This is a genomic window from Pseudomonas citri (genome assembly GCF_025336485.1).
Taxonomy (GTDB): Bacteria; Pseudomonadota; Gammaproteobacteria; order Pseudomonadales; family Pseudomonadaceae; genus Aquipseudomonas; species Aquipseudomonas citri.
Map to the genome: position 1 here is coordinate 230132 of NZ_JAODAB010000003.1, position 115343 is coordinate 345474.

Here is a 115343-nt window from a genome sequence, read left to right on the forward strand (position 1 = left end):
CCCGCGCCTCATTGAAAAAGCCCAGAGCCAGCGGCCAGATCAGACGCTGGCTCGGGGTTTTGTTCACGTCGGCATAATCAATGTGCAACTTGGCCTGGGTGCGAATGGCCTGGCGGTACACGTTCAGTTCGACGGTGTTCTGCGGATAGCCGTAACCCGGCGGGCCGGGCAGTACCGTGGGGTTGCGCAAGGCGTCGCGCACATCCGGCGCCAGCACCGCGGCGACTTTCGCCAACGCATCGGCGGCAGCCTTGCCGAGCACCTCGTCGCCACGCTGATCCACGTAGCGCAAGCCCAGCACAATGGCCTCGATTTCATCGGCGGTGAACATCAACGGCGGCAGGAACAGGCCACTGCGCAAAACATAACCGATGCCGGCCTCACCCTGGATCGGCGCGCCAAGGGCCGTGAGTTCGGCGATGTCGCGGTACAAGGTGCGCTCGGAGACTTTCAGTTCAGCCGCCAACGTCGCGGCGGTGACCGGGCAACGCTTGCCCCGCAGGACTTGCAGCAAAGTGAGCAGCCGGGTGGTACGCGACACGATGGATTGTCCGCAAGGAAAAAGTTGACGCAGATTAGCAGAGGCTGGTGTCAGAAATTGTCAGGAGCTTCTGTGGCGAGGGGGCGCGGTGGGTTATCGTGCTCTTCCGAGTTTTTCATTTCTTGAGAGCCTAGCCATGCGCAGAATCCTCGGCCTTTCCCTTGTCCTGATGCTGCTCAGCCTGAGCGCCTGCGCCCTCTTCCCGCACCGCGACCCGCTGAACATCAACGTGGTCGGCATCGAGCCGTTGCCCAACCAGGGCCTGGAGATGCGTTTCGCGGTGAAATTGCGGGTGCAGAACCCCAACGAAACCGCCATCGACTACAACGGCGTGGCGCTCAACCTGGAGGTGAACGACCGGACGCTGGCCACCGGCGTCAGTGACCAGGCCGGCTCCATCCCGCGATTCTCCGAAGCGATCGTGAGCGTCCCGGTGAGCATTTCGGCGTTTTCCGTGCTGCGCCAGACCCTGGGCCTGAGCCAGACCCAAAGCCTGGAGAACCTGCCCTATGTGCTCAAGGGCAAGCTCGCCGGAGGCGCGTTCGGTACCCTGCGCTTTGTCGACCGCGGTACCCTCGACCTGCCGGGCGCCAGCGAGCCGTGGTGAATCAACCGATGAAGCGCACGCCGGGCTTGGCGCGCTCGTCCACCACCAGCTCGAAGACGTCCGGCCGGGCGTAGTGCCCGACCACGTCATAGTCATAGCGCGCCCGCACCAGCTCATCGGTGTCGATTTCGGCGATCAACAGCCCGGCGGTGTCCTTCAGCGGGCCTGCCAGCACGTCGCCCATGGGCCCGACGATCACACTGCCGCCGGCGATCAGCGCACGTTCGGCCGGCCAATTCGCCACCTCGATGCCCAGGGCCTGCGGCGAAGCCTGGACCTGGCAGGCACTGACCACGAAACAACGGCCTTCGTGGGCGATATGGCGCATGGTCACCTGCCACATGTCCCGCTCATCGACGGTGGGCGCGCACCAGACGTCCACGCCCTTGGCGTACATCGCGGTGCGCAGCAGCGGCATCATGTTCTCCCAGCACACCGCCGCGCCGACCCGGCCGACCTGGCTGTCAATCACCGGCAGCGTCGAGCCGTCGCCTTTGCCCCAGATCAGCCGCTCGGTGCCAGTGGGCATCAACTTGCGATGCCGGGCCACCAGGCCGGCATCGGGCTCGAAGTACAGGGCGGTGCAATACAGAGTGCTGCCGGCACGCTCGATGACGCCCAGCACCAGGCTCGCCCCCGTCCGCGCCGACAGCCCCGCCAGCGCCTCGGTTTCAACCCCGGGCACATCGATGGCATTGGCAAAATAGCGGGCAAACGCCTCGCGTCCTTCCGGCAGGCGATAGCCCAGTTGCGTCCCGAAGCCTTCGCCCTTGGGATAGCCACCCAGCAGTGCTTCAGGCATCACTACCAGGCGTGCGCCAGCCTCACGGATGGCGTCTTCATAGGAAAGAATCTGCGCCAGGGTTTCGCCTTTGCCGCCGGGCAAGGAACCGATCTGCAGGGCAGCGACAATGGATTTGGGCATGTTTTCAACTCCGTGATCATCAGGTGTTGCTGATTCTCATGCCGCGGCCGATCATGAATAAAGACCGAAACACTGCTAAATGATATGAGCCAAATGAATATCACAGATGTCGACCTCAACCTGCTCAAGGCCTTCGAAGCCTTGCACGAGGAATCCAGTGCCAGCCGTGCCGCCCTGCGCCTGGGTGTGACCCAATCGGCCATCAGCGCCGCCCTGCGCAGGCTTCGCGATCTTTATGACGATCAATTGTTCGTGCGCACCGGTCGCGGCCTGGCGCCCACCTTGCGGGCCAACCAACTGAAACCGGTCATCAGCGATGCGTTGAATAAATGCCGCCAGAGCCTGTCGATGGTCGATCCGCTCGCCAGCCACTATGAAGGACGATCAGTCATCGTCGGGCTGTCCGACGACTTCGAGATTGCCCATGGCCGTCCGTTGATCGAGGAAGTGGCGCGACGCGCGCCAGGGCTGCGGTTGATCTTTCGCCAGACCCACAGCCAGATCGTCGGCCGCGCCCTGATGGAACGCAGCCTCGACCTGGCGATCACGGCGGGAGGTTTCAGCCAGCGTTTGCTCAGCCGGCAGGTGTTGGGCGAAGGCGACTATGCCTGCCTCGTCGACCCTGCCAGCCTGACGCCAGGTCAGCCTGCGCTGGGCCTGGAAGCGTTCGTGGAGCGCGAGCACCTGCTGGTGTCTTCACAAGGTTTTGTCGGTATCACCGACGAGGGGTTGGCCGGGCTCGGGCTTGGCCGCAGGGTTTGCGCTTCGACCACCCATTTTGCCGCATTGCCGTTCCTGCTCAAGGGCAGCCAGGCCGTGGCGACCATCCCGGGCCACGCGGCCCGGGCTATTGCGGCCCTCGGTGGCCTGGCGCTGCTGCCCTGCCCCCTGGACTTGCCGCGTTACCCCATCGAATTGGGCTGGCGAACCCACGCACAACGGGATCCGGCAGTGGACAGAGTCCGCGAGGCGATCGTCGCGGTCTTTACGTGAAAGTTACTTGTTGGCTGCCATCAGCCGGTTGACTTCGCTGCGCACCATGTTCGCGTATTCCGGTGGCGACATGCCGTCCAGCTCGGCACGCACCCACTCGGCCCACTTGCCCTTGCGCTTGGAGCGCTCGCCGAACAGCCGGGCGGCGTCGCCCTTGGCCTTGCCCAGGTTGTTCTGCCACAGCTCGAAGAGTCGGGATTTTTCGTCTTCCAGCGCGGCGCGCTCGGCCAGGGGCTTGTCTGCCAGATTGAAGCTCATGGGAAATACCTGTTGCGTAAATAGGCGCCATCTTACACCGTGAGACCAGGATTTCATGAATGGATCGTGCTGCGCCCGTACACCGCAACTTCCAAGCCTGCGCAGCACTCCATAGTTCAGGGCCATCTTCAACAAGGAGTCATTCAATGGCGCGCAAAAGTACAGGGCAAGCGAACGGGGAACAGATCAAGGACCAGACCTTCAGCGAACTGCGGGCGCTGATCGAGGAGTCAGAAAAACTGCTCAAGAGCAGTGCCTCGCTGGTGGGCGAAGACGCCGATCACCTGCGCGGCCAGATCTCGCACAGATTGCAACAGGCCCTGGACTCGCTCGCCAGCGCACGGGAGCGTACCCGCCCCATGGTCGATGCCACCGAAACCTACATTGGCGGGCATCCGTGGCAAACCGTGGCGATCAGCGCCGGCCTGGGGTTGGTGGTGGGCTTGTTGCTGGGGCGACGTTAAGTCACGCCCCCAAAAAAAGCTGTAGAAACAAGGCCTTGTAGAAGCAAGGCTTTGTGGGAGCAAGGCTTTGTACAGGCAAGACTTTGTGGGAGCAAGGCTTGCCCGCGACGAACGATAACGCGGTCCAACTGTCGGACCGCGGCGCGGCTATCGCGAGCAAGCCTTGCTCCCACAGGGCACAGGGCACAGGGCACAGGGCACAGGGCACAGGGCACAGAGGGAGTCTAGCCAATAGCACCGGCCCGCAAGATCGACGGCTCCTCACCCCGATACAACGCCTCGACCTTTTCCGCCCGCCACTGCAACACCGCCCGCTGGTTGATCGTGCCCTTGTCGGTGATTTCACCGCGGTCGATGGAGGCTGGTTCATCGAGCAAGGCAATCCACTCCACGCGACTGGCGTTGCCGCTGGCATCACGGTTGAGGCGCTGCAACCAGTCGCTGAACCACTGACGCACTGGCACGCTGGCAAGCACCGCGGCGTCGCTGGCGTCCGCGCCCAGGCCTGACAGCCGTCGACATTCGGCCAGGCGTGGAAACACCAATGCCCCGAGACACTCGCGGTCCGGCGCAGTCACCACCAGGTCCATGACATACGGCGTGCCGGCCAGTACCCCCCGGTTGCGCAGCGGTCCGACGCTGACGAACACGCCGGAAGACAACTTGAAGTCCTCGGCGATCCGTCCGTCGAACATCAAGCCCCACTGCGGATTGGCGGGATCGGCCAGCTTGATCGCGTCCCCCGAGCAATAGAAGCCGTCCTCGTCGAATACCTCGGCGGTCTGCTGCGGCGAGCGCCAATAGCCCGGCATGATGTGCGGCCCGCGAAAGCGCCCTTCGAACTTGCCGTCCACCGGCACCAGGCGCACTTCGCAACCGGGCGCCGGCAGGCCGATGTAGCCGGCCATGGACAGCGGTCCGGTGGTGAAGGTGCAGGACGGCGACGCCTCGGTCATGCCCAGCCCGGCCATCATGCGGATCCGCTCGCCGCAATGCTGCTCGGCCACCTTGTCGAGCCGGTCCCAGGTGCTTTGGGACAAGCCCGCCGCCGCGAAGAAAAACAGGCTGACACGCTGGAAGAAACGCTCGCGCAACACCTCGTCCTGCTCCAGGGCGCTGACCAGCTCTTCCCAGCCCTTGGGTACGGTCAGGTAGGCCGTAGGGGAGATTTCCTTGAGGTTGCGCAGGGTTTCGGCAAAGCCCTGGGCGGTGGGTTTGCCGTCATCGAGGTAGAACGTGCCACCGTTGTACAACACGATCCCGACGTTGTGGCTGCCGCCAAACGTGTGGTTCCAGGGCAGCCAGTCCACCAGCACCGGCGGCGTCTCGCCGAACACCGGAAAGGTCTGCAACAGCATCTGCTGGTTGGCGCAGAGCATGCGCTGGGTGGTGACCACGGCCTTGGGCAACCGGGTGGAACCCGAGGTGAACAGGAACTTGGCGATGCTGTCCGGGCCGGTGGCCGCAAAGGCCTCTTCGGCCTCGACACCGCCCGGTTGTGCCAGCAGGCTGGCAAAGCTTGCCCGAGATCGGCCCGCCATTTCGCCGCGCACCGTGATCAGGGGAACGTCTGCCGGCAACACGGCGTTGATCGCTCGCTCGAACGGTGCGGCGTCGCTGACGAACACCAGCCCGGGCTGCAACAGGTCGCAGACATGTCGCAGCTTGGCGAAATCCTGGGACAGCAACGAATAGGCCGGCGACACCGGGCAATAAGGAATGCCGGCATACATCGCACCGAGGGCCATTTGCAGGTGCTCGATGTCGTTGCCGGACAGCAGCGCCAAGGGCTTTTCAGCGGATAAACCGTAGGCCAGCAAACCTTGCGCAATCGCGCGGACGCTGTCGAGCATTTCGGCGTAGCTGACTCGACGCCAGTCACCGCCCGACTCACGGGCGGCGATAAAAGTCTGTTGCGGGCGTACCCGTGCCCAGTGCACCAAGCGGTCCAGCAGGCGCGCCGGCATGGGCGCCAGGGGTTCCAGGGAGCGCATGTGCAGGATGCCCCGCTCTTCCCTGACTTCCACGGCTGGATGGCCGATCGACACCTGGCGATAACGCCCGGGACCGGGCCGGGAGGACGATTTGAACTCGGAACTCACGTAGATTTCCTCCACCAAGGCATGCTCGGGTCGCACGGAGCGAGCAGAGCCTGCGGCCTTGTAATTGTTATGTCTGGCCTTGCGCGGACGACGAGCCGAGGCAGCGCCGTCCACCCTACAAGCGACGGATATCAGATCGGGTAATGCCGGGACCCATTCTGCAAGGTCACCCAACGCAACTGGGTGAAATGCTCGATGGACGCCTTGGCGCCGAAACTGCCGTAGCCACTGGACTTGACCCCGCCGAAGGGCATCTGCGCTTCATCGTGCACGGTCGGCCCGTTGATGTGGCAGATGCCCGACTCGACCCGTTGGGCCAAGGCCAGTGCACGGCTGGTATCGCGGCTGAAAATGGCCGCCGACAGACCAAACTCCGAATCGTTGGCCAGGCGCAGCAGCGCCTCGTCACCTTCACCGCGCAGCACCACCGCCACCGGACCGAAGGACTCCTCGTGGTACAGGCGCATATCCGGGGTCACACCGTCGAGCAAGGTCGGCTGCAAGATACTGCCGTCCAGTTGCCCACCCGCCACCAGCGTTGCGCCTTTGTCTACCGCGTCGTCAATCAGCGCCTTGATGCGTTGACCGGCGCTGGCGTCCACCAGCGAGCCCAGCATCGAGCCTTCGGCAGCCGGATCACCGGCGCGCAAGGTCGCGATCTTCGCCGCCAGCCGCGCGACAAAGGCATCGGCCACGCGGGCATCGACGATCAGGCGCTCGGTGGACATGCAGATCTGGCCCTGGTTGAAATACGCCCCGAAGGCCGCCGCTTGTACGGCAGCATCCAGGTCGGCGTCGTCCAGCACCAACAGCGGTGCCTTCCCGCCCAACTCCAACACGGCCGGCTTGAGATGGCGCGCCGCGAGCTGGCCGACAATGCGCCCGACATGGGTCGAACCGGTGAAATTGACGCGGCGCACCGCCGGGTTGGCGATCAACCGTTCGACAATGGCCGGCGCATCGGCCGGCGCGTTGCAGATCACATTGACCACGCCATCGCCCAGCCCGGCGTCCTGCAACACCTGGCCGATCAAGCGATGCACCGCCGGGCTGATTTCCGAGGCCTTGAGCACCACCGTGTTGCCGCAAGCCAGGGGCATGGCGATGGCGCGGGTGGCAAGAATCACCGGGGCGTTCCACGGCGCGATGCCCAGCACCACGCCGCAAGGCTGACGCAGGGCCATGGCAAAACTGCCGGGCACGTCCGACGGAATGATTTCGCCATTGATCTGAGTGGTCATGCACGCCGCTTCGCGCAGCATGTTCGCCGCCAGATGCACGTTGAAACCGTACCAGTTGGCCATGGCGCCGGTTTCGCCGGCGGCGGCGATGAATTCGCCGCTGCGGGCCTGCAACTGCTCGGCGGCACGCAACAGGCGCGTGCGGCGTTCGTTGGGCGCCAGCGCGGCCCAGGCGGGAAACGCTGCTTGGGCGGCGGCCACGGCGGCATCGGCATCTTCCAGCGTGGCGGCGGCCACGCGTGACACCACCTCCCCGGTCACCGGGTTGCAGCGCTCGAAGGTCCGGCCGTCACGGGCCGGGCACGACTGGCCGCCAATCAACAGGGGCACGTCCAGCATGGTGATTCCTCTTTATTGTCTTTATAGGGAACACGTTCACAGTAGCGGCGGCACCATGGGCGCCCGCCGCGCCGTTGCCTCAGCGTTTGTAAGCCTGCAACCCCGGCTTGATGCTCTTGTCGTCCAGGAACTGCTTCATGCCCTGCTCGCGACCGCCCTCGGTGTCCAACAGGCGCGACTGGTCGAGCTTGGCGTACAGGTAATCCTCGTTCTGCTCCCAGGTCAGTTCACGGCAACGCTTGAAACCATGCTTGGCCGCCCGCAGCACCACCGGGTTTTTCTCCAGCAGATTGCGCGCCAGTTCCACGGTCACTTCGCGCAGTTGCGCCAGGGGCACGCTTTCATTGACCAGGCCCATCTCGGCGGCTTTCTGCCCGCCGAAGGTCTTGCCGGTCATGATGTAGTACAGCGACTGGCGATGGCCCACGGTATCGGCCATGGCCTTGCTGACCAGGTTACCCGGCGGGATGCCCCAGTTGATTTCCGAAAGACCGAAGGTGGCTTCGTCGGCGCAGATCGCCAGGTCGCATGCCACCAAGGGGCTGAAACCGCCACCGAAGCACCAGCCATTGACCATCGCGATGGTCGGCTTGGCGTACATGCGCAGCAGCTTCCATTGCCATTGCGAGGCTTCGCGACGGATTTTTTCCTGGAGGATTTCCGGGCCGGCGTCGACTTCACGGAAGTATTCCTTGAGGTCCATGCCCGCGGTCCAGGAATCACCGGCGCCGGTCAGCACCAGCACGCCGGCCGCCGGGTCCTGCTCGAGGGTCTCCAGCACATCGACCATCTCGCGATTGAGCGTCGGGCTCATGGCATTGCGTTTTTCCGGACGATTGAGGGTGACCCAGGCGATGCCTTCCTCGATCTCGACCTTGACGGTTTTCCAACGACCTTCATAGTTGCTCATGGCGCATGCTCTCTTGTTCTTGGCTGAAGATGATCAAAAACTAAACCGGAAATTTAGTTATGTCAATTAACTATTAATTGGCTTACCTGTCTTTTTCTGGCTGTATGCCTATGAGGCAGATCAATGAAACACCATTCGACCATAGCCATCGGCCCGCGACCTCGGCAAAATGGATAGCCTTGTTAATCACTCACTTCAGGATGTGTTCTTCGATGGCCAAGTCTTCCAAGCTTGCCGAACCCGCCGAGCCCCTGGCCGACACCGGCGCCGCCCAGTTGCCGCTGGACTCCGCCCTGGACGACCTGATCGGCTACGCCCTGCGTCGCGCCCAGTTGAAGCTGTTCCAGAACCTGATTGGCCGGCTCGCCGTCCATGACCTGCGCCCGGCGCAGTTCTCGGCGCTGGCGATCATCGACCAGAACCCCGGCCTGATGCAGGCTGACCTGGCCAAGGCCCTGGCCATCGAACCGCCGCAAGTGGTGCCGCTGCTGAATAAGCTGGAAAGCCGGGCGCTGGCCGTGCGAGTACGGTGCAAACCGGACAAACGCTCCTACGGGATATTCCTGAGCAAGCCCGGCGAGACCTTGCTCAAGGAGCTCAAGCAGATCGCCGTCGAAAGCGACCTCGACTCTACCGCCGCCCTCTTGGGGAGCGAGCGCGAGGAACTACTGCGCTTGTTGAAGAAGGTTTATCAATAACAACCTTGCGCATGTCCCTTAGAGAATTTATCTGTGGGAGCAAAGCTTGCTCGCGATAGGTACGCCGCGGTCTAGGCATTGAACCGCGTTATCACTCATCGCGGACAAGCCTTGCTCCCACAGGCTTTGCTTCCTTTACTTCCAAAGCAGGAACGGGTCCTCTCCCCATCCGCTACCAGATCGGCACGCTGTACGTCACCAGGAACCGGGTCTGGTTTTCGTCGCGAAACGCCGCCGTGCCGGGGAAATCGTTGCGGTAGATCGACTTGCGCGCCAGCAGGCCGACGTTCTTCAGCGGGCCCTCCTGGATCACGTAACCCAGCTCCATCTGGAACTCGCGCTCCTTGCGATCCTCGGCATTGAGGGCCGCCAGTTCGATGTGGTCGCCGCGCACATAGCGCAATCGGCTTCGCAGGCCGGGCACGCCGACCGCAGCGAAGTCATAGTCATGGATCGCCTGCCAGGTACGTTCCTTGGCGTTGAGAAAGTCCGAACTCATGGTCATTTCGCTCAAACCCATCAACTCGGTGCCGGACACATAAGGCGTGGCCGTATCGCCACTGGCATGCATGTAGCCCAGGCTCACCCGATGCCCGCCCAGGCGATATCCCACCAGTGCCGAGACGTTGCGGTTGTCCACCTTGCCGGCCTTGGCCGCACCGTCCTCGTCACTGAAAAAACTGCGCAAGTCGGTGGTCAGCACACCATCGCCCAAGGGCAGGTTGTGCAGCAGTGCCAAGGTGTTCTGCTGGTACAGGTCCGCCACTTCCGCGTGGTAGGCCCGCAGGCTGAGGTCTTTGTTGACCTGGTAGTCGCCGCCCACATAGGCCATGTGGGAAGTGGTCGCCGCGCCGTTGAAACGCCGATTGGGCGACGCGATGCTCATCGGCTGGTAATCGGTGGAGTCGCGCCGGTTGATGCGATCGATGTAACCGGTATTGAACGTCAGCCCGTCAAGGTCCTTGGAGCTGAGCGTCGTCCCCCGAAAGGTCTGCGGCAGCAATCGCGACGGGCTGGCGAAGGCAAACGGCAGGAAGATCGACACGTCGCCGGTTTTCACCGTGGTCTGGCCGAAGCGCAACTTGCCGGTCAGCGCCAGGCGCGAATATTCGTCCGCCGCACGTTTGTCGCTGGCCGACACCGGCAGCAATTCAGTGCCACTGCGATCCGGTGAAGAGTCGAGCTTGATCCCCACCAACCCCCGGGCATCCAGGCCGAACCCGACGGTGCCCGGGGTGAACCCCGACTCGACATTCATGATCAGGCCTTGTGCCCATTCCCTGGCAGCCGTCTTGGCGCCGTCGTCCTTGTAGTCGCGGTCCATGTAGTAATTGCGCAAGGTCAAGGTGCCATGGCTGTCGTCGATGAACCCCTCTGCCCACGATGCGGGCGCCCCCAGGCTCAACCCGAGGCAGGCCAGTAGAGAAACGAGCGATGAACCAGGGCCCACCGCGAGGGTGTACCGGGCAAGGTTTGGCATGTGCGATGTCCATTTATTGTTGTTGTTTTGATCGGCCCCGCCTCGATGAATGGGGCCGTGCGGACAAAGAATGGAAACGGCAGGGGCGCTCCGTCAATCCAGAATGAGCGATAATCGAACATTAATATCATTAACCAGTTTACAAACAGATCTGATGAACAATGACAAGCACATGATTTTTATTGAAATTTTTACAACTACGGCTCCACAGTTACCTCCATTCATTTTTTAGTTAGCTTTGTTAATCTAAAAAGCACCCACCGTTCTCCTCCGAGCCGGTGCCCTTACAAAAACAATAAGAGGATTTGCCATGAACCGTCCGGCGCGTCGTGCGACGCTGACCATTGCCTTGTGCTTCATCGTTGCGTTGATCGAAGGTTTCGACCTGCAGTCTGCCGGTACCGCGGCGGCGGGCCTGCGGCAGACGTTTGCCCTGGACCCGAAGATGATGGGCTGGGTGTTCAGTGCCGGGATCATCGGCCTGCTACCGGGCGCATTCTTCGGGGGGTGGATCGCTGATCGCATCGGCCGCAAGAAAATCCTCGTCGGTGCCGTGTTGTTGTTTGGTCTGTTCTCCCTGAGTACCGCGTGGGTCGAACAGTTTTCCAGCCTGCTCTGGGTGCGTTTCATGACCGGCCTGGGCCTGGGCGCCGCCCTGCCCAACCTGATCGCCTTGTGCGCCGAGGCCGTAGGTGAAGAACGCCGCGGCACGGCCATCAGCATGATGTACGCCGGTGTGCCGCTGGGTGGAGCCTTGGCGGCGGTGGTGGCGATGCTGTTCGGCGAGCACTGGCAGATGACGTTCTTCATTGGCGGGCTGGCCCCGTTGCTGGTGGTGCCGCTGATGCTGCTGTGGCTGCCGGAATCCAGTGCCTTTCGCCAGGCACAAGATGCCGCTGGCCAAGGGCGCAATTCCGCCAGCCAGGCATTGTTCGGCGAAGGCCGCAGCCGCACCACCCTCGCCCTCTGGCTGGGCTACTTTTTCACCCTGACGGTGATGTACATGCTGCTCAACTGGCTGCCGTCGCTGCTGCTGGAACAAGGTTTCAGCAAACCCCAGGCTGGCCTGGTGCAGATGCTGTTCAACATCGGCGGCACCCTCGGTTCGTTGCTGGGCGGCCTGTTACTGGACCGCTGCAACGGGATCAAGGTGGTGCTGTTCGTCTACGCCGGATTGCTGAGCGCGCTGGCCGGCGTGGGTTTGTCGGTCGGTATCGTGCCGATGGGCATCGCCGGGTTCGCAGCCGGGTTGTTCGTCATGGCCGCGCAATTGGTCCTCTACGCCCTGGCGCCACCCTCCTACCCCACGGCCGTCCGTGCCACGGGCGTAGGTGCGGCGGTAGCGATCGGACGCTTGGGTTCGGTGGCTGGGCCCTTGGCCGCGGGACAGATCCTCGCCGCCGGCGCGGGGACCACAGGCGTGCTGCTGGCGACATCGCCCGGGCTGCTGATCGCTGCAGTGGCGGCGATCAGCGTGATGGTCCGGTCTGTGTCGGCGCAAGCAAGACCTTTGGAAGCAAGACCTTTGGAAGCAAGACCTTTGGAAGCAAGACCTTTGGAAGCAACGCCTGAGAAGGCAAGGTCTGTGGGCAAGGCCTGTGGGAGCAAGGCTTGCCCGCGATGAACGATAACGCGGTCCGACTGTTGGACCGCGATGCGGCTATCGCGAGCAAGCTTTGCTCCCACAATGATCACACCCGCATGCCGGGACGGACTCAGAACTGATGCAACCAGTTCAACACCAGCTTGTTGCCCTCGGTGCGGTTCTCGGCGTCCTGCTCGAAGTAAGCATTGACAGACAACACGTCCTCCTTGCGAAACACGTAGTTGAAACCCGGCCCGATGGCCCAGACTTTCTCCCGCCGCCCGCTGACATCGTGGCCGTCGACCTGGGTGTCAGTGAACTGCTTGAGCCAGTAGCCATTGAGGCCCACGCTCAGCCGGTCGGTCAGCGCGTATTGCAGCGTCAGGTTAGCGTGCAGGGCTTGACCAGCCTGGGTATCGGAGACATCGCCGAAACTTGCCGAGGGGTCGTCGTTCTTGCCATTCCACAGGTACATGAAGCGCCCGCTGGCCGACCATTTCGGCGTAAACCAGTAAGTGGCGGCGTAATACGGGTTGAATGACCAGAAATTGCTGCCCGGGTTGATTGAGCGATGCCGGTCGTAGGCACCCACCGGCATCGACACATCCACCTCGACCCGTTGGGTCAACAACGGGCTACCATCGGCCCGCGTCAATGTGGGCAGTTGCAGGAAGCCGCCCACCACCAGGTCGCCAAAGCCTGCCCGTGAACTCAAAGCAGCGTTGTCCAGCCCGTCGTCCACATCCACATAGGCCAGGGACGTGTTGATCAGCGTGAAACCTGGCATCGCACCGTTGGCCCAGGGTTGGCCTACGTAGATGATCTGGGTGGTCGGTGCAAACACCTCCACGGTTTGCTTGGGCAACGGCAGTTTATCGCCGTGTGCATCGTTGAACCGATTGGCCTTGGAGTACGTGAGGTATTCCTCCAGGTACCAGCCGGGGCCGGCCGGCGCGGGGGAGCCATCATAGAAACTGGTGCTGCCCAGGTTGACACCCGGCAGGTCGTACGCATGAACGAGGGGCGACAGCGCGGCCAGAATCGGGGCAGCAGCCATCCGCAAGATAGGCTTGGGCATCTTGTAGGTCCTGTATTTTTGTTGTTATCGCAGGCCCGGCATCGCACGCACGATGCCGGGTTACATCAACGCGTCGTTACACGTAGGTCGCCGCCAACCCGCCATCCACCGGCAGGTTGATGCCGTTGACCCAGCGCGCGGCATCGCTGCAAAGAAAGGCGATGACCGCCGCCACTTCATCGGCCAGGGCCGGGCGCTTCATGCGGTGGCTGTCCTGGGCGACCCGTTCCTCGCCGAGCATGCTGACGAAGTCTCCGAGGATCGGCGTGAACACCGGCCCCGGCGCCACACAGTTGACCCGCACGGAATGCTCGGCAAACCACTGTTGCGACTTCTGGAACGTCCAGACGATCAACGCTTCCTTGAAGTACTGGTAACAGGTGGCCTGCTCCACAGGATGGTCGGCAAGCCATCGCTGCCCCGCCTCGTAGGTCGGGGTAGCGGCGAGGGCTTTGTGCAGCGCCAGGCGCTCCGGCCATTGAGCCCCAAGGATCGAGGCAACGTTGACGATGCTGCCGCCCGGCGCCATGCGCGGCAGCAAGGACTCGGTGAGATGGCGCAGGCCCAGATAGTTAACCTTTGCCACCGCTTGCACCGGCGCGGTCCCCGGCACGCCGGCCACGTTGCACAGTCCATCGATCCGCTCGGGCAGGCGCGCCACCAGGGTCGCGATGCTGTCCGGGTCGCCCAGGTCAGCCTGGAAAAAACCCTCTACCGTCAGTTGGGGTTCATGGCGATCGACACCGATCACCCGGGCCCCCTGGAAACGCGCCAGGCGTGCCAGCTCCGCGCCGATCCCGGAAGCCACGCCCGTGACGACCAGGGTTTTGTTGTGCAGGTTCATGTTCAGCCCTCTTATTGTTGTGTAGGCAAGTCGCTTCAGAACGGATAGATCGGTGCGGTGTTTTTCACCGTGACCCATTGCCATTGGGTGTACTCGTCCCAGTCTGCCGGGCCGCCGACGCTGCCGCCGTTGCCCGAGGCGCCGCGCCCACCGAACGGGTTGACGCATTCATCGGCGACCGTCTGGTCGTTGATGTGCAGCATGCCGCATTGCAGCCGTTCGCCCATGGCCATCGCCCGGCCCACCGAGGGCGAAATGATTGCCGCCGACAAACCGTACTCGGTGCGGTTGGCCAGCTCGATGGCTTCGTCATCGCTGGCGAAACTGACCACGGTCGCCACGGGGCCGAAGACTTCCTCGTCGAAAGCACGCATGCCTGGCTTCACACCACTGAGCACGGTCGGTTGATAGAACAACCGCTCGTATTCGCCGCCGGTTTCCAATCGGGCCCCGGCGCGCAGGGTGTCGGTGACAATGTCATGTGCCCGCTGCAACTGCCGTTGATTGATCAACGGCCCCAGCGCCGCTTCGCCCTGGGCGGCGTTGCCAACGGTCAAGGCGCGAGCCTTTTCCACCAGTTTGGCGGTCAGTGCCTTGGCGATGGATTCATGGACGAGGATCAACCCGGTCGCCATGCAGATCTGCCCCTGGTGCAGCCAGGCCCCCCAGGCCGCGTTCCGAGCCGCGAGGTCGAGATCGGCATCCTCAAGAACGATCAACGGGTTCTTGCCGCCCAACTCCAGCGCCACCTTCTTCAGGTTGCGCCCAGCCACTTCAGCGACCTTGCGCCCGGCGCCGGTCGAGCCGGTAAAGGCGATCATGCGCACGTTCGGGTCGCGGCACAGCGCCTCACCGGCGTCCGCCCCACCGGGCAACACTTGCAATACGCCCTTGGGCAGCCCCGCCGCCTCGAACAACCGGGCGATAAGGAAACCGCCGCTCACCGGCGTCTGCGGATCGGGCTTGAGCACCACCGCATTGCCGGCCGCCAGGGCCGGCGCCACGGAGCGCATGGACAGCACCAGGGGAAAGTTGAACGGCGAAATCACTCCCACCACGCCATGGGGCTGGCGCCGTGCATAGGACAGGCGCCCGGCCTCGCTGGGCAGCACCAGCCCGTGGCCCTGGGACAGCATGCCCGCGGCCTGATGCAGCAGCACGATGGCTTCGCGCACCTCATGTTGTCCCTTGAAGAATGCGGCGCCCGTCTCCCTGGCGACGTACAGCGCCAATTCGTCGAAGGCGTTCTCGGCGACATCGGCGGCCTTGCGAAAGATCGCCGCGCGCTGCCGCGGCCCCAGCGCCGCCCACGCCGGCTGTGCCTGGGCGGCGTCGTGGCTGGCCTTGGCGATGTCAGCCGCGTCCGCCGTGGCGCTGCGCATCATTCGCTCACCGGTGGCCGGCTCGATGATCGTTTGCAGCGGGCCCGAGGCAGGCACCCAGTCACCATTGAACATACATTCCGACTCGATCACCTGGGACAGCAGGTGGCTTTTGGATGCAGACATTTAAAACTCCCGGCTCTTTGTTGTTGTCATCGTTTGCCGCCCCGTGAGGGGCCGACGCAAACGCCGTGCAACGACCTGAGCAAGCGCTGTGCCGGTTTTTGTCCGCAGGCCTTGATAAACCGGGTGCAAGGCTCTGGATCAAGGTTTTTCGGCCGCCACTTCGCCCCGGCACCATCGCCCGGCCTGGCCGCTGACCAGTCACCGCTTGTTCAATTGATAAAGTTATGCTTAATAACTATCTCGCCAGATGATCATTTCGATCAGTCGCCACCAGGGGCAATAACAATGAACAATCCCCACTGCCCGTTGCCGGACCACCGTGTCGCCACCGAGCATTTCCATCCGCGCGGCGACAGCAACGAGCTGACCGACAGCAGTTCGCCCACGCCCGCCGAACTCACCGACTGCCTGTTTTTCTCTCCGGACGATGGCCGCATCTGGCTCAACGACCAGCGCATGCTGTTGCTGCACAGCTCATCCTTCGGCGCGTTGCGCCGGGAAATCATCGAACGCCAGGGGCTGGAGCAGGCCCGGGGCATGCTCACCCGCACCGGCTACGCCTCCGGCGCCCGGGACGCGCGGCTGATCCGCGAACGCTGGCCCCAGGCCGATGCCGCGGCGGTGTTTCGTGCCGGCACGCACCTGCATACCCTCGAAGGCATGACCAAGGTCGAGCCGCTGCATTTCAAGTTCGACGCCGACTCGGGGTTCTATGACGGGGAGTTTCTCTGGCATCACTCCTGCGAAGCCGACGAACATGTCGCGGCCTATGGCACGGGGCAGGATCCGGTGTGCTGGACGGAACTGGGCTACGCCATCGGTTTCGTCAGCGGGCTGTTCGGGCAGTTGGTGATTTTCCACGAAGTGGAATGCCGGGGCATGGGCCATGAGCGTTGCCGGGTCGTCGGCAAGACCGCCGAGCAATGGGGTGACATCGAGCAGGACCTGAATTACCTCAATGCCTCGCAGCCAGCGACCGTTGCCCGTTCCGACAGTCGCTGCTCAGGTATGGCCGGAACCACCCCGCTGCCGGACAGCGAACAGCCGCTGATCGGTGCCAGTGCCGCCTTCAATACCGCGACCCAAGCCTTGCAACGGGTGGCCCTGACCCCCGCCACGGTGCTGGTCAGCGGCGAATCCGGCGTGGGCAAGGAGCTGTTCGCCCGCCAGTTGCACCAATTGAGTCGTCGTCGCGAAGGTCCGTTCATTGCCCTTAACTGCGCAGCCATCCCGGACAACCTGATCGAAGCCGAACTGTTCGGCGTCGAACGCGGCGCCTATACCGGCGCCACGCATTCTCGCCCCGGACGTTTCGAACGGGCTCAGGGTGGCACGCTGTTCCTCGATGAGATCACCTGCCTGAGCCTCGCCGGCCAGGGCAAATTGCTGCGCGCCCTGCAGGAGCGGGAAATCGAACGGATCGGCGGCACACACGGTATCAAGGTCGACGTGCGCGTGGTGGCCGCCACCAACATCGACCTGCGCCAGGCCGTGGCGGACGGCGAGTTCCGCGAAGACCTGTTCTACCGACTCAACGTCTACCCCATCGCCCTGCCGCCCTTGCGCGAGCGGCGTGACGACATCCCGTTGCTGATCAATGCCTTTCTCAAGCGCTTTTGCCAGGAATACGGTCGCACGCCGATGGGACTGACCATGCGTGCCTTGAAGGTCCTGCTGCGCTACGACTTTCCGGGCAACGTGCGGGAATTGCAGAACCTCATCGAGCGAGGCCTGATCGCCAGCGAAGAAGGCCAGGCGATTGACCTGCCCCACCTGTTTCGCAATGAGCAACTGCCGGTGGATGCGTATGGCGTCGACCTGCATGGCGGTCTCTCGCCAATCGACCTGGTCCACCACGAGGCTACGCAAAAACCGGCGTTGCTCCAGTCCCTCAGCCAGTTGGATGCCGAATTCTCCATTGACGGCCTGGAATCACGCTTGATCAACGAAGCCTTGCAACTGAGCAGCGGCAACCTCGCGGCGGCCGCCCGCTCGCTGGGGCTGAGCCGGGCCCAGTTCGCCTATCGCTTGAAAAAACACCGGCGTGGCAGTCAGGGCTGAACACAACAAAACGGTGGAAACCCAATGCTGTGGGAGCAAGCTTGCTCGCGATGACTGAGGCACATTCAGCATAATTGCAAGCTGCCCCACCGCCATCGCGAGCAAGCTTTGCTCCCACGGACCTGAGCGATGCGCAGAACTCACCCACACCACAATTCCCTGTGGGAGCAAAGCTTGCTCGCGATGGCGGCGCCGGATGCCCACAAAACCTGCATTTTTCATGCTCTTGTCACGATGCCAACGGACTTATTCGCCCGAAAATGAATCCCACTCCTTGAGGAGTGTCCCAAACGGTACCCAACGGTGTCGTCCAGGGGATTTCAAAAGAGCGTGAATACCATTGCCCCAGCGGGGCAAAAATTGCGCATCATAGGCGCCGTCCGCTCAAGGGAGATTTACATGCGTGCCATTTCATCCGCCATGCGTCTTGTCGTGCTGTCACTCGGGCTGGCATTCGCCGCCGGGGCTGCAGCCACCGAAGAGACGCAGTTGGTCGAGTCCATCAACCTTTACCGCAGCCAATCCCAGAGTTGCGCCGGCCAAGCCTCGCTGGAGCTGCCGCCACTGGCGATGGATTCGCGGCTGATCCTGTCGGCCAATGGCATCGGCGACTTGCAACAGGCACTGGCACAGGCTTCCTACCCGATGGTCAACGTGCAGGCCATCAGCCTGTCCGGGCCACGGGACGCCCAGGCCGCGATGAAGGCGGTGCAAGAGAGCTTCTGCCAGGTGGTGCTGGACCCACAGTTCGTCGACATCGGCGTCAGCCGCCTGGATCGCGAATGGCGCATCGTGCTGGCACGCCCGCTGTTGTCGGCGCGCCTGGGGGACTGGCAAGCCGAGGGCCAGAAGCTGCTCAAGCTGATCAACAGCGCCCGCGCCCAACCACGCCGCTGCGGAACCGAAGCCTTCGCGGCCACCACGCCGCTGACCTGGAACGCCACCCTGGCCCTGGCCGCCGTGACCCACGCCCGCTCGATGGCCAACAACAATTTTTTCGATCACAAGGACCGCGACAATCGCATGCCCGGCGACCGTGCCGAGCTGGCCGGTTACCTGGGCCAGTTGATCGGCGAGAACATCGCCGCCGGACAAGACACCGCGCTCAAGGTCGTGGACGGCTGGCTGGCAAGCCCGGGGCACTGCGCCAACCTGATGAACCCACAGTTCCGCGAACTGGGCGCCGGTTATGCGGTGGACCCGAAAAGCGATGCGGGGATCTATTGGACGGCGATGTTCGGTACTCAATAGCCGTTTCCCAATAAAAAACGCCGCTCAACCGAGCGGCGTTTTTCTACCTCACCTGACAGCGTCCGGTTTACAGCGCCATGTCAGTCGCTGGATTGGCTGCTGGGGCCGCAGCCGGTTTGGCCGGTGCCGCTGGGGTGGCTGGCTTTCCGATCACCGGCGGCGGGTCCAGTTGCAGGACTTCGCTGGTGTAGGCCCACTCCTGGGCAACGCGCTCAGGACTGTCGTTGAGCTTGGTGCCATAGCTCGGCACGATCTGGTGCAGTTTTTCCTGCCAGGCCGGGGTAGCCACTTTGTCCTTGAAGACCTTCTCGAGCACGCTCAGCATGATCGGTGCAGCGGTCGAGGCGCCTGGCGAGGCACCCAGCAGACCGGCGATGCTGCCGTCCTGGGACGCAACCACCTCAGTGCCGAGCTTCAGGACACCGCCCTTCTCTTCGTCACGCTTGATGATCTGCACACGCTGGCCGGCCTGCCACAGGCGCCAGTCTTCCTGCTTGGCCTCCGGGAAGTATTCCTTCAGGGCGTTGAAACGGTCTTCATCCGACAGCATCACCTGGCCCGCCAGGTATTCGATCAGTGGGTACTGCTCGATACCGACCTTGGTCATTGGCCACACGTTGTGGGTGGTGGTGCTGGACAACAGGTCGAAATACGAACCGTTCTTCAGGAACTTGGTGGAGAACGTTGCGAATGGGCCAAACAGAATCACGCGCTTGCCATCGAGCACACGGGTGTCCAAGTGCGGAACGGACATCGGCGGTGCGCCCACCGAAGCCTTGCCGTAGGCCTTCGCCAAGTGCAGTTGAGCCACGGTCGGGTTCTCGGTGACCAGGAACGAACCACCCACCGGGAAGCCTGCGTATTCACGGGCTTCCGGAATGTCCGCCTTCTGCAGCAGGTGCAAGGCACCACCGCCCGCGCCGATGAACACGAACTTGGCGTCGGTCTCGGTTTCGGTGCCGTCTTTCAGGTTCTTGTACGAAACCCGCCATGAGCCGTCTTCGTTGCGGGTGATTTCTTCCACTTCGCTGGACAGCTTGAGGGAGAAGTTCGGCTTGGTTTGCAGGTAAGCCGCGAACTGACGCGTGATTTCGCCGAAGTTCACGTCGGTACCCAATGGGCTCCAGGTGGCGGCGACTTTCTGGTTCGGGTCACGCCCTTGCATCATCAGCGGCACCCACTTGCTGATCTGCGCGGGGTCTTCGGAATACTGCATGCCGGCGAACAATGGGCTGGCCTGGAGGGCCTCGTAGCGCTTCTTCAGGAACGCGATGTTCTCGTCGCCCCACAGGAAACTCATGTGCGGCGTGGAGTTGATGAACGAGCGCGGGTTCTTCAGCACACCGTTCTTGACCTGCCAGGACCAGAACTGGCGGGAGACCTGGAAGGCTTCGTTGATTTCGATGGCCTTGGCGATCTCGACCTTGCCGTTCTTGTCTTCCGGCGTGTAGTTCAGCTCGGCCAGCGCGGAGTGGCCGGTACCAGCGTTGTTCCAGCCGTTGGAACTCTCTTCGGCAACACCGTCCAGGCGCTCGACCATTTCCATGGTCCAGCCCGGCTCCAGCTCATTGAGCCAGACGCCGAGTGTCGAGCTCATGATGCCCCCACCAATGAGCAGGACATCCACTTTTTTTGGCTCGGCGGCGTGCGTGGTCGCAAGACCCATCGCCATCGCCAGGCCCAGCAGCGCCGTGTGTGTTTTCTTCAACATGTGTGTATCCCTAGGATAGAACGCCATTCCGTCCACCTGTCCGATCCAGGGTAGACCGCGCCCAATGGCCGGCAACGCCAGCGCGACTGGTTTGAATAGGACTGGAGGATGGACCTACAGGACCGAGCAATTGTCGGCCTCAGATTTATGTCTCTCCGGCGCTGACTTTTTGTAGGTCTTGGCTTCAGCTGAGTGAGGGACACTGCGAAACGGTTGTTATCGGGCCCGGCACGGCCGTGCCCGATTGTCGCAGGTGGAGGAGTTTACATAAGGAAATAAACAGACCGAAGCATCTTTTTACATTCCGGGCGAAAACGCCGACCAAATGACGGCATTTTAATGGCTCTGCCTGGCCGGTTTCGGCCGATCAGCGCCCTTCGGCTCAGCGTTCTCCGTTCAAAAGTACTTGAGCAATGCGATGTCCCGCCGACGTTGCTTGAGCCCGGCGAACCAACGGGTCGGGAAAAACAGCGCGACACCCAGCAACACGCTCCACAACCACACCATGGGCAACTGGTCGAAACCAAAATAGGTCCCCTGGTTAGTGCCCCAAAGGCCGACCGCGATCAGGTACAGGGCCTTGAGCACGTACAGGTGCAACAGGTAGAAAAACATCGGCGCCCCACCATAGATCGCCAGCATCGCGATACCCGCGCGGTCCTGGGCTTTTTCGAAGAGCCCCAGCAGGATCAGCCCCAGGCCCAGGGTCGGCATCAGGAACATCAGCGACGGCGGGTACTTCGTCGCGCTCAGGAAGCTCATGACCGTGCGCAACGCATCGCCGGTCTGCACCCAGGGCTTTTCACCGTAGACGTTCAGGTAGCGAATGAACACGAACGCCACCAGCAAGCCGACACCCACCGTGAAGAGCCGCCGCACGCGCACGGCGGGCTCGACGTCCTTGCCGAACCACGGCCCGATCGCCCAACCCAGCAGGATCACACCGATCCATGGCAGTACCGGATAGGTGGTGCGGGCGCGGGTGAACTCGGTGATGTCAATAAACACGCGCTGGTGCAGGATCGACCACGGCACGAAGAATGGAGAATCCGGCCCCAGCACAACGCCATCCAACAGGTTGTGCCCGGCGACGATGAGCACCCCGAGGGCGATCAACCAACGCCGCTCGAAGTGCAGCAGCGCAGCCAGGACGATCATGCAGATGCCGATGCACCAGATCACCTGCAACCACAAGGTCTTGGGCGGGAACTCGGCGTTCCAGGCGAAGCAGACAAAGGTGAGTTCCAGGAAAACCAGGAACAGACCGCGCTTGAGCAGGAACAACGATGTCTCGCGGGCGGTGTGTTTCTGGCTGTAGAGCCAGGCCGACAACCCGGTGAGGAAGATGAAGACCGGGGCACACAGCGTGCTGAGCAGCCGGGTGAAGTACAGATCCGGGCTGACGTTCAAGGCATCGATAGGATCGCTGACCTGACGGTGCAGCAGGAACGTTTCGCGAACGTGGTCGACCAGCATCAGCAACATGACGAAGCCCCGTAGCGCATCGATGGCGAGCAGGCGCACGCGGGTTTTGGTGGTGCTGGTGGCAAGTGAGGGCGCGATGACACCGACCGGGGTCGTCGCGCTTGCGGGTAGGCTCATTGGCAATACTCGGATGGAAAGGTCGTGGGTCCGTGCAAGGCTGGAAATGAGAATTCCTGCCAAACGACAGCGGATAACATAACACAAAATATTCCATGCGAGCAGCCACACGACTTCCCCTGGATAACGCGAATCCCCGCAGCGGTTACCCGAGCAACTGGCTCAACACCGCCCGCAGCTTGCCCGGCTTGACCGGTTTGTTGAGCAATGGCGCGCCCAGTTTGCGCAGGGCGCGGCGGCACTGGTCGCTGCGGTCGGCGGTGATGAGCACCGCCGGGATCGCCTCGTGGAAGTGCTCGCGCAAGTGCTTGACCACGTCGCAGCCAACCACGCCATGGTCCAGGTGGAAATCCGCCAGGATCAGCTCCGGCGCGCGACCTTGCAGCGCATCGAGGGCGGCGGCCTCGTCGGTGGCGGTCAGCACTTCGCAGCCCCACTGCCCCAGCAGCGCAGCCATGCTTTGCAAGATGCTCAATTCATTGTCGATCACCAGCAACCGGCGCCCCGGCAACGGATTGCCGGCGACCGCCTGGGCGGGAACCTGCGAGACGGGCAGCGGTTTTTCGCTGGACAGCGGCACTTCGATGCTGAACACCGAGCCCCGTCCAGGCCGGGAACGCACCCGGACCCGATGGCCGAGGATGTGGGCGATGCGTTCGACAATCGCCAACCCCAGGCCCACGCCTTTACGATCGGCGGCGCGACCGACGTCCAGCTGATTGAACTCGAGGAAAATCGACTCCAGGCAATCAGCTGCGATGCCACGCCCCGTGTCCCAGACCTCCAGGCTCAGGCACCCTCCCCGGCGCCGCGCCGCCAGGAGAATGCCGCCCTGGTCGGTGTAGCGGCAGGCATTGCTGAGCAGGTTGCGCAGGATACGGGTGATCAGCCGCAAGTCGGTGATGATCGCTTCGTCGACAAACCGCACCCGCAACTCCAGGCCTGCGGCACCGGCCACCGATTGGAACTCCGAGACCAGCGGCGCCAGCAATTCATCCAGGCGATACGCTGCCGGATCGGGCCTGACGGCGGCCTGGTCGAGTCGGGAAATGTCCAGCAGGTCAGTGAGCAGGTCTTCCGCACCCTCCAGGGCCAGGTGCGTGCGCTCCACCAGCACCTGTTCGGCAGCGGGCAGTTGGCGTTCACGCAATGTAGCGATCAGCAGGCGTGCGGCGTTGAGCGGTTGCAGCAGGTCATGGCTGGCCGCGGCGAGGTATTTGTCCTTGCTGCGGTTGGCCGCCTGCGCGGCGTCACGGGCATCACGCAACTGTCGCTCCACCAACTCGCGCTGGGCGATCTGCTGTTGCAGGTTATGGTTGGCCACCAGCAACGCATCGGTGCGCTCGGCCACCCGCTGCTCCAGCTCGTCGTTGAGCTGTTGCAGGCGCTGGCGGGCCTGCTCCAGTTCATCGAGGCGCGCCGCCAGTTCGGGATAATGGCTCTTGCGCGTCGAATGATTGCCCAGCCCCAGCAGCCCGGCGAGGGCCTTTTGCTGCTCGTCAGAGGGCTTCGCCATAGACGACCTCGACATCCCGCTGGCTCGACTCCCGTGGATTGGTGAGGATGCACGGATCGTGCATCGCATGCTGCGACAGGAACGGAATGTCCGACGTGCTCACGCCGTGCAGCCCCAGGGTCTCGTGGAAACCGATGGTGTGCTTGAGGGCAATCAGATGCTCCACCAGCCGGATTCGGATCTGTTGATGATTGAGCCCCCGGCAATCGATGCCCAGCGTCTCGGCGATTACCTTGAAACGCTCCGGCGCGGAGCTGTAGTTGAACGCCACCACATGCTCCACCAGCACCGCGTTGCACAATCCATGGGGCAGGTCCAGGAACCCGCCCAGGCTGTGGGACATCGCATGCACCGCGCCGAGGATGGCGTTGGAGAACGCCAAGCCAGCCTGCATGCTGCCGAGCATGATCTTTTCCCGCAGCGCGACATCCGCCGGGTTGGCGATCATTTGCACCAGGTTGCTGTTGATCAGGCGCATCGCCTCCAGCGCATGGGGATCGGTCAACGGGCCATGGCCAGTGGAGACGAACGCCTCGATGGCATGCACCAATGCGTCGATGCCGGTACAGGCCGACAGGAACGGGTCCATGCTCAGGGTCGTTTCCGGGTCGATCAACGAAACGTCCGGCACCGCCGCCTTGCTGACGATGGAGAACTTCATGCGTTCCTGCTGGTTGGAGATGATCACGAACTGCGACACATCGGCCGAGGTGCCTGCCGTCGTGGGAATCAGGATCAATGGAGGGCTGGGCACATGCAGGGTATCGACGCCTTCGAATTCGAGGATGTTGCGTCCATGGGCGACGACGATGCCGATGCCCTTGCCGCAGTCCATCGGGCTGCCGCCGCCGACCGCGACGATCACGTCGCAATGATTTTCCCGGTACAGCTCGGCACCGAGCATCACTTCTTCCACACGGGGGTTGGGCGAGACGGCGCTATAGACGCAATAGTCGATGCCCAGGGCCTGGAGGCTGGCTTCGACATCGGCCACCCATCCAGCGGCGATCACGCCGGGATCGGTGACGATCAGCACCTTGCGCGCGCCAAACGTCTTGGCGTAATTGCCAACGTTGTGCCGGCAACCGGCGCCAAACATGATTTCCGGGGAAACGAACTTGCGCAGCGGGCTGAGGCTCATCTTTTCAGGGGCATGGCTCATCGGTAAGCCTGTTTTTATTGTAGGGGGATAGCCTGAGCCTAAAGCATCCCGCCGCGATTGCAATCAGACCAATGGGTAGCCCGGCCTGAACGCTTCAGGCCGGGCCAGCGCTCATCGGTTGGCGAAGTACATCGTCACTTCAAAGCCAATACGCAGGTCGGTGTACGCGGGTTTAGTCCACATGGGTCTTTCCTCTTCTTGTACCGGGCGATTCCGGCAAGGTCATTAATGCACGGGGCACCCGGGGTTCGAATGCTACTTTCGAAGCGGTGGGTGGGGTGCGTTGGTAGCAATTTCAGTCCCCTGGAAGGTCAATTGTGGGAGCAAGCTTTGCTCCCACATAGGCCCACTTGTATATCAGGCTTCGCGGTGTTGCTGGGTTAGAAGAACCCCAACGGATTGACGTCGTAGCTCACCAGCAGGTTCTTGGTCTGCTGGTAGTGATCGAGCATCATCTTGTGGGTTTCACGGCCGACACCGGACTTCTTGTAGCCACCGAACGCGGCGTGGGCCGGGTACAGGTGGTAGCAGTTGGTCCACACGCGACCGGCCTTGATCGCCCGGCCCATGCGGTAGGCGCGGTTGATGTCGCGGGTCCACAGGCCGGCGCCGAGGCCGAACTCGGTGTCGTTGGCGATGGCCAGGGCTTCGGCTTCGTCCTTGAAGGTGGTCACGCCCACCACCGGACCGAAGATCTCCTCCTGGAACACGCGCATCTTGTTGTGGCCCTTGAGCAGGGTCGGCTGGATGTAGTAACCGCTCGACAGATCACCCTCGAGCCGCTCGGCCGCGCCGCCGGTGAGCAGTTCGGCGCCCTCTTCCTGGGCAATGGTGAGGTAGGAAAGAATTTTGTCGTACTGCTGTTCGGAGGCTTGGGCGCCGACCATGGTCTCGGTGTCCAGCGGGTTGCCACGCTTGATCTTGACGATCTTCTTCATGACCTCGGCCATGAACGGCGCGTAGATCGATTCCTGGATCAGCGCCCGGGATGGGCAGGTGCAGACTTCGCCCTGGTTGAAGAACGCCAGCACCAGGCCTTCGGCGGCTTTCTCGATGAACGCCGGCTCGGCCTGCATGATGTCTTCGAAGAAGATGTTTGGCGACTTGCCACCCAGTTCCACGGTGGACGGGATGATGTTTTCGGCGGCGCACTTCATGATATGCGAACCCACCGGGGTGGAACCGGTGAAGGCGATCTTGGCGATGCGCTTGCTGGTGGCCAGGGCCTCACCGGCTTCGCGACCGAAACCATGGACGATGTTCAACACGCCAGGTGGCAGCAGGTCGCCGATCAGCTCGGCCAGGACCATGATCGACAGCGGCGTCTGCTCCGCGGGCTTGAGCACCACGCAGTTACCGGCGGCCAGGGCCGGGGCGAGTTTCCAGGCGGCCATCAGCAGTGGGAAGTTCCACGGGATGATCTGCCCGACCACGCCCAGCGGCTCATGGAAATGGTAGGCGGTGGTCAGTTCATTGATTTCGGCGGCGCCGCCCTCTTGGGCGCGGATGCAACCGGCGAAGTAACGGAAATGGTCGGCCGACAGCGGCACGTCGGCATTGAGGGTTTCGCGCACCGCCTTGCCGTTGTCCCAGGTCTCGCTGACGGCCAGGATTTCCAGGTTCTGTTCGATGCGGTCGGCGATTTTCAGCAGCACCAGGGAGCGGTCCTGCACGGAAGTCTTGCCCCACGCATCAGCGGCGGCATGGGCGGCGTCCAGCGCCTTATCGATGTCGGCAGCGCTGGAGCGCGGGAATTCAGCGATCACCTGGCCGTTGACCGGCGACGTATTGGTGAAGTACTCACCGTTGACCGGCGCGACGAACTCGCCGCCGATGAAATTGCCGTAGCGCGGTTTGAAGGTAACGACGGCGCCTGGGGTTCCGGGTTGTGCGTAGATCATGATGGGCCTCTGCCTGGTCGATGCCTGTCACGGGACAGGCGATAGGCCGATGGTAGAGAGCCCCGCCGCCGGGACGAATGCGTCGTTGGCAGTGGGGCTCTCGTTATTTGGTCGTAAGTTTTGGCTTTGGAACATGGAAAGTCAGAACGGGCGCTGCGCCCACAGGTTGGTCCTGCAATCTCAGGGGGATTTTCTCCCTCATCACAAGGGCAGCGCCCGGCTTTATTTCATCTCAACGCTTGGCCACCAGATCCTTCGGCAACTTGAAGGTCCAGAGCATCCCGCCCTGGTTGAAGTCCTTCACGCGCTTGGCGACTTCGCCGCCCCACAGCGGCACCGCCCCGCCCCAGCCCGAGACCACGGAGACGTATTGCTCGCCGTCCATTTCCCAGGTGATGGGCGAGCCCAGCACGCCGGAGCCGGTCTGGAATTCCCAGACCTTTTCCCCGGTCTTGGCGTTGAATGCTTGCAGGAAGCCTTCAGGCGTACCGGTGAACACCAGGTTGCCCTTGGTGGTCAGGACTCCACCCCACAGCGGCGCGAAGTTCTTGTGGCGCCAGACTTCCTTGCCGGTCTTGGGATCGATGGCCCGCAGCACGCCAATGTAGTCCTCGTTCAGCGGCTTGATGGTGAAACCGGCGCCGAGGAACGCCGCGCCCTTCTTGTAGGCGATGCCTTCGTTCCAGATGTCCATGCCCCACTCGTTGGACGGCACGTAGAACAACCCGGTGTCCTGGTTGTAGGCCATGGGCATCCAGTTCTTCGCGCCGAGGAAAGCCGGTGCGACGAACACCGAGCTGCCCTTGGCTTCGCTACCCGGCGCGCCCGGACGACTGGCCTCGTTGTAGATCGGTCGTCCATCCTTGTCCAGGCCGCTGGCCCAGGTGATCTTGTCGACGAACGGGAAGCCACGGATGAACTTGCCGTTGGTGCGATCGAGCACGTAGAAGAAACCGTTACGGTCGGCAGTCGCGGCCGCCTTGATGTCCTTGCCGCCTTCCTTGTAGTTGAACGAGATCAGCTCGTTGACGCCGTCATAGTCCCAGCCATCGTGCGGCGTGCTCTGGAAGTGCCACTTGATGCTGCCGTCGTCCGGGTTCAGGGCCAGGCGCGAGGAGGAATAGAGGTTGTCGCCAGGGCGCAGGTGGGAGTTCCACGGCGCCGGGTTGCCGGTGCCGAACAGCAACAGGTTGGTTTCCGGGTCGTAGTAGCCGCCCAGCCAAGGCGCGGCACCACCGGTTTTCCAGAGGTCGCCCGGCCAGGTCTTGCCGGCTTCGCCGCCGGAGATGCCGTTCTCGATGGCCTTGCCGTCCTTGTAGACGTAGCCCATGTGCCCTTCCACGGTCGGACGGGTCCACAGCAGCTCACCGTTCTTCGGGTCGAAGGCACTGATCTGCCCCACGACGCCGAACTCGCCACCGGCCACGCCCGTGATCAGCTTGCCGTTGATCACCAGCGGTGCGGCGCTGATGGAATAGCCTTCCTTGTGGTCGGCGACTTTCTTGCTCCACACCACCTTGCCGGTGTCCTTGTTCAGGGCCACCAGCTTGGCGTCGAGGGTGCCGAAGAACACCAGGTCGCCATACAGCGCCACGCCACGGTTGATCACGTCACAGCAAGGACGGATGTCATCGGGCAGGCGCGCATCGTACTGCCACAGCTTCTTGCCGGTGCGCGCATCCACGGCGAACACCCGCGAATAGGAACCGGTGAGGTACATCACCCCGTCCTTGATCATCGGCTGCGCCTGCTGGCCGCGCTGTTTTTCACCGCCGAAGGAGAAGGCCCAGACCGGGCGCAGATCCTTGACGTTGTTGACGTTGAGGGTATCGAGCGGGCTGTAGCGCTGGCCCTGGACGCCCAGGCCATTGGTCACGACCTGTTGCGGGTTTTTCGGATCCTGGAGAATTTCCTGATCGGTCACGGCGGCCAAGGCCGAACCAGACAGCAGCATGGCACTGAGCAGCAGGCTTACGGCGAAGGGTTGGCGACGTGCGGGATGAGTCATGACGGCTACCTCTGCGGTTATTGTTATACCCGGGAAATTTTCCCGGTCTGCCACAGATTCTTGGGCTCGGCGCCATCGCCAACAATTGCCCGCTGTGTTGAGTTTTCTAGTTCCTTGGTACATGTGAAGCACAGGCGGGGGAGCTAGCAGATCCCCTGTGGCGAGGGAGCAAGCTCCCTCACCACAGGATTATTGAGGCTTGCTGTCCACCCGCCTCATCCCTGCCCGCTCGTAGCGCGGATAAAGGTGGCTGACGCTGCGAATCAACTCATACCGGCTCAGGCTGATGCCGGCAAAACGCTCGGGAATGGGGCTGCGGATCATCTCGGCCATGTCGTCGCCGCGGGCCGCGCCGTCGCGCATCAGTTGGTCGAGCCAGCCCAGGTAGTCGCGCATCTGCACGAAGGGCGCGGCGTCGGTCGCCAGCGGGCCGTGGCCGGGTACGATCTGTTTCCAGGGCAAGGCCTGCAAGGTGTCCAGGTCCTTGAGCCAGACCTCGAGCCCGGGGCTGTTGGGGGTGGTCAGGGCCCGTTCGTAGAACACCAGGTCGCCGGCGAACAACACGCCGGTGGTCTCGTCGAGGATCGCCAGGTCAGCCCCGGTGTGCCCGGCCAGTTGCAACAGGCGCAACACGTGATTGCCTACCGTCAGCGTTCCGGCGGTCAGCACCTGGGTGGGCAACACCAGCTCGGTGCCGCGCATCCAGTCGCCCACCAGGCGGTACATGTTTTCCGCCAGGGCATCGCCCTGTTGGCGCAACAACTGCGCGGTGCCCGCCAAGGCACCGATGGGCACATCGCTGAAGGCCTGGTTACCCAACACATGGTCGGGATGATGATGGGTCAGCAGCACTTGGATGACCGGCTTGTCGGTCGTCGCCGCAATGACCTGGCGCAGGGCCTCGCCGTAGCGCCTGGACGGCCCGGTATCGATCACCACCACACCGGCGTCGGTAACGATGAACGCCGTGTTGACGATGTTGCCGCCGTTGGCCTTGGCAAAATTCTCGGTGCTGCCTTCCAGCAGCCAGGTGCCGTCGGCGATCTGCCGGGGCTTGAGCGCATAGTCCGTGTCGGCCCAGGCCGGCCAGTACAAGCCCATGAGGATCAGCAACAACCAGCGCATGGCGCACTCCTTGTGGTCAGGGGATTGTCGCTTCGAAGGCGTTGCCGCTGTTGTCACGCAGCACCAGTCGGGTACGGCCCGGGCCCTGGAGGTCGAAGCCCAGGTTGGGGTTTTCGCTGACGGCCGGAAACAGCTCCAGCCGCGCCAGTACCTCACCGTCGGCGCCCAGCAGTTGGGCTTGGTTGAGGTAGAACTCGGGGATGCCGCTCACCAGGCCGTTGTCCATCGGGTGAGCGACCTGCAAACGCAAGCGGCTGCTGTCGCCCCGGGGGTAGCGGGCCCCGAGTACTTCGCCCAGGTGTTCCTCCCACCCGGGCTGGGTACGCACCACGCTGGGCGCCGTGCAGCCGCCGCCGGCCGCATCGATCAGGGTCGAGCCCACATGCCACAAGCCGTCGCGGGTCTGCACGGCGGCGCGCAACGGGGTGGCTTGCTCGATGCGGATGCGGATCGACAGCCAGGGCAACACCCGGGGCCCGGGTTGGAAGTCGACGATCCTGGGCAACGGGTTCAGTTCAGCCCACGCCAGTATCCGCACCACGTCGCCGCCGAAGGCCCGGGCGTCGATTTCCAGCGGTACCTGGCGCGCGTCTTCGGCAAAGGGTGGCGCCAGCAACCGCACCCGTTCATCGAACACGAACGGCGCCTCACCCAACAATTGCTTGTGATAAAAGGCCCACATCACCGACGGCGCCGGATCCTTTCCCGGTTCGGCCGCCGCGAGCGCGATCATCGGCAAGCTGCACAACAGGCACCACAGCGGCCACTTCATCCTTGCGCTCCTATTGATACATCTCGGGCACGTCATAACGCAGGCCGTAGCGGGCATAGACGCCCTGGACGCTGCCGTCACGGATCAAGCCTTCCAGGGCTTCTTCCACCGCATAGGCCAGTTGCCGGTTGCTCTCATGCACCGCCATGCCGATTTCCCAGCGCTGCTTGCCCATGTTCGGGTAGGCGTTTTCCGCCAGCGCCAGTTGCGGATCAGCCGCCTCGTGGACCTGCCAGTCGATTTCCCCGCGCATGGCCATCACGGCATCGACCTCACCAACCTGCATGGCCTTGAAGGCCTGGCTGACACCGGGGTAATGATGGGTCTTGGCGCTGAGCATGCCGTTGAACACCGACGTCAGGTAGAACGAAGGCACGCTGTCGACTTCCACGCCAATGGGGTGTTGCTGGAACACCGCGACGCTGCCCACCGAATCCAGCCGGCGGCGGTCATAGGCGACCTGCCAGCACTCCTGCTGGTAGGGACCGAACATCACCACCTGGGCATTTTCCAGTTCGCCGACGTCGTTGCGTCTTTGCACGTAGTCATGGTCGTAGGGCACGCGCATCATCAGGTCGGCCAGCTGTCGGTCATGCAGCGGGCTGCTGCGCCAGATGTAGTCGCGCAGGTCGTCGTCGAGCTTCTCGCCGGGCGGTGCCCAGATCAGTTGCAGGCGTACGCCCAGCGCCTTGGCCAGGGCCTGCGCCAGCTCGACGTCGACACCACGGGGTTGGCCGTGGTCCTCGAAACTGTACGGAGCAAAGTCCTTGTACACCGCCACTTTCAGTTCGCCGGCGGCGATCATCTGGTCGTAGCTGCGCACCTGCGCCTGCACCGTTTGGCCCCACAGCAGCACGCTGCACATTACCCATGCGAACAGGCGCATGGCGGTCACTCCTCGACGTGCACGCTGTCGAGGTAGGTGCGCACCGCCCACAAGGCTTCCTGGCTCAGGTAGTCGGCCATTTTCGGCATGTAGACCCGACCGTCGCGCACCGCGCCGTGGCGCACGCGTTCGACGAACCACTCATCGCCGGCTTCGGCGGCGTCGAGCATGCGCAGGTCCGGGGCGATCCCGCCGGACTTGGCCTCCAGGCCATGGCAGGCCGCGCAGTTCTGGTTGTAGGCCGAGGCACCGATTTCCAAGGCTTTGTCACGCTCGGGTGAGTTGCGATAGGGGTTCTGTGAAGCCCATCCGTCAGCGTCCAACGGCAGGTTGGCATCCTTGACCGGCGTCAGCCCCTTGGTTTCCACTGCCTGGGGCACCACGTTGCCATGGGCCCATGCGGAGCCTGCGCCAGCCAGCCCCATCAGTAATGCAGTGGCGATGATGACGTTGCGTTTTGTTGTCATTGTTATGCCCTCGAAATTACACGCAAGACCTCTTTGAAAGAGGCCATGCCGTCATCTTAGGAAGGCCCCGGCCCGAGCCGAATGCTGCTTTGGTGGCCGGGCACTAGTTCCTTGGTAGCAGGCCCTGCGACGCAGGTCGCAAAGACAGGCGCGGCGGGAAGTCTTCCCGACAAGGGCGGGACTTTTTCCGTATCGGTATGGCCTGGCGCGACCGACCCTAGTCAGGCCAAAAACCTCACTGGGAATGCCCACCATGACAATAAGAAACCTACCCGCCCTCTCCTCCCTGGCCATCGCCTTGGCGTTGGCCGGCGGTTTGTCGCTCAGCCCCGTGGCCCGCGCGGCCGTCACCTGGGAAGACATCGCCAACGACCACCTGACCACCAAGGATGTGCTGCAATACGGCATGGGCACCAACGCCCAGCGCTGGAGCCCGCTGGCCCAGGTCAACGACAAGAACGTGTTCAAGCTGACGCCGGCCTGGTCCTATTCGTTCGGCGACGAGAAGCAACGCGGCCAGGAGTCCCAGGCCATCGTCAGCGACGGCGTGGTGTATGTCACCGGCTCGTACTCGCGGGTGTTCGCCCTCGACGCCAAGACCGGCAAGCGCCTGTGGACCTACAACCATCGCCTGCCGGACAACATTCGCCCGTGCTGCGACGTGGTCAACCGCGGCGCGGCCATTTATGGCGACAAGATCTACTTCGGCACCCTGGACGCGCGGGTGATCGCCCTGGACAAGAACACCGGCAAGGTGGTGTGGAACAAAAAATTCGGCGATCACGCCGGCGGCTACACCATGACCGGCGCCCCGGTGCTGATCAAGGACAAGGTCAGCGGCAAGGTGCTGTTGATCCACGGCAGCTCCGGCGACGAGTTCGGCGTGGTCGGCCAACTGTTCGCCCGCGACCCGGACACCGGCGAGGAAGTCTGGATGCGCCCGTTCGTCGAAGGTCACATGGGCCGGCTCAATGGCAAGGACAGCACCCCGACCGGCGACATCAAGGCACCCTCCTGGCCTGACGACAAGACCACCGGGACCGGCAAGGTCGAAGCCTGGAGCCACGGCGGCGGCGCCCCTTGGCAGAGCGCCAGTTTCGACGCCGAGACCAATACCATCATCGTCGGCGCGGGCAACCCCGGCCCTTGGAATACCTGGGCGCGCACGGCCAAGGATGGCAATCCCCACGATTACGACAGCCTCTATACATCCGGCCAGGTCGGCGTCGACCCGAGCACCGGCGAGGTGAAATGGTTCTACCAGCACACACCCAACGACGCCTGGGACTTCTCCGGCAACAACGAGCTGGTGCTGTTCGACTACAAGGACAAGGACGGCAAGCTGATCAAGGCCACGGCCCACGCCGATCGCAACGGTTTCTTCTACGTGGTGGACCGCAACAACGGCAAGCTGCAGAACGCCTTCCCCTTCGTCGACAACATCACCTGGGCCAGCCACATCGACCTCAAGACCGGCCGCCCGGTGGAGAATCCCGGCCAGCGCCCGGCCAAGCCGTTGCCCGGCGAAACCAAGGGCAAGCCGGTGGAAGTCTCGCCGCCCTTCCTCGGTGGCAAGAACTGGAACCCAATGGCCTACAGCCAGGACACCGGGCTGTTCTACGTGCCGGGCAACCAGTGGAAAGAGGAGTACTGGACCGAAGAAGTTAACTACAAGAAAGGCTCGGCCTACCTGGGCATGGGGTTTCGCATCAAGCGCATGTACGACGATCACGTCGGCAGCCTGCGGGCAATGAACCCCACCACCGGCAAGGTGGTCTGGGAGCACAAGGAACCCCTGCCGCTGTGGGCCGGCGTGCTCGCGACCAAGGGCAATCTGGTGTTCACCGGCACCGGCGATGGTTTCTTCAAGGCCTTCGACGCGAAGACCGGCCAGGAGCTGTGGAAATTCCAGACCGGCAGCGGCATCGTCTCCCCGCCCATCACCTGGGAGCAGGACGGCGAGCAGTACATCGGCGTGACCGTCGGCTACGGCGGTGCCGTGCCGTTGTGGGGTGGCGACATGGCCGAGCTGACCAAGCCCGTGGCCCAGGGCGGGTCATTCTGGGCGTTCAAGATTCCGAGTTGGGATAACAAAGTGGCCCGCCAATAACCATTGCCGAATGGCTTGCTAGAGCGAGCTTGCTTGCGATACGGCGAGCAAGCTTTGCCTTCACAGGGATGAAATGACGCACATGACCTCTCTGTCCAATCAGATCGAACGAGTTGACTGCCATGAGACTTCTGCCTCTGCTGCTTCTGCTCATCGGAACCTTTGCCGGTGCCGATGACACCGAAACACCCCTGACGATCAACGAATGCCTCATCGCCGAATCCAGCCAATGCCCCGGCGCCAACTTGCGGGGCGCCAAGCTGGCGAACCAGGACTTGCGCAAAATGAACCTCAGCGGTGCCGACCTGCGCGATGCCGATCTACGGCACGCGCGGCTGGACCTGGCCAACCTGGAGAAAGCCCGGCTACAAGGCGCCAACCTGACCCGCGCGAGCCTGCAACAGAGCAACCTGCGCCTGGCGGATTTCAGCGGCGCCACGCTCAAGGCGATCCAGGGTTGGGGCCTGTTCGGCCAGGGTGCGCAGTTCCAGCAGGCGGACCTGAGTGGCGCCTACCTGGAATTCGCTCGCCTGTCCGGCGCCCGTTTGCACGCGGCCAACTTGCAGGCCGCCGACCTGGAAATGGCCTGGCTGAACAAGGCCGACCTCAAGGGCGCCGACCTGCGCGACACCAACCTGCAAGAGGCCAAGCTCGCTGAAAGCAACCTGGAACAGGCCAACCTGAACGGTTCACGCCAGCACTATGGGAATTTCCAGGGGGCCAATATGGAGGGCTGCAAGGGGTGTCCGGTGTCCTGGGATCAATGAGCCTGTCGCGCTCCCGCGCCACAAGTGATTGCATTTCAAATCAAACATTCATCCCGCCACCCGCACCACCCCCATGTCGATCCCCAGGTGCACCAGTTCGGCATGGGAACTGACCTGCAGCTTGCTCTTGAGCAGCGTGAGGTGGTTGGACACGGTCTTGGCACTGATGCACAGCTGTTCGGCGATGGTCCGCGCCGGGGTGCCCTTGGCGAGCATGACGAAGATTTCCAGCTCGCGCTGGGTCATCGATTGCAGGCGCGGGTCGGCGTCATGTCGGGAGCTGGCGCAGGCCAGTTGGGTCGCCAGGCCCTGCTCGATGTAGACGTGGCCCGCCAGCACCCGTCGCACGGCTTCCACCAGCACCTGGGGCGCGGAATTCTTGGTCAGGTAACCCGAGGCACCGGCCTCCAGCGCCTGGCGCACCAAGGGCAGTTCATCGTGCATGCTGAAAAACAAAACCCGCAACTGCGGCAGGCGTTGGCGCAAGCGGCGGGTGGTTTCCAGGCCACTGATACCGGGCAGGCCGAAGTCCATGATCACCAGGTGGGGCACCTGCTCCAGCACCAGGCCCAGCGCCTCCTCACCCGTGGCTGCTTCCCGCACCGAGAGGTCCGGCATCAGTGCCCGCAACAGGCTGGCGTAGCCCTGTCGAACCACCGCATGGTCGTCCACCAACACAATGTTCATCACGCCTCCATGGGAATGTTCAAGGCCAACGCCCAACCGGCGCCGGGCTGGTTGATGACACGCAGTTCGCCCCCCAGGCTGCGGGCCCGTTCGGACATCGAATGCAGGCCAACGCCCGCACGCGAGAGTTGCGGCGCGCCGCGGCCGTTGTCTCGCACCAGCAAGCGCAGGCGACCGGCGCGGTGTTGCAGGCGAATCCGCACCTGGCTGGCGCCGGCATGCCGGGCCACGTTGGTCAGGGCTTCCTGTAGCAAGCGATACAGATGGGTCTTGTCCGCACCGGACAAGGGCGGCAGCGCGTCGTCGATCAGCAGTTGGCAGGCGATGCCCTGGGTCGCCTGCCATTGACCGGCCAACACCTCGATGGCTTCACACAACGGCAAGTGCTGCAGCACCACCGGGTACAAGTCATGCACCAGTGTCCGGAAGCCTTGCTGCAAATGCTCGCAATGCGCTTCGAGCTGGCTGACGGTCTGCTCCAGTGCGGGCGGCTGCTCGATCACCAGTCGCAGCAGGCACGCCCGGGCACGAATGCCGGCGACGTATTGGCCCAGATCATCGTGCAGGGTCTGGGCCAACCGGGTGCGCTCCTGCTCCTGCACGGCCAACAAGGCTTGGGTAAGCCGGGTGTTATCGGCCCGGGCCTCGGCCAGGGCTGCGCTCATGCGGTTGAAATGCCCCGCCAGGTGCTGCGCTTCCGGGACGCCTTCGACCGGCAGCCGGACCTGCAGATTGCCCGCCGAGACCTGGCACAGCGCGCTCAGCAACTGGTCCAGCCAGCGCATGCCCCGGCGCACCGCCCAGCGGATCACCAGCAGGCTCAGCAACAGCGCCATGGCGCAGACACCCAGCAATTGCACGAGGGAATCGAGGATCTCCTGGATTTCGTCCCGAGGATCGACCGCAATCCATGCCCGTCGACCGTCAGGCAGGTCCACCTTTTGTGGAGCCGGTCCGTCTTCCAGCAGCCGCTGGCCGAGCCAGGCCTTGAACCCGCCTTCGACCGACGCCGGAAGGCTTTCTCCCGCCGCCAGCCAGCGCACCCGCACATGCCGCAGGCTGCCGGTCAGCCGCGGCTGGAGGCTGGCCGGGTCGCGCTCGGCGATTTCGCGCAGGTAATGCACCACCGATTCGGCCGATTGCAGTTCGCGCTTCACATCGGCCATGGCCTGGTGCAACAACAGAACGGCGCAGGCCAGGGTGACCAGGGCAAAAAAAGCCGAAACCCAGCAGTTGATTCGCCAGAGGGCCGACATGATCAGTGGCCCATCACCGGAATCTCACACATGCCACCCCGGATACATCCAGTTTGTGGGAGCGCCGGATGGCCGCAAGTCTTCAGGCCGCTGCAACCGATTTTCCTGGCGGACAACCGATCCACCCCGATCAGGCTCAGGATCAGCAGAAACGGTAACAGCAGGGCTTTGAGAATCCGCATGGCCTGTCCGCTCCTGATCAACGACGATGCCTGCATGCTAAAACCCCGGAACCCAGGCAGGGCTACTACCTTGGTACTGACCCGGTGGTACTTTCTGCATATTTCCCCATGAGCGCGGGCTTTCTATGCTGGAGCTACCTGCATTGGAGGTGATATGCGCCGGCTCGTCAGTTACGCCTTGATTCCCCTGCTGGCCGCCTGCGGTTGGCTGCCGAGCACCGTGCAGGCGGGCGACGAGGTCGGTTTGCAAGTGCGCATCGGCTACCTGGGCTATCGCCCCGACCCGGGCCCGTTGCTGTCCAATGTCATCGCCGAGCCCACCGATGCCGGCCTGCGCGGTGCGGAGCTGGCGATCATCGACAGCAACAGCACCGGGCGCTTTCTCAAGCATGACTATCGCCTGCAAAGCGCCAGCGTCGACAACCCTGAAGCACTGCTCCAGGCGGCCCGTGCCCAGCATGACCAGGGCGTACGCCTGTTCGTGATCAACGCCCCGGCGCAGAGCTTGCGCCAGCTCAGTGCCGCCCTGCCCGACAGCCTGCTGTTCAATGCCGGCAGCCCCGACGACAGCCTGCGCACCACCGACTGCCTGGGCAACGTGCTGCACAGCCTGCCCGACCGGGCGATGCTCGCCGACGCCCTCATCCAGTTCAGCGCCGTGCGCAAATGGCAGCGGGCCTTGCTGATCGTCGGCCAGACGCCCGAAGACCAGGCCTACGCCGCAGCCTTGCGCCGGGCCATGAAACGCTTCGGCGTGAAAATCGTCGCGGAAAAAGCCTGGACGTTCGACAACGACCAGCGCCGCAGCGCCCAGGCCGACATGCCGCTGTTCACCCAGACCGCCGAATACGACGTAGTACTGGTGGCCGACGAGCGCGGCGACTTCGGCGAATACCTGCCCTACCAGACCTGGTACCCGCGCCCGGTGGCCGGCACCCAGGGGTTGACCCCCACCGGCTGGCACAAAACCGTGGAAACCTACGGCGCGGCGCAGCTGCAAAAACGCTTCGAAGCCTTGTCCGGCCGCTGGATGAACGACCGCGATTTCGCGGCCTGGATCGCCGTGCGCAGCATCGCCAGCGCCGTCGGGAAATTACGCCGGGATGATCCGTTCGCCATTCGCCAATTGGCCCTGAGCGACCAGTTGCCCGTGGACGGTTTCAAGGGCCGCAAGCTCAGCTACCGCCCCTGGAACGGCCAACTGCGCCAACCCATCCCGCTGGTCCAACCGCGCGCCCTGGTGAGCACCTCGCCACAAGACGGTTTCCTGCACCCAACCAATGAAATGGACAGCCTGGGCTACGACCAGCCCGAAGTGAGCTGCCGTTACCCCTGATCGATAACAACAATAAGGACACCGCCATGCGCCGCTTGCCGCTCTACCCCACCCTGCTCGGCCAGGCCCTGGCCCTGTGCACGAGCCTGCTGGTCGCCGGCCCGGCCGCCGCCAGCATCGCCTGGGTCTCCAACGAGAAGGACAACAGCCTGAGCCTGATCGACATGCAGCGCCTGGAAGTCATCGACACCCTGCCGGTGGGCCAACGTCCACGGGGCCTGTTGCTGTCCCATGACAATCGCCTGCTGTACATCTGCGCCAGCGATTCGGACCGGGTCCAGGTGATGGACGTCGCCACCCGCAAGATCGTCAAGGAACTGCCCTCCGGCAAGGACCCGGAGCAGTTCGCCCTGCACCCCAATGATCGCTGGCTCTACGTGTCCAACGAGGACGATGCCCTGGTCACGGTAATCGATACCCAGACCTCCGAAGTCCTCGGCCAGGTCGGCGTAGGCGTCGAACCTGAAGGCATGGCGGTCAGCCCGGACGGTAAGTGGACGGTCAACACCAGTGAAACCACCAACATGCTGCACTGGATCGACACCAGCACCCAGACCCTGGCCGACAGTACCCTGGTGGACCAGCGACCGCGTTTCGTCGAGTTCAATCGCGACGGCACCCAGCTCTGGGCCTCGGCGGAAATCGGCGGAACGGTGACCATTCTCGACGTCGCCACGCGCCAGGTGCTCAAGACCCTGACCTTCCAGATCAAAGGCGTGCACCCGGACAAGGTGCAACCGGTGGGCATCAAGCTCAGTGCCGACGGCACGCTGGCGTTCGTCGCCCTGGGCCCGGCCAATCATGTGGCGGTGGTCGACGCCAAGACCTTCGAAGTGCTGGACTATCTGCTGGTAGGCCGGCGGGTCTGGCAATTGGCGTTCACCCCGGACCAGCGCCAACTGCTGGCGACCAATGGCGTGAGCGGCGACGTCTCGGTGATCGACGTACAGAGCCGCAAGGTGCTCAAGTCGGTGAAGGTCGGGCGCTACCCTTGGGGCGTGGTGGTTACGCCATGAACGCGCTGGAGGTCAGCGACCTGAGCTTTGCCTATGGCTCTCGCGACGCTCTCAAACAGCTCGATTTCAGCGTCACGGCCGGGCGTTTCGCCGCGCTGCTGGGGCCCAACGGCGCCGGCAAGTCCACACTGATCGCCCTGCTCACACGCCTGTATGACCTGCAACGCGGCGACATTCGCATCGGCGGGCACTCCCTGCGCAAATCCCCACGACCGGCCTTGCGCCAGTTGGGCGTGGTGTTCCAACAGAGCACCCTGGACCTGGACCTGAGCGTCGAACAGAACCTGCGGTATCACCTCGCCTTGCATGGCTTGTCGCCGCGTCAGGGTGGCGTGCGGATCGACGCCGAACTGGCCCGCCAGCATCTGACCGAACGCCGCCACGAGCGGGTGCGCGACCTCAACGGCGGTCATCGACGTCGGGTGGAAATCGCCCGGGCCCTGCTCCATGAGCCGCGCCTGTTGCTGCTGGACGAACCCAGCGTCGGCCTCGATCCCGCCAGCCGCCTCGCCCTGGGCCTGCACATCCGCCAACTGTGCCGCGAACAGGGCATCAGCGTGCTCTGGACCACCCACCTGCTGGACGAAGTGCAGCCCAGCGACGACCTGTTGATCGTCCACCAGGGCCACCTGGTCGCCAGCGGCCGCGCCGATGCCGTGAGCCTGGAACACGGCGGCACCCTCGGCTCGGCCTTCACCCGCCTGACCGCTACGGGAGCCCCTTCATGAACGCGTATTGGCAGTGTTTCAGGGGCATCGTCCTGCGCGAGTGGCTGCGCTTCGTCCTGCAACGCACACGGCTGCTCAGCGCCCTGGTGCGACCATTGCTGTGGCTGCTGGTGTTCGCCGCCGGCTTTCGCGCCGCCCTGGGCATCGCCATCATCGCGCCCTACGACACCTACATTCCCTATGAGGTGTACATCGTCCCCGGGCTGGCCTGCATGATCCTGTTGTTCAACGGCATGCAAGGTTCACTGTCGATGGTCTACGACCGCGAAATGGGCAGCATGCGAGTGTTGCTGACCAGCCCCCTGCCCCGGCCGTTCCTGCTGGCGAGCAAGCTGTTGGCGACCGCGCTGATCTCGTTGTTGCAGGTCTATGCCTTTCTCGCCATCGCCTGGCTATACGGCATCCAGCCGCCGACCATGGGCCTGCTGCTGGCTTTGCCGGCGCTGCTGCTGGTGGCGCTGATGCTCAGCGCCCTGGGCTTGCTGTTGTCCAATGCCATCCGGCAACTGGAGAACTTCGCCGGGGTGATGAATTTCGTGATCTTCCCGCTGTTCTTCCTGTCTTCGGCGCTGTACCCGCTGTGGAAGATGCAGGAAGCCAGCCCCTGGTTGTACTGGCTCTGCGCGCTGAGCCCGTTCACCCATGGCGTGGAACTGGTGCGTTTTGCGCTGTACGAACAGCTCAACCTGCTGGCGCTGGCGGTCTGTGCAGGGTTGACCGTGGTGTTCGCGCTGTTGGCGGTGTGGACGTTCAATCCGCAGCATGCGGCGTTGCGCAAGGCCGGTGGCTAAGCCCTTCATTGCGCGGATACCTGTGGGAGCAAAGCTTGCTCCCACAGGGTTTCGAACAGATCCGAAAGTTTGGAAATTACTACTTTAGTACCGGTTTTCCTGTCTATGGTCGCATTCACAAGGCTTCGACCCTGACATGTAATGGGGGCATAACAAAAAGGATAAATCCTATGCCCCGTTTACTGGCGATCGTCCTGCTGGGCCTGGCGCTGAATGTCGCGCAGGCCGACACTGCGCTGTTCTCCGCGCAGGGCTATCGCATCACCCAATACCGCAGCCCGACGCCCGCCACGGTGGACGGTGCGCAAACCCTCGACACCGAGGCCTTGCAGCGCCTGCTCGAGCAAACACCTTCGCCGATCCTCATCGATGTCTACCGCCGCCCCTGGCTGCAGGGACGCTTCATCGACAACGAACCCCATGCCAACCTCCCCGGCAGCCTGTGGCTGGCCAACACCGGCGACGGTGAGCTGGACTCGACCTGGCAGAACTACTTCACTGACCACTTGCGCCGGGCCACCGCCGGGCAAACGGAGCGACCGCTGGTCTTTTACTGCCGCTCCGATTGCTGGTTGAGCTGGAACGCGGTAAAACGCGCCGCTGCCATGGGCTATAAGCATTTGTATTGGTATCGCGATGGCCTCGACGCCTGGGAAGCAGCCAACCTGCCCCTGCAAGCGGCCCGCCCCGAACCCTTTCCCTGATGCGGTAAGAAGTGCGTGCAACTGCCCCGCTCCACACGACAATAACGAGGTGAATGGCCATGTATAAAATTTTGATAGCCGACGATCACCCACTGTTTCGCGAAGCCATCCACAACGTCATCAGCGACGGCTTTCCCGGCAGCGAGGTCATGGAAACTGCCGACCTGGACAGTGCCTTGGCATTGACCAGTGAGCACGACGACCTGGACCTGATCCTGCTGGACCTGAACATGCCCGGCATGCATGGCCTCAATGGCCTGATCAACCTGCGCAACGAGGCACCGACGATCCCCGTGGTGATCGTTTCCGCCGAGCAGGACAAGCAGGTGGTATTGCAGGCGATCACCTACGGTGCGGTCGGGTTCATCACCAAATCCTCGCCGCGTTCACAGATGACCGAGGCCATCGAACAGATCCTCAATGGCAACGTGTACCTGCCGCCGGACATCATCCGCACGCAAAAGAACCCGGTGGGGCGGCGCATGAGTGAGACCCCGGCCTTCCCTCCCGAACTGCTCCAGGCCCTGACCCGCAAGCAATTGCTGGTACTCGAGCGCATGACCAAGGGCGAATCGAACAAGCAGATCGCCTACACGCTGGACATCGCCGAAACCACGGTCAAGGCCCACGTCTCGGCGATCCTGCGCAAACTCAACGTGCACAACCGGGTGCAGGCGATTCTCAGTGCCGGGGATATCGATTTCGGGGCTTATTTGCGGCGTTGAGTCCCAATCTGTGCGCGTTTTTGTGGGAGCAAGGCTTGCCCGCGATGAGGCCAGAAGTTCCGGAACCCCATTGCCTGTATCGCGAGCAAGCTTTGCTCCCACAACTTCCTCGCCACAACAGTGTGCAGTTCAATGGCAGGGCTGGCCCAGCAGATGACTCATCGCAATCTTCAGCTTCATCGGCCGCACCGGTTTGTGCATCAAGGTGTGGCCGCGTTCGCGGATCTGCTGCTTGAGTTCGTTGCTGTAGTTGGCGGTGATCATCATCGCCGGGATCGGTGAGGCGCGACGGGCGTTGATCCGGGCCACGGCGTCCACGCCATTCTGCTCGTTATCGAGGTGGTAATCGGCAATCAGCAGGTCCGCTTCGGCGTGGTAGTTGTCCACCTGGCGCGCCAGGTCCTGCTCTGACAACGCGGTCACCACGCAACAGCCCCAGCCTTCGAGCAAGGTCCGCATGCCGGCACAAATCGCCGCGTCGTTATCCAGCACCCAGACCCGCGCGCCGCGCAGTCGCTCCAGCATCGGTTCGCTCATGTCCAGGCACGGCAACGGCTTTGGCGCGGTGGCGCTGAGGGGGACTTCGATGGCGAACATCGAGCCCTTGCCCGGCCAGGAGCGCACCTGGATGCGATGCCCGAGGATCCCGGCGATTTTCTCGACGATCGCCAGCCCCAGGCCCAACCCGCGGTCCTGGTTCGGGCGCTGCACGTCGCCTCGCTTGAACTCCTGGAAGATTTCCTCGAGACGATCCTCGGCAATACCGATGCCGCTGTCCCAGACCTGCACCGACACGCTCTGGCGGTGCCGCCGACAGCCCAGCACCACCCGCCCGCTGGGGGTGTAGCGAATCGCGTTGGTGAGCAGGTTGCGCAGGATCCGCGCCAGCAGCTGCATGTCGCTGCGCACCAGCACCGAACAGCCGACAAAGTGCAGCGCCAGCCCTTCACTGCGGGCCACTTGGGCGTATTCGGTCGCCAGGTTGCCGAGCAACTCGCTGAGGGCGAACGGTGCAACATCGGCCTTGATCACCCCGGCATCGAGCTTGGAAATATCCACCAGGGTACCCAGCAGGTTCTCGACGTCCTGCAGCGAATTGCTGACGTTGCGCACCAGTTGCGCATTGGCGACCGGTTCGCGACGCTCGAGCAAGGCACTGGTGAACAGTCGGGCCGCGTTGAGCGGTTGCAGCAAATCATGACTGACCGCCGCCAGGAACTTGGTCTTCGACAGGTTGGCCTGCTCGGCTTCGCGCTTGGCCTCGCGCAGGCGCAGTTCCACCCGGCTGCGCTCGTCGATCTCGCGCAGCAACTGCTCGTTGAGAGTGGTCAATTCGGCGGTGCGCTCCTGGACCCGCTGCTCCAGGTTCTGGTAAGCCTGGTGCAGCGCCTCGGCAGTGCGGCGGCGCTCGGTGATGTCGCGGATCAGCACAAAGATCCCCACCACCTCGCCATTGGCCAGCCGGTTCGGCACATAGGAACGCAACATGTAGCGCTCCTGGTTGTTGATGTTGGTTTCGGCGAACTCGAATGTCACGCTCTCCCCGGCCAAGGCCCGCGCCACATAGGCTTCCAGGCGCTGGTAATGCTGCTCGCTGTGGGCTTCGCGCAGGCTCTGGCCGAGCATCACGCCGCGGGGCCAGCAGTACCATTGCTCGTAGACCTTGTTGGTGAACTCATAGACCAGGTCGGCGTTGAGGTAGGCGATCAGCGCTGGTACATGGTCGGTGATCAGGCGAATCCAGCGTTCGCTCTCGCTCAACGCCTCGGCATGCTGGTAGCGCTCGGTAATGTCGGTGAAGGTGTTGACGTAGCCACCGGTGGGCAGCGGATGAGTGCGGATCTCCAGCACCCGGCCATCCGACAGGCGCTGCTCGCATTCGTGGATCAAGCGACCGTTGCGGTCACGACTGGCCGGGGTCAGCAATTGCAGCTCGCTGTCGGCGATCACTTCGTTGAACGGTCGATGGGCCGCCACCGGTGCCAGGCCGCTGAGTTCCAGGAACCGCCGGTTCCACAATTCCAGGACGCCCTGGGCGTTGACCATCGCCACGCCCTGGGACAGGTTGTCCACCGCCCGCTGCAGCAGGTGCGACTTTTGCGCGATGGCCTGCTCGCGGCGCACGGTTTCACTGAGCTTGACGTCGGTAATGTCGGTGAACAGGATCACCCGCCCGCCGTCCTGGGTCGGTCGCTCGCTGACTTGCAACCAGCGGCCATTCTGCAGCCGATACAGCACCGGTTCATCGGGTTGCCCACGGGTTTCCTCGCTGAACAAGCCGTTGGCGGTCATCAGGTGCTTGACCTGGGAAAGCCGCATGCCGGCAATGATGCGCACCCGGCTGTGGGCCCAGAAGGCCTTGAAGCGGCTGTTGAACAGCACGATGCGTTGCTGGGCGTCGAACAGCACGAAGGCATCGGAAATGCTCTCGATGGCATCGATCAGGTGCTGGTGGGCCGTTTCCGCCCGCAGCCGCGCTTCGCCCAACAAATGATTGCCAGCCTTGAGCTCGGCCATGGCCTGGTTCAAGGCATCGGTGCGCTCGCGCACTTGTTCGGCCAGCACCACCGAGTGCTGGAACGCCGCGTACGGGTCGTTGCCCCGGGTCACGCCCGATTCCACCCGTTCGATCAGCGCCTCGTTGATGCGCCGCAACTTACGGTTTTCGTGTTCCAGGCTGGCGACTTGCGCCTGCCACTCAGCGAGGGTCGGGGACGCGATGTCGGGCAATGGCAACTCCGGTGAAGGTCTGGTTGATGTGCATGCCATTGAACTGTTCTCCATAGGTGTTGAACCCCATCACCCGTTGCTCGCGCAGGAACTGGCCGATCTGCTCCAGGCCCCCGCAGCCTTCCAGCTCCAGGCGCCGCAGGAAGCAGTCGCAGCCGATGGTCAGCAGCAAGTCGCCGAGGCGTGCCTGCAAGCCGTCGAACAGCGCTTGCAGGTTGTGCAGCAAGGGGCCGGGCGTCATGGCCGTGAGGACGATGCCGTTCTCCACCGCGCAGTAGAAACTCAGGCTCAGGTCCGGGTGCACCTGCTGGATGGCCCGCACGTAGTACTGGTCGTTGATGCGCACCGCCAGCGGATGGGCGGCGAAAACCCGGTAGTCGAGCGCGCTCACCGGCACGCCGATGTGCCGGGCGTATTCCTCGGCGGCGGGTTCGGCGTTGAGTTCATAGACCCGTCGCGAAGCACTGTCGGCGCCGGTCACCACCAGTTTTTCCTCGCGCGGCAAGATGTGATGGGTGGTGAACACTTCGAACTCGAGCCAGGTGTTGATCAGCAGCACCACCGCAGCGCCGCTGTGGAACTGGCCTTCAAAGTACACATGGGTGTGGGTCAGGTAGTTGTCGTCACCGGCCGAACCACCGAAATGCGGGATGTCTCCCAGCGCGGCGCTCAGGGCCGCCAGCACCATTTCCTCGCGGCTGGACAAGCCATCAAGCAGGGTCAACGCAAAGCTGTGGCCCTTGATCGGCGCCAGGGCATTGCTGCGGCAACCGCTCGCCAGGCGCTCGACCATTTGCTGGGCATCGATGAGACTGAAGTGCTCCATTTCGCCAATCAGCTCGGCGGCAATGGAAAAGTGCCGGTGGTCGAACCCCACCGCCGTCACGCAGTTACGGCCATAGCCTTCGGGGGTGATCTCCCCGGCACTGGTACAACCCACCAGGCGGATCCCGCCGAAGCTCTGAGACAGCGCCTGGCCGAGGGCCGGCAAGTTGTATTCAGCGGAACAGAAAAACAGCACGAAGCCCAGGTACGGGTGCAACAACTGTCGCGCCAACTCCTGGGCCACTTGCTGGACGTCGCTGGCCTGGGACATGGCGTTCACCACACCTTCGCTCTGGGCCTGCTGCATGTTCGCCTCCGGCGGGTGCGTGATAGGAGCCTTGAGTGTACGAAGTGGCGCCGGACCGACGAATGCTACTTGGGTAGCGGGTGGGCGCTTCCATGGGAGGAGAACAGTGGCGGCCCAGGCCGCGATGCGCACGGCTGGGCCACCACAAAACTCGGCACTTTGCTTGGAATACTCTTGTGGCGAGGGAGCTTGCTCCCGCTCGACTGGACTGTGGAAGCAAAGCTTGCTCCCACATGCTTCCTTACCAGGTCAAGACTGCCCCCACCGCAAAGGTATCGGTGTCTTCATTCTGGGCGCTGGTGTCGTGGCCGTTGATTTCGAACTGGTTGTACTCGGCCACCAGCTTGAGGTTGTCGTTGACGTCATGGAACAGCGCGATGCCGCGGGTTTCATAGTCGGCACCGCTGCCGACCACGCCGTTGCCGTCATCGTCGGTCTTGCCGTAGGACAGCGCCAGGCGGTTCTTGCCCAACTTGTAGGAACCTTGCAGCAGGTAGCCCTTGCTGTCGACATTGCGCAGCGTGGCCTCGCCGGCGTTGTTGGTGAAGAACGGATTGATGCCCTTGGCCTGGAAACCGGAGCCAGTGAGAGAGAAACCGCCCATCTTGGCTTGCACGCCATACCCCAGGCCTTTGGAAGTCACCGACTCGACGGAGGAATCGGTATTTTCCGAGGTCTGGTAGCTGCCGTTGAGCCAGCTGTAGATCTTCGCCCCGCCCAGGTCGAACTGATAGGTGATCTCGCTCTCGGTGCGCGGGTTTTCCTGGTAGGCCTTGCCGGTGGCGCTGTTGTCGTTGGTGTCCACCGGATCCATGATCCCCACCGCCACCCGCAGCCCGTCCATGACCGGGGTGCGATAGGTGATCTGCGAAGTCGGGAACGGGTACGGATAGCCGCTGCCGATATTGCCGAACGAGACGCCACCGCCGTCCACCAGCCCGAGGGTGTCACTGACCTGGCCATAACCGGCCAGCAGTTCGTCGAGCAGGATATTGGAACGGGCGAACAGCCCGAAGTCCTTGCCGATCAGCACCTCGCCCCACTCCGGATTGGCAACGGTGCCGTAGAACTGCCGCACATCGATGGCGGTATCGGTGCCGTTGGTCTCGCTGTCGTTGATGGTCACCCAGAACGAGGCCCGGCCGCCGAGCTTGAGGTCATCGACCTGCTTGCCCATGTTGAAACCCAGGTAGTTGGGCAAGAAGCCCATTTTCACCCGCGCCTGCCGACGGTCGAACTGCTCACCCGCGCGGTCGACGTCGCTGTTGACGTAGAAGGCGTTGATGTAGCCGTCGGTGGAAAAGGTCGTCTGGTCCTTGTCGTACAGCATGATTTCGGCGTGGGCCAACGGCGTCAGGCCAAGGGTCGAAAGGCCGGCGATGACCGCCGGCAAAAAACGTTGGCGGGTATTTTTATTGTTGTGCATGGCGCGCTCCGCAACAGGGGACGGGATGTCGGAGGCGATTATCAAAAGGCTCCAGGCCACGTCATACGCTGCCTTGGAGGCAATTGGCGGGTGCTTTGGCAGCCCCGGCCCGGCGCGGCAGTTTGGGTGTAAGACTGCGATGCCGATGGGCGCGAGACTTTGGGGCTGGGCCGAAGGGGGGCTGGGGGATAGGGTTGGTACTGAGCATCACCGACTTGTGGCGAGGGGGTTTATCCCTGGGAACAAGACCTATGGGAGCAAGACCTGTGGGAGCAAGGCCCCCTCGCCTGCGCTCAATACCTCGGCTTGACGGTCTTCCATTCCGGCCGATAACGCTGCATCTGCCGCACGTCATCGCGCTGGCGAATGCCGCAGCGCAGGAACTGCTCATGGAGCATGCCCAGTTGATCGCGGTCCAGCTCCAACCCAAGGCCCGGCGCGCGGGTGATCTTCACGCAGCCGTCGACGATCGGCAGCTTGCCGCCTTTGATCACCTCTTCATCCGGTTCCTGCCAGGGGTAATGGGTGTCGCAGGCGTAATCCAGGTTCGGCACCGCGGCGGCCACATGGGCCATCGCCATGAGGCTGATGCCCAAGTGCGAGTTCGAATGCATCGACACCCCCAGGCCAAAGGTGTCGCACATCTTCGCCAGCGCCTGGGTGTCGCGCAGGCCGCCCCAGTAATGGTGGTCGGCCAACACAATCTGCACGCTGTCGAGCGCGACGCTACGACGAAACTCGTCGAAATCAGTGACCACCATGTTGGTCGCCAGCGCCAGCCCCGTGCGTTTGTGCAACTCGGCCATCCCCTCCAACCCCGGGGTCGGGTCTTCGTAGTACTGCAAATCATCCCCCAGCAGTTCCGCCATGCGGATGGAGGTTTCCAGGGACCAGTTGGCATTCGGGTCGATACGCAACGGATAACCGGGAAAGGCTCGTTTCAACGCCTTGATGCACGCCACTTCGTGTTCCGGCTCCAGCGCCCCGGCCTTGAGCTTGAGGCTCTTGAAACCGTAGTCCTGGATCATGCGCCGGGCCTGGGCGACGATCTGCTCCTCGCTCAGCGCTTCGCCCCAACGGTCCGGCGGATACGGCGAATCGATGTGCTCGGCGTACTTGAAGAACAGGTAGGCACTGAACGGCACCTGATCGCGAATCGCGCCGCCCAGCAGGTCCACCAGCGGTACGTTCAGGTAGCGCGCCTGCAAGTCCAGGCACGCCACTTCGAACGCCGAGTAGGCATTGCTCACCGCCTTGCTCGCATGGGAGCCCGGCGCCAGTTCCGCACTGGCCACACCGGTCGGTTTGCGGGCGGCGACAGTGGCCTCAACGATGGCCCGCAACTGGTTGAGGTTGAACGGGTCCAGGCCGATCAATTGGCTTTGCAATTGCTGCTGGATCGCCAGGGCCGGCGCATCGCCGTAGCTTTCGCCCAGGCCTATGTAACCGTTATCGCTCTCGATCTCGATGATCGAACGCAGCGCGAACGGCTCATGAATGCCGCTGGCGTTGAGCAACGGTGGATCGCGAAAGGCAATGGGGGTGACGGTGACGCGTTTGATCTTCATACAGCGGCTCCCGATGGGCCAGGGTTCAAGGCTTTGGATGTTTGCGGCGCGGCTTCTTCGCTCACGGTTTCAGGTCGACCGGAGAGTGAACTGGGCGTATCGCGCCGTGGCGTGTTTCGTGGTGTGCTTCGCGGTGTAGCGCGGGCAAAAAAGATCACCACGGCCGCGACAAGCGAGGTGATGGCCAGCCCATACAGGCCGCCTTCGATGGAGCCAGTGGTCTGCTCCAGGAAACCGAAGGCCGTGGGCGCGACGAAGCCGCCGAGGTTGCCGATGGAGTTGATCAGGGCGATCACCGCCGCCGCGATGCGCGCGTCCAGATAGCCCTGGGGAATCGGCCAGAACAGCGCCGACGCGGCCTTGAAACCGATCGCCGCAAAACAGATCGCCACGAAGGCGAAGACCGGTCCGCCGGTGGTGGAAATGAACATGCCGAACGCGGCGATCACCAACGTCACCGCCACCCAGGCCTGCTGGAATTTCCAGCGCCCGGCCAGCGCGGCGAAACCGTACATCGCGACAATGGAAATGATCCACGGGATGGAGTTGAGCAAGCCGACCTGGAAATCCCCCAGCCCGCCCATTTTCTTGATCATGCTCGGCAGCCAGAACGTCGCGCCGTAGATGGTCAGGGCGATGGAAAAATAGATGAAGCAGAACAGTGCGATCTGCCGGTCGGCCAGCAGCTTGAACACCGACGGCTTGATCACCTGGGCCGCTTCCCTGGCCCGTTGTTCTTCGGCAATGGCGGCGATCAGCACGGTTTTTTCTTCGGCGCTCAGCCATTTGGCCTGGCTCGGATGCGATTGCAGCCAGAACCAGACAAAACCGCACAACACAATGGACGCGAAGCCTTCGATCAGGAACATCCATTGCCAACCGTGCAGGCCCATCCCGCTGACATGCAACAGCGCGCCCGACACCGGCCCGGAAATCACCGAAGCGATGGCCGAGCCGCTGAGGAAGATCGCCATCGCCTTGCCGCGCTCGTTGGCCGGCAGCCATTGGGTGAAGTAGTAGATGACGCCGGGAAAGAACCCGGCCTCCGCCGCGCCAAGGATGAAGCGCAACACGTAGAAACTGGTTTCGCCGCGCACGAAGGCCATGGCCATCGCCGCCGCGCCCCAGGTGAACATGATGCGTGTCAGCCAGGCCCGGGCGCCGTAGCGTTGCAGGAGCATGTTGGACGGCACTTCGAACAACGCGTAGCCAATGAAAAACAGCCCCGCACCGAGCCCATAGGCGGCAGCGCCGATGCCCAGGTCGGTTTCCAGGTGGCTGCGCACGAAGCCGATGTTGACCCGGTCGATGTAGTTGACGATGAACATCACCACCACCAGGGGCAGGACATGACGTTTGACCTTGGCCGCCGCGAGCGCCAGGGTACGGTCATGGGTGGAGTCCGATAGCTTGTTCAAGGGAGCCTCCCGATCATTGTTTTTGTGGGGAACGGGACGATCATGGACGCGGACAATTGTTCCCGTCTAATCTAACTTGGCACTTGATTGATACCTGGATTGAATCAATGTTTGAACTGGCCCAGTTGCGCTGTTTCACCACCGTGGCGACCGAACTCAACTTTCGGCGCGCCGCCGAACGCCTGAACATGACCCAGCCGCCCCTGAGCCGGCAGATCCAGTTGCTGGAGCATCACCTCGGTGTCGAACTGTTCACCCGCAGCACCCGCAGCGTGGCGCTCACCGCCGCCGGCCGGGCGTTTTTCATCGAAGCACAGAACCTGCTCGAGCAGGCGCAACAAGCCGCCATCGCGGCCCGGCGTTTCGCCCAGGGTGATATCGGCTCGGTCACCATCAGCTTCGTCGGCAGCGCGGTGTATGAGTTCTTGCCCAAGGTCATCGCCGAGGCGCGGCTGAAACAGCCCCAGGTGAAAATCGTCCTGGCGGAAATGAACACCTACCAACAGCACGAAGCCCTGCGCGCCCGGCGCATCGACCTCGGAATCGTCCGCTCACCCTTGCTGGAAACCGGCTACGCCACCGAATGCCTGGTGCGCGAGCCGTTCGTGCTGGCGGTGCCGGCCGGCCACCCATTGGCGAGCGCCGAGTCAGTCTGTGTCCAGGACCTGGACCAGCAGCCGTTCCTGATGTATTCCCATGCCGCCTACCCGCCCTTCAACGAACTGCTCACCGGCATGCTCCGCTCGGCCCGGGTCGCGCCGCAATTCGTGCAATGGCTGGGTTCATCCCTGACGATCCTGGCCCTGGTGAACGCCGGCATGGGCCTGGCGCTGGTGCCGCGCTGTGCCACCAGCGTGGTGTTCAAGCAGGTGGTGTTTCGCGAAATCGACCTGGGCGAAGGGGTGCAGAGCGAATTGCACCTGGTGTGGCGCGAGGACAATGACAATCCGGCGTTCAGCATGTTGTTGGAGGGGATTCGCGGCGCGGTTCGGGAGGGATGAAACTTGTGGCGAGGGAGCAAGCCCCCTCGCCACATTATCAGGAGCCCTTGGGCCCAGCGCCTGGCCGGTTTGCCTACCGCCTATTCCAGTCCTGCCTGACAAGTTGTACGATGACCGACGAGAGCAACATCGCTCGCGTTCCTGATACCTACAACAACAAGGAAATCCCCATGAAAAGAACCACATTGGCTATCGGCTTCCTGTGCCTGTTCGGCGGCTACGCAGCCACCGCCGCGGCTTCGGCCGAGCAAGACGTGGCCCAGGCCGTCGACCACCTGACCCAGGCCATGCTGCACAAGGACATCCCCCAACTTCAGGCCTTGGCCGCAGAGAACCTCACCTACGGTCACTCCAGCGGCAACATCCAGGACAAGAAAGCCTTCATCACCGACATCGAAACCGGCAAGAGCGCGTTCAAGACCCTGGAAATGAAGAATCAGAAAATCACCCTGTCAGGCGACACCGCCCTGGTACGCAACCATTTCTCGGCCCAGGCAATCAAGGGCACCGACATCGTGCCGACTGAAATCGAAAACTTCCAGATCTGGCAGAAGCAGAAGAATGGCAAGTGGCTGCTGATCGGACGGCAGGCGTTCAAGTTCTAATCGCCCCGCCCTGTGGGAGCGAGTCTGAACTCGCGATCGCGTCATTCCAGTCGGTTCAGTATTTGACTGACATACCGCTATCGTGAGGCTCGCTCCCACAGGGATTGCACTTGCTTTAGAGGGTGTAGGAAATGCCCGCCTGCACCGTTCGCGGTGCGCCCGGGTAGGCATAGACGTTGCCGAAGGCGCCTTCCTCGTAATCGGCGTCGAAGAGGTTCTTCAGGTCCAAATTGAGACGAATCCGTTCGTTGACCTTGTAGTAGCCGAGCAGGTCGACGACGGTGTAGCTGTCCATCGAGAACGCATTCGCCGCGGTCTGGCCGGCCCGCTCATCCACGTATTTGACCCCTGCTCCCAGGCCCAGTCCCTTGAGGCCCCCGTTCTGGAACTCATAGACATTCAACAGGCTGAAGGTGTTCTTCGGCACGTTGAGCAAACGGGTGCCGCTGGGGATGCGAGTATCCTTGGTCACCTCGGCATCGACATAAGCGTAGCCGCCGATCATGCGCCACTCCGGCGTCAGGTTGCCCGCCACGTTCAGGTCGAATCCACGGCTGCGCACTTCCCCCGCGGCGACACTGAACGTGGAATCCACTGGGTCAGTGGTGAGGACGTTACGCTTTTCGATCTGATACACCGCCGCGTCGACGCTCAATTGGCGATCCAGCGCTTCCCATTTCACGCCCATCTCATAGGACTTGCCCTCTTCCGGCTTGAATCCGCCGCCCTGACGGCTGGCACCAGTGTTGGGCTTGAAAGACCGGGCGGTGTTGGCGTAGACGGCCACCGTGTCGGTCAGGTCGTAAATCATCCCCACCCGCGGGGTGACCGCGCTGTCGTTCTTGTCCCAGTTCCTGCCATTGGGCACGAAGGTCTCGTATTCATGCTCAAAGCGCTCGAAGCGCGCGCCTGCCAACAGCTTCAGGCGCTCGGTGAGTGCCACCTGATCCTGGACGAACACACCGAACGTCTTGAGGTTTTCCTGATCGTCAGTAGGGGTACGCGTCAGCGCCGGGCGCGGCTGGCCATACACCGGATCGAAGATATCGATCGGGTAAGCACCGACGGCGCCGGAGGAACGCTGGATGATGGACTGGTAGTCGTAATCTTCATACTCGATGCCGGTCAGCAACGTGTGTTCGAAGCCACCGGTGGAGAAATGCCCGGTGAGGTTGAGCTGGGTGTCCCGATCGGTCCATTCCAGCTTGCGATAATTGAAGTTACGCCCCAGCGTGCGTCCGTCGGCGGCGATGCCGTTGCCTTCCACCGCGTTGCCCTGCAAGGTGCCGTCGAGCCACTGGGTGCCGCCGGCCAGGGTCCAGTCGTCATTGAGCATGTGCTCGAAGCGCACCTGCAGCATGTTGTTGTCGTTGTGCAGCTTGCCGGCGTCTTTTTCGCCAAAAAAGGTATCGCGGGACGCGGTGCCGCGCTGGCCGGCGTAGTGGGTCAGGCCACGGTCCAACGGCGCATTGTTGCGCATGAAATCGCCTTCGAAGATCAGGCGCGTGGTGTCATTGACCTGCCAGGTCACCACGGGCGCGACGCCGTAGCGCTCGGTTTCGACGTGATCGCGGAAGGTGTCGCCGCCCTCACCGATCACGTTCAGGCGATAGGCCAGGCGTCCTTCGCCGTCCAACGGCCCGGAGGCGTCCAACGTGCCGCGACGCAGTCCCTGGTCGCTGACCTGGCTGCCCAGAGTCACCGTGCGCTCGGCCAACGGTTGCTTGGACACCACGTTGAAGGTACCGCCCGGATCGCCACGGCCGTACAACATGGCGGCCGGGCCGCGCAGCACTTCCAGGCGCTCGACGGTGTTGGCGTCCGGCGCGTTCGGGTAGCCACGGTTGATCGGGAAACCGTTGCGGTAGAACTCGCCGGTGGTGAAACCGCGCACCGTGAAGGTGGTCAGGCCCTGGCCACCAAAATTATTGCCCCGCCCCACGCCGCCGGCGTAATCGAGGGCATCTTGCAACCGGGTGGCGCTGAGGTCTTCAACGACATCGCGCGATACCACGGAGATCGACTGCGGGGTTTCATGGATGGCGGTGTCGGTACGCGTCGCACTGGCGGAACGGGTGGCGTGGTAGCCCTTCACGGGGCCCTGGGCTGTTTCGTAGTCAGTGGTACCGACGATGTCCGTGGCTTGCAATTCCAGGGGCGCCGGGTCAGTGGCGATGGGCTGGGCTGCCCAGGAGGGAACGGAATAAGCCTGGAGCACACACAGTGAAACGAGAATCCGACGCATCGATGCACAATCCTAACGAAAGAACACCGGCCACTTTCGCGACCGACAAGAATGTGTCGCGAAAGATACAGCAACTCATTGCTATTTGATATGAATTCCTATTAACACTGTTTGTCTTTTTCAGCACACCGCTATCGCGAGCAAGCTTTGCTCCTACAGGGGATCTTCAGCAAACACAGAACTCATATGCATTCACAATCCCTGTGGGAGCAAAGCTTGCTCGCGATGAGGCCAGCCGAAGCGACACCATTCCCGCGCGTCACTGAAGCATCACAGCCGACTCCTGTTCAATCCGCTGGAAAAACGTCTGCGCACGAATGTCCTGGGTATAGGCCACATTCAGCCGCAGCCAATCGCACGCCTTCCCGTCCGGCAGGAACGTCGCGCCCGACGACAATTGCACGTTCAGCTCCCGGGCGATCTGCTGCACGCGTGACTCTTCCAGCCGTCGGGCCCTGGCCCAAACGAACAGCCCGCCCGTGGGCTCGGCAAAAACTTCCCAGTACGCCGGATCGAGCTGGCGCAGCGTACTCGCCATCTGCTTGTTCAGGCGCTGGCGCAAGCGCTGGACCAATTTGCGATAGGCCCCATTGGCCAGCAGCGTCGCCACGACATTTTCGGCCAGCAGCGAACAGCCGATGCCGGTGACCATCTTGATCTCAGCCAGACGGTTGATGATCGCCGGTTGCGCGACCACATAACCGACCCGCAGCGAACTGGACAAGGTCTTGGAAAAACTCGCGAGGTAGATCACCCGATCCAGGGCGTCGAGTGTCGCCAGCCGTGACGTCGGACCATTCTGGAAATCGGCGTAGATATCGTCTTCGATGAGGCGAAAGTCATGCCGCGTCGCCAGTTGCAGCAAGCGATAGGCGACGCTGGGCGCCAGGCTGGTGCCGGTGGGGTTCTGGTACATGCTGTTGATGAAGAAGTACGAGGGCTGGTGCTCGGCCAGGAGCCGCTCCAGGCTGGCAATGTCCGGCCCATTGGCGGTCCTGGGCACCGCCAGCGTCCTGACCCCGTGCAGCTTCAGCAGGTTGAACAGGTTGTAGTAGCCAGGGCTTTCCACCAGCACCAGATCCCCGGGCTTGAGCAGCGTGCGCACCAGTAGGTCGAGGCCATGGCTGGCGCCCTGGGTCGTGATGATCTGGCCTGGATCGACATGGATGTCCATCAGGCCCAGGCGTTTCTGAATGTGCAGGCGCAGTTGGGCAGAGCCCAATGGCGTGCTGTAGTTGAACAATGCCTGGCTGTCACTGCGCACCACCTGACGAATCGCCTGGGCCAGGTCGGTGTCGTCGCGCCACGTGTCCGGCAGCCAGCCGCAGCCGAGCTTGAGCTGCGCCGAGGCCGGCTCGAACAACTGCCATTTCTGTTGATCCGCTTCGGTTTCGGGGGCGCTGGGCCGCGGTACTTGCTGCGCGACGAAGAACCCCGCGCCATGCCTGGACTCCAGGACGCCGCTGGCCACCAATTGATCATAAGCCTTGATCACGCTCGACAGGCTCAGGCCATTGTCCCGGGCCAGGTGCCGAATGGAGGGCATGCGGGCGCCGGGGCGGATGCCATGGGCGGTGATCCAGGCCCTGACCCCGGTTACCAGTTGGCGGATCACGGGGTCAGCCGCGTTGCGATCGATCTTCAGGTCCACGACAGGCACGCTCGTTCAAGTGTTCGCGAATTTTCAGCGAACAGTTAAACATAAAAGGTCCCGGTCTATTCCTTGTTCAGGTCATGCCCGCACGTGATAGTCCACGGACTTCACAATCAGGCACCGCGCCGTAAGGAACGCTTTTGAACACTCAGCACCGACACTCCTGGGGACTGGCCTTCGGCCTGTGCCTGATCACCCTCGCGGTCAACCTGCAGGCACCGCTCTACACCACCTATGCGCAACTGTCCGGCTATGGCGCTGGCGCCACGGCCGTGGCGTTTTCCGGCTACGTGCTGGGTGTGTTGCCCGTACTACTGGCCCTCGGTGGCCTGGCCGACCGGGTCGGACGCAAGCCGTTGATCCTGGTGGCGCTGGGCCTGTCGATGCTGGCGACCGTGGTCACGTTGCTCTGGCCGGGCCTGCCGGCGCTGGGCGTAGCGCGCCTGATGATGGGCGTAGGCACGGGGTTGGCCTCGGCGACCTCGACAGCCTACATGGCCGAACTGATGACCACCGACGATGCCCGCGCATCGTCCAACCGAGTCACCGCCAGCACGTCCCTGGGTTTTGGCCTGGGTGCAGCGTTGACCAGTCTTTTCCTGTTCGCCCACCCTAGCGTCACGCCCGGCAGCTTCTGGTTGCAACTGGCCTTGGCCACCCTGGCGATCGTCGTGGTATGGCGGCTGCCTGACCCTGCCGTGAAACTGCGCAGCGCACCACTGCTACGCCTGCCGTTGTTTCCCGCCGGCAGCCTGCCCTACAGTTTTTCCATGCTGTTGGCGTGGGCGACGTCGGGCCTGGTCATCGCGATCCTGCCCTCCGTGCTCACCCTCCATGACTTGCAGCGCTGGTCCGGCCTGTCGACCTTTACCGTGATCAGTTGCGGCTTGCTCTTCCAGCCGTGGGTGCGTCGCATGCATCCGGCCAGGGCCTCCCGCCTGGGATTGTTGATCCTGCCGTTGAGCTACGCCTTGTTGGCCTGGGGTGCGAGCACTGGCTCGCTGTTAGCGGTGCTGCTGGGCGCGCTGGGGGCCAGCAGTGCGTGTTATGGCTTTCTCTACCTCGGCGGGTTGTCGGCCATTACCGCGATGGCCGGCGCGGAAAAGGCCCGGGTCAGCGCCGGGTTCTTTCTGTTCGCGTATATCGGTTTCAGCATTCCAGTGGTGGTAACCGGCCTACTGGCCGATGCTTTCGGCGCTGACGTGGCGCTGATCGTGTTCGGCCTGGCCCTGCTGGCGGGCGCGGCGGTCACCGGATGGCTCATTGTCCGGACAGAGACTTATGTGACCCGCCTGTCCCATAGCTGAACGCCCCCTGTCCCAAGGACCATCCCAGCAAAGTCGTATACCATATCCCTACCTCAGCCGAACGACCCGCCGCCGTGACCTTATCCAAGTTCAATCTGCCAGACCTGGGCAATACCCCTTCCACCTCGGAGATCATCACCCGGCATCTGCGCGAAGCCATCGTCGCCGGGCATTTTGCCGAAGATGAGCCCATTCGCCAGGACGACATCGCCCGTCAGTTCAACGTCAGCAAGATCCCCGTACGCGAAGCCCTCAAGCGGCTGGAGGCCGAGGGCCTGGTGATGTTCCAGCGCAATCGCGGGGCGATGGTCACGCGCATTTCCGAGGCGGAATTGGCGCAGATGTTCGAAGTGCGAATGCTGCTGGAAGACAAGGTGCTGCGCCTGGCGATTCCCAACATGACCGAAGAGACGTTCGCCCGCGCCGAAGGCATCTGCCGCGAATTCATCGGCGAGGACGACGTGGGTCGCTGGGCCGAACTGAACTGGCAATTGCATGCCTGCCTCTATGAACCGGCGCAACGGCCATTCATGGTGGGGTTGATTCGCTCGGTCCACGACAAACTGGAGCGCTACCTACGCATGCAGATGAGCCTGTCGGCAGGCAAGGACCGCGCCGATCACGAACATCGGGAAATCATCAAGGCCTGCCGCGCCGGCGATGTCGAGCGGGCCGTGAAGCTGCTGGACGAGCACATCGCCGGGGTTTGCGAGACCTTGTTCAAGTTCCTGCCTTCCAGCCACTGACGCCCCGTCACTGTGCCGATTTCGTCATGGACGACGAATAAATCCATCAAGCCATCCCCCCACCACGCGGGCCACCCTTGCGGTCACTCATCCGAACGCACAGGGGCGCCCATGAAACGCATCAGCGTGATCGATTCCCACACCGGCGGCGAACCGACCCGTCTGGTCATCGACGGTTTTCCCGACCTGGGCCGGGGGAGCATGGCCGAACGCAAGCAACGCCTGGCCACGGAACACGATGCCTGGCGCACAGCCAGTGTGCTGGAACCACGCGGCAGCGACGTGCTGGTGGGAGCGCTGCTGTGTGAACCGGTGGACCCCAGCGCCTGTGCCGGCGTGATCTTCTTCAACAACAGCGGCTACCTGGGCATGTGCGGCCACGGCACCATCGGCCTGGTGACATCGTTGGCCCATTTGGGCCGGATCGGCCCCGGCGTGCACAACATCGAGACGCCGGTCGGCACCGTGCAGACAACCTTGCACGAAGACCGCTCGGTCAGCGTGCGCAACGTGCCGGCCTACCGTTATCGCAAGGCGCTGGCCCTGGACGTGCCGGGTATCGGTCCGGTGGTGGGCGACGTGGCCTGGGGCGGTAACTGGTTTTTCCTGATGGCCGGCCATGGCCAACGGGTCGCGGGCGACAACCTCGACGCCCTGACCGCCTACACCTACGCCGTGCAACAGGCCTTGGAGCAGCAGGGTTTTCGCGGCGAAGACGGCGGCCTGATCGACCACATCGAACTGTTCGCCGACGACCCGCACGCCGACAGCCGCAACTTCGTGCTCTGCCCTGGCAAGGCCTATGACCGCTCCCCTTGCGGCACCGGCACCAGCGCCAAACTGGCGTGCCTGGCCGCCGATGGGAAGCTGCAACCCGGACAGATCTGGCGCCAGGCCAGTGTCATTGGCAGCCAGTTCGAAGGTGCCTACGAGCCGGCGGGCGAACGGATCGTGCCGACCATTCGCGGTCGCGCCTACATCAGCGCCGAAAGCACGTTGCTCATCGAACAGGACGACCCATTCGCCTGGGGCATTCGCCCGTGAGCGAGGGCTCTGTAGCCGACGTGATCATCATCGGCGCCGGCATCATCGGCGCGGCATGTGCCCAAGCCCTGGCCTTGCGCGGCCTGCAAGTGTTGGTGCTGGATGCCGGCTGGCATGGCGCCACGGCGGCCGGCATGGGCCACCTGCTGGTACTGGACGACAACCCGGCGGAACTGGCCCTCAGCCAACACGCCCTGCGCCGTTGGCGCGCGCTGGCCCCCGCCCTGCCCGACGGCTGTGCCTGGCGTAACAACGGCACGTTGTGGCTGGCGGCCAATGCCGAGGAAATGGCCGTGGCCTACGACAAATACCTCAACCTGCTGGCCCATGGCGAAGCCTGCGAGCTGATCGGCCAAGCCGCGCTGCAACAGCGCGAACCGCAATTGCGCGACGGCCTGGAGGGCGGGCTGCTGATCAAGGGTGACGGCATTCTCTACGCCCCGGCGGCGGCCCGCTGGATGCTCGATCACGGCAAGATTCGCCGGCAACGCGCCCAGGTCATTGAAGTCGACGGCCCGCGCGTACGTCTTGACGACGGCCGATGGTTGAGCGCCGAAGCGGTGATCCTCGCCAACGGGATCCAAGCCACCGAGCTGTGCCCGGAACTGCCGATCGAACCGAAGAAGGGTCACCTGCTGATCACCGACCGCTACCCCGCCACCGTCACCCATACGCTGGTGGAACTGGGCTACGTCACCAGCGCCCATAACGCCAGCGGCCCCTCGGTGGCGTGCAACATCCAGCCACGGCCGACCGGGCAATTGTTCATCGGTGCCTCACGGCAGTTCGGCACCGTCGACCCGCAAGTCGAAGGTTGGATGCTGGCGAAGATGCTCAAGCGTGCCGTCGATTACCTGCCGGGATTGGCCCAGCTCAACGGCATCAGGGCCTGGACCGGTTTTCGTGCCGCGAGCCCCGACGGTTTGCCGCTGGTGGGCCAACACCCGCAACGCAAGGGCCTGTGGCTGGCGGTGGGTCACGAAGGCCTGGGCGTCACCACGGCACCCGCCACCGCCGACCTGCTGGTCGCGCAACTGTTCAACGAAACCTCGCCCCTTGCGACGCAAGCTTACCTGCCACAGCGTTTTCTGGGAGAACCCGCCCATGCCTGAAACCCCGCTCCCCCTCGCCACAGAATGAGTGCTTCCCATGAGATCCGCTTAACCGACGAGTATCGAACCCATGCCTGACTTATTCCTGGACGGCCACCCACTTTCGGTCGCCAACGGCACCAGCGTCGCAGCGGCCCTGGCGCTGGGCGCGGACGGCTGCAGCCGCACCTCGGTCAGCGGCCAGCGCCGCGCGCCGTTGTGCGGCATGGGCGTCTGCCAGGAATGCCGGGTGTTGATCGACGGCCAGCGCCGCCTGGCCTGCCAGACGCTGTGCCGCGACGGCATGCAGGTGCAGACCCGACCATGAACGAAACCACCGACCTGCTGATCATCGGCGCCGGCCCCGCCGGCATGGCCGCCGCCCTCGCCGCAGCGAGCAGTGGCGCGCGCATCGTGATGCTGGACGACAACCCACTGCCGGGCGGGCAGATCTGGCGCGACGGGCCCCAGGTCCAATTGCCCGCCGGGGCACGTCGTCTGCGCGAACAATTGCAGGCTTGCGCCAATGTGCGGTGCCACAGCGGTACGCGGGTGATCGCCTGCGCCGCAGAGCAAACCCTGCTGGTGGAGGATGCCGAGCACAGCTGGCAGATCACCTACAAACGCCTGATCCTGTGCACCGGTGCCCGGGAACTGCTGCTGCCGTTTCCCGGCTGGACCCTCCCCGGCGTCACCGGTGCCGGTGGCTTGCAGGCGCTGGTCAAGGGCGGCCTGCCGGTGCGCGGCGAACGGCTGGTGGTCGCCGGCAGCGGCCCCTTGTTGCTCGCCAGCGCCGCCACCGCCAAACAGCACGGGGCACAGGTGGTGCGTATCGCCGAACAGGCCAGTCGCCGCGCCGTCGCCGGTTTCGCCATGCAACTGCCACGCTGGCCGGGCAAGCTGTGGCAATCGCTGCGTCTGTTCGACCGCCACTACCGCACCGATACCCACGTGCTGGAAGCCCTGGGAAACGGGCGGCTCGAAGGCGTGCGCCTGCGGCAACACGGTCAAATCCTTGAACTGGCCTGCGACCGACTGGCCTGTGGCTTCGGCCTCATCCCCAATACCCAACTGGGTCAAGCCCTGGGCTGCGGCCTGGACAACCAGGCCATCGCCGTCGATGCCTGGCAAGCCACCACCCGCCGTGACCACTACGCGGCGGGTGAATGCACCGGTTTTGGCGGCAGTGAACTGGCACTGGTCGAAGGGGCCATCGCCGGTCACGCCGCCGTCGACGATAACGCTGCTGCCCAAAAGCTGTGGCCGCGTCGCGCCCGCTGGCAGGGCTTCGCCCAGGCACTGCACCACGCCTTCGCCCTCGACGCGCGCCTCAAGACCCTCGCCCACGCCGATACCCTGGTCTGCCGCTGCGAAGACGTGCCCTACGGCCAACTGATCGGTCAGGAAAACTGGCGCGAAGCGAAACTGGCCAGCCGTTGCGGCATGGGCGCCTGCCAGGGCCGGGTCTGCGGCGCCGCCCTGGAACACCTGCTCGGCTGGACACCACCCGCACCTCGCCCACCCTTCAGCCCGGCGCGGATCGAGACCCTGCTGAACCTGGAACAAACCCCGCCGACCTGAGCATGCCCCACAATGCCTGCTCGCGATGGCGGCGTGACAGGCGCACGGCTTTCGACTGACACTGCACACATCCCCAAAGACGACGCCGGCCATGTACTCCTCGCTCACCGCCCTCGCCCCTTGCGATCTCGACACCCTGCTCGCCAGCCTGCAACCCATCGCCCCGCTGCTGGATACCCTGGCGGACGTGGTGTTCTTCATCAAGGATCCCCAGGCCCGCTACGCCTTCGTCAACCAAACGCTGGCCCGGCGTTGTGGCTTCAAACACAGCAGCGACTTGCTCGGTCTCACCGCCGAGCAAGTGTTCCCCGAGCGGTTTGGCCCGGTGTACACCGAGCAGGACCGCAAGGTGCTGGCCAGCGGCCGGGAGCTGGCCGATCAGCTCGAATTGCATTTGTATTACGGCAACCAGCCAGTGTGGTGCCTGACCCACAAACTCGCCCTGCGTGACACCCACGGGCGGATCGTCGGCCTGGCCGGCATTTCCCGCGACCTCCAGTTGCCGCAATCGAGCCACCCGGCGTTCCAGAAACTGGCGGCCGTGGACGCCCATATCAAAAACCACTTCGCCCAGCCCATCAGCCTGGCCGAACTGACGGCCATCGCCGGCTTGTCGGTGGCGCAACTGGAGCGGCACTGCAAGCGCATTTTCCAGCTCACGCCGCGGCAGATGATTCACAAGGCGCGCCTGGAAGAAGCTTCGCGACTGTTACTGGACCACGACCTGCCCATCACCGAAGTCGCCCTGCGCTGCGGTTACACCGACCACAGTGCCTTCAGTCGTCAGTTCCGCGCCCTGACCAGCCTTTCGCCCAGCCAGTTTCGCGAAAACCAGCGCTGAGGTGTGTTCCCCCGTGGGGCGACGGTGCTCCAATCTGTAACACCCTCCGTTCACCCAAACCGAAACGCCAAAACCCCAGTTTGCCAAATTGTTTTTAAAAATCAGTTCGTTACCCGCCATTCCGGCATAACGCCAAAATCGGCATGCTGATTGCTTATCTAATATCGTATACGAAATCCTCAATACGATATCTCACCGCATTTATTCGACAGCGAGGCATTTATGAAAAACCCAGCACTGGCCGTAGCCCTCGGCGTTGTCCTCACGCCCCTCTTCATCACCCCGGCCCAGGCCGACAAGCTCGACGACATCATCGGCTCGGGCAAGCTGCGTTGCGCCGTGACCCTGGACTTTCCGCCCATGGGTTTTCGCGACGAAAGCAATAAGCCGGCGGGCTTTGACGTGGACTACTGCCATGACCTTGCCAAGGTCCTCGGCGTGGAGGCCGAAGTGGTGGAAACACCGTTCCCGGACCGGATCCCGGCGCTCATTTCCGGGCGCGCCGACGTGATCGTCGCCTCCACCTCCGACACGCTCGAGCGCGCCAAGACCGTCGGCTTGACCGTGCCCTACTTCGCCTTCCAGATGGTAGTGCTGACCCGCGACAACACCGGTATCAACAGTTTCACCGACCTCAAGGGCAAGGCCTTGGGCAACACCAGCGGCACCTACGAAGCCATCGCCCTGGAGAAAGACCAGAAGAGCTGGGGCAGCGGCAGCTTCCGCGCTTATCAATCGCAGAACGACACGTTGCTGGCCGTCGCCCAGGGGCACATCGATGCCACCGTGGTGACCAACACCGTGGCCGCGGCGACGATCAAGTCCGGCAAGTACAAGAACCTGAAGATTGCCGGGGACGCGCCCTACGTCATCGACTATGTGTCCCTCGGCGCCAAGCGCACCGAATACGGCCTGCTCAACTACCTCAACCTCTTCGTCAACCAGCAGGTGCGCAACGGCCGCTACAAAGAGCTGTTCGTCAAATGGGTCGGCACCGAGATCCCACCCGCCAACCTGACCGTGCCCCAGGTCTATTACTGAGGGGCTCGGCATGCCAAGCACACCTGTCCACATAGGGAACTGCGTCCATGTTTGACTACAGTTTCCAATGGCGCCCGGCCTTTCGCGCCCTGCCCGACATGCTCGCCGGGGCCTGGATCACCTTCGAGACGGCGGCGCTGTCGATGATCTTCGGCGTGCTGATCGCCCTGGTGCTGACGGTGATGCGCCGGGCCCGTCATCCACTGCTGCGGGGCGTGGGCGACGGCTGGGTCTCCATCGCCCGCAACACGCCCTCGCTGTTCCAGATCTACATCCTTTACTTCGGCCTCGGCTCCCTCGGGTTGCACATCAGTTCCTGGCTGGCGCTGCTGGCCGGGATCACCTTCAACAACGCCGGCTACCTGGCGGAAAACTTTCGCGGCGGCCTCAAGGCCGTGCCCGGCACGCAGATGCGCGCGGCCCGCTCGCTGGGCATGAGTGCCTTCCAGGCCTATCGGATGATCATCGTCCCGCAACTGTTGCGCATCGTCTTCTACCCGCTGACCAACCAGATGGTCTGGGCGGTGCTGATGACCTCCCTGGGCGTGGTGGTCGGGTTGAACAACGACCTCACCGGCGTCACCCAGGAATACAACGTCAAGACCTTCCGCACCTTCGAATACTTCGCCCTCGCGGCGGTGCTCTATTACCTCATCGCCAAATCGATCGTCGGGCTGGCCCGGCTGTTGTCCTGGCGGCTGTTTCGTTACTGAGGAGGGTGAGTCATGTTTTCTACGAGCCTCACCGTTAACGACCTGCTGTTCTTGCTCGAGGGCGCCTGGGTCACGCTGCAACTGACCGTGTGGTCGATCTTGTTGGGCAGCCTGGCCGGATTGCTGTTCGGCCTGTTGCGGGCCCTGTTGCCCAGGGCCAGTCTGCCCCTGGCGTGGCTGCTGGATGTGTTTCGCAGTGTGCCGCTGTTGATCCAGTTCGTGCTGTTCAACTCGCTCAAGAGCATCGCCGGCCTTGACCTGGGTGCCTTCGCCGTCGGTTGCATCGTGCTGGGGATCTACGCCGCCGCGTACTTCACCGAAATCGTCCGCGGCGGTGTGCTGGCGGTGCCGCTGAGCACCCGGCGGGCCAGCCGTTCCCTGGGCTTGAGCTACCTGCAGGACCTGCGCTTTATCGTCCTGCCGATTGCCACGCGGGTGGCGTTTCCCGGCTGGCTGAACCTGGTGCTGGGGGTGATGAAGGACACCGCGCTGGTGATGTGGATCGGCATCGTCGAATTGCTACGGGCTTCACAAACCATCGTCACGCGGATCCAGGAACCCCTGTTGGTGCTCTGCATCGCGGGCCTCATTTACTACCTCATGAGCCTGGTGGTCGCTCGCCTTGGCGCATGTCTGGAAAGAAGGTGGCAGGAACATGATTGAGATCGAAAACGTACACAAATCCTTCGGCGACCTGGAAGTGGTCAAGGGCGTGAGCCTGACCGTGGACAAAGGCGAAGTGGTGTCGATCATCGGCGGCTCCGGCTCCGGCAAATCCACCTTGCTGATGTGCATCAACGGCCTGGAGCCGATCCAGCGAGGCAGCATCCGGGTGGACGGCGTCGAGGTCCACGACCGCGGCACCGATCTCAATCGCCTGCGCCAGAAGATCGGCATCGTCTTCCAGCAATGGAACGCCTTCCCGCACCTGACCGTGCTGGAAAACGTGATGCTCGCGCCGCGCAAGGTGCTGGGCAAAAGCCAGCAGGCGGCCGAGGCCCTGGCGGTCAAGCAACTCGAACATGTGGGCCTGGGGGACAAGCTCAAGGCCTTTCCCGGCAAGCTCTCCGGCGGCCAGCAGCAGCGCATGGCGATTGCCCGGGCCCTGGCAATGTCGCCGGACTACATGCTGTTCGACGAAGCCACCTCGGCCCTGGACCCGCAACTGGTGGGTGAAGTGCTGGACACCATGCGCATGCTCGCCGAAGACGGCATGACCATGGTGCTGGTGACCCACGAGATCCGCTTCGCCCGCGACGTGTCCGACCGCGTGGCGTTCTTCTGCAATGGCCGGGTTCACGAAATCGGGCCGCCGGAGCAGGTGATCGGCAACCCGATGCAGCCGCAGACGGCGGCGTTTCTCCGGTCGGTGAAATAGCCGATGACCTCATCGCGAGCAGGCTCGCTCCCACACAGGTTTGTGTACGCCACAGAACCCTTTGTGGGAGCAAGGCTTGCCCGCGATGAGGCCCTATAAGACAACACAAGGATCGCCCCCATGCGCTCATCGAAAATCATCCATGTCGTCAGCTGCCACGCTGAAGGCGAAGTCGGCGATGTGATCGTCGGTGGCGTCGCCCCGCCACCCGGCGCCACAGTGTGGGAACAGTCACGCTGGATCGCCCGGGACGACACCCTGCGCAACTTCGTGCTCAACGAACCCCGTGGTGGTGTGTTCCGTCACGTCAACCTGCTGGTGCCGGCCAAGGACCCACGGGCGCAAATGGGTTGGATCATCATGGAGCCGGCCGATACCCCACCGATGTCCGGCTCCAACTCCCTGTGCGTCGCCACCGTGCTGCTGGACAGCGGCATCCTGCCGATGCGCGAACCCCAGACCCGCCTGGTGCTCGAAGCCCCCGGCGGGCTGATCGAAGCCGTGGCCGACTGCCGCTACGGCAAGGTGCAGCGGGTGGAAATCAAGAACGTGCCCTCGTTCGCCGACCGCCTCGATGCCTGGATCGAAGTCGAGGGCCTGGGTTCGTTGCAAGTGGACACGGCCTATGGCGGCGACAGCTTTGTCATCGTCGACGCCCAGCGCCTGGGCTTTGCCATTCGCCCCGACGAAGCCGCCGAGCTGGTGGCGGTGGGGCTGAAAATCACCCGCGCCGCCAATGAACAATTGGGCTTCGCTCATCCGCTGAACCCGGACTGGTCGCACATCTCGTTCTGCCAGATCGCCGCGCCCATCGTCCACGAGCACGGCATCGCCACCGGCGCCAATGCCGTGGTGATCCAACCCGGCAAGATCGACCGCTCCCCCACTGGCACCGGCTGCTCGGCGCGCATGGCGGTGTTGCAGGCCAAAGGGCTGATGCAGGTGGGCGATCGCTTCATCGGGCGCTCGATCATCGGTTCCGAATTCCACTGCCGCATCGACTCCCTGACCGACGTGGCCGGACGCCCGGCAATTTACCCCTGCATTGCCGGCCGGGCGTGGATCACCGGGACGCATCAGTTGCTGCTCGACCCGGCGGATCCCTGGCCGCAAGGCTATCGGCTTTCCGATACCTGGCCGGGTGCATGACTTCTTGAACTGGCATCGCCCCCTGTGGGAGCAAGGCTTGCCCGCGATGAAAACGACACGGTCCTCCATGGGAACCGAGACGCCCGCATCGCGAGCAAGCTTTGCTCCCACAAATCCCCTCGCCACACACCATTAACAACCGGAGACAACCATGAGCAAACGCATCAACTGGAGCGGCGTATTCCCCGCCGTCACTACCCAATTCAATGATGATTTTTCCATCAACCTGGAAAAAACCCATCAGGTCATTTCCAACGTCATCCGCGACGGCGTCTCCGGCCTGGTGGTCTGTGGTTCGGTGGGGGAAAACACCTCCCTGAGCGCCGAGGAAAAAATCGCCGTGACCGAAGTCGCGGTGGACGCTTCCCGTGGCCGCGTACCGGTGATCTGCGGGGTGGCCGAGTTCACCAGCGTGCAAGCGGCGAAGGTCGCCAATGCCGTGCGCAAGGTCGGCGTCGACGGGGTCATGCTGATGCCGGCGCTGGTCTACGGCTCCAAGCCGTTCGAGACCGCCGAGCATTTCCGCTACGTGGCCCGGCATGCCGACGTACCGCTGATGGTCTACAACAACCCGCCGATCTACAAAAATGACGTGACTCCGGACATCCTGATTTCCCTGGCCGATTGCGACAACGTCGTGTGCTTCAAGGACTCCTCCGGTGACACCCGGCGCTTCATCGACGTGCGCAATGAAGTGGGCGACCGTTTCGTGCTGTTCGCAGGCCTGGACGACGTTGTGCTGGAAAGCCTGGCGGTAGGCGCCGAGGGCTGGGTCTCGGGTATGTCCAACGTCTTTCCCAAGGAAGGTGAGACCATCTTCCGCCTGGCCCGCGCCGGACGCTTCGCCGAAGCCATGCCGATCTACGAATGGCTGATGCCGATCCTGCACCTGGACGCCCGCGCCGACCTGGTGCAATGCATCAAGCTGTGCGAAGCCATCGCCGGCCGCGGCAGCGCCCTCACCCGCCCTCCACGCCTGGCCTTGCCGGCGCAAGACCGGTTGTACGTCGAGCAGATCATGGCCAAGGCCCTGGCCAACCGGCCGCAACTGCCTGATGTGGGGTTGTGACGCCTACCCTGGACAGGGTGGGAACGAGCTTGCTCGCGATTGCAGTCTTTCTGAACCGGCTATGCTGGATCAGTCCAATCGCGAGCAAGGAGACCTCCCATGAATTACTTCCTGGCCCAGGCCCTGAACAATCAATGGGCCAACCATCGGTTGCTGGGGGCCTGCGGGCAGTTGAGCGAGGCCGAATACGAGGCGCCGCGCACCGGGTTCTTCCCGTCCCTGCAAGCCACGCTTTGCCACATCCTGGAAGTGGACCGCTATTACCTCACCGCCCTGGAAGGCGACCGCGATGGGCAAGCCAGGGACTTTTCCGAAACCCTGACATTTGCCGAACTGAAGACCGCCCAGCCCCAAACCGATCAACGACTGGTGGCGTTCTGCGAAGCCTTGCGGGAACACGACCTGCACCGCAGCGTCGACCTGGTACGCGTCGACGGTGTGGTGCGCGAACGGATCGACCGGCTGTTGCTGCACCTGTTCGAGCACCAGATCCATCACCGCGGCCAGGTGCATTGCATGCTCAGCGCCACCGCCGTCAAACCGCCACAGCTCGATGAGTTCTTCCTCGACTGTGACCGCCCGTTCCGTAAACCCGAAGCACAACACCTGGCGTTGGACGAGGGCCGGGTCTGGCAAAACTATACAAAGGACTGAACGACTCAAAAAAAGCGATGGCCCCCCGGCCATCGCCAAATCGCATCCAGATGCCGGGCCGAAGCCCGGCGTGAAAGCCTATCGTCGCGCTAGCTCATGGCGCACGCATTGCTCGTAGTAAGTCTGCTTGACGGCGGCAGGCTTCAGGCGCGAGGTGCTGTTATAGGTCTGCTCGGTGATCCCCAGGGCGCTCATGCGCATCCACGGGCGGGGAAACCTGCGCACTTGCAGCTTCCTGCGAGCAGCGTACAGGCTGACGCCGGACAGCTTCGACGCCTGTGCCCCCGCGGCGATGTCCGAACCCCAGCGGCACACGGACTGCTGGTTCTGCGTCAGCGCCTTGGCCTGGGCCCCGGACGAGACGGCCGCCAGGAACAACGTTGCCACGACCCACTTAGAAATACGCATAGGTTTGTCGCCCAACTTTCTGAAAGGAAAGAAGTTTGACCGCATCAAAATGAGCAAGGGGCCAGCATTTTCACGCAAGTCCCTTGCTCACACAGGTATCCCCTCGCCACAAGGCTCAGCCGGCCTTCGCCTCCTGCAACAACTGCTGGATCACCTGCTCCTGCTCACCGTAGCGCCCTTCGCCAAAATGGCTATAGCGCACCTGCCCCTTGGCATCGATGAAGTAATGGGCCGGCCAGTACTGGTTGTTGAAAGCCCGCCAGATCGCGTACTGGTTATCGATGGCCACCGGGTAGCGGATGTCCAGCTTGCGCACTTGTTCGCGGACGTTATCGATGATCTTTTCGTAGCCGTATTCCGGCGTGTGGACACCGATCACCACCAGCCCATCCTTTTCATACTTTTTCGCCCATTCGTTCACATAGGGCAGCGTGTGCTGGCAGTTGATGCAGTCGTAAGTCCAGAAGTCCACCAGCACCACCTTGCCCCGCAGTGCCTCGCGGTTCAGTGGCGGCGAGTTCAGCCATTGCACAGCGCCATCCAGCGCGGGCATGGCGCCCTGGGGGTCGAGGCTCGGCATCGAGGCCGCACCCGCCTTGCTGACCACGTAATCGATGGCCTGAGGCACCTTCTCCAGCACCCGCTGTTCCAGGCTCGACGCCCCTTCGGAGGACGTGTTGGCGAGCAATCGGTTATCGACGCCCGTGCCAATTGCCACCGCCGCCAGCAGCACCAGCGCTCCGGTACCGCGGCGCAGCCAGATGGTGATCGGCAGCGAGAGTTTCAACCGGCCCACCAACCCACGCCCGGCCAGGATCAATGTCCCCAGGGACAAGGCGCTGCCCAGGCCATAGGCCAGCAGCAACAGGCTGGTCTCGGCGCTGGCGCCTTGCAGCATGGCCCCGGTCAGGATCACCCCGAGGATCGGCCCGGCGCAGGGCGCCCAGAGCAGGCCCGTGGCGACCCCGATCAAAAGCGCCCCGACCGGCCCACTGACCGCACCGCCCCCGGCATCAATACGATTGCCCAGGCTGACCAACGGCCGCGCCAGCCAGGTACCGACCTGGCTGAACATCAGCGACAAGGCGAACACGACCATCACCCCCAGGGCCACTTGCCGCCCCAGGCTGCTGGCGCGCGCGACCCACTCACTGCTGACCACCACCAGGCTCGACACCAGGGCGAACGTCAGCACCATGCCGGTCAAAGTCAGCAGCACCGAACCGCGCGAACGGTCGGCCCGGGCGAACAGAAACGGCACCACGGGGAGAATGCAAGGGCTGAGGATCGTCAGGACCCCGCCGAGAAAAGCGATCAGAAACATGGCAACACCTCAATGAATGGCTGCGTAGGCCTGTGGGAAGGGAACTTGCTCCCTCGTCATTGAATGCCGCGCAGGTATCCCCTCTGTATCCGGCCAGCGGGCTTTTTGCATCGCTGTGTATCCGCCGCGCGCCAGATACACTGCAATACAAACCGTCGCGGGCCGGGTCGCGCGGCGCCTGTAGACTGGTCACAACGAAACGCTAAGGGATGGAACACCATGGATCATGTCGATCACGTGTTGATAGTGGATGACGATCGCGAGATCAGGGAACTGGTGGGCAACTACCTGAAGAAAAATGGCCTGCGCACCACCGTCGTTGCCGATGGCCGGCAGATGCGCGCCTTCCTGGAAACCACGCCGGTCGACCTGATCGTGCTCGACATCATGATGCCTGGTGATGACGGACTGGTGCTGTGCCGGGAGTTGCGCGCCGGCAAGCACAAGGCCACGCCGGTACTGATGCTCACTGCGCGCAGTGATGAAACCGACCGCATCATCGGCCTGGAGATGGGCGCCGACGACTACCTGGTCAAGCCCTTCGCCGCCCGCGAACTGCTGGCTCGCATCAATGCCGTACTGCGCCGCACCCGCATGCTGCCACCCAACCTGGTGGTCACCGAAAGCGGTCGCCTGCTGGCCTTCGGGCGCTGGCGCCTGGACACCACCGCGCGGCATTTGCTGGACAGCGACGGCACCATGGTCGCCTTGAGCGGTGCGGAGTATCGGTTGTTGCGGGTGTTTCTCGACCATCCGCAGCGGGTGCTCAACCGCGATCAGCTGCTGAACCTGACCCAGGGCCGGGACGCCGATCTGTTCGATCGCTCCATTGACCTGCTGGTCAGTCGCCTGCGCCAACGCCTGCTGGACGATGCCCGGGAGCCGGCTTACATCAAGACTGTGCGCAGTGAAGGCTATGTGTTCTCGCTGCCGGTGGAAATCCTCGAGGCGTCGCTGTGACGCCGCCGATGCGCTGGCCACGCACCCTGGCCTCGCGGCTGTCGCTGATTTTCCTGATCGGCCTGATCCTCGCCCAAGGCCTTTCGTTCGGCGTCCAGTACTACGAGCGCTACCAAAGCGCCAAGTCCACCATGCTCGGCAACCTGGAGACCGATGTCGCCACCTCCGTCGCCATCCTCGACCGACTGCCGGCCGGTGAACGCCAGGCCTGGCTGGCGAAACTCACCCGGCCCAATTACGGATACCGGCTCGACGAAGGGCAACCCGGCCAACCGATGATCGCGGACGAGGCACCGGTGTCGGTGAGTTCGATCCAGGAAGCGATCGGCCAGGCCTACCCGCTGACCTTCACCGACATACCCGGGCCGCGCAAGCATTATCAGGCCCATCTGCGCCTGGGCGACGGCAGCCCGCTGACCATCGATGTCCGCCCGGCCATGGCGCCCCTCTCACCCTGGCTGCCCGCAGTGCTGCTCGGGCAACTGGCGCTGTTGATCGGCTGCACCTGGCTGGCGGTGCGTATCGCCGTCCGCCCACTGACCCGACTGGCCGGCGCGGTGGAAACCCTGGACCCGAACGCCCATGGCGTGCGCCTGGACGAAAAGGGCCCGGTCGAAGTGGTGCACGCCGCCAAGGCGTTCAATGCCATGCAGGACCGTATCGCGGCCTATCTCAAGGAGCGCATGCAGTTGTTGGCGGCGATTTCCCATGACTTGCAGACCCCGATCACCCGCATGAAGCTGCGCGCCGAGTTCATGGACGAGAGCGTGGAGAAGGACAAGCTCTGCAACGACCTGGGCGAAATGGAACACCTGGTGCGCGAAGGCGTGGCCTACGCCCGCAGCCTCCACGGCGCCACCGAGGCCAGTTGTCGCATCAGCCTGGATGCATTTCTCGACAGCCTGGTGTTCGATTATCAGGACACCGGCAAGGACGTGCAGTTGTCCGGCAAGAACGCCGCCGTGATCGACACCCGCCCCCACGCGTTGCGGCGGGTGCTGGTCAACCTGGTGGACAACGCCTTGAAATTCAGCGGTGCAGCGCAGATCCAGGTGCAACCGGTCGACAACGGGCAACTGGCGATCCGCGTACTCGACCGCGGCCCCGGCATCAGTGAGCAGGAACTGGCCGAGGTGCTCAAGCCGTTCTACCGGGTGGAAAGCTCGCGTAACCGGGAAACCGGCGGCACCGGCCTGGGCCTGGCCATCGCCCAGCAACTGGCGATGGCCCTGGGCGGCTCACTGACCTTGAGCAACCGCGAAGGCGGCGGCCTGTGCGCCGAACTGACACTCTACCGGGTGTCTGGTTAATTAAGTTAATCGATCGGTCAGCCGATACAGAGGCATGCGGGATATTTCGCGTTTAGCTGATGGCTTGTTTATGACTGAAAATGCTGGCAACGACACTGCTGTTTTCCCCTCGGGCCGGCCAACCCGAAGTTTTACCCGCCGCACCTTCCCGGCCATCATGTTCCTGCTCTTTGTCATGTCCGCCCTGGCCATTGCCGTGTTGCTCAACGTCACCGAAGCCCAGGATGCGCGCGCCCGGGAGCAAAGCCAGTTTTTTGCCCAGCGGGCGATCGATAGCGTGCGCAGCGGTATCGGACGCGACCTGAGCGACTACTCCAAGTGGAGCGACGCCTACCGGCATTTGCATCTCCAGGTGGACAAGGCATGGGCCTACGACCAGGAAAACGTCGGCAGCAGCGTGTACTCGCTCTACGGCTACCAGGCGGTGTTCGTCATTGCCCCCAACGGCAAGACCGTCTATTCGGTGATCGACGGCCAGATGAGCGATGTCGATGCCGACACCTGGCTGGCCGGTGACCTGCGTTCACTGAAAAAGAAAGCCAGCGCCCCAAAAAACCGCGATGAAGTGATTGTCGAGCAGTTGCATCACAACGGCGCGCCCGCCTACGTCGCCACGTCAGCCATCACCACCGGCACGGACCACAGCGTGGCCGAAGTACCAGGCCCACCCAGCCTGATGCTTTTTGTCAAAGTCCTCGACACCACGGCCCTGCAGAGCCTGGCACGGGACTATGCGCTGCCCAACGCCCACATCGCCCGCTCACCGGGCCCGGCTGACACCGCCCAGCTGTTGCTGGACCCGTTGACCCAGGAAGCCCTGGCGTGGCGACCTGAAACCCCCGGGCAAGATCTGCGCAAGATCCTGCTGCCCTTGCTGGCGGTGGCGTTCCTGGTCCTGGCATTCCTGGCCGTGGCCGTGTTGCGCCATGCCTTGGCCATGCTGCGCGCCCAGGAACGCCAGTACACCAGCCTGCTGGCCCATCGCAAGGCGTTGGAGCGCAGTGAAGAACGCTTCCGCGACATCGCCGAGGTGTCGTCCGACTGGCTGTGGGAAGTGGACGCCCACGGAACACTGACCTATCTGTCGGAACGCTTCGAGCAGGTGACGGGTTTCAGTCCGGCCGAATGGCTGGGCAAGCCCCTGCACCAACTGCTCAACCCTCACGACGGCTCGATCTCGATCGCCCACTGGCTGCTCAGCGGCGCCAGCAGCACCTCGTGTGCACCACTGCTGTGCGAATACACGGCGCGCAACCAGCGCCTGCGCACCTGCAAACTCTCGGTACGCGCCATCGAGGCTGGCGCCCTGGGCTTTCGCGGCACCGCCACGGACATCACCGAGGAACTACGGGCGCTGGCCCAGATCAAGCACCTCTCGCTGCACGACCCGCTGACCGGACTGGCCAACCGCACTCGCCTGTTCGACTGCCTCAGCGAACACCTGGACCCGGCCAGCGGCGTACCGCTGGCCGTGTTGAACCTGGACATGGATCGGTTCAAGCCGGTCAACGACTCCCTGGGGCACGCCGTCGGCGACAAGGTGTTGAAGGAAGTCGCCCATATCCTCCAACAGAACGTGCGCGGCACCGACCTGGTGGCCCGCCTGGGTGGCGACGAGTTTGTGATTGTCATGCCCGACCCGGGTACGGCGCAGGACATGGATCAACTGTGCAAACGTCTGATCGATTGCATGCAACGTCCCATGCACCTGGACGGCAACACGTTGTACCTGGGCGTGAGCATCGGCGTGGCCTGGTCACAGCCCGACGATAACCGCGCCGAGGAGCTGCTGCGCCAGGCCGATATCGCCCTGTACGCGGCCAAGGCCGCCGGCCGTAACACCTGGCGCGTGTACGTGGATGCCATGGGGAACCTGGCCCGCGACCGCCGGCGATACGAGCAGCAACTGCGCGACGCCATGCACCACGACCAGTTGGAATTGCGCTACCTGCCGCGGTTCGACGTGAATGCCGAACAACTGCACGGGTTTGAAGCCCAGGCCTTCTGGCACCATCCTGAAAGAGGCGAGCTGGGCGGGAGCGAGTTCATCCCGGTTGCCGAAGCCTCGGGCCAGTTGGAGGAACTCGGCACCTGGCTGCTGACCCACGTGTGCGAAGAAGCCACGGCCTGGCCGAGCACCGTCAACGTGTCCATCGCGGTTTCGCCGAAATGGTTCAGCAGCAGTTTTTTGCTCGACCAGGTGCAAGCCGCCCTCCAGGCCAGCGGCCTGGCGCCCGATCGCCTGACCCTGGAAGTGGCCGAAGGGATTCTGCTGGTCGATCACCAGACCGTAGCCAACACTTTGCATGCCCTCAAGGCGCTGGGCGTACGCATCAACATCGACCAGTTCGGCACCAACATCGCGTCCCTTCGCGAGGTGCTGAACCAACCATTCGATGGCATTCGCTTCGACCGCAATATCCTCTCGCAGTTAGGCCTGGAACATGACGAGGAAGGCGTGCTGGCGATGATTCGACTCAGCCGCAGCGTCGGCCTGAAGGTCACCGCCGAAGGCATCGAGAATGCCCGGCAGTTCAGCCAACTGCGCAGCGTGGCCTGCGATCATGTGCAAGGTCCCTACTTCGGCTCGGCGCTGGCCCGCTCGGAAATGGCCTCGTTCTTCACTGCCCCGAGATGGCTGTGAACCGGGCCCACCGGCGTATTCAGAACAGGCTTTGCACCTGTTCCAGCACTGCGCGGTTCATCTGGCCGGTGTGGGTGTGCAGGCTCACGTAGCTTTGCAACATGTCGAGCTTGGTATTGAGCAAGTCCCGGCGGGCCTGGAACAGCCGCTGTTGTGCATCGAGGATGTCCACGGTGGAGCGTACGCCGCCCTCGAAGCCCTTTTGCGTCGAGACCAAGGCCCGCTGATTGGACTCCACGGCCCGCTGCATCGCCTTGCTCTTGGCAAACCCGGCGACGACCCCCAGGTAATCGACCTCGATGTCCTCGGCCAATTGTTGACGCTGCACGTCGTAGTCGGACTGGGCACCGGCCAGCTGCGCCTCGGCCTTCGCCACCGAGGCACGTACCCCGCCACCGCGATAGAGCGGGATATCCAATTGGACGCCAACGTAATAGGTATCCTGACGTGGATCGAGCGCCTCGTACTGGCGGGTTTCCCGACGGGTCAGTTGGGTGGTCAGCGACAAGGTCGGATAATGCCCCGCGCGCTGGCTATCGGCCTGCGCCTCGGCGACTTTCACCGCCGCCAGCCGAGAGGCCAATTCCGGGCTCGCCTCCCGGGCAATCGCCGTCCAGTACGGCAGGTCCTGTTCCGGCGCAATCGGGCTGGCGGCGGCGAGTTCTTCGTGCATCGGCTGGATGTCGTCGATGGGCACATTGGCGCGACCGGACAATGCGCGCAATGCCGCGGTACGACGGGCCTGGGCTTCCGCCTCCTGGGCCTGCACCAGATCGAGCCGCGCCTGGGCTTCGTCGATGTCAGTGATCGCCCCCTGCCCGCCCTGATACAGTTTTTTGCTCTGCGTCACCAAACCACTGATGACGACTTTCTGCTGGGCGATCAGCTTGATTTCATTCTCGGCCCGGGCAACCTCGAAATAGCCTTTGGCAACCCGGTCATAGAGGGTCTGGCCGGCGACATCGAACAGCTGATTGCCCAACTGGCCCCGCGCCTTGCCCTCTTGATAGGCGGCCCAACGGGCCTTGTCGTACAGCGGTTGCTGGGCCGCCAGGGTGACACTGTTGGCCTGGTAGTCGTTGCTGTTGACATAGCTGCGGTCGTCGCCGCCATCGGTACGCCCGCCATAGCCATAGCGCGAGGTCAGCGACACTTGCGGATAGAGCCCCGCGCGACCGATCGCTTCTTCATGCCGCGACGCCTCAAAGGCATGGGTGGCCGATTGCAGGGTCGGATCGTTGAGGTGCGAAGCATCGTAGGCGGCGGTCAGGCTCAAGCCGGCTTCAGCGGCCAAGGCCGGGTCGATCACCACCCAGCCCACGCACAGGCCCAGGAACACCGGCAAGCTATAGCGATAACGGTGGGTCATGCTCACTCCTCCTTGAAGGCTGCCAGCAAGCGTTCGCGCAGGGGTTTCATCAGGTAATTCATCAGGGTCCGCTCGCCGGTCACCACCGTGACGTCGGCGAGCATGCCGGGACGCACCAACAGCCCGGACGCCTGGAGCGACACGACAGTGTCCGCGGCGATCTCGACCTTGGCCGAGAAGTACGGCCGATGCGTTTGTTCATCGATCAGTTGGTCCGCCGACACCGTCGTCACCGTGCCGGTGACCGTGGGCGTGTCCACCCGCTGCAACGCGGTGAAATGCACGTGCACCGGCAGGCCCGGGTGCAGCTTGTTGGCCATCAGCGGTTCGAACCGCGCGGTGATCGCCATCGGCGCATCCAGCGGCACCACTTGCATCAGCGTCTGGCCGGCCTGCGTCACGCCACCGACCGTGTGAATGTTCATGTCCATGACCTGCCCGGCCACGGGCGCACGGATCGCTCCGTTGTCGACTTCGAACTGCAAGGCGCGGATCTGGTCGGCATACCCGGCCGCTTCGGCGGACACCTCGCTGAGCTGGGTTTCGGCGTCGCGGCGAAACTCCTGCTGCGCCTGCAAGGCCTTGAGCCGGCTTTCGTTGATCGCCTGGCGAGTCCGCCCCACATCCCCCACCCCGGAAGCGATCTGCCCGGCCAGTTGCGCCGCGTTGCGCTCGGCCTCGAAGAGCTTGTTGCGCGGGACATAACCTTCACGGGCCAACTCGCGCAGACCTCCGAGCTCCTGCTGCTGGAAGCGCATCTGCGCATCGTAGTTGCGCTTGACGCCTTCGTAGCCGAGCAGCTGCTGCTGCAACGCGGCGGCTTCGTGTTCGATGATCTGCAAACGGCTGCCCAGCTCTGCCCGTCGGGTGACGAACAACTGGCTCTGCAAGGCCATGGCCGCCTTGACCCGCGGCTCGTCGGCGCGCTCCAGCAATTGCGCGGGCCATGAGATTTCAGCACTGCCCAGGCGCTCGGCGATCAAGCGTGCCTCGACGCTGCGATCGTTGAGCAACTTGCCCAGGGTCACGTCCAGTTGCGACTGCGCTTGCACGGTGTTGAGCTGCACCAGCAACTGCCCCTGGCGGACGCGGTCGCCATCGCTGACCAGCAGTTTTTCCACCACCCCGCCAACCAATGACTGCACCGCCTTGCGCTCGCCGGCCACCACCACCGTGCCGCTGCCCACCACCCCTTGGTCCAGCGGCGCCAGGCACGCCCAAAGCAGAAAGCCGCCCAGCGTCAAGACCAGGAACCCGACGCCATAGCGCGCAGCGCCACGGGCGTCAGTATTGGCGCCCGGCAGCGCGGGGCCGTTGCGCAGGCTCAGGCTCTGCTCGCTGTAGGCGGGCCCTGGGGTCAAGTCATGCATCTTTGCCCGCCTCCTTGACGACAGCCGAACGAGGCCCTGGCATCAAGGCCTTGAGCACCCGCTCCCGTGGGCCGAACGCTTGTTGAACCCCGTCCTTGAGCACCAGGATGTGATCGACGACCGCCAGCACACTGGGCCGATGGGTGACCAACACCACGGTGCTGCCCGCGTCCTTGAGTGCGCTGATGGCCTGCACCAGTGCCAACTCGCCCGCTTCATCGAGGTTGGAGTTGGGTTCATCGAGCACGATCAGCGACGGCCGTCCGTAGAGCGCGCGGGCCAGCCCGAGTCGCTGCTTCTGCCCCCCGGAAAGGCCAAGCCCGCCGGGGCCCAGCGGCGTGTCATAGCCCTGGGGAAAGCGCAGGATCATTTCGTGGATGCCCGCATGACGCGCGGCGGCGATGATCTGCTCGGCGTCCTGTTCGCCGAAGCGGGCAATGTTGTCGGCCACGCTGCCGTCGAACAATTCGATGTCTTGGGGCAAGTAACCGAGGTGCGGCCCCAAGGCGTCGGGGGACCACTGGCTGATCTCGGCGTCGTCCAGACGCACCGACCCGCCCATGGCCGGCCAGACCCCGACCAGAGCCCGCGCCAGTGTCGACTTGCCACTGGCGCTGGGGCCGACGACGGCGAGTACATCGCCCTTGCAAAGGCTGAACTGAATGTTCCGCAAGATCGGTTGCGTGGCCCCGGGCGGGCCGACGCACAACGATTCCAGGCGCACCGCGCCGGTAGGCGCGGGCAACGGCATGCGCAGCCGTTCACGGGGGTGCTGGGCGAGCAACTGGCTCAAGCGCTGGTAACTCTGGCGCCCGGCATTGAATTGCTTCCACGAGCCGATAGCGATTTCCACCGGCGCCAGGGCCCGTCCAAGCAGCAGCGACATGGCGATCATCATGCCCGCCGACAATTGCCCTTCGAGCACCAGCAGCGCCCCCAGGCCCAGGGATAACGACTGGCCGCTGATGCGTACGAAACGCGTCGCCGAGGTAATACGCGCGCCGCGGTCACTGGCGTGGGCCTGGGCGGCAATGATGCGTTGTTGCAACAGGCTCCAACGCTGACGCAATGGTCCGAGCATGCCCAAAGCCTGGATGACTTCGGCGTTGTGCAGCGTGCTGTTGACGTAGATCGACGACTGCACGCCCAGGCGATTGGCTTCACCCAGGCGCGCGCGGGTCACCAGCTCGCCCCACAACGCCAGGCCGATCAGCACAAGGGCCAGCAGCAGCGTCAACACGCCGAACCAGGGGTGAAAGACGAACGCCACCAGCAGGAAGATCGGCAACCACGGGGCGTCGAGCAAGGCAATCAAGCCCTGGCCGGTAATCAACTGGCGCAGCGTCGCCAGATCGGTCAGCACCTGGGCCGGGTTGGCGTTGTGTTCGCGCAGGCTGCGGGCGAACACCGCGTCGAAGATGCGCTCGCCGAGGGCCTCGTCGAGCCCGGCGCTCATGCGGATCATCACCTCGCCGCGTACCCATTCGATCAGGGAACTGAGCATGAACAGCCCGACGGCGATCACCGTCAGCATGAACAAGGTGGTTTCGTTGCGACTGGTCAGGACCCGGTCGTAGACCTGCATCATGTAGAGCGAAGGCACCAGTACCAGCAGGTTGATCACGCCACTGAACAGCGCCAGCGACCAGAACACCCGGCGGTAACTCAATAAAGCGGCATCGATGTCGTGACGCGGATCGAGAAGCAGAGCCATAGAAGGTTGCCCGCAAAAGGAAAGTCGGTCCCAAGACGCAATCCATCGCGAGCTTCGTGCCCCCAGGCATCGGGGAAAACACTAACGTAGCCTGACGTGCCGCAATCAGAGACGATCCTCGTCGCTACAGGCGCAGATTACTGACCACGCAAGCACGGGTTAGTGCCGGTTCGACGGGCTGGGTTTCGATGTGGGTGACCAGCGGAGGTGCCGCGCAGCAAGACCAGGGTTTTCAAGGCTTGGGCGGGCTTCTGAGGAAGGTTTGTTGGCGCCAGGAACCTGGCGCCAACGGGGGAAAATGCCTGGCAATCAGCCGAGGGAAACCGCGCCTTTGGCCTGCGGATGCTGACGTGATGTCAGCAGGCCGATAAGGGAAATCACCAGTGCCAGGCCCAGGGTCGAACTCACCTCACCGCGGTGCTCGGGCGTCACGATCATGACCGCCAGGGCCGAGCAGATGAACGCGATGACCAACCAGGTGAGCCATGGGAACAGCCACATGCGAAACGGCAGTTCGATGTTCTGGCGACGCAGCATCCGGCGCATGCGCAATTGGGAGATGGCAATCACCAGGTACACCAGCAAGGCGATGGCACCGGAAGTGGCAAGCAGGAATTCGAACAGCCCGGCCGGCATGAAGAAGCTGAACAAGGTGACACCCAGCCCCAGTACCGTACTGGCGATCACCGCGGCCCTTGGCACACCAACCGATGACGTCACCTGTACCGCCTTGGGCGCATCACCCCGCCGCCCCAGGGAATAGAGCATGCGCGAGGCGATGTAGATCGAGGAGTTCAGGCAACTGGCCACGGCGATCAGCACCACCACATCCACCATGAACTTGGCGTGGGGAATCTGCATCAGCTCCAGTGCCCGTTGGTAGGAACCCACGGAAGCCAGGAGTGGATCGTTCCAAGGCACCACTGAAATGACCACGAAGATCGACAGCAGGTAGAACACACCGATACGCCAGAGCACCGAACGCGTCGCCTTGGCGATATTCTTCGCCGGGTTGTCGGATTCGGCCGCAGCGATGGTCACCGCTTCGATGCCGATGAAACTGAACATGATGGTGATAAATGCGCCGACCACCGCCGACAGGCCATTGGGGGCGAACCCGCCATGTTCTTCCATCAAGCGACTGAGGCCACTGACTTCACGTTCGGGGATCCAACCCATCAGCACGCAGAAACCCAGGACAATGAAGCCAATGATCGCCATGACCTTGGCCATCGCGAACCAGAACTCGAATTCGCCGTACTTGGACACGCTGAACAGGTTGGTCACCGCCAGCGCAAGGATGGACCCTGAGGCAAACACCCAGGCATCGATGGAAGGAAACCATTGGTTCAACACGTGACCGGCGGCCAGGGCTTCGATAGGAATCACCAGTACCCAGAACCACCAGTAGAGCCAACCGATGGTAAAGCCCGCCCAGCGTCCGATGGCCTGGTCGGCATAGGTGGAGAATGAGCCGGTGTCCGGGTTGGCTACCGCCATCTCGCCCAGCATGCGCATGACGAGCACCACCAACAGGCCGGAGAACAGATACGCCAGCAGGACGGCCGGGCCCGCTGCGGCAATCGCATGTCCCGAACCGACAAATAGCCCGGCGCCGATGATCCCGGCGATGGACAGCATGGTGACGTGACGAGGCTTGAAGCCCTGTGCCAGATGGCCGTTCGAATCCTTGAAACTGGGGCTGGTCATTTTCTTATTCTCTTGTAAGGGCATTAAGGCGTGCCGGGGGATCGTCGGGATTCCAATTCGCCACCCTCCTGAAAGCAGCACACCCGGATGTTTTTTGATCCACCCCTCACGAACCTGCACACGGTGAAAAGTTGCGACACGTTACCTGCCTTCCCTCCCGAGTTAGTTACCTGGATGCGCCCTCCTGTTACCTGATTTCGCCAGTTGCGACATGGCCTTTTGCCCAGGCTAGACACCTGCGCGGCACCCAAGCCGCCTGTTTCCGCACGCTTTGCGCTGAAACAAGTCCTTTAAAAAATTTATCGAGTTAAGTATTTTGCACGGGTGTCTCCGGCCTGCGGGTCAGCCAGAATCCTGTGGTTCCTGAACCGGGCCTTTACCCTCTTCCATCCACCCAACCACAAGGACCTCCCGTGAGCGGACTGCGTGAACGCCAGAAAGCCGAACGACGCCAAGCCATCAGCAAGGCAGCCGTCGAGCTGTTCGAGCGCCAGGGCTTCCAGAACACCACCATCGAACAGATCGCCAGCCAGGCCGGCGTCTCGGCCCCCACCGTGTTCAAGTACTTTGGCAACAAGCAGGAAATCATCCTGGAAATCCTCCACGACGCCGACCAGCGTGCCCTCAAGGACACCCGCAATCGGATCCCCGAGATCGAGGACCCGATCGAGGCGCTGTGCTACCTGGAACGGCTGCTCACCGGTTACGCCCTGCAAGTCATGCACCCTAGTCTCTGGCGCGAACTGCTGCCACTGATCCTGTTCGGTGGCGACAACGGCCTGCCCGAGGGCTATCGCGCAATGAACGATGCCCTGAGGGCTGAAATCAGCGGCTTGATCCGGGAACTGCAACAGGCTGGCAAACTGCGCCCCGACCTGGACGTCGAACTTGCCGCGTTCCTGCTCAACGACTACTCGCACTTGCAGCTGTTCCGGCTGGTCAACCAGGAACAGCCGGATGTCGAGGCGCATTCCACTCAGGTGCGGCGCATCACCGAGCTGCTGTTTCACGGAATGAAGGCCTGAGCTGGCAAACCCGACGCTGCGGCGTCGGGTGCCTGCTCAAGGTTGTGAGGCTCAGTGCTGGGTCTTGATGCTGGTCCAGGTGCGGGTGCGGATCCGCTCCACCGCAGGCGGCACAGGTTCCAGGGCGAACAGCGTCTTGCGCGCCTCGTCTGGCACATACATGGCGGGGTTGTTGCGGATCTCGGCATCCACCAGCGCCGTGGCGTCCTTGTTCGGGTTGGGGTAACCGATCTTGTTGCTGATGCGGGCGATCACATCCGGACGCAAGATGTAGTTGATGAACGCATAGGCCTCCTGGGTATGTGGAGCGTTGACCGGCACCATCATTACATCCGACCACATCGGTGCGCCTTCCTTGGGTAATGCCATCTCTACCTTCACACCCTTGCCGGCAGCGTCGGCCAGGCGCTTGGCCAGGGCCACGCCACCGGACCAGCCCACGCCGACACAGATCTCGCCGTTGGCCAGGTCCATGCCGTAGCGTGATGAATTGAAGTAAGTGACATAGGGACGAATCTTGCCCATCGCCTCCTGGGCCTTCGGATAGTCCTCGCGCTTCTGGCTGTTGGGGTCCAGGCCTTGGTAGTGCAAGGCAATGGGTACGATTTCATTGGCGGCATCGAGAAAACCCACACCGCAGCTGGACAGTTTGGCCAGGTTCTCGGGTTTGAAGATGATGTCCCAGGTATTCAATTGCACGTCGGCCCCCAGCGCCTGCCGGACCTTGTCGACGTTGTAGCCGATCAGCGTGGTGCCCCACAAATAGGGCGCCGCATAGCGATTGCCCGGGTCACCCACCGCTTCGAGCGACTGCATGAAATCGGGGTCCAGGTGCTGCCAGTTCGGCAGTTGGCTGCGGTCCAGCGGCTGGACCGCGCCCGCGGCAATCAGATGGCTGACGTTGGAGCTGCTCGGGTACACCACGTCGTACCCGGAGTTGCCGGTCAGCAACTTCGACTCCAGCGTCTCGACGCTGTCGAAGACGTCATAGATGGGACGAATGCCGGTTTCCTGCTCGAAGCTTTTGAGGATTTCCGGCGGCAGGTATTCGATCCAGTTGTAGATCCGCACCGTTCGCTCTTCGGCCTGGCTTACGCCACTGACCAGCATTGAAACGACTACGCCCAGCAAGGTGTTGCGCGAAAGCTTGTTCATGATTCAACTCCAGCGCGGCCGCGACGGCTCGCGGCCCTTAATAGCGATAGGTGAAATAGAGTTCCAGCGCACTGAATTTCTGATCGTCGCCAAACACCTGCCTGGCCGCTGCCATGGGCTTGACCCAGTTATAGGACAGCGACGTAGTGAGCGACTTCGAGGCTGCCCAGTCGAGAAAGACGACACTCTCATCGGCGAAACGCCGGTCGCTGACCGCCGTGCCCATGTAGTTTTTTTCGTCGAGCCAGAACTGGTAGTGGATCGCACCAAGGGTCAAGCCTTCGTCGAGGTGGGTCTTGAGGGAGAACTGCTGGACGTTTTCGTTACTGTTGAACAGCAGGTAATTGCCCACCACATCGCCAATCAGCCAGGTGCTCCAGTCGACAAAGCCCTTGCTCAAGGAATCCCAGGCCTTCTGTCGATTGTCGGTGAGGTTGTCGTCACCGGAGAAACTGGTGTAGCGGTAGCCAACGATCGGTGTCAGTGGCAAGGCGCCGAATGCGTAATCCGCCTGGCCGTACCAGGCCTTGGCATCGTAGTCCACGCCTTCGCCACTGCCACGCTCCAGGGCATATTCGGCGTTCAGGGTCAGGTCCGGGAGGCCCGGGACCTTGGCGTTCAACGCCCGCACGTTGTACACCAGCATGCCGTCACGACGCCGTGGCAAGGTACTGCCCTTGGGGCCCATGGCCTTGACTTTGAGCGCCGTGGCACCCAGCGTCACGTGGTCCTCGACGTTGTAGTCGAGGTTCAGGCCCGTCAGGCGGAAGTCGCCCAAGTCGCTGTCGGTGCCCAGGCTGAACCCCTGGGCCTTCAGGGCGCCGTGGTCCCATGCGGCGACGACCGAATCCTTGAACGCCGTGCGTGGGGCGAGCCAGTAGGCACCGTCGTCGAGCTGGTCGAGATTGCCATCCATCACGATGAAGCCGGTGCCGATCATGTAGTTCTGGCGACCGCCGGTGACGGTCCATTCCCCGGCGCGGAAACCGCCGTAGAACTCCTCGGTGGACACCTTGCCGTCGGAGCGGCGGGTGAAACCACCGGCATCGCCATCCCCCAAGGTGGTCGCCCCCACCAGGGAGCCGCCGGCCAGCAGGCTGAAGTCCGGCTGCACGGCATATTCGAGCTTGACGCCGGGCTTGACGTAGAACTCCTGCCAATCGATCCGGCTGCCGCCGTTCTTGCCACTGCGCATATCGACGCGGCCAGCGCCAAAGTTGACGTTGCGCGAGAAGATCGCCCCGCCGCCCGCCGTGAGATTGGCCTCGCCCTTGAGGTTGCCGTCCTCGAAGCTGTAGCCGGCCAATGCGACCTGGGTCGCCATGGGTAACCCGAGCGCCAGAAACGTTCGGGACAAACGCGTTGTGCAAACCATATGAAGCTCCTGTGTGATTATTCTTGTTACAGGGCAGTGAATGGCGGCGCAGGGCGTCGCCAACACCTGGCCGGGCCAGGTGAACGGAACGCGAATTCTTGTTTTGGGCTGTGGCGTCAGCGGGCAAGGTCCGCCGCGATGGCTCGCAGCATGCGCACGCTGTCGGCATCGCAGGGGCTGACAGCCTCGTCCAGCGAGGACTGCTTGACGATCACCACGCCAGAGGGTTTGTCGATGAACAGGTATTGGCCGTGGATGCCACCGGCCATGAGCGCCTGGCTGTGGTCATTGAAGACGTACCACTGGCTGCGGTAGGACGCGCCGGGGGTCCATTGCGCGAAGTCGGCACAGCCGGCGTAGATCGCCGGATCCGCACCGCCAGCGATGCGGGCAAGGGTCTCGGCCGACAACAATGGCCGACCCTCCTGGCGACCGTCGTTGACCAGCAGCCGGCCGAAACGCGCCATGTCGCGCAAGGTCGCACTGAAACCGGCACCGGCCACGCTGCGCCCCCAGGGGTCGGCCAGGAAATAGCCATCGCGCTCGCAGCCCAACTGGCTCCAGATTCCTTGCAGCAATTGATGGCAAGCCTTGCCTGACGCACGCTCCATCACCCAGGCCAATGCCTCGGTGGTCGCCGTCACGTAATGGAAAAAACCACCGTGGTCGCCGCACTTCTTGAGCGACGGCAAGTACTGGTACAGCGATTCGAACTGCGCGTATTGCGCGGGTGCCGGTTGGAAGCCACTGGCATAGCCGTACTGGGAACTCTCTGAATCCGGATCCTCATACACCTCGCTGTATTCGATGCCCACGGCCATGTCGAACAGTTGCCGTACGGTGGCGTCGGCGAACGCACTGCCGGCCAGTTCCGGTACGTAATGCGCGGCGGGCAAGGCCGGGTTCAACACGCCCTCGCTGACCAGCTGTTCACCCAAGGTGCCAATGAGGGATTTGGTCACGGAAAACATGACGTGCCGGTCCTCGGGGCGCTGGCCGTTGAAGTAGCGTTCGAACAGCACGGTATCGCCTTGCAGCACCAGGAACGCGTCGGTCTGGCTGGCCATCAAGTGATCGATCACGCTGATGCTCAAGCCACACTCGCTGTCGAAATGCAGTTGATCGAGCGGCCGGGGTGCCTGCTTGAACACGCTGACCGGCCCGTTCCCCGCCGGCACATCAATGGAGGGACGCAAGCGCGCCAGGTTGCGAAACCCCCATTGGTTGAAAGGAGGACGCATCCAGTTGTTCCAGGTAACTCGGTGTTGGGGTTCGGCCGGAAAGCCTTGCATGAGCGAAGGTGTGTAGCGCGCGTCGAATGACGACTCATGCGTTTCGACGTAAAGACTGGCCAAGGAAAGCGTGGTGTTCTGATTCATCGGGTTGCCCCTGAGCAATGACTCTGCGTAAAAGCAGATGCAGGGAAATAATTACCCGATGTTATTTTTTAGTCAATAAAACTTTTTAACGACGATAAATTAAATCCGCCGCATTCAAAGGCCCTGCCCGACCCCCAACGACTCGGCCATTCGCACCAGGTCGGCGAACGATTTTGCGTGCATTTTCTTCATGGCATGGGCGCGGTGAATCTTCACGGTGATTTCGCTCAGGTTCATCTGCCCGGCAATCTGCTTGTTCATCAAACCCTTGGCGGCCAGGGCCATCACCTCTTTTTCGCGCACGGTCAGCGTGTCGTAGCAGGTGCGCAGGTCGGAAAACTGTTGTTCGACTTCCCGCCGTTTGACATCCGTCTGCAAGGCTGCGGTCACGGCATCGAGCAGGTCCTGTTCGCGGAACGGCTTGGCCAGAAAGTCCACGGCGCCGGCTTTCATTGCCTTGACCGACATTTCGATGTCGCCGTGACCGGTGATGAAGATGATGGGAATCGTCGAATTCGCCGCAGCCAACTGGCGCTGGAAATCCAGGCCACTGGTGCCTTGCAACCTGACATCGAGCACCAGGCAACTGGCGCCTTGGGTCTTGGGTTGCTGAAGAAATTCCGCGGTGGACGCGAACGTCTCGACCCGGATCCCGACGGAGCGCAAGAGGTTGCTCAGGGCGTCGCGCATGGAGGCATCGTCATCCACGACGAACACGATAGGTTCCTTGCTGTCCGGCGCATTGGAGGAGTGACTGCCGCTCATGCACGAACCTCTTGGGGATGGACGGGAAAAAAGTCTAGCACAGCGCCTTTTCCTGGGAAGTCTGGATGTGGGCGCGTTAGCCCAGCCCTCACCACAGGGAATCGATTTGAGGCCTGAGTGTTGGGCGCACTTCAGACCGTCATCGCGAGCAAGCTTTGCTCCCACAGAGATTTGTGAGGAACACAGTTCCTAGGCGACAAAACGCGGCTGCAACGCCGAAATGAACGCCAGAAGCGAACGCGGACGACGCAAGCAAGCTTCGACCTGAGCGCTGTAGCTCCTGCCGCTGACGCACCACCGGCAAAAATGCTCGCAGTTGTTGGTCAGCACGCGATAACGGTTTTCCCCCACTCTCGAACGCGCCCGCTCGGCCACTTCGGCGCGGGAATATTCGGCCGGTTGCGCAAGCATCCAGACCGGTTTGTCATGGGCAAAATGTGCAAGATCGGTCACTTCGATGGGCCCGGATCTCAGCGCCCCACTGAACCCCGAATAATGGGCCACCTCGCCATCCCCCAAGTAGATCCCATGGTGCAGATAAAACCGGCGTGGGCTGACCAAGTGGGCACCTGGCACCAGGCTGTCGGTGACAGACCGGATATTGATCCATTCCAATACGCCACTCGACAGCCGTCCCGGTAGCGGCGCATTCAGACGATAGAACGCATTCGTGGTAATCAGTGCCATGCAAACCAGCGCGATGGATCGTAACGCTGACAATTCGTTGGCAACCCTGGCGGTCAAGCGAGTCATGATCAATTCTCCGCAGCCCTTGATCGTTAATGTATCGCTGGGGCTGCGGCGCTTCATTTGTACGTGGGATTGGTTCAGTGACCCATTCATATGCGGCCCTTAAACCTAGGTATTAACGGAGCAGATACCAGCCCCTCATCGAAGGGGTTGGCACCTGTGAGCGACTCAACGCTGCGCGATGGGCAGGGTGAATTGGACGGTGGCGCCCCGGGGGTGGTTGGAGCACGCGCTCAGGCAGCCACCGTGCGCCTCGATGATCGAACGACAGATCGACAAGCCCAGCCCCAGGCCTGTGGGCTTGGTCGTGTAGAAGGAGGTGAACACCAGGTCGGGGCTTTGCGAGGCGAACCCCGGCCCGGAATCGCTCACGCTCACCCGCACGCAACCGGCGTCGTCCAGCGCTGCGCGGATCAGCAAATGCCGCTCCCCTTCGCCGACACCGCCCATGGCCTCGAGCGCGTTCATGATCAGGTTGAGCAACACCTGTTGCAGTTCCACACGGTCGCCCTCGATCGAGGGCAAACCGTCCATGAGTTGCGTTTGGATCGACGCGCCACTCTTGATGATCTGGCCGCGGCTGAACTCAACCATTTCGTTGATCGCCGCGTTGATGTCCACCGGGCCCTTCTGCGGTGGCGCCTTGCGGATATGCCCGCGAATCCGACCCAGCACATCCGCCGCCCGATTGGCATCGAAGATCAGTCGCCCCAACACCTGGCGCACTTCCTCGATCTCCGGTGGCTGGGCGTTCAACCAACGCAACGCGGCGTCGGCATTGAGAATGGCCGCGGCAATCGGCTGGTTGACTTCGTGGGCAATCGACGCCACCAACTGGCCCATGGTCGCGACGCGGTTCGCATGGGCCAATTCGGTCTGCACTTCGCGATAACGACGCTCGCTTTCGCGGATCTTTTCTTCCGCCTGCCGGCGCTCGGTCAGGTCCACCACAAACGCCACCCCTTCCCGGTTGCCGGCTTCGAACGTGGCCAAGCCGACGATCACCGGCAAGCGGCTGCCGTCCTTCCTGAAATACTCTTTCTCGTACGGCCGGGCATGCCCGGTCAGCAGCGCCTGGGCCAAGGAGCGCTCGCTCAGTTCACGGAACTCCGGCACGGTCAGGTCCCGCCAACGCAGGCGGCCAGAGGCAAGGTCTTCGCGTTCGTACCCCAACATACGCAAGAAGGCATCGTTGGCCTCGATGATGTCACCGTCGGCATTCCAGAACAGAATGCCGATGATGTTGGCATCGACCAGGCGCCGGATCTTCGCCTCACGCTCCGCCACTTCAAGGTACAGGCGGGCGTTTTCCAACGAAATCGCCGCTCGGGAGGCCACCAGTTTCAGCACCGCGATCTGGGCCTGGCTGAACACATGGGCGGCCAGGTTGTTCTCCAGGTAGAGCACGCCGACGAGCTTGGCCTGGTTCATCAACGGTACGCAAAGAATCGACCGCGCGCGTCGCTGGCGAAGATAAGGGTCTGCGGTAAAGGGGTGGGTGCCCACGGCATCGTCCAGGAAAACACTCTCCTGAGTCCGCAGGACATGGTTGAGGATCGACTCTGGCAGCAGCGTCGGGTTCACCGGCAGATCGTGCAATTGCGTGGTGTTGTCGCCAGTCGTCGCTTGCGCCACGATCCGTGGCTCGCCGCCGTCCGCCAGGATCAACAAACCGCGCTCGGCCCCCGCCTGTTCGATCGCCGTGCACATGATCCGGTGGATCAGTTTCTCCAGGACGATCTCTCCCGAAACGGCTTCGGAGACCTTGAGCACGGTGGCCAGGTCAAGGTTTTCCACCGACGTGGCCATGGTCGTGGTCGTCGGGTCCGCCAGAGGCTCCCGGGCCTTGAGCGACGGGTGCTTGTTCTCGAGTTGCCGCGCCTTGCCCTCGGCGCCCCAGCGTTGGTAGCCGTAATGGGCATCCTGCAAATAGACCCGGGCGATCTTCGCCAAGCCCCGCGTTGCGTAAAAACGCGACGCCAGCTCGTTGGCGAGTGCCTCGATGTGCACGAAGCCACTTTGCTGCGCGGCGTCGATGGCATGCTCGTACAACAACTCGGCATCGATCAGGCGCCCTTCGACCCGGGCGATTTCAGCACTCACCAGCGCGGCCCGGCTGGCGAAGTTTTCCGGGCACTGTTGCGCCCAGGCCTGGAGCCAACACTGGGCCGCCGTCATTTCGAGCAAAAGCTGCCCACAAGCGTCAGTCGCAACGCTGTCGCAACGGGCGGACTGGGCCAGCGCAGTGTAGAAGTGGTATTCGGCTTCCTCGAAAAACGAGTGGGACGTCCAGAGCAACTGCTGCGCCTTTGCAGCAGCTTGCAGCGCCGCTTCAGGGTCATCGACCATGTAGCGTGCCTGCAACTTGCGAATCCAGTACCAACACTCGGCCAGCGCGAGGTCGGGATTACTGGACAGGTGGTGTTCAGTGGCGGCCTCGTTGGTCAGAGTGTCTTCCAGGTAGCCGAAAGTCGGGGTCAAGCCCTGGAGCATCCGGATCAACATCCTCTGCGTGGCGATAAAATCGACGACCAGCCCGAAACCTACCTTCCTGGCGTACGCCAAGCCTCGCTCGGCCTCCTCCAGAACCTCGGACAGCGGCTCGCCGGCGAAGAGGAAGTCCGAGGTCATGCTGTTGCCCGCATAGGCGCCATAGGGCAAGTCGCCGATTCGATTCGCCGCGGCGAACGAGCGACGCAACAAGTCCCGACATTGCCCCACGGGTTTCATCCAGCGCACGGTAAAGTTCGAGAAGCACAGATAGGTGCTCGCCTCAAAGCGCCTCAAACCCCGTCGATCAATGAGTTCACAACCGAGCTGACCGAATCGAAACCCCAGTTGGTAATCGCCAAACCGTCGCCCAGCCACCCGGAAAACATTGGCATAGAGCACACAAGATGCATCGCAGTTGCCCTGTTCCAGACTCAGCGTGACCGCTTTGCAGATCAACAGGCAGGCCAGGTTTGCATCGGTCTGCAAGGCCGGAGGGAAGAGTTTGCTCAGCGCGTTGACGGTCACCAGGGATGTCGCGTCCTCCATCAACGGCAGATCGATGAGGTCTTCGATTGCGCGGCCCCCCAGCAATGCGCCGATACGCAGGTACTCACGACGCACGTCCTCGTCGCTCGGATGGGCCGACCACTCGATGCCCACGTGCCGCAGGTAGTCGAGGCATACCGCGACCGCACCATCGCTGCGGTCCATGAGCAAGTAGACATCCATCAGCAGGCAGGCGACATTGGCCCGCTCGATCACGGTCGCAGCGCGGTCGGCCAATGCCCGCAAGTGCTCGTCCGCAGCGTTGAGCTGGCCAGTGAGGAACTCACATTCGGCCCGGTTCAACTCGAGTGCGAAGATCAGTTCATGTCGGCGCGTCCAGCAGTCTTCATCCAACAACTGCGTCCCGCTGATAAGGTAACTGAGCGCCGAAGCATAGGCCGTAGAGGCCTTGGCGCGTTGGCCGGCAATCAGGTTGAATTCAGCCAGTTGTTCTCGCTCGACCTGGTCGGTGATCAATGCCGTGCCACGGTTGAGCTGGCCGACGACTTCGAAAATCGCCTCCTCCCGCCCCTGCCCAGGCGTCTGCACAGCCAGCAACCGCCCGATTCGCAGATGCGCCTCGGCGCGCAAATCCCGAGGGATCAGCGAATAGGCGGCTTCATGAATGCGGTCGTGAACGAAACCATAAGCGCCGTCCAGCCCTTCGACGAGCTCCAGACGAATCGCCTCCCACAGCACTTCGCCGATCTGCGTCTTGTTAAAACCCAGCACGATCGAAAGCACCTTGATGCTGGCAACGTTCCCTAAGCAAGCGAGCTGCTGCAACGCCTGCTGCGTCTCGACCGGCAGACGCCCCAACTTTCCGACCATCAGGTCCACCACGTTGTCGGTGTAGCCCTTGGCATGAATACGGTCCGGGTCCCACCACCATTGCCGCACATCATGGATATAGGTCAGCAGTTGCTCGTCGGCGAGGGCATGCAGGAACTGGATGACGAAGAACGGGTTGCCGGCGGTCTTGTCCAGCACCAGCTGCGCCAGGGGTTCGATGCGCGCCAGTGCGTCATGCAGCGCCTCGGCGATCAACTGCTCGACATGCCCTTTGGCCAGCGGCGCCAGGGTGATTTCATCGACCTTGCCGCCGGCCTCGCGGATAGCCCGCAGCTTGCCAGTCAAAGGGTGCGTGGCGTCCACCTCGTTGCTGCGGTAGGCGCCCACCAACATCAAGTGGCGCACGTCCGGGCTGGTCAACAGCTCCTCGAGCAAATCGAGGGTGGCGGCGTCGAGCCATTGCAGGTCATCGAGAAACAAGGCGAGCGGATGCTCCTCGCGGGCAAACACCCCGATGAAGCGCCGGAACACCAGCAGGAAGCGCCGTTGCGCCTGCTGCGGATCCAATGCCGGCACCGCTGGCGGCTCGTCGATGATGAGCTTGAGCTCCGGGATCAGGTCAGTCATCAGTCGCGCGTTGGGCTCCAGCGCTTGCTGCAATGCCTGCCGCCACTGCGCCAGCTCTGCCTCGCCCTTGCCCAACAGCGTGCGCACCAGGCTCTGGAACGCCTGCACCAGTGTCGAGTAAGGAATGTCGCGACGGTATTGATCGAACTTGCCGCTGGCAAACAGCCCGCGCGGCGGCACCAGTACCTTATGTAGCTCGTTGACCACCGAAGACTTGCCGATGCCGGAATAACCGGTCACCAGGACCAGCTCCGGCACGCCGTTGGCAACCACCCGGCCGAAGGTGCTGACCAGGGTCTCGACTTCACGCTCGCGACCATAGAGTTTTTCCGGAATCAGCAACCGGTCGGACGTGCCCTGCTCGCCCAGCTCAAAAGCCTCGATGTGCTGTTGCTGCTGCCAGTACGCCAGGCATCGACGCAGATCATGCTCCAGGCTGGCGGCGGTCTGGTAGCGCTCCTCGGCGGTCTTGGCGAGCAGCTTCATGACGATCAGCGAGAGCATCAGGGGCACGGTCGCGACCCGCTCGTGGGGTGCCTGGGCTTTCTTCGCGATGTGGCAGTGCACCCACTCTATCGGGTCGGACGCGGTGTAAGGCAACAGGCCGGTCAGCATCTGGTAAAGCGTGACGCCGAGGGAATAAAGATCGCTGCGCGAATCGATCGAGCGATTCATCCGCCCGGTCTGTTCGGGGGCCATGTAGGCCAGCGTGCCAGCCAGGGTCTCGGGGGTCTGTCGCTCGCGGGGCAGCCGCGACGCCAGGCCGAAACCGGTAAGCCGCGCCTGCCCGTCGGGGCAGTTCACCAGGACATGGCTGGGCTTGAGGTCTTTATGGACGAGGCCACGTTGATGCAACTTGCCCAGCGCCACGGCGATGCTCAACGCCAGGCGCAGGAATGTCGCCGTTTCCATGGGCGCGATCAACAACTGCACCAGCGGCACGCCGCCCGGATCTTCGAGCACCAACTGCACACGCGTGCCTTCCCGAAGCATTTCCAGCGGTTGCACCGCCCAACTGTCGTCCAGTTGCTCCTTCAGGCCGAACTCGTGGGCCAGGCGCTCCAGGCAGCCGGAACGAGGTTGTTCGGTGGCGGGTCGTGCGACCAGGACCGCTTGCTTGCCGCCGGCCACCTGGCGCCATTCCCGCGAGAAAACCCGCTCACCGTCGTCCCATAATATTTGCATGCGGTTATCCATCGGCACAGGAACACTATGTTGTGGGTTTTATCTGCAGCACGTGTTTGCCGGCTGCTGTCCAGTGTCACGTCGCAATGGCCGATGTCACTGCCATGGTGCAGTGTCCGTGGCGGCGGCGGATGCTCAAGCGAGATGAGGCACCGTCGGATTCCTGAGCGCTAGATTAGCGCCTCGCAAAAGCCCTTCACAGGGGTTTCAACGTGGGGATGGGGCCTCTGGAGCGGTTTTTCCCCAGCGCCGACCCTTAAGTTTTAGCACGCTATACCTAGGTATACTTCTGCGCCCGACGGGACCGCGTATGGTGTAACCACGACAGGCGCTGTTACGAGCGACCCCTATGCCAGATACCCAGATACGCACGACGCCGACCATCGCGGTTGTCGACGATGACGAATCCGTTCGTACCGCCCTCAAGAGCCTGCTGCGCTCCAGCGGCTATGAGGTGCGAACCTATTGCAGCGCCATCGAATTCCTCGACGTGGACGCTCCCGCCGACACGCACTGCCTGATTTCCGACATCCAGATGCCGGGCATGAGCGGTGTGCAACTGCATGAGCGCCTGGGTGCCATGGGCTTCAAGATCCCCACCATTTTCATCACGGCCTATCCGGACCTGGGCGCCAACACGCCGGGGCTGGTGGCCTGCCTGCCCAAACCCTGCGAAGCCAACACCTTGCTGGGCTGCATTGACGCCGCGCTGAACCCGCGCCGTTGAGACCGCCGCACAGTTTTCCCCGCCCCCCCTATACCTTCGTATGTATCGCCCTTCCCTGATGTATGGCCTGGCTAAACCGATGTAGAAGTGCGCCCGCAAGCGACCGTCAATACCATGAACCCAGGCTTCATCGACCCCATGGCGCGCTCATCGAGCGACGCTGCAACTTTTGCGGGGAACTGGCAATGTCGGCTTTCTTCGAAACACCCCAACACCCCCTGAAACTCATGGTTGCACTCCTCACGTGCGGCGCCGTTTCCCTGGCCGGTTGTATGGTCGGCCCCGACTTCACGAAACCCGACGCAGGGCTCGATGCGGTGCAACTGGCCCCTCGGCCAGAGCTCGCGAGCGTCATCCCGATGTCTGAGGCCGCGGTGCCCGCGCAATGGTGGCAGTTGTTCAACGACACCGTGCTCACCGCGCTGCAAGGCCGGGCGCTGACCGGCAACCTTGACCTGCAAATGGCCACCGAGCGCATTGAGCAAAGCCGGGCGCAACTGGGCATCGCCGCAGCGCAATTGCTGCCCAGCGTGGGCGCCAATACCAGCTACAGTCGTGAAGCGATCAGTGAAAATGGCAAGTTCGCCGCCCTCGGCGCCCCGAGCGACCCGGGCAATTTCTGGCAAATGGGTTTCGATGCCAGTTGGGAGATCGATGTGTGGGGTCGGGCCCGCCGCGAGCGCGAAGGCGCGGCGGCAGCCCTGCAAGCCACCGTGTATGACCGCGAGGCCGCGCGGGTAACGTTAGCCGCCGAGGTGGCTCGCACCTACTTGCAGTTACGTGGCACCCAGGCGCAGTTGGACATCGCCCAACAGAACCTGAGCGTCGCCGAGCATACCCTCGGCCTGGCCGAAAGCCGCGAACGCAATGGCGTCGCAACCCGTTTCGAAACCACCTCCGCACGCGCACAACTGGCGACCGTCAAAGCGCTGCTGCCCGAACTGGCCCAGCGGCGCAATGCCCAGATGAATGCATTGGCGCTGCTGCTGGGCGAACAACCCCGCGCGCTCGACGCACAACTGCGCAATGCCATGCCCTTGCCTTCGCTGCCCAGCCGCGTACCGGTCGGCGTTTCCTCGCAACTGGCCCACCGGCGCCCGGACATCCTGCGCGCCGAGGCGCGATTGCATGCCGCCACCGCCGACATCGGCGTGGCCAAGGCCGATTTCTACCCGCGCATCGGCCTGAAAGGAAAAGTCGGCCTGGAAGCCCTCGACGGTGGCGACCTCGCCAGTTGGGACTCGCGCTTCTTTTCCATTGGCCCGACGGTTTACCTGCCGATCTTCCAGGGCGGACGCTTGCAACAGCGCCTGGCCCTGAACGAGTCTCGGCAGAAAAACGCCGCGCTCGCCTACCGCAAAACGGTGCTGCGGGCCTGGCACGAAGTCGACAATGCCCTGGACGCCTGGGGCGCGCAACAGCGTCGGCACGATGAATTGCAGGTCGCCTACGAACAGAACAAGCAGGCCCTGCGTGCGGCCGAACGCGGCTATCAACAAGGTGCCGCCGATTACCTGAGCGTGCTGACCGCACAACGCGACCTGCTCGACAGCCAAACCCGCCTCAACGACAGCGCCACCCACGCGACCCTCACCGTGGTCAATCTCTACAAATCCCTGGGCGGTGGCTGGGATCCGGAGACTGTGCAATGAACGCCATCGCCCCGGCGCAGGCCAGCGCGGTAGCCGGCGCGCCATCCCAGGCCAGCGCTTCGAATCGCCCGCTGGTGGGCCTGGTTGGCATTTTCCTTGCCGCCATGATGGCCGGCTTGAACACCCGGGTCGGTGCGTTGGCGCTGGCGGACGTCAGGGGGGCGATGGGCTTGGGCTTCGACGACGGCTCCTGGCTCACCACGGTGTACAGCGCCGGAGAGTTGATCGCCATGCCTTTTTCCGCGTGGTTTGCCATCACGCTTTCGCTGCGGCGCTTCGAGCTGTGGATGCTCGGGCTCTGCACCCTGCTTGCCTTGGTCCTGCCGTTCATTCACGACCTGGGCCTGTTACTCGCCTTGCGCTTTGTGCAGGGTCTGGTCAGCGGCACGACGATTCCGCTGTTGATGATGGCGGCGCTGAAGTTCCTGCCGGCGTCGATCCGCCTCTATGGGCTGGCGCTGTACGCAATGACCGCGACCTTCGCGCCCAACCTGTCCATCTGGCTGGCCGGGCACTGGACCGATGGATTGCAGGACTGGCGCTGGGTGTACTGGCAGATCATTCCCCTGGCCGTCATCGCGGCCGGGCTGATCGCCTGGGGGCTCGGGCGTGAGCCGATCCAGACGTCACGCTTCGGCCAGGCCAATTGGTTCGGCATGGCCTGTGGCGTGCCCGCGTTCGGCCTGATCACCGTCGCCCTGGATCAAGGCGTGCGACTGGACTGGTTCCAGTCGCCGCTGATCACCTCGGCGCTGGTGGCTGGCTTGGCCTTGCTGGCGATCTACCTGCTGAGCGAGTGGTATCACCCTTCGCCCTTCATCAAGTTGCAGATCCTGGGACGGCGCAACCTGGGGCTGGGCTGCCTGCTGTTCGTCGGCTTGTTGGTGGTGCTGATGTCCAGCTCGCTGCTGCCGGCCGCCTACCTCGGACCGTTGCAGAATTACCGACCGTTGCAGATGGCCTCGATCGGCCTGATCGTCGCGCTGCCGCAACTGATCCTCGGCCCGGCGGTGGCGCTGCTGCTGTACCGCAAGTGGATCGATGCGCGCCAGGTGTTCGCGCTGGGGCTGCTGTTGATCGCCCTGGCGTGCCTGTGCGGCGCGCAATTGACCAGCGACTGGAACCGCGACCAGTTCGTCATGGCGCAAACGCTGCAAGCCTTTGGGCAGCCGATGGCGGTGGTGTCGATGCTGTTTCTGATCACCAGCGTGGTGCAGCCGGCCGAAGGGCCTTATGTGTCCGGCACCATCAATACGTTGCGGGCCTTCGGCTCGCTGCTCGGCGCGGCGCTGGTCGGCCAGTTGATGACCGTGCGCGGCCGCTTCCACGGGGAGATGCTGCTGGACCAGGCCGCGCTGGCAAGCCAGGTGCTGGCGCCGTCGCAACTGACTGGCATGGTCAGCCAACAGGCGCTGGTGCTGTCGATCGCCGACGCCTATCGCGTTCTCGGCGTACTGGCGTTGTTGCTGATTCCCTTGGTGTTGCGCCTGGCCTACATCCCCGCGCCGTGCATTCCGGCCGCGACGTCCTCTTCTTCCTCACACGGGTGACCCATCATGGCCTTACCGAAGAAAGCCCAGTTACTCAGCGCCGTGCTGCTCGCCGTGGCTATCGGCGCGGTTGTCTATTTCAATCGCCCCGAATCCAGCGCGTCGATCCAATCCACCGACGACGCCTACGTCCACGCCGACTTCACCACGGTGGCGCCACAGGTGTCGGGCACGGTCGAGACGGTCTTGGTCGAAGACAACCAGTGGGTGAACAAAGGCGACCTGCTCGCGACCCTGGACGAGCGTGATTTCGTAGCCGCCCTGAACGCCAGCAAAGCCCAGGTCGCCAGCGCCCAGGCCGGCATCGCCAGCCTGCAAGCGCACCTGCGCCAACAGGACACCACCATACGTCAGGCAGAAGCGGCGCTGGCAGCGGATGAGGCGGCGCTCAAACTGGCCAAGGCCAATCAGGCGCGCTATCGCAACCTCGCCACCGACGGCTCGGGCACTGTGCAGGCGCAGCAACAGGCCGACGCGCAATGGAGCGTGCAACTGGCCGGCCGAGACAAGAGCCAGGCCGGTCTACAGGCCACCCGGCAACAGGTGGACATCCTCAAGGCCGACCTGCAAAAGGCCCAAGCCGCCCTCGCCCATGCCCAAGCCGCGCAAGCGATCGCCGAACTGAAGCTCTCCTACACCCGCATCACCGCGCCGATCAGCGGCACGATCGGACAGAAGTCCGTGCGCGTGGGGGCGTTCGTCAATACCGGCAAGCCGTTGCTGGCAATCGTGCCGCTGGACGCGGTCTACATCACGGCGAACTTCCGCGAGACGCAACTGGCCCGCGTGCAGACCGGTCAAGTCGTGGATATCGACGTGGACGCCTTGCCGGGCCAGGTGCTGCAAGGTTCCGTACAAAGCCTCGGCCCTGCCAGCGGCGCCGCTTACTCCGCCGTGGCCCCGCACAACGCCACCGGCAACTTCACCAAGATCGTCCAACGCCTGCCGGTGCGCATCCGCATCGATCCGAACCAGCCAATGGCCGGGAAGCTGCGGGTGGGGATGTCGGTGACGCCGCGCATTCATGTTGGGGGGTGAAGTACCAAGGTGGCGAGGGGTGTCTGGGCTGACGCCATCGCGAGCAAGCTTTGCTCCCACAGTGGTTTGGAGGTGTTCACAGATTTGGTATTCCCCCTGGAACTCTGTGGGAGCAAAGCTTGCTCGCGATGGCAATCCAACTTCCAACACAACACCCAGCCTGAAACCGCCCCTGTGGCGGGGGATGGGCGTAGAGCCCGGGAATGCCAGCGGTTAAAGTCTTAAGCTAATAACTTAAAGTTATTTTTTATCTATTTTTTATATCCATTAGATTAAGCCTTAAATCCAAAAGCTTCCTGGGGTGTGGTCATCAAGAAAGCCGGGCACACCCCTCCTCAATCACGGCAACTCTCATAAACGGGCCACCGTCATGCAGCTTCTGACACTTCCCCCCTCCCCCGGCCTGGCGACGTCGATCCGTGCCACGGCCCAGGTTTTCGAAGACCCGACTTCCCGCGCCTTGCTGGCCCATCTGCAGCGAGTCGCCCCCAGTGAAGCCAGCGTGCTGATCATCGGCCAGACCGGTACCGGCAAGGAGCTGGTGGCCCGTCACGTGCACAACCTCAGCGCCCGTCGCGACAAGCCGTTCGTTGCGGTCAACTGCGGGGCGTTTTCCGAGACGCTGGTGGAAGCCGAGTTGTTCGGCCATGAAAAAGGTGCCTTCACCGGAGCATTGACGACCAAGGCCGGCTGGTTCGAAGAGGCCGATGGCGGCACGCTGTTTCTCGATGAAATCGGCGATTTGCCGTTGCCGATCCAGGTCAAGCTGCTCAGGGTGTTGCAGGAACGTGAAGTGGTCCGGCTTGGCTCGCGCAAGAGCATCAAGATCAACGTGCGCGTGCTGGCAGCTACCAACGTGCAGTTGGAAAAAGCCATCAACGCCGGACACTTTCGCGAAGACCTGTACTACCGCCTCAACGTCGTCAGCCTGGTCCTCAAGCCCCTGCGCGAACGCCCCGGCGACATCCTGCCGCTGATCCGCCACTTCATCGCCGAGTACAGCCGCAGGCTCGGCCAGGGCGAGGTCCGGCTGGACGCCCAGGCACAGCGCAAATTGCTCGACTATTCCTGGCCAGGCAACATCCGCGAACTGGAAAACGTCATCCATCACACCCTGTTGATCTGCCGCAACAGCGTCATCGGCGAGCAAGACCTGCACCTGTCGAACTTCCGCATCGAGCGCCAGGATCACCCGCAAGACAGCGTCTCTCACAACGCAGAAGCCTTGTTGCAAAAGGCCTTTGAGAAACTGCTCGAACAGGAGCACGGCGACCTCTATGAAAAAGTCGAAGCCCAGCTGTTGCGCGCGGTCTACCGACATGCTCATTGCAATCAGGTCCACACCGCCAGCCTGTTGGGGCTGAGCCGCAACGTCACCCGCACACTGCTGATCAAGATCGGCGAGCTGGTGGTCAACAAACGCCGGCCGGCGCTGGGCACCCGGGACGGACAGGTGCTCAATCTCTCAACCTGACCCTCGCCACAAAAAGGCGATTCGCTGACACATTCATGGGGAGCGCTGTGCTTCAAGCCCGGCACCTTGCTCGCCCGTCGTCCGCGCCCCCAGGTAGAAATCCTGTAGATCGCCGCGTGCCGTCAGTTGCCCAGCGCTGCCTTCGCTGACCACGCGGCCGCTCTCCAGCACGTAGCCATAGTGGGCGTAACGCAGGGCGACATGGATGTTCTGTTCGGCGATCAAAAAGCTGACGCCCTCGTGCTGGTTGAGCTGGTGGACGATGTCAAAAATCTCCTCGACGATCTGCGGGGCCAGGCCCATGGACGGCTCGTCCAGCAGCACCAGTCGCGGCCTGGCCATTAACGCTCGACCTATCGCGATCATCTGCTGCTCGCCGCCGGAGGTGTAGCCGGCCAGGCTTTTGCGGCGCAATTTCAAGCGCGGAAAATGCGCGTACACCGATTCCAGGTCCTCCTGGAGTTGGCGCCTTGGCACCTGGCGCGCGAGGGCACCGGCCAGCAGGTTCTGCTCCACGCTCAACTGCGCAAAGCAACGCCGGCCCTCGAGCACTTGCACCAGGCCATTCGCCGCCAGGGCATGGGGCGCGCCGTGGGTCACCTCCTCGCCCTGATAGACAATGCGCCCCCGCACCACTTCGCCCCGTTCGGCGCGAACCAGGTTGGACACCGCTTTCAAGGTGGTGCTCTTCCCCGCGCCGTTGGCCCCCAGCAACACCACGACCTGTCCTTTTTCCACCTTCAGCGACACGCTACGCACCGCCAGGACGGCCTGTGCATACAGGACTTCAATATCGTCGACTTGCAGGATCGGCCCATTCGTCATGCTGTATCGCCTCTTCAAAAAAAGGCGACCGGGGTCACGCGCCGGTCGCCGCAATGCTTCAGGATTCCTGGCTGCAATCACGTGGTGCAATGCCCTTTTCCCGGGCGTACTGATGCGAGGAGGCCTCGATGATCGGACGCAACAAGGCGCGGTCGGCCTGGACCCAATCACTGATCAGTTTCCACTGCGTGCCGTCCCATTGCTGGAAGCGCACCGCGCCGCCGCCTTCATGGTCAGAACACGACAACTGCAACGGCTGCACCAGGCCCAACGCCCCCAACTCCTTCAGCCGCGTGTCGTCGAGCTTGAGGTGCTCGAAGCCCCAGCGTACCTGCTCACCAGTCAGGGGCTTGTCGCCGAACTTCTGCTGGGCAATGCGCAAGGCTTCGACATTGAGAATGCCGTTGACCACCCCGAGGTTGTAATACACGGTGCCGAAACGCTTGGGATCGGCCAGGTCGCCGTTGCCGGCGTCGACCACTTGCTGCTTGATGCCCTGCAACACCGGGAAATCGGTGCCAGAGGGGTGCGTGGTGATGGCGATGAAGCCCTTGGCCGCCGCGCCAGCCGGCGCGGCATCATCCTCGGAGTTGCTCCAGATATTGCCGATGATATGGTCGGCCGGAAAACCGACTTTCTGCGCGGTTTTCAGCGCCACGGGGTTCATCACACCCCAGCCGCGCAGGATCACCCAGTCAGGTTTTTCCCGGCGGATGTTCAGCCATTGCGACTGCTGCTCGTTGCCTGGATGAGGCACTTCCAGCAGCGTCAATCCAAAGCCGTACTGGTTGGCCAAGGTCTGCAAGACCTCGTTGGTTTCCTTGCCGTAAGGCGAGCCGTGATACAGGGTAACGATCTTCAGGCCCTTGAGCTTGTCCAGTCCGCCGGCCCGCTGGCCGATGTAATTGACGATCGCCGACACTTCCGAATACGGGTTCAACTGCAACGGGAAGACGTAGGGGAACACGCTGCCATCGGTGGAATCCGTGCGGCCGTGGTTGATGGTGATCAGCGGCAGCTTGTCGGCCGTTGAACGCTCCAGCGTGGCGTAGGCGATGCCCACCGACAGCGGATTGGTCGCCGCCGCCGGTGCGCCGTTCAAGCCCTTCTTCAGGCGCTCGTAGCACTCCACGCCTTTTTCCACCACGTACTCGGTCTCGCACTCGCTCCACGTCAACTTGACGCCGTTCACGCCGCCGTTGGCGTTGACGTATTTGAGGTAGTCGATAAAGCCCCCGAAAAAGCCTGTCCCGCCGGCCGCATAGGGGCCGACACGATAGCTTTGCAGCGGGAAGTATTGTTCATTGTCCGCCTGGACGGTGAAGGCCGCGGCGGTAAGGCTCAGCGCCAACACCAGGCGGCTGGCGAATGATCGTTTGGACATGGATTTTCCTTGGTATGAGGCCAGTGGTAAGCCAACGGAGTGGAACGGCAAACCCGCGTTTCTTGCGGTTCGCTCAGTAGCGCAACGGCCAGAGCCGTGCGCGCTGGCGAAATCTCTGCCAGAGGCGCGCAAAGCCCTCTGGCTCCTTGATCAGGAACAGGATGATCAGCGCGCCGAAAATCATCTTCTGCAGGTTCTCCACCTGGCCCGCGTCAACCAGCCCGCCGGGCAGCAGCGCCACCAGGTTCGAGAGCAAGACCGGAAACAGAACGATGAAGGCCGCGCCGAGGAAGTTGCCCAGCAAGCTGCCGACGCCGCCGATAATGATGATGAACAGGATCTGGAAAGACCGGTTGAGATCGAAGCCATGGGGCTCCACCGTCCCCAGGTAAGCGAAAGCCCATAGGGCGCCGGCCACCCCGAGGAAAAAACCGCTGATAGCGAAGGCCAGGAGCTTGGTTTTCGCCGGGGCAATGCCGATCACTGCGGCAGCGGTGTCCATGTCCCGCACCGCCATCCAGTTGCGCCCCAACTCGCTGCGCACCAGGTTCTTGCCCAGCCAGAACAGCGCCACCACCACGGACAGGGTCAGCAGATAGCGTCCGGCCGGCGCGTCCAGGTTCACCCCGAACACCTCCAGGCGCGGCGCGCTGATCACGCCTGAAGCGCTGTCATTGGAAAACCAACTGAACCGGGTCAGCGCCCAGGTCACGAAGAACTGCGCCGCCAGGGTCGACACCAGCAAGTAAAAGCCCTTGATGCGCAGGCTCGGCAGGCCGAACAACACCGCCACCAGCGCCGCCGCCAACCCACCCAGGGCGATACTGACCAGTAACGGCAAGCCGGTCACCCGCACTTCGAGGTTGTAAGTGGCAAAAGCCCCCACCGCCATGAATGCCGCAGAACCGAGCGACAGTTGCCCGGCATAGCCGGTGAGCAAATTGAGCCCCAACCCGGCCAGCGACAACACCAGGAACGGGATCAGGATCGCGCTGAGCCAATAGTCATTCCCCAACCACGGCACCACGACGAAGGCAAACAGCAGCAACGCGGCCAGCCCCCGGCGATCCTGGCGCAAGGCGAAGACTCGGCGGTCCTCGGCGTAGCCGGTGTTGAACTGGCCCGCTTCTCGATAAAACATAGTGCTGTCCCCTTAAACCCGTTCGATGGCGCGCTCGCCAAACAGCCCAGCCGGACGCACCAGCAAAAACACCAGCGCCAGCACATAGGGAAACCAGTTTTCGATGCCGCTGCCGATGAAGGGCCCGAGGTAAACCTCCGCCAACTTCTCCGAAGCACCGATGATCAAGCCGCCGACAATCGCGCCGCTGATGGAGGTGAAGCCACCGATGATCAGCACCGGCAAGGCCTTGAGCACCACCAGCGAGAGGGAAAACTGTACCCCCAGGCGCGCGCCCCAGAGCAGGCCGGCAACCAGCCCGACAAACCCCGCCACCGCCCACACCACCACCCAGACCCGCTGCAAGCGAATGCCCACCGCCAACGCCGCCAGCGGGTCATCGGCCACTGCGCGCAATGACAGCCCGAGCCGGGTCTTGTTGAACAGCCAGGACAACAGCAGCACCAGGACCGCCGCCGTCAGCGCGGCAAAAATGTCGAACTGCGACAGCAGCATCCCGCCCAATTCCAACGGCTCGTCACTGATGCCCAGTTCCAGCCCATGCACCTGGGCGCCCCACAGCGCCTGGGCGAACCCTTCGATGACATAGGACAGCCCGAGGGTGGCCATGAACAGCGTGATGGGCGAGCGGTTGACCAGCGGGCGCAGCACCACGCGCTCCACCAGCACCGCCACCACCAGCATCGCCGCCAGGCTGATGAGAAACGCCAGCCAGAACGGCACTCCGCGCTCCAGCAGACTCACGAAGGTCAGCGCCGAAAACAGCACCATCGCGCCCTGGGCGAAGTTAAATACGCCGGAGGCCTTGTAGATCAGCACAAACCCGATCGCCACCAGGGCGTACATCACTCCCGCCAACAACCCGCCAATCAATACTTCAAAGAAAAATTCCATACTCATTCCTGTTCTGCGGGCGCAACTTGTCTGCCCTCCCTGATGAGAAGGCAGCGCATCGCCAATGTCAGTGGCGAGTACCCAGGTAAGCCGCAATGACCTCAGGGTTTTGCCGTACGTGTTCGGGCGCGCCGTCGCCGATCTTGCGACCGTAGTCGAGCACCACCACGTGGTCGCTGATGCCCATGACCACGCCGATGTCGTGCTCGATCAACACCACGGTGGTGCCCAGTTCCCGATTGATGTCGACGATGAAGCGACTCATCTGCTGTTTTTCCTCGGCATTCATCCCGGCCATGGGTTCGTCCAGCAGCAATAGCCGAGGCTCTGCGGCCAAGGCACGGGCCAGCTCCACGCGTTTCTGCAAGCCATAGGGCAGCGTGCCCACCAGGACGTCGCGCCAAGGCTGCAAGTGCAGGAATGCCATGACCCGTTCCGCCGCTTCGCGCTGGACGTCATCCTCGGCGCGCGCTCGACCGATGCGCAGTGCCTGCTCGATCCAGCTGCTGCGGCGCTTGAGGTTGCGCCCGGTGAGCACGTTGTCGAGCACGCTCATGCCCTTGAACAGCGCGATGTTCTGGAAGGTACGGGCGATGCCGCGTACCGCCACGTCGTGGGGGCGCATCCGGCGCCGCTCCTGGCGATCAAACCGTATGCGTCCCTCTTGAGCCCGGTATACGCCACTGATGACGTTGAGCAGCGAACTCTTGCCGGCCCCGTTGGGGCCGATCAAGGCACAGATTTCACCCGTAGCGACACGAAAACTAATGTCCGTGACCGCTTTGACACCCTTGAATGACAGCGAAATATTCTCCAGTTCAAGCAAATGCGGGGTGGTCACCTCGGTCATGGGACGTCTCCTCTCAAGCCAGTTGCGACTGGCGCCCAGCCCAGTCATCGATGATTGGCTCCACAAGAATCGTGGACACGTCCCACTGGGCCGAATCGCTCCACTGGCGAACCTGGATGCCCAACGCCTGGAAAAATGCGTGGGTCTCGGGCGACAAGGCATCGCCCACCAACAATGGCGCGCGGGTCCGGGAAAAACCCAGCACATCGCGCAGCGGCCGGCGAACCAGCCAATGGCCCAGGTGCCGCTGCAACAGTCCCGGGTGCTCCGCCAGCGCCCACTCCACTAACCCGCGCGCCCAACCGCCTGGTTCCGGCAAACGCTCCAGCGCATAGCGGTGCAAACGTTCGTAGGTTTCACGGGTGCCGGCCACCAGGGTTGGCCCCAGCTCGCGACGGTCGCGATCACGGGTCGCCAGGTTCTCTGGAAAATTCAGGCGAAAACCGCCAATCAGCCAGGGCGCCAGCAGATAGCGGGCCTGTCCGCCCGAGGCAAAAGCCCGCGCGGCCAAGGCTTCTTCCTGGCGGCCCAAGCCTTCGCGCATGACCAAGCGCTGGCCTTCCTGCAACAGCTCGGCGTGGCTGATGCGTTGCTCTTCAATCGCCTGTCCAGACCCGCGATAGAAGACAAAGGCTGCTTGCTGCACTCGCCCATGGGGATGGGGCAGCAGTTCAGCGCTGGGTCGCTGGGCTACCAGCGCGGCGTAATCCAACGCTTGATCAGCCAAAACCGAATCCGCCAGACCACGCTTTTCGAGGTAAACCAGCACCCGCGGGGCCACTTGCGCGACGCGCAGGCGCCGGACTTCCTCCAAGCCTTCGACCAGGACGAAATCCGGCTGCAAGGTGCCGAGCAGTTGCACCTGCTCGGCCGCTGCCTGCTGCGGATCGAACAGGCTGGCCACCCCACCCAGCCACTGCGCAGCCAAGGCAGCGAGCAACGCCTGCGGCCTGGGTCCGCTGATGATCGCCAAAGTCGCGCCCGCCGAAAAACCACGGGCCTGCAAGGCACTCGCCAAGCGCTGTACCTCGTCGGCCAGTTGCTCCCAGGTTCGCACCTGCCAGACGCCCAGGTGCTTGTGGCGCAGCGCGACGTCGGTGCTGTGCTGATGCGCCTGTCGCTGCAACCACTGGGGCAAGCTGGTCGGTCGCGCTTGGGGTATGTCGGTGAACGTGCCCATGCTGCCTCCCGCGCCTAAGCGACTGCCGCCGTTCTGACCGGGGCCTTGCGCTGTTCCAGCTCACGCACCAGCGGTAAGACTTTACGACCGAAGTACTCGACTTCCTCCTGGAAGTGCAGGAAACCGGCGAGCACCAGATCCACCCCCGCCGCCTTGAGCGCGACGATCCGTTCGGCAATCTGCTGTGGCGTGCCGATCAGATTGGTCTTGAAGCCGTCGTTGTACTGCACCAGGTCTTCGAAGCTCGACTTGGCCCAGTTCCCCTCGCCTTCCGGGCTGGCCTGGCCGGCCTGCTTCGCGGCATCGCCGAACGCATTGACGGCTTCGGGATCGGCCTGGTCGATGATCTGGGCGAGCACCGCCCGGGCCTCTTCCTCGGTGTCGCGGGCAATGACGAAGGCATTCACACCGACCTTGACCTTATGCTGGTTGGCCGCCGCTTTCGCCTGGATGTCATCGACCTGCGCCTTGACCCCTTCCACGGTGTTGCCGTTGGTGAAATACCAGTCCGACACCCTGGCCGCCATGTCCCGCGCCGCCCGGGAACTGCCGCCTTGGAAGATCTCGGGATGCTGCTGCAACGGTTTGGGCTTGAGGGTGTAATCGCGGAAGCGATAGAAGTCGCCACGGAACGTGAAGTTGTCGGTGGTCCAGATCCCCTTGAGCGCGGAGATGAACTCTTCGGAACGGCGATAGCGCTCATCGTGCTCCAACCACGGCTCGCCAATGGCGGTGAACTCGCCCTTGAACCAGCCCGACACCACGTTGATCGCCACCCGGCCGTTGGTTAAGTTGTCGATGGTCGCGATCTGCTTGGCCAGCACCGAAGGCGTCCAGGGGCCTGGCAACACAGCGGCGATGACTTTCAAGCGCGTGGTGGCCGCCAACAAGGCGTGACTGAAGGCCACGGACTCGTGCTGATACTCGGCACCATAGCCGGCGGTGAACCGGATCTGGGTCAAGGCGTAGTCGAAACCCGCCTCTTCGGCGATCTGCGCCAGCTTGCGGTTGTAGGCGATGCCCCAGTCGGTGCGCTGTGCGATCTTGCTGACCACCAGACCTCCGCTGACGTTGGGCACCCAGTAGGCAAATTTGATCGGGTCCTGGCTCATGTCGGTACTTCCTCATGCTGGAAGACGCCACCTCAGCGTCTGCACAAGGTCTTGAGCAGCAACCGTGCCAGTTGTATTTTTCTTTTTAAATCAATCAGTTAATCAACAAGACAGAGCATTCGCTGTCCCTGGACAGACAAGCTGTCGAGTCGCTGTTGCCCTGCCAACACCCGCCAGATCGCCCCCGCTGTTGCCCGGCGCACAGTCGCCCAACACATTGTTCGCTGAACCACAGGCCCGGCGCTCTGCGGCGCTGTGAATCCCCAGGTTCTAAAGGCCCACGCCGTCGGGCATGGACTGTGCAATGACCACTGACACCGCTCGACCTCTCGTCATCAGAAGGAACGTCACCATGACCGCACAGCAACAACACCTGCCACCTGTCCTTTCCACCGGCACCGACTATGATGTCTTGGCCCAGCGCTTCCGGCCGATCTTCGCGCGCATCCAGGCCGGCGCCCTGGAGCGCGAGCAAACGCGCAGCCTACCCTTCGAACCCGTGAAGTGGCTCACGCAAGCCGGTTTTGGCGCGGTGCGTGTCCCCATCGAATACGGCGGCGCCGGCGCCTCGTTACCGCAGTTGTTGCAACTGCTGATCGAGCTGGCCGAGGCCGACTCCAACCTGCCACAGGCCCTGCGCGGACACTTCGCCTTTGTCGAGGATCGCCTCAACGCCCACGCCAGCAGCCCACAGGACACCTGGTTCAAGCGCTTCATCGACGGTGAACTGGTGGGCAATGCCTGGACGGAAGTGGGCAGCGTGAAAGTCGGCGAGGTCGGCACCCGGGTTTCCCGCCAAGGTGAACAATGGGTGGTCAACGGCGCCAAGTACTACAGCACCGGCAGCATTTTCGCCGACTGGATCGACCTGTACGCCCAGCGTGACGACAACGGTAGCGATGTGATTGCCGCCGTGCGCGCGCACCAACCGGGCGTCAAGCAAAGCGATGACTGGGACGGTTTCGGCCAGCGCACCACCGGCAGCGGGACGTCAGTGTTCGAAAATGCCGTGGTCGACGCCGAAAACCTCATCGACTTTGCGACCCGCTTCAAGTACCAGACCGCGTTCTATCAACTGGTCCTGCTGGCCGTACAGACCGGCGCCGGTCGTGCGGCGGTACGTGATTTCACCGAGCAGGTGCGCACTCGCACACGAATCTTCAGCACCGGCAACGCCAGCGAGGTGAGCCAGGACGTGCAGGTGCAGCAAGTGATTGGCAAGGCATCGAGCCAGGTCTATGCCGCCGAAGCCACCACCCTGCGCGCCGCCGGCGCCTCCCAACGCGCCTACGAAAGCCGCTTCGGCCAGGACGCCGAGCAGGAACACACCGCCAACATCCTGGCCGAATTGGAGTCGGCCCAGGCCCAGGTCGTCATCTCCGACCTGGTGCTCCGCGCCACCAGCGACCTGTTCAATGCCCTCAGCGCCTCGGCCACCAGCACCGGCAAAGCCCTCGACCGCCACTGGCGCAATGCCCGTACCGCCGCCTCCCATAACCCGCTGATCTACAAGGAGCGCATCATCGGCGACTGGGAAATCAACGGCACCGAACCGCCCTATGTCTGGCAGATTGGAGGGGGATCGAAGCAGGCGTGAATGCAATGCCCGGCCTTGCTGCTGGCGATGGCCGGGCAAACTTTAAGATTTGAGTACCGTACTGCCACCCAGCGGTTTGTTTTTTCTATCGTAAAAAGAAACCGTGACTGACTCCTTCTTGACGTCTATGACAGAGAAATTGTCGTCGGAATAAACCTCCGACCTCAGCGTAGCGACATAATCCTGCGGTTCGACGATCGACTTGACCGGCCCGATGATGCACCCCGATGCACTCATGTGCGGATAAGGCCAGAAAAAAGACGAAGAGACGATTTGATAAACCCGAAAATCCGGATCGCTTTGTGACGTCAGCTCCGCGCAAAAGGAACAATGCACGTCGCCAGAAAGAAAATAGACCTTCTTGATTTTTTCTTTTTTTATGAAGGATAGGATCACTTCCCGTTGTTCGGGATAGCCCATCCATTTATCGCCCGTCTCCGAAGTAAAATCCGGGAACATGGGGACCGAAGTGACCACGAACTTATAACCGCCTTTGTTGGATTTCAGGTGGTTGAGAAGTCCATCCATCTGAACATCACTGATCATTTTCACGGGCCTGCCGGGGGCGGAACGTTCGGTTCGCGAGTCCATGAAAAACCAGTCGATCAGCCCATCGGAAAAGCTATACCACAACTTGTTCGGCACCCCCTCTATGCGCGACTCGGAAGAAACTTCGTACAAGGGCGAATGACTGGCCTGGTAGGTCAGGTAGGCATGTATGGCGGCGGGATAGAGCGTTTTCCAATCAACGACGTCTGCATTGCTGGGCCAGTTATCTTCGATTTCGTGATCATCCAGGATCATGTAGGTCGGATAGCGAGACATCAACTCTCGAATGTATGGCTGCTTGAAGGCCTGGCGGTAACGTTCGAAAAATTCGTTGATCCGAGTGTCCGGCGAGACAAAATTCAGGTCGTCCGCGTAAATCTGGTCCCCCACCATGACGACCCCATCGAGCCCATTGGTCTCGGCATGTTTAAGGATGCTCTGGAACATCTTGTCGCCACGGTCATCGAAAATGTTCAAGCCGAACAGCTTGAGCAAATAGCGACAAGAGCCTGCGACATAGGATCGGCTGGTTGAACCTTTATTTTTTCCTGAGCGGAAACTGAATATTTTTTCAGGAAAAACGAAGGTCGTGTCCGGAATGGACGAAAAACCTTCGAGTTCGGTGTCGAGAATGATCCAGCCCACCTGATATTCGTACTGTGTTTGCGCCTTCAATCCTTGCAAGACGAAAACCGCCGTCATGTCGAAGTTAGGTGACATTTTATTGTGCATGACGCTTTGCCACTTCCCATTCTTCTCACGCAATCGGAGGGCACCAAAGCAGCGATTATAAGTATCCGGGGTAGGCGCCTCCAGCGTCCCCCTGAACCAGAGGCGAGTGTGTTTGGAGTCGGTATAGCCAACAATCGGTCCGACAGTAGCTTCCTTTAATTGCATGACGGCCTCCTGGTATCGAAAAGCGGCTCAACAATAGGAGTGATCAACGTTGGAAGGCACGCACAAACATCCATGCTGAGCGCTCTGTAGCGGCTGGCTTATATGAAGTAATGGTTACTTCGTTCAGCACAAGAAAAGCCGATGGCCGCGCAAGCGTCAAATAGCGAGGCGGGCCAACATCGAATAATTTGCCATAGGCGTTATTACACTTCGGGCTAGGCTCTGTACGAAAAGCCTTGAGACTCGTTCATGCTGCGTTGAAAACAGCCTCGGAATGCTCATGTACTCCAGTACACTGCGCTTCCTCGGCTGTTTTCGCCTTGCCTGACCTTCGCCTCAAGACTTTTCGTACAGAGCCTAAGCTGGATTTCCGACTCCAGGGGGCCACCGCCCCCCCGTGGCGAGGGAGCTTGCTCCCGCTGGCCTGCACAGCAGGCCCCAGCGCCCCTTCCCTACATCTCCACCTGCGTCCCCAACTCGATCACCCGATTCAACGGCAACTTGAAGTACTTCAGGTTGCTGTTGGCGTTCTTCAGCAAGAACGCAAAGAGGTGTTCGCGCCAGCGGGCCATGCCAATGCGTTTGGTCGCGATGATCGTCTCTCGGCTCAGGAAATAGGTCGTGCGCATCGGGCTGAAGTCCAGCTCGGCCAAGTGACACAGACTCAATGCCAACGGGACATCGGGCTCTTCGATAAAGCCGAAGTGCAGGCTGACCCGGAAGAAGCCTTCGCCATATGCCTCGACCTCGAAACGCCGGTCATCCGCAACCCGTGGGCTGTCCTCGGAAACCACGGTGAGCAGTACCACCTGCTCATGCAAGACCTGGTTATGCAGCAGGTTGTGCAACAACGCGTGAGGCACGGCGTTGGACCTGGCGGTGAGGAACACCGCCGTGCCTTGTACGCGATACGGAGGCTGCGAACGGATGCTGCTGATGAACAGTGGCAGCGGCAGTGCCGATTCATCCAGGCGTTCTACGACAATCTTGCGACCACGCTTCCAGGTCGTCATCAACACGAACAGCGCAATACCGGCGATCACCGGGAAGGCACCGCCCTGAACGATCTTCGGCGCATTGGCGGCGAAGTACAGGCTGTCCACCAGCAGGAAGCCAATCAGCATCGGGATCGCCAGCCAGCGCGGAGTTTTCCAGAGCAACAGCACGACAGCCGCCGACAACAACGTGGTGATCAACATGGTCCCTGTCACGGCGACGCCATAGGCTGCAGCCAACGCACTGGAAGACTCGAAACCGATCACCAGCAGCACGACGCCGACCATCAGCGCCCAGTTCACCGTGCCGATGTAGATCTGGCCCTGTTCCTGGCTGGAGGTGTGCTGGATGAACATACGCGGCACGTACCCTAGCTGGATGGCCTGGCGAGTCAGGGAAAAGGCCCCGGAAATCACCGCCTGGGAAGCAATGATGGTGGCCAGTGTGGCGAGCGCCACCATCGGCAGCAGGGCCCATTCAGGCGCCAACAGATAAAACGGGTTGCGCACCGTTTCCGGGTTGCCCAGGATCAGCGCGCCTTGGCCGAAATAGTTGAGCAACAGTCCAGGCAACACCAGCAGGAACCAGGCACGGGCGATAGGCTTGCGTCCAAAATGCCCCATGTCGGCGTACAGCGCTTCGGCGCCCGTCAAGGCCAGGACCACGGCGCCGAGGATAGCCAGGCCCAACCCCGGATGAGCGATAAAGAAATGCGCCCCCCAATAGGGGTTGAGCGCTTGCAGCACCTCCGGGCGCTGCACGATTCCATGAACCCCCAGCGCACCCAGGATAACGAACCACAACACCATGATCGGACCGAACAAAATGCCGATGCGCGCCGTGCCATGCTTCTGGATCAAAAACAGCGCCACCAGCACGATCAGCGACAAAGGCACGACCCAACGCTCGACCCCGTCGAAAGCCAACTGCAACCCCTCAACGGCAGACAGCACGGAAATGGCCGGCGTGATCATGCTGTCACCATAGAACAACGCAGCCCCGAACAAGCCAAGCAGGACCAATACCCTGCTCAGCCGTGGGTAAGGGCTCGCCGCCCGCCGGGCCAATGCCGTCAGGGCCATGATCCCGCCCTCGCCCTGGTTGCTGGCGCGCAGGATGAACAGCACGTACTTGATCGACACCACCCAGATCAATGACCAGAAGATCAACGACAGGATGCCCAGCACACCGTCCTGATCGGCCCGGACACCATAGTGCCCGGCGAACACCTCCTTGAGGGTGTACAACGGGCTGGTGCCAATGTCTCCATACACCACCCCGACGGCTGCAATGAGCAACCCCATTCCTGACGTCCTGGCTGGGGAATCTACGTGTGCACCGGTTGCTGTCTCGCTCAAGGGTCGCGTCTCTTGGGTCACGGGGAAAAGCTCCGGCCATTGCCAGGCAAGTCGCGGCCAGTATCCTTGCGGCTAGAAACGGCTACCGTAAAGAAAACGTAAAAAAATACAGGAAGGCAGGATGAAGATGGGCCCCAGGAATCCACACACAACGTGCCATGCCCTATTGGTCTTGACGCTTTCCATACTCTGCGCGCCTGCGCAAGCGGCGACCTGGCAGATTTGCCGCATGGACCTGCGCATCACTGAAGTCGTGAAAAAACCCTACCCGCAGCTCAAGGCCCAGCTCCTGAAAGTCCGTCCGGCATCGCCCACGGTGCAATGCCCGGAGGCCGGAACGACGATCACTTTCACGCCTGAAACGCCTGATTACCAAGCCACCCTTGCGCGCAGGCAATGGCCGGCCAAAGGGCAATCGCTGCGGATCGACTATCGCTACCTGAACGGCATCTGCAAGGGCGACGGTAACGAGCATGCATGCCGTATCGAACATTATCCGGTGGGCAGGCGATGACAACCGCTAGGCTTTGTACGAAAAGTCGCCGAGCGGCGATCAGGCAAGGCGAAAACAGGCGAGGAAGCGCAGTTTACTGGCTGTAAATGAGCATTCCGAGCTTGTTTTCAACGCAGCATGATCGTCGCGCAGGCACTTTTCGTACAAAGCCTAAAAAAAGCCCCGCGACCGAATACGGTGCGGGGCAAGGGAATTGGTTGGTTGCGGCCAACCAAAGGAGCGCGGTGCAAAGCGGTTACGTGTCGCCGTCAGAGGCAGTCCTGTGCGGCACGTTCAAAACTCGAAGGCAGGAAGTTGGAGGCCAGCAAGTGGCGCTCGTAGAGGAACACCTTGCCGCCCTCGCCAGCCTTGTAGGCTTCCAGCACGTTGTCCGCCGAGACCTTGCTCGGCACCACGATCCGGTAGCTGCGCGAGGTCTGCGAGACGGTGGGACTCAACGCGCTGCCTTGCAATTTCGGCACGACGCAGTCGGCGTACTGGGCCGGCGTCTTGCTGGTCTGCAGGGTCAGGGTCGGGTCGTTCGGCGCGGAGGCACAACCGGCAAGCAACAACGAAGCAAACGCCAGGGAGAGCGAAAATAAAGGGCGCATGGGTCTATCCTGGAAATAAAATACTGGACTGCGTGTTCGATGGCGGTGATTCTCCAGTGATTGTCGGCAAAGCAGAACTTGCATTTGGTGATGGTCACTATTACTACTGGCAATAGTTGCGCTCCCACCGATATGTCAGCAGGCCCTTTCCGGTCGAACCCCAACACCGCCTTGCGCCCGCTCCGCCCATTGTTGCACCCACGCGGCGTCCTGCTCATTGATCACGCCTAGTGGTGATCTCATCAGGGTCGAGCCCCCCTTTCGGGCGCCCTTTGACGCTGTATCACGCGTATTATCCGGGTAACTTGGTGACATGCAGACCCACATTTATGCCCAGCTCCCAAACTCGCCCCTCACCCGCGCCGTTGCTCAAATCAGGCGAGACAGTGGTCTTGTTCGATGGTGTTTGTAAACTGTGTAATGGCTGGGTGCGTTTTCTGATCCGCCACGACCGCTCCCGACGCGTCCGGTTGGCCTCTGTGCAATCACCCGAAGGACAAGCCTTGCTTGCCTGGGCAGGCTTGCCCTTGCAGCAGTTCGACACCATGGCTGTGGTACGCGATCGGCACTACTGGGTGCGTTCGGATGCAATTTTCGAAGTGGTGGCCCTGCTGCCCCCTGCCTGGCGTCCGGTGAAACTGCTTCGCTATATTCCTCGCATCCTGCGGGATTGGACCTACGATCGCATCGCGCTGAATCGTTATCGGCTTTTTGGCAAACACGACATTTGTCTTTTGCCAAACCCGGATCACGAACAACGTTTCTTGAAGGAGCCAACGTCTGAGGCCAACGCGGTGGAACCGATCGATCCCTAGCCCATCAGCAGCACAACCCACTGGAGCGGCGTCATTTTCGTCACCATGATCAGCACAATGACGAACATCCCCAAAAAGCCCAACACGCCCATCCAGAACCATTTCTGATACACGGACGAATAGCGCTCATCCAGTACGCGCCGATCCCCAGCCGCGCTCGAAGCCATCACGTAGAGCCGCTTCTGGAGCACCAGCACCGGAAGCCAGAGCGCGCCGACGCAAAAGAAGATGATCAGCGACGTCATGATCCATTCCGTGGTCAGGGGAAGTCCGGCAAGCGTCAGCAGAAGATAACCCGTCCCTATCTGGATAAAGCCCGCCGGCGTGGTAATCCAGGTATCGAACCGCACGACCGTTCGGGCCACGTGGGCAATGACCTGAGGATTGGCGGTGCGGCTCGCCGCGATCAGGTAGAGGTAGGAGCCCATGCCGAAGCCGAACAGGAAGATCGCGGCAATGACGTGGAGGTACTTCAGGCAAAGGTAGAGCATCGGTCAGCCCCGCTCGTCAGAGAAGCGCACGGACATGCTCAAGTTTTCGGGGTCATTGATGGCGGCCATGTATTCGTC

Annotated in this window: 97 protein-coding genes and 1 pseudogene (2 of these 98 running past the window's edge); 43 read left to right on the top strand and 55 right to left on the bottom strand. The window is 62.8% G+C overall.

Annotated elements, in window-relative coordinates:
* Positions 1 to 541, bottom strand: the 5' portion of a protein-coding gene (locus N4Q37_RS05095) for a helix-turn-helix transcriptional regulator (protein WP_260955808.1). It extends 176 nt beyond the left edge of the window; only the first 541 of its 717 coding nucleotides appear in the window; it begins with the start codon at positions 539 to 541; its stop codon lies off the left edge, out of view.
* Positions 542 to 677: 136 nt separating this feature from the next.
* Between N4Q37_RS05095 and N4Q37_RS05100 the strand changes: the two genes are divergently transcribed.
* Entirely contained in the window at positions 678 to 1148 is a 471-nt protein-coding gene (locus N4Q37_RS05100) for an LEA type 2 family protein (RefSeq protein WP_260955809.1), read from the top strand.
* A gap of 1 nt (position 1149) precedes the next feature.
* Here N4Q37_RS05100 and N4Q37_RS05105 read toward each other — a convergent pair whose 3' ends face one another.
* Positions 1150 to 2073 (bottom strand): carbon-nitrogen hydrolase family protein, encoded by a 924-nt coding sequence (locus N4Q37_RS05105; RefSeq protein WP_260955810.1) that lies wholly within the window; start codon positions 2071 to 2073, stop codon positions 1150 to 1152.
* Positions 2074 to 2157: 84 nt separating this feature from the next.
* Here N4Q37_RS05105 and N4Q37_RS05110 point away from each other — a divergent pair, with 84 nt between their 5' ends.
* A complete protein-coding gene (locus N4Q37_RS05110; RefSeq protein ID WP_260955811.1) occupies positions 2158 to 3066 on the top strand; it encodes a LysR family transcriptional regulator in 909 nt (302 codons plus the stop codon).
* Positions 3067 to 3069: 3 nt separating this feature from the next.
* Here N4Q37_RS05110 and N4Q37_RS05115 read toward each other — a convergent pair whose 3' ends face one another.
* Positions 3070 to 3324 (bottom strand): hypothetical protein, encoded by a 255-nt coding sequence (locus tag N4Q37_RS05115; RefSeq protein ID WP_003181187.1) that lies wholly within the window; start codon positions 3322 to 3324, stop codon positions 3070 to 3072.
* 146 nt (positions 3325 to 3470) lie between these two features.
* Between N4Q37_RS05115 and N4Q37_RS05120 the strand changes: the two genes are divergently transcribed.
* Positions 3471 to 3788: a DUF883 family protein gene (locus N4Q37_RS05120; RefSeq protein WP_260955812.1), complete on the top strand. Its 318-nt coding sequence runs from the start codon at positions 3471 to 3473 to the stop codon at positions 3786 to 3788.
* Between the two features lie 224 nt (positions 3789 to 4012).
* On the opposite strand, the gene N4Q37_RS05125 is transcribed toward N4Q37_RS05120, so the two are convergent.
* The 3 genes from N4Q37_RS05125 to N4Q37_RS05135 form a co-directional block, all read right to left on the bottom strand.
* Positions 4013 to 5890, bottom strand: coding sequence for a feruloyl-CoA synthase (locus N4Q37_RS05125; protein ID WP_260955813.1), 1878 nt, complete (start codon positions 5888 to 5890; stop codon positions 4013 to 4015).
* A gap of 131 nt (positions 5891 to 6021) precedes the next feature.
* On the bottom strand, positions 6022 to 7470 hold the full coding sequence (locus N4Q37_RS05130; RefSeq protein WP_260955814.1) for an aldehyde dehydrogenase: 1449 nt from the start codon (positions 7468 to 7470) through the stop codon (positions 6022 to 6024).
* 79 nt (positions 7471 to 7549) lie between these two features.
* Positions 7550 to 8380, bottom strand: a complete 831-nt coding sequence (locus N4Q37_RS05135; RefSeq protein WP_260955815.1) for a p-hydroxycinnamoyl CoA hydratase/lyase — start codon at positions 8378 to 8380, stop codon at positions 7550 to 7552.
* Positions 8381 to 8592: 212 nt separating this feature from the next.
* Between N4Q37_RS05135 and N4Q37_RS05140 the strand changes: the two genes are divergently transcribed.
* Positions 8593 to 9078: a MarR family winged helix-turn-helix transcriptional regulator gene (locus N4Q37_RS05140; RefSeq protein ID WP_260955816.1), complete on the top strand. Its 486-nt coding sequence runs from the start codon at positions 8593 to 8595 to the stop codon at positions 9076 to 9078.
* 172 nt (positions 9079 to 9250) lie between these two features.
* Here N4Q37_RS05140 and N4Q37_RS05145 read toward each other — a convergent pair whose 3' ends face one another.
* The gene (locus N4Q37_RS05145; RefSeq protein WP_260955817.1) at positions 9251 to 10558 is read right to left on the bottom strand and encodes an OprD family porin; all 1308 of its coding nucleotides are present in this window, start codon (positions 10556 to 10558) and stop codon (positions 9251 to 9253) included.
* A 310-nt stretch (positions 10559 to 10868) separates the two neighbouring features.
* Here N4Q37_RS05145 and mhpT point away from each other — a divergent pair.
* Positions 10869 to 12071 (top strand): annotated as a pseudogene (gene mhpT / locus N4Q37_RS05150) (3-(3-hydroxy-phenyl)propionate transporter MhpT); the annotation flags it as partial.
* A gap of 202 nt (positions 12072 to 12273) precedes the next feature.
* Here the strand turns inward: mhpT and N4Q37_RS05155 are convergent.
* From N4Q37_RS05155 to N4Q37_RS05165, 3 genes are all read right to left on the bottom strand, one after another.
* Positions 12274 to 13221 carry a SphA family protein gene (locus N4Q37_RS05155; RefSeq protein WP_390897894.1) on the bottom strand — a complete coding sequence of 316 codons (948 nt, stop codon included), beginning with the start codon at positions 13219 to 13221 and terminating at the stop codon, positions 12274 to 12276.
* A gap of 76 nt (positions 13222 to 13297) precedes the next feature.
* The gene (locus tag N4Q37_RS05160; RefSeq protein WP_260955819.1) at positions 13298 to 14065 is read right to left on the bottom strand and encodes a coniferyl-alcohol dehydrogenase; all 768 of its coding nucleotides are present in this window, start codon (positions 14063 to 14065) and stop codon (positions 13298 to 13300) included.
* 35 nt (positions 14066 to 14100) lie between these two features.
* Entirely contained in the window at positions 14101 to 15573 is a 1473-nt protein-coding gene (locus N4Q37_RS05165; protein ID WP_260955820.1) for a benzaldehyde dehydrogenase, read from the bottom strand.
* Between the two features lie 285 nt (positions 15574 to 15858).
* Here N4Q37_RS05165 and N4Q37_RS05170 point away from each other — a divergent pair, with 285 nt between their 5' ends.
* Complete coding sequence (locus N4Q37_RS05170) at positions 15859 to 17634, top strand: sigma-54-dependent Fis family transcriptional regulator (protein ID WP_260955821.1); 1776 nt, start codon at positions 15859 to 15861, stop codon at positions 17632 to 17634.
* Between the two features lie 399 nt (positions 17635 to 18033).
* Entirely contained in the window at positions 18034 to 18885 is an 852-nt protein-coding gene (locus tag N4Q37_RS05175) for a CAP domain-containing protein (RefSeq protein WP_260955822.1), read from the top strand.
* 67 nt (positions 18886 to 18952) lie between these two features.
* Here the strand turns inward: N4Q37_RS05175 and mqo are convergent, their stop codons facing one another.
* From mqo to pedF, 11 genes are all read right to left on the bottom strand, one after another.
* Positions 18953 to 20596, bottom strand: a complete 1644-nt coding sequence (mqo, locus tag N4Q37_RS05180) for a malate dehydrogenase (quinone) (protein ID WP_260955823.1) — start codon at positions 20594 to 20596, stop codon at positions 18953 to 18955.
* Positions 20597 to 20992: 396 nt separating this feature from the next.
* A complete protein-coding gene (locus tag N4Q37_RS05185) occupies positions 20993 to 22198 on the bottom strand; it encodes a DUF1624 domain-containing protein (protein ID WP_260955824.1) in 1206 nt (401 codons plus the stop codon).
* Between the two features lie 145 nt (positions 22199 to 22343).
* Positions 22344 to 23714, bottom strand: coding sequence for an ATP-binding response regulator (locus N4Q37_RS05190; protein ID WP_260955825.1), 1371 nt, complete (start codon positions 23712 to 23714; stop codon positions 22344 to 22346).
* On the bottom strand, positions 23698 to 24855 hold the full coding sequence (gene ercA, locus N4Q37_RS05195; RefSeq protein WP_260955918.1) for an alcohol dehydrogenase-like regulatory protein ErcA: 1158 nt from the start codon (positions 24853 to 24855) through the stop codon (positions 23698 to 23700). Before ercA ends, N4Q37_RS05190 begins: the two co-directional genes overlap by 17 nt.
* A gap of 132 nt (positions 24856 to 24987) precedes the next feature.
* Positions 24988 to 25059, bottom strand: a complete 72-nt coding sequence (gene pqqA, locus N4Q37_RS05200) for a pyrroloquinoline quinone precursor peptide PqqA (RefSeq protein ID WP_003243383.1) — start codon at positions 25057 to 25059, stop codon at positions 24988 to 24990.
* Between the two features lie 197 nt (positions 25060 to 25256).
* Positions 25257 to 26777, bottom strand: coding sequence for an acetaldehyde dehydrogenase ExaC (exaC, locus tag N4Q37_RS05205; protein ID WP_260955826.1), 1521 nt, complete (start codon positions 26775 to 26777; stop codon positions 25257 to 25259).
* A 232-nt stretch (positions 26778 to 27009) separates the two neighbouring features.
* Positions 27010 to 28785, bottom strand: coding sequence for a PQQ-dependent methanol/ethanol family dehydrogenase (locus N4Q37_RS05210; RefSeq protein WP_260955827.1), 1776 nt, complete (start codon positions 28783 to 28785; stop codon positions 27010 to 27012).
* 189 nt (positions 28786 to 28974) lie between these two features.
* Positions 28975 to 29910, bottom strand: coding sequence for a quinoprotein relay system zinc metallohydrolase 1 (locus tag N4Q37_RS05215; RefSeq protein WP_260955828.1), 936 nt, complete (start codon positions 29908 to 29910; stop codon positions 28975 to 28977).
* 16 nt (positions 29911 to 29926) lie between these two features.
* On the bottom strand, positions 29927 to 30682 hold the full coding sequence (locus N4Q37_RS05220) for a quinoprotein dehydrogenase-associated SoxYZ-like carrier (RefSeq protein ID WP_260955829.1): 756 nt from the start codon (positions 30680 to 30682) through the stop codon (positions 29927 to 29929).
* A 10-nt stretch (positions 30683 to 30692) separates the two neighbouring features.
* Positions 30693 to 31568 carry a substrate-binding periplasmic protein gene (locus tag N4Q37_RS05225; RefSeq protein ID WP_260955830.1) on the bottom strand — a complete coding sequence of 292 codons (876 nt, stop codon included), beginning with the start codon at positions 31566 to 31568 and terminating at the stop codon, positions 30693 to 30695.
* A 5-nt stretch (positions 31569 to 31573) separates the two neighbouring features.
* Positions 31574 to 32035, bottom strand: a complete 462-nt coding sequence (pedF, locus tag N4Q37_RS05230) for a cytochrome c-550 PedF (RefSeq protein WP_260955831.1) — start codon at positions 32033 to 32035, stop codon at positions 31574 to 31576.
* 253 nt (positions 32036 to 32288) lie between these two features.
* Between pedF and exaA the strand changes: the two genes are divergently transcribed.
* Both exaA and N4Q37_RS05240 read left to right on the top strand, forming a co-directional pair.
* The gene (gene exaA, locus N4Q37_RS05235; RefSeq protein ID WP_260955832.1) at positions 32289 to 34145 is read left to right on the top strand and encodes a quinoprotein ethanol dehydrogenase; all 1857 of its coding nucleotides are present in this window, start codon (positions 32289 to 32291) and stop codon (positions 34143 to 34145) included.
* Positions 34146 to 34267: 122 nt separating this feature from the next.
* Positions 34268 to 34912: a pentapeptide repeat-containing protein gene (locus N4Q37_RS05240; protein ID WP_260955833.1), complete on the top strand. Its 645-nt coding sequence runs from the start codon at positions 34268 to 34270 to the stop codon at positions 34910 to 34912.
* Between the two features lie 48 nt (positions 34913 to 34960).
* Here the strand turns inward: N4Q37_RS05240 and N4Q37_RS05245 are convergent, their stop codons facing one another.
* The 3 genes from N4Q37_RS05245 to N4Q37_RS05255 are packed head-to-tail and all read right to left on the bottom strand — an operon-like array spanning position 34961 to position 37037.
* Positions 34961 to 35599 (bottom strand): response regulator, encoded by a 639-nt coding sequence (locus N4Q37_RS05245; protein ID WP_260955834.1) that lies wholly within the window; start codon positions 35597 to 35599, stop codon positions 34961 to 34963.
* Positions 35599 to 36855, bottom strand: a complete 1257-nt coding sequence (locus N4Q37_RS05250) for a HAMP domain-containing sensor histidine kinase (RefSeq protein WP_260955835.1) — start codon at positions 36853 to 36855, stop codon at positions 35599 to 35601. Before N4Q37_RS05250 ends, N4Q37_RS05245 begins: the two co-directional genes overlap by 1 nt.
* 2 nt (positions 36856 to 36857) lie before the next feature.
* Positions 36858 to 37037, bottom strand: a complete 180-nt coding sequence (locus N4Q37_RS05255) for a hypothetical protein (RefSeq protein WP_260955836.1) — start codon at positions 37035 to 37037, stop codon at positions 36858 to 36860.
* Positions 37038 to 37191: 154 nt separating this feature from the next.
* Here N4Q37_RS05255 and N4Q37_RS05260 point away from each other — a divergent pair, with 154 nt between their 5' ends.
* The 6 genes from N4Q37_RS05260 (at position 37192) to N4Q37_RS05285 (ending at position 42337) form a co-directional block, all read left to right on the top strand.
* Positions 37192 to 38373: an ABC transporter substrate-binding protein gene (locus tag N4Q37_RS05260; protein WP_260955837.1), complete on the top strand. Its 1182-nt coding sequence runs from the start codon at positions 37192 to 37194 to the stop codon at positions 38371 to 38373.
* Positions 38374 to 38399: 26 nt separating this feature from the next.
* Complete coding sequence (locus tag N4Q37_RS05265) at positions 38400 to 39389, top strand: YVTN family beta-propeller repeat protein (RefSeq protein ID WP_260955838.1); 990 nt, start codon at positions 38400 to 38402, stop codon at positions 39387 to 39389.
* Positions 39386 to 40117 (top strand): ABC transporter ATP-binding protein, encoded by a 732-nt coding sequence (locus N4Q37_RS05270; RefSeq protein WP_260955839.1) that lies wholly within the window; start codon positions 39386 to 39388, stop codon positions 40115 to 40117. Before N4Q37_RS05265 ends, N4Q37_RS05270 begins: the two co-directional genes overlap by 4 nt.
* Positions 40114 to 40908 (top strand): ABC transporter permease, encoded by a 795-nt coding sequence (locus N4Q37_RS05275; RefSeq protein ID WP_260955840.1) that lies wholly within the window; start codon positions 40114 to 40116, stop codon positions 40906 to 40908. Before N4Q37_RS05270 ends, N4Q37_RS05275 begins: the two co-directional genes overlap by 4 nt.
* A gap of 170 nt (positions 40909 to 41078) precedes the next feature.
* Positions 41079 to 41612 carry a PQQ-dependent catabolism-associated CXXCW motif protein gene (locus N4Q37_RS05280; protein ID WP_260955841.1) on the top strand — a complete coding sequence of 178 codons (534 nt, stop codon included), beginning with the start codon at positions 41079 to 41081 and terminating at the stop codon, positions 41610 to 41612.
* Positions 41613 to 41671: 59 nt separating this feature from the next.
* Positions 41672 to 42337 carry a response regulator transcription factor gene (locus N4Q37_RS05285; RefSeq protein ID WP_260955842.1) on the top strand — a complete coding sequence of 222 codons (666 nt, stop codon included), beginning with the start codon at positions 41672 to 41674 and terminating at the stop codon, positions 42335 to 42337.
* Positions 42338 to 42466: 129 nt separating this feature from the next.
* On the opposite strand, the gene nahK is transcribed toward N4Q37_RS05285, so the two are convergent.
* The 5 genes from nahK to N4Q37_RS05310 all read right to left on the bottom strand — a co-directional run bounded on the left by nahK (position 42467) and on the right by N4Q37_RS05310 (position 50521).
* Positions 42467 to 45106, bottom strand: coding sequence for a hybrid sensor histidine kinase/response regulator NahK/ErcS' (gene nahK, locus N4Q37_RS05290; protein ID WP_260955843.1), 2640 nt, complete (start codon positions 45104 to 45106; stop codon positions 42467 to 42469).
* Positions 45036 to 46199 (bottom strand): nitric oxide-sensing protein NosP, encoded by a 1164-nt coding sequence (nosP, locus tag N4Q37_RS05295; RefSeq protein WP_260955844.1) that lies wholly within the window; start codon positions 46197 to 46199, stop codon positions 45036 to 45038. The genes nahK and nosP overlap by 71 nt, the downstream gene beginning before the upstream one ends.
* A gap of 241 nt (positions 46200 to 46440) precedes the next feature.
* The gene (locus N4Q37_RS05300) at positions 46441 to 47625 is read right to left on the bottom strand and encodes a porin (RefSeq protein ID WP_260955845.1); all 1185 of its coding nucleotides are present in this window, start codon (positions 47623 to 47625) and stop codon (positions 46441 to 46443) included.
* A 293-nt stretch (positions 47626 to 47918) separates the two neighbouring features.
* A complete protein-coding gene (locus tag N4Q37_RS05305) occupies positions 47919 to 49193 on the bottom strand; it encodes a glucarate dehydratase family protein (RefSeq protein ID WP_260955846.1) in 1275 nt (424 codons plus the stop codon).
* A complete protein-coding gene (locus tag N4Q37_RS05310) occupies positions 49190 to 50521 on the bottom strand; it encodes an MFS transporter (RefSeq protein ID WP_260955919.1) in 1332 nt (443 codons plus the stop codon). The genes N4Q37_RS05305 and N4Q37_RS05310 overlap by 4 nt, the downstream gene beginning before the upstream one ends.
* 197 nt (positions 50522 to 50718) lie before the next feature.
* On the opposite strand from N4Q37_RS05310, the gene N4Q37_RS05315 reads away from it, so the two are divergent.
* Together N4Q37_RS05315 and N4Q37_RS05320 are read left to right on the top strand one after the other, a co-directional pair.
* Positions 50719 to 51612 carry a LysR substrate-binding domain-containing protein gene (locus N4Q37_RS05315; RefSeq protein ID WP_260955847.1) on the top strand — a complete coding sequence of 298 codons (894 nt, stop codon included), beginning with the start codon at positions 50719 to 50721 and terminating at the stop codon, positions 51610 to 51612.
* Positions 51613 to 51782: 170 nt separating this feature from the next.
* Entirely contained in the window at positions 51783 to 52217 is a 435-nt protein-coding gene (locus tag N4Q37_RS05320) for a nuclear transport factor 2 family protein (RefSeq protein ID WP_260955848.1), read from the top strand.
* A gap of 115 nt (positions 52218 to 52332) precedes the next feature.
* On the opposite strand, the gene N4Q37_RS05325 is transcribed toward N4Q37_RS05320, so the two are convergent.
* Together N4Q37_RS05325 and N4Q37_RS05330 are read right to left on the bottom strand one after the other, a co-directional pair.
* Positions 52333 to 54462, bottom strand: coding sequence for a TonB-dependent siderophore receptor (locus tag N4Q37_RS05325; RefSeq protein ID WP_260955849.1), 2130 nt, complete (start codon positions 54460 to 54462; stop codon positions 52333 to 52335).
* Between the two features lie 259 nt (positions 54463 to 54721).
* Entirely contained in the window at positions 54722 to 56113 is a 1392-nt protein-coding gene (locus tag N4Q37_RS05330; RefSeq protein ID WP_260955850.1) for an aminotransferase-like domain-containing protein, read from the bottom strand.
* Between the two features lie 143 nt (positions 56114 to 56256).
* Between N4Q37_RS05330 and N4Q37_RS05335 the strand changes: the two genes are divergently transcribed.
* From N4Q37_RS05335 to N4Q37_RS05400, 14 genes are all read left to right on the top strand, one after another.
* Positions 56257 to 57423: an MFS transporter gene (locus tag N4Q37_RS05335; RefSeq protein ID WP_260955851.1), complete on the top strand. Its 1167-nt coding sequence runs from the start codon at positions 56257 to 56259 to the stop codon at positions 57421 to 57423.
* 74 nt (positions 57424 to 57497) lie between these two features.
* On the top strand, positions 57498 to 58169 hold the full coding sequence (locus tag N4Q37_RS05340) for a GntR family transcriptional regulator (RefSeq protein ID WP_260955852.1): 672 nt from the start codon (positions 57498 to 57500) through the stop codon (positions 58167 to 58169).
* Between the two features lie 111 nt (positions 58170 to 58280).
* On the top strand, positions 58281 to 59213 hold the full coding sequence (locus N4Q37_RS05345; protein ID WP_260955853.1) for a 4-hydroxyproline epimerase: 933 nt from the start codon (positions 58281 to 58283) through the stop codon (positions 59211 to 59213).
* Positions 59210 to 60325, top strand: coding sequence for an NAD(P)/FAD-dependent oxidoreductase (locus tag N4Q37_RS05350; protein ID WP_260955854.1), 1116 nt, complete (start codon positions 59210 to 59212; stop codon positions 60323 to 60325). Before N4Q37_RS05345 ends, N4Q37_RS05350 begins: the two co-directional genes overlap by 4 nt.
* Before the next feature lie 70 nt (positions 60326 to 60395).
* Positions 60396 to 60632: a (2Fe-2S)-binding protein gene (locus N4Q37_RS05355; RefSeq protein WP_260955855.1), complete on the top strand. Its 237-nt coding sequence runs from the start codon at positions 60396 to 60398 to the stop codon at positions 60630 to 60632.
* A complete protein-coding gene (locus N4Q37_RS05360) occupies positions 60629 to 61885 on the top strand; it encodes an NAD(P)/FAD-dependent oxidoreductase (protein WP_260955856.1) in 1257 nt (418 codons plus the stop codon). The genes N4Q37_RS05355 and N4Q37_RS05360 overlap by 4 nt, the downstream gene beginning before the upstream one ends.
* A gap of 91 nt (positions 61886 to 61976) precedes the next feature.
* On the top strand, positions 61977 to 62726 hold the full coding sequence (locus N4Q37_RS05365) for an AraC family transcriptional regulator (protein ID WP_260955857.1): 750 nt from the start codon (positions 61977 to 61979) through the stop codon (positions 62724 to 62726).
* A 222-nt stretch (positions 62727 to 62948) separates the two neighbouring features.
* Positions 62949 to 63767 carry an ABC transporter substrate-binding protein gene (locus N4Q37_RS05370; RefSeq protein WP_260955858.1) on the top strand — a complete coding sequence of 273 codons (819 nt, stop codon included), beginning with the start codon at positions 62949 to 62951 and terminating at the stop codon, positions 63765 to 63767.
* Between the two features lie 47 nt (positions 63768 to 63814).
* Complete coding sequence (locus tag N4Q37_RS05375) at positions 63815 to 64480, top strand: amino acid ABC transporter permease (protein ID WP_260955859.1); 666 nt, start codon at positions 63815 to 63817, stop codon at positions 64478 to 64480.
* Between the two features lie 12 nt (positions 64481 to 64492).
* The gene (locus tag N4Q37_RS05380) at positions 64493 to 65143 is read left to right on the top strand and encodes an amino acid ABC transporter permease (RefSeq protein WP_260955860.1); all 651 of its coding nucleotides are present in this window, start codon (positions 64493 to 64495) and stop codon (positions 65141 to 65143) included.
* Positions 65136 to 65858: an amino acid ABC transporter ATP-binding protein gene (locus N4Q37_RS05385; protein ID WP_260955861.1), complete on the top strand. Its 723-nt coding sequence runs from the start codon at positions 65136 to 65138 to the stop codon at positions 65856 to 65858. Before N4Q37_RS05380 ends, N4Q37_RS05385 begins: the two co-directional genes overlap by 8 nt.
* A 120-nt stretch (positions 65859 to 65978) precedes the next feature.
* A complete protein-coding gene (locus N4Q37_RS05390; protein WP_260955862.1) occupies positions 65979 to 67007 on the top strand; it encodes a trans-3-hydroxy-L-proline dehydratase in 1029 nt (342 codons plus the stop codon).
* Between the two features lie 151 nt (positions 67008 to 67158).
* Positions 67159 to 68076, top strand: coding sequence for a dihydrodipicolinate synthase family protein (locus tag N4Q37_RS05395; RefSeq protein WP_260955863.1), 918 nt, complete (start codon positions 67159 to 67161; stop codon positions 68074 to 68076).
* A gap of 99 nt (positions 68077 to 68175) precedes the next feature.
* Positions 68176 to 68730, top strand: a complete 555-nt coding sequence (locus N4Q37_RS05400) for a DinB family protein (protein ID WP_260955864.1) — start codon at positions 68176 to 68178, stop codon at positions 68728 to 68730.
* A gap of 78 nt (positions 68731 to 68808) precedes the next feature.
* On the opposite strand, the gene N4Q37_RS05405 is transcribed toward N4Q37_RS05400, so the two are convergent.
* On the bottom strand, positions 68809 to 69138 hold the full coding sequence (locus N4Q37_RS05405; RefSeq protein ID WP_260955865.1) for a hypothetical protein: 330 nt from the start codon (positions 69136 to 69138) through the stop codon (positions 68809 to 68811).
* 115 nt (positions 69139 to 69253) lie between these two features.
* Entirely contained in the window at positions 69254 to 70462 is a 1209-nt protein-coding gene (locus tag N4Q37_RS05410) for a cytochrome c biogenesis protein DipZ (protein ID WP_260955866.1), read from the bottom strand.
* 219 nt (positions 70463 to 70681) lie between these two features.
* On the opposite strand from N4Q37_RS05410, the gene N4Q37_RS05415 reads away from it, so the two are divergent.
* The 3 genes from N4Q37_RS05415 to N4Q37_RS05425 all read left to right on the top strand — a co-directional run bounded on the left by N4Q37_RS05415 (position 70682) and on the right by N4Q37_RS05425 (position 75376).
* Positions 70682 to 71422, top strand: coding sequence for a response regulator (locus tag N4Q37_RS05415; protein WP_260955867.1), 741 nt, complete (start codon positions 70682 to 70684; stop codon positions 71420 to 71422).
* Between the two features lie 8 nt (positions 71423 to 71430).
* The gene (locus N4Q37_RS05420) at positions 71431 to 72732 is read left to right on the top strand and encodes a sensor histidine kinase (RefSeq protein WP_260955868.1); all 1302 of its coding nucleotides are present in this window, start codon (positions 71431 to 71433) and stop codon (positions 72730 to 72732) included.
* A gap of 70 nt (positions 72733 to 72802) precedes the next feature.
* Entirely contained in the window at positions 72803 to 75376 is a 2574-nt protein-coding gene (locus tag N4Q37_RS05425; RefSeq protein ID WP_260955869.1) for a bifunctional diguanylate cyclase/phosphodiesterase, read from the top strand.
* 19 nt (positions 75377 to 75395) lie between these two features.
* Here N4Q37_RS05425 and N4Q37_RS05430 read toward each other — a convergent pair whose 3' ends face one another.
* The 4 genes from N4Q37_RS05430 to N4Q37_RS05445 form a co-directional block, all read right to left on the bottom strand.
* Positions 75396 to 76745 (bottom strand): TolC family outer membrane protein, encoded by a 1350-nt coding sequence (locus tag N4Q37_RS05430; protein WP_260955870.1) that lies wholly within the window; start codon positions 76743 to 76745, stop codon positions 75396 to 75398.
* 2 nt (positions 76746 to 76747) lie between these two features.
* The gene (locus N4Q37_RS05435; protein ID WP_260955871.1) at positions 76748 to 78115 is read right to left on the bottom strand and encodes an HlyD family type I secretion periplasmic adaptor subunit; all 1368 of its coding nucleotides are present in this window, start codon (positions 78113 to 78115) and stop codon (positions 76748 to 76750) included.
* On the bottom strand, positions 78108 to 79829 hold the full coding sequence (locus N4Q37_RS05440; protein WP_260955872.1) for a type I secretion system permease/ATPase: 1722 nt from the start codon (positions 79827 to 79829) through the stop codon (positions 78108 to 78110). The genes N4Q37_RS05435 and N4Q37_RS05440 overlap by 8 nt, the downstream gene beginning before the upstream one ends.
* Before the next feature lie 309 nt (positions 79830 to 80138).
* Positions 80139 to 81539 carry an amino acid permease gene (locus N4Q37_RS05445; protein WP_260955873.1) on the bottom strand — a complete coding sequence of 467 codons (1401 nt, stop codon included), beginning with the start codon at positions 81537 to 81539 and terminating at the stop codon, positions 80139 to 80141.
* A 413-nt stretch (positions 81540 to 81952) separates the two neighbouring features.
* Between N4Q37_RS05445 and N4Q37_RS05450 the strand changes: the two genes are divergently transcribed.
* A complete protein-coding gene (locus N4Q37_RS05450) occupies positions 81953 to 82564 on the top strand; it encodes a TetR/AcrR family transcriptional regulator (protein WP_260955874.1) in 612 nt (203 codons plus the stop codon).
* A gap of 51 nt (positions 82565 to 82615) precedes the next feature.
* Here N4Q37_RS05450 and N4Q37_RS05455 read toward each other — a convergent pair whose 3' ends face one another.
* The 6 genes from N4Q37_RS05455 to N4Q37_RS05480 form a co-directional block, all read right to left on the bottom strand.
* On the bottom strand, positions 82616 to 83719 hold the full coding sequence (locus tag N4Q37_RS05455) for a polyamine ABC transporter substrate-binding protein (protein WP_260955875.1): 1104 nt from the start codon (positions 83717 to 83719) through the stop codon (positions 82616 to 82618).
* Positions 83720 to 83756: 37 nt separating this feature from the next.
* Positions 83757 to 85094, bottom strand: a complete 1338-nt coding sequence (locus N4Q37_RS05460; protein WP_260955876.1) for a hypothetical protein — start codon at positions 85092 to 85094, stop codon at positions 83757 to 83759.
* Between the two features lie 116 nt (positions 85095 to 85210).
* A complete protein-coding gene (locus N4Q37_RS05465; protein WP_260955877.1) occupies positions 85211 to 86473 on the bottom strand; it encodes a serine hydrolase domain-containing protein in 1263 nt (420 codons plus the stop codon).
* A gap of 114 nt (positions 86474 to 86587) precedes the next feature.
* Positions 86588 to 87238 carry a response regulator transcription factor gene (locus N4Q37_RS05470; RefSeq protein ID WP_260955878.1) on the bottom strand — a complete coding sequence of 217 codons (651 nt, stop codon included), beginning with the start codon at positions 87236 to 87238 and terminating at the stop codon, positions 86588 to 86590.
* A 189-nt stretch (positions 87239 to 87427) separates the two neighbouring features.
* On the bottom strand, positions 87428 to 87991 hold the full coding sequence (locus N4Q37_RS05475; RefSeq protein ID WP_260955879.1) for a lecithin retinol acyltransferase family protein: 564 nt from the start codon (positions 87989 to 87991) through the stop codon (positions 87428 to 87430).
* Between the two features lie 165 nt (positions 87992 to 88156).
* On the bottom strand, positions 88157 to 93631 hold the full coding sequence (locus N4Q37_RS05480; protein ID WP_260955880.1) for a trifunctional serine/threonine-protein kinase/ATP-binding protein/sensor histidine kinase: 5475 nt from the start codon (positions 93629 to 93631) through the stop codon (positions 88157 to 88159).
* Positions 93632 to 93980: 349 nt separating this feature from the next.
* On the opposite strand from N4Q37_RS05480, the gene N4Q37_RS05485 reads away from it, so the two are divergent.
* The 5 genes from N4Q37_RS05485 (at position 93981) to N4Q37_RS05505 (ending at position 100072) form a co-directional block, all read left to right on the top strand.
* A complete protein-coding gene (locus tag N4Q37_RS05485) occupies positions 93981 to 94358 on the top strand; it encodes a response regulator transcription factor (protein WP_260955881.1) in 378 nt (125 codons plus the stop codon).
* Between the two features lie 185 nt (positions 94359 to 94543).
* Positions 94544 to 96010, top strand: coding sequence for an efflux transporter outer membrane subunit (locus N4Q37_RS05490; RefSeq protein ID WP_260955882.1), 1467 nt, complete (start codon positions 94544 to 94546; stop codon positions 96008 to 96010).
* 71 nt (positions 96011 to 96081) lie between these two features.
* On the top strand, positions 96082 to 97560 hold the full coding sequence (locus tag N4Q37_RS05495; protein WP_390897896.1) for an MFS transporter: 1479 nt from the start codon (positions 96082 to 96084) through the stop codon (positions 97558 to 97560).
* A gap of 6 nt (positions 97561 to 97566) precedes the next feature.
* Positions 97567 to 98598 carry an HlyD family secretion protein gene (locus N4Q37_RS05500; protein ID WP_260955884.1) on the top strand — a complete coding sequence of 344 codons (1032 nt, stop codon included), beginning with the start codon at positions 97567 to 97569 and terminating at the stop codon, positions 98596 to 98598.
* A 370-nt stretch (positions 98599 to 98968) separates the two neighbouring features.
* Positions 98969 to 100072, top strand: a complete 1104-nt coding sequence (locus tag N4Q37_RS05505) for a sigma-54 interaction domain-containing protein (protein ID WP_260955885.1) — start codon at positions 98969 to 98971, stop codon at positions 100070 to 100072.
* A 33-nt stretch (positions 100073 to 100105) separates the two neighbouring features.
* Here the strand turns inward: N4Q37_RS05505 and N4Q37_RS05510 are convergent, their stop codons facing one another.
* The 7 genes from N4Q37_RS05510 to sfnG all read right to left on the bottom strand — a co-directional run bounded on the left by N4Q37_RS05510 (position 100106) and on the right by sfnG (position 107458).
* Positions 100106 to 100897: an ABC transporter ATP-binding protein gene (locus N4Q37_RS05510; RefSeq protein WP_260955886.1), complete on the bottom strand. Its 792-nt coding sequence runs from the start codon at positions 100895 to 100897 to the stop codon at positions 100106 to 100108.
* Between the two features lie 58 nt (positions 100898 to 100955).
* Positions 100956 to 102281, bottom strand: a complete 1326-nt coding sequence (locus tag N4Q37_RS05515) for an ABC transporter substrate-binding protein (protein WP_260955887.1) — start codon at positions 102279 to 102281, stop codon at positions 100956 to 100958.
* A gap of 73 nt (positions 102282 to 102354) precedes the next feature.
* A complete protein-coding gene (locus tag N4Q37_RS05520; RefSeq protein ID WP_260955888.1) occupies positions 102355 to 103422 on the bottom strand; it encodes a branched-chain amino acid ABC transporter permease in 1068 nt (355 codons plus the stop codon).
* A 12-nt stretch (positions 103423 to 103434) separates the two neighbouring features.
* The gene (locus N4Q37_RS05525; protein ID WP_260955889.1) at positions 103435 to 104316 is read right to left on the bottom strand and encodes a branched-chain amino acid ABC transporter permease; all 882 of its coding nucleotides are present in this window, start codon (positions 104314 to 104316) and stop codon (positions 103435 to 103437) included.
* Between the two features lie 67 nt (positions 104317 to 104383).
* Complete coding sequence (locus tag N4Q37_RS05530) at positions 104384 to 105166, bottom strand: ABC transporter ATP-binding protein (RefSeq protein WP_260955890.1); 783 nt, start codon at positions 105164 to 105166, stop codon at positions 104384 to 104386.
* Positions 105167 to 105179: 13 nt separating this feature from the next.
* Complete coding sequence (locus N4Q37_RS05535) at positions 105180 to 106346, bottom strand: AMP-binding protein (RefSeq protein WP_260955891.1); 1167 nt, start codon at positions 106344 to 106346, stop codon at positions 105180 to 105182.
* 14 nt (positions 106347 to 106360) lie between these two features.
* The gene (gene sfnG / locus N4Q37_RS05540; protein WP_260955892.1) at positions 106361 to 107458 is read right to left on the bottom strand and encodes a dimethylsulfone monooxygenase SfnG; all 1098 of its coding nucleotides are present in this window, start codon (positions 107456 to 107458) and stop codon (positions 106361 to 106363) included.
* Positions 107459 to 107810: 352 nt separating this feature from the next.
* Between sfnG and N4Q37_RS05545 the strand changes: the two genes are divergently transcribed.
* The gene (locus N4Q37_RS05545; protein ID WP_260955893.1) at positions 107811 to 109055 is read left to right on the top strand and encodes an acyl-CoA dehydrogenase family protein; all 1245 of its coding nucleotides are present in this window, start codon (positions 107811 to 107813) and stop codon (positions 109053 to 109055) included.
* A 42-nt stretch (positions 109056 to 109097) separates the two neighbouring features.
* Here N4Q37_RS05545 and N4Q37_RS05550 read toward each other — a convergent pair whose 3' ends face one another.
* On the bottom strand, positions 109098 to 110501 hold the full coding sequence (locus tag N4Q37_RS05550) for an alkaline phosphatase D family protein (protein WP_260955894.1): 1404 nt from the start codon (positions 110499 to 110501) through the stop codon (positions 109098 to 109100).
* 452 nt (positions 110502 to 110953) lie between these two features.
* Positions 110954 to 112855, bottom strand: coding sequence for a potassium transporter Kup (locus N4Q37_RS05555; RefSeq protein ID WP_390897895.1), 1902 nt, complete (start codon positions 112853 to 112855; stop codon positions 110954 to 110956).
* A gap of 229 nt (positions 112856 to 113084) precedes the next feature.
* On the opposite strand from N4Q37_RS05555, the gene N4Q37_RS05560 reads away from it, so the two are divergent.
* Positions 113085 to 113369 carry a hypothetical protein gene (locus N4Q37_RS05560; protein WP_313958312.1) on the top strand — a complete coding sequence of 95 codons (285 nt, stop codon included), beginning with the start codon at positions 113085 to 113087 and terminating at the stop codon, positions 113367 to 113369.
* Positions 113370 to 113617: 248 nt separating this feature from the next.
* Here N4Q37_RS05560 and N4Q37_RS05565 read toward each other — a convergent pair whose 3' ends face one another.
* Positions 113618 to 113959, bottom strand: coding sequence for a hypothetical protein (locus N4Q37_RS05565; protein WP_260955896.1), 342 nt, complete (start codon positions 113957 to 113959; stop codon positions 113618 to 113620).
* 329 nt (positions 113960 to 114288) lie between these two features.
* Between N4Q37_RS05565 and N4Q37_RS05570 the strand changes: the two genes are divergently transcribed.
* Entirely contained in the window at positions 114289 to 114774 is a 486-nt protein-coding gene (locus tag N4Q37_RS05570) for a thiol-disulfide oxidoreductase DCC family protein (protein WP_260955897.1), read from the top strand.
* Here N4Q37_RS05570 and N4Q37_RS05575 read toward each other — a convergent pair.
* Complete coding sequence (locus N4Q37_RS05575) at positions 114771 to 115265, bottom strand: DUF2269 family protein (RefSeq protein WP_260955898.1); 495 nt, start codon at positions 115263 to 115265, stop codon at positions 114771 to 114773. The two genes, N4Q37_RS05570 and N4Q37_RS05575, sit on opposite strands and share 4 nt — an antisense overlap.
* Positions 115266 to 115268: 3 nt before the next feature.
* Positions 115269 to 115343 carry the final stretch of a saccharopine dehydrogenase gene (locus N4Q37_RS05580; protein ID WP_260955899.1) on the bottom strand. The gene runs 1053 nt beyond the window's last position, so the window shows 75 of its 1128 coding nt (coding positions 1054-1128); its start codon lies beyond the right edge, outside the window; it ends in the stop codon at positions 115269 to 115271.

Coding starts and splice junctions, on each gene's coding strand:
- N4Q37_RS05100 (WP_260955809.1), top strand. CDS start 678: ATGCGCAGAATCCTCGGCCTTTCCCTTGTCCTGATGCTGCTCAGCCTG.
- N4Q37_RS05105 (WP_260955810.1), bottom strand. CDS start 2,073: ATGCCCAAATCCATTGTCGCTGCCCTGCAGATCGGTTCCTTGCCCGGC.
- N4Q37_RS05110 (WP_260955811.1), top strand. CDS start 2,158: ATGAGCCAAATGAATATCACAGATGTCGACCTCAACCTGCTCAAGGCC.
- N4Q37_RS05115 (WP_003181187.1), bottom strand. CDS start 3,324: ATGAGCTTCAATCTGGCAGACAAGCCCCTGGCCGAGCGCGCCGCGCTG.
- N4Q37_RS05120 (WP_260955812.1), top strand. CDS start 3,471: ATGGCGCGCAAAAGTACAGGGCAAGCGAACGGGGAACAGATCAAGGAC.
- N4Q37_RS05130 (WP_260955814.1), bottom strand. CDS start 7,470: ATGCTGGACGTGCCCCTGTTGATTGGCGGCCAGTCGTGCCCGGCCCGT.
- N4Q37_RS05135 (WP_260955815.1), bottom strand. CDS start 8,380: ATGAGCAACTATGAAGGTCGTTGGAAAACCGTCAAGGTCGAGATCGAG.
- N4Q37_RS05140 (WP_260955816.1), top strand. CDS start 8,593: ATGGCCAAGTCTTCCAAGCTTGCCGAACCCGCCGAGCCCCTGGCCGAC.
- N4Q37_RS05145 (WP_260955817.1), bottom strand. CDS start 10,558: ATGCCAAACCTTGCCCGGTACACCCTCGCGGTGGGCCCTGGTTCATCG.
- N4Q37_RS05155 (WP_390897894.1), bottom strand. CDS start 13,221: ATGCCCAAGCCTATCTTGCGGATGGCTGCTGCCCCGATTCTGGCCGCG.
- N4Q37_RS05160 (WP_260955819.1), bottom strand. CDS start 14,065: ATGAACCTGCACAACAAAACCCTGGTCGTCACGGGCGTGGCTTCCGGG.
- N4Q37_RS05165 (WP_260955820.1), bottom strand. CDS start 15,573: ATGTCTGCATCCAAAAGCCACCTGCTGTCCCAGGTGATCGAGTCGGAA.
- N4Q37_RS05170 (WP_260955821.1), top strand. CDS start 15,859: ATGAACAATCCCCACTGCCCGTTGCCGGACCACCGTGTCGCCACCGAG.
- N4Q37_RS05175 (WP_260955822.1), top strand. CDS start 18,034: ATGCGTGCCATTTCATCCGCCATGCGTCTTGTCGTGCTGTCACTCGGG.
- mqo (WP_260955823.1), bottom strand. CDS start 20,596: ATGTTGAAGAAAACACACACGGCGCTGCTGGGCCTGGCGATGGCGATG.
- N4Q37_RS05185 (WP_260955824.1), bottom strand. CDS start 22,198: ATGAGCCTACCCGCAAGCGCGACGACCCCGGTCGGTGTCATCGCGCCC.
- N4Q37_RS05190 (WP_260955825.1), bottom strand. CDS start 23,714: ATGGCGAAGCCCTCTGACGAGCAGCAAAAGGCCCTCGCCGGGCTGCTG.
- ercA (WP_260955918.1), bottom strand. CDS start 24,855: ATGAGCCTCAGCCCGCTGCGCAAGTTCGTTTCCCCGGAAATCATGTTT.
- exaC (WP_260955826.1), bottom strand. CDS start 26,777: ATGATCTACGCACAACCCGGAACCCCAGGCGCCGTCGTTACCTTCAAA.
- N4Q37_RS05210 (WP_260955827.1), bottom strand. CDS start 28,785: ATGACTCATCCCGCACGTCGCCAACCCTTCGCCGTAAGCCTGCTGCTC.
- N4Q37_RS05215 (WP_260955828.1), bottom strand. CDS start 29,910: ATGCGCTGGTTGTTGCTGATCCTCATGGGCTTGTACTGGCCGGCCTGG.
- N4Q37_RS05220 (WP_260955829.1), bottom strand. CDS start 30,682: ATGAAGTGGCCGCTGTGGTGCCTGTTGTGCAGCTTGCCGATGATCGCG.
- N4Q37_RS05225 (WP_260955830.1), bottom strand. CDS start 31,568: ATGCGCCTGTTCGCATGGGTAATGTGCAGCGTGCTGCTGTGGGGCCAA.
- pedF (WP_260955831.1), bottom strand. CDS start 32,035: ATGACAACAAAACGCAACGTCATCATCGCCACTGCATTACTGATGGGG.
- exaA (WP_260955832.1), top strand. CDS start 32,289: ATGACAATAAGAAACCTACCCGCCCTCTCCTCCCTGGCCATCGCCTTG.
- N4Q37_RS05240 (WP_260955833.1), top strand. CDS start 34,268: ATGAGACTTCTGCCTCTGCTGCTTCTGCTCATCGGAACCTTTGCCGGT.
- N4Q37_RS05245 (WP_260955834.1), bottom strand. CDS start 35,599: ATGAACATTGTGTTGGTGGACGACCATGCGGTGGTTCGACAGGGCTAC.
- N4Q37_RS05250 (WP_260955835.1), bottom strand. CDS start 36,855: ATGTCGGCCCTCTGGCGAATCAACTGCTGGGTTTCGGCTTTTTTTGCC.
- N4Q37_RS05255 (WP_260955836.1), bottom strand. CDS start 37,037: ATGCGGATTCTCAAAGCCCTGCTGTTACCGTTTCTGCTGATCCTGAGC.
- N4Q37_RS05260 (WP_260955837.1), top strand. CDS start 37,192: ATGCGCCGGCTCGTCAGTTACGCCTTGATTCCCCTGCTGGCCGCCTGC.
- N4Q37_RS05265 (WP_260955838.1), top strand. CDS start 38,400: ATGCGCCGCTTGCCGCTCTACCCCACCCTGCTCGGCCAGGCCCTGGCC.
- N4Q37_RS05270 (WP_260955839.1), top strand. CDS start 39,386: ATGAACGCGCTGGAGGTCAGCGACCTGAGCTTTGCCTATGGCTCTCGC.
- N4Q37_RS05275 (WP_260955840.1), top strand. CDS start 40,114: ATGAACGCGTATTGGCAGTGTTTCAGGGGCATCGTCCTGCGCGAGTGG.
- N4Q37_RS05280 (WP_260955841.1), top strand. CDS start 41,079: ATGCCCCGTTTACTGGCGATCGTCCTGCTGGGCCTGGCGCTGAATGTC.
- N4Q37_RS05285 (WP_260955842.1), top strand. CDS start 41,672: ATGTATAAAATTTTGATAGCCGACGATCACCCACTGTTTCGCGAAGCC.
- nahK (WP_260955843.1), bottom strand. CDS start 45,106: ATGGCATGCACATCAACCAGACCTTCACCGGAGTTGCCATTGCCCGAC.
- nosP (WP_260955844.1), bottom strand. CDS start 46,199: ATGCAGCAGGCCCAGAGCGAAGGTGTGGTGAACGCCATGTCCCAGGCC.
- N4Q37_RS05300 (WP_260955845.1), bottom strand. CDS start 47,625: ATGCACAACAATAAAAATACCCGCCAACGTTTTTTGCCGGCGGTCATC.
- N4Q37_RS05305 (WP_260955846.1), bottom strand. CDS start 49,193: ATGAAGATCAAACGCGTCACCGTCACCCCCATTGCCTTTCGCGATCCA.
- N4Q37_RS05310 (WP_260955919.1), bottom strand. CDS start 50,521: ATGTTCATCGTCAACTACATCGACCGGGTCAACATCGGCTTCGTGCGC.
- N4Q37_RS05315 (WP_260955847.1), top strand. CDS start 50,719: ATGTTTGAACTGGCCCAGTTGCGCTGTTTCACCACCGTGGCGACCGAA.
- N4Q37_RS05320 (WP_260955848.1), top strand. CDS start 51,783: ATGAAAAGAACCACATTGGCTATCGGCTTCCTGTGCCTGTTCGGCGGC.
- N4Q37_RS05325 (WP_260955849.1), bottom strand. CDS start 54,462: ATGCGTCGGATTCTCGTTTCACTGTGTGTGCTCCAGGCTTATTCCGTT.
- N4Q37_RS05345 (WP_260955853.1), top strand. CDS start 58,281: ATGAAACGCATCAGCGTGATCGATTCCCACACCGGCGGCGAACCGACC.
- N4Q37_RS05355 (WP_260955855.1), top strand. CDS start 60,396: ATGCCTGACTTATTCCTGGACGGCCACCCACTTTCGGTCGCCAACGGC.
- N4Q37_RS05360 (WP_260955856.1), top strand. CDS start 60,629: ATGAACGAAACCACCGACCTGCTGATCATCGGCGCCGGCCCCGCCGGC.
- N4Q37_RS05365 (WP_260955857.1), top strand. CDS start 61,977: ATGTACTCCTCGCTCACCGCCCTCGCCCCTTGCGATCTCGACACCCTG.
- N4Q37_RS05370 (WP_260955858.1), top strand. CDS start 62,949: ATGAAAAACCCAGCACTGGCCGTAGCCCTCGGCGTTGTCCTCACGCCC.
- N4Q37_RS05375 (WP_260955859.1), top strand. CDS start 63,815: ATGTTTGACTACAGTTTCCAATGGCGCCCGGCCTTTCGCGCCCTGCCC.
- N4Q37_RS05380 (WP_260955860.1), top strand. CDS start 64,493: ATGTTTTCTACGAGCCTCACCGTTAACGACCTGCTGTTCTTGCTCGAG.
- N4Q37_RS05385 (WP_260955861.1), top strand. CDS start 65,136: ATGATTGAGATCGAAAACGTACACAAATCCTTCGGCGACCTGGAAGTG.
- N4Q37_RS05390 (WP_260955862.1), top strand. CDS start 65,979: ATGCGCTCATCGAAAATCATCCATGTCGTCAGCTGCCACGCTGAAGGC.
- N4Q37_RS05395 (WP_260955863.1), top strand. CDS start 67,159: ATGAGCAAACGCATCAACTGGAGCGGCGTATTCCCCGCCGTCACTACC.
- N4Q37_RS05400 (WP_260955864.1), top strand. CDS start 68,176: ATGAATTACTTCCTGGCCCAGGCCCTGAACAATCAATGGGCCAACCAT.
- N4Q37_RS05405 (WP_260955865.1), bottom strand. CDS start 69,138: ATGCGTATTTCTAAGTGGGTCGTGGCAACGTTGTTCCTGGCGGCCGTC.
- N4Q37_RS05410 (WP_260955866.1), bottom strand. CDS start 70,462: ATGTTTCTGATCGCTTTTCTCGGCGGGGTCCTGACGATCCTCAGCCCT.
- N4Q37_RS05415 (WP_260955867.1), top strand. CDS start 70,682: ATGGATCATGTCGATCACGTGTTGATAGTGGATGACGATCGCGAGATC.
- N4Q37_RS05420 (WP_260955868.1), top strand. CDS start 71,431: ATGCGCTGGCCACGCACCCTGGCCTCGCGGCTGTCGCTGATTTTCCTG.
- N4Q37_RS05425 (WP_260955869.1), top strand. CDS start 72,803: ATGACTGAAAATGCTGGCAACGACACTGCTGTTTTCCCCTCGGGCCGG.
- N4Q37_RS05430 (WP_260955870.1), bottom strand. CDS start 76,745: ATGACCCACCGTTATCGCTATAGCTTGCCGGTGTTCCTGGGCCTGTGC.
- N4Q37_RS05435 (WP_260955871.1), bottom strand. CDS start 78,115: ATGCATGACTTGACCCCAGGGCCCGCCTACAGCGAGCAGAGCCTGAGC.
- N4Q37_RS05440 (WP_260955872.1), bottom strand. CDS start 79,829: ATGGCTCTGCTTCTCGATCCGCGTCACGACATCGATGCCGCTTTATTG.
- N4Q37_RS05445 (WP_260955873.1), bottom strand. CDS start 81,539: ATGACCAGCCCCAGTTTCAAGGATTCGAACGGCCATCTGGCACAGGGC.
- N4Q37_RS05455 (WP_260955875.1), bottom strand. CDS start 83,719: ATGAACAAGCTTTCGCGCAACACCTTGCTGGGCGTAGTCGTTTCAATG.
- N4Q37_RS05460 (WP_260955876.1), bottom strand. CDS start 85,094: ATGGTTTGCACAACGCGTTTGTCCCGAACGTTTCTGGCGCTCGGGTTA.
- N4Q37_RS05465 (WP_260955877.1), bottom strand. CDS start 86,473: ATGAATCAGAACACCACGCTTTCCTTGGCCAGTCTTTACGTCGAAACG.
- N4Q37_RS05470 (WP_260955878.1), bottom strand. CDS start 87,238: ATGAGCGGCAGTCACTCCTCCAATGCGCCGGACAGCAAGGAACCTATC.
- N4Q37_RS05475 (WP_260955879.1), bottom strand. CDS start 87,991: ATGACTCGCTTGACCGCCAGGGTTGCCAACGAATTGTCAGCGTTACGA.
- N4Q37_RS05480 (WP_260955880.1), bottom strand. CDS start 93,631: ATGCAAATATTATGGGACGACGGTGAGCGGGTTTTCTCGCGGGAATGG.
- N4Q37_RS05485 (WP_260955881.1), top strand. CDS start 93,981: ATGCCAGATACCCAGATACGCACGACGCCGACCATCGCGGTTGTCGAC.
- N4Q37_RS05490 (WP_260955882.1), top strand. CDS start 94,544: ATGTCGGCTTTCTTCGAAACACCCCAACACCCCCTGAAACTCATGGTT.
- N4Q37_RS05500 (WP_260955884.1), top strand. CDS start 97,567: ATGGCCTTACCGAAGAAAGCCCAGTTACTCAGCGCCGTGCTGCTCGCC.
- N4Q37_RS05505 (WP_260955885.1), top strand. CDS start 98,969: ATGCAGCTTCTGACACTTCCCCCCTCCCCCGGCCTGGCGACGTCGATC.
- N4Q37_RS05510 (WP_260955886.1), bottom strand. CDS start 100,897: ATGACGAATGGGCCGATCCTGCAAGTCGACGATATTGAAGTCCTGTAT.
- N4Q37_RS05515 (WP_260955887.1), bottom strand. CDS start 102,281: ATGTCCAAACGATCATTCGCCAGCCGCCTGGTGTTGGCGCTGAGCCTT.
- N4Q37_RS05520 (WP_260955888.1), bottom strand. CDS start 103,422: ATGTTTTATCGAGAAGCGGGCCAGTTCAACACCGGCTACGCCGAGGAC.
- N4Q37_RS05525 (WP_260955889.1), bottom strand. CDS start 104,316: ATGGAATTTTTCTTTGAAGTATTGATTGGCGGGTTGTTGGCGGGAGTG.
- N4Q37_RS05530 (WP_260955890.1), bottom strand. CDS start 105,166: ATGACCGAGGTGACCACCCCGCATTTGCTTGAACTGGAGAATATTTCG.
- N4Q37_RS05535 (WP_260955891.1), bottom strand. CDS start 106,346: ATGGGCACGTTCACCGACATACCCCAAGCGCGACCGACCAGCTTGCCC.
- sfnG (WP_260955892.1), bottom strand. CDS start 107,458: ATGAGCCAGGACCCGATCAAATTTGCCTACTGGGTGCCCAACGTCAGC.
- N4Q37_RS05545 (WP_260955893.1), top strand. CDS start 107,811: ATGACCGCACAGCAACAACACCTGCCACCTGTCCTTTCCACCGGCACC.
- N4Q37_RS05550 (WP_260955894.1), bottom strand. CDS start 110,501: ATGCAATTAAAGGAAGCTACTGTCGGACCGATTGTTGGCTATACCGAC.
- N4Q37_RS05560 (WP_313958312.1), top strand. CDS start 113,085: ATGGACCTGCGCATCACTGAAGTCGTGAAAAAACCCTACCCGCAGCTC.
- N4Q37_RS05565 (WP_260955896.1), bottom strand. CDS start 113,959: ATGCGCCCTTTATTTTCGCTCTCCCTGGCGTTTGCTTCGTTGTTGCTT.
- N4Q37_RS05570 (WP_260955897.1), top strand. CDS start 114,289: ATGCCCAGCTCCCAAACTCGCCCCTCACCCGCGCCGTTGCTCAAATCA.
- N4Q37_RS05575 (WP_260955898.1), bottom strand. CDS start 115,265: ATGCTCTACCTTTGCCTGAAGTACCTCCACGTCATTGCCGCGATCTTC.